At 55.0% G+C, this 115,343-nt stretch carries 73 protein-coding genes and 1 pseudogene (2 of these 74 running past the window's edge); 36 read left to right on the top strand and 38 right to left on the bottom strand.

The window, feature by feature from the left end:
• On the bottom strand, positions 1 to 834 hold the 5' portion of the coding sequence (locus FYC48_RS24725; protein WP_149499456.1) for a peptidylprolyl isomerase. It extends 183 nt beyond the left edge of the window; the window shows 834 of its 1,017 coding nt (coding positions 1-834); the start codon lies at positions 832 to 834; its stop codon lies off the left edge, out of view.
• Between the two features lie 322 nt (positions 835 to 1,156).
• Positions 1,157 to 2,377, bottom strand: coding sequence for a hypothetical protein (locus tag FYC48_RS24720; RefSeq protein WP_149499455.1), 1,221 nt, complete (start codon positions 2,375 to 2,377; stop codon positions 1,157 to 1,159).
• Between the two features lie 279 nt (positions 2,378 to 2,656).
• Here FYC48_RS24720 and FYC48_RS24715 point away from each other — a divergent pair, with 279 nt between their 5' ends.
• From FYC48_RS24715 to FYC48_RS24705, 3 genes are all read left to right on the top strand, one after another.
• Positions 2,657 to 3,763, top strand: coding sequence for a DUF1570 domain-containing protein (locus FYC48_RS24715; RefSeq protein WP_149499454.1), 1,107 nt, complete (start codon positions 2,657 to 2,659; stop codon positions 3,761 to 3,763).
• Between the two features lie 314 nt (positions 3,764 to 4,077).
• On the top strand, positions 4,078 to 5,505 hold the full coding sequence (locus tag FYC48_RS24710; protein ID WP_149499453.1) for a sulfatase family protein: 1,428 nt from the start codon (positions 4,078 to 4,080) through the stop codon (positions 5,503 to 5,505).
• Between the two features lie 162 nt (positions 5,506 to 5,667).
• The gene (locus tag FYC48_RS24705; protein ID WP_149499452.1) at positions 5,668 to 7,767 is read left to right on the top strand and encodes a M13 family metallopeptidase; all 2,100 of its coding nucleotides are present in this window, start codon (positions 5,668 to 5,670) and stop codon (positions 7,765 to 7,767) included.
• Positions 7,768 to 8,024: 257 nt separating this feature from the next.
• Here the strand turns inward: FYC48_RS24705 and FYC48_RS24700 are convergent, their stop codons facing one another.
• Positions 8,025 to 9,509 (bottom strand): catalase, encoded by a 1,485-nt coding sequence (locus tag FYC48_RS24700; RefSeq protein ID WP_149499451.1) that lies wholly within the window; start codon positions 9,507 to 9,509, stop codon positions 8,025 to 8,027.
• Between the two features lie 338 nt (positions 9,510 to 9,847).
• On the opposite strand from FYC48_RS24700, the gene gpmI reads away from it, so the two are divergent.
• Both gpmI and FYC48_RS24690 read left to right on the top strand, forming a co-directional pair.
• Positions 9,848 to 11,455: a 2,3-bisphosphoglycerate-independent phosphoglycerate mutase gene (gpmI, locus tag FYC48_RS24695; protein WP_149499450.1), complete on the top strand. Its 1,608-nt coding sequence runs from the start codon at positions 9,848 to 9,850 to the stop codon at positions 11,453 to 11,455.
• A gap of 101 nt (positions 11,456 to 11,556) precedes the next feature.
• Positions 11,557 to 13,791: an NADP-dependent isocitrate dehydrogenase gene (locus FYC48_RS24690; protein ID WP_149499449.1), complete on the top strand. Its 2,235-nt coding sequence runs from the start codon at positions 11,557 to 11,559 to the stop codon at positions 13,789 to 13,791.
• On the opposite strand, the gene FYC48_RS24685 is transcribed toward FYC48_RS24690, so the two are convergent.
• From FYC48_RS24685 to FYC48_RS24675, 3 genes are all read right to left on the bottom strand, one after another.
• Complete coding sequence (locus FYC48_RS24685; RefSeq protein WP_149499448.1) at positions 13,769 to 14,389, bottom strand: hypothetical protein; 621 nt, start codon at positions 14,387 to 14,389, stop codon at positions 13,769 to 13,771. The two genes, FYC48_RS24690 and FYC48_RS24685, sit on opposite strands and share 23 nt — an antisense overlap.
• A gap of 653 nt (positions 14,390 to 15,042) precedes the next feature.
• Positions 15,043 to 16,119, bottom strand: a complete 1,077-nt coding sequence (locus FYC48_RS24680; protein ID WP_149499447.1) for an SGNH/GDSL hydrolase family protein — start codon at positions 16,117 to 16,119, stop codon at positions 15,043 to 15,045.
• A gap of 77 nt (positions 16,120 to 16,196) precedes the next feature.
• The gene (locus FYC48_RS24675) at positions 16,197 to 18,239 is read right to left on the bottom strand and encodes a multiheme c-type cytochrome (RefSeq protein WP_149499446.1); all 2,043 of its coding nucleotides are present in this window, start codon (positions 18,237 to 18,239) and stop codon (positions 16,197 to 16,199) included.
• Positions 18,240 to 18,492: 253 nt separating this feature from the next.
• Between FYC48_RS24675 and FYC48_RS24670 the strand changes: the two genes are divergently transcribed.
• Positions 18,493 to 19,887 carry a multiheme c-type cytochrome gene (locus tag FYC48_RS24670; RefSeq protein ID WP_149499445.1) on the top strand — a complete coding sequence of 465 codons (1,395 nt, stop codon included), beginning with the start codon at positions 18,493 to 18,495 and terminating at the stop codon, positions 19,885 to 19,887.
• A 229-nt stretch (positions 19,888 to 20,116) separates the two neighbouring features.
• Here FYC48_RS24670 and FYC48_RS24665 read toward each other — a convergent pair whose 3' ends face one another.
• The 6 genes from FYC48_RS24665 to aroA all read right to left on the bottom strand — a co-directional run bounded on the left by FYC48_RS24665 (position 20,117) and on the right by aroA (position 29,203).
• The gene (locus FYC48_RS24665) at positions 20,117 to 21,385 is read right to left on the bottom strand and encodes a DUF1559 domain-containing protein (protein ID WP_149499444.1); all 1,269 of its coding nucleotides are present in this window, start codon (positions 21,383 to 21,385) and stop codon (positions 20,117 to 20,119) included.
• A 235-nt stretch (positions 21,386 to 21,620) separates the two neighbouring features.
• Positions 21,621 to 23,414, bottom strand: a complete 1,794-nt coding sequence (locus FYC48_RS24660) for a tetratricopeptide repeat protein (RefSeq protein ID WP_230773820.1) — start codon at positions 23,412 to 23,414, stop codon at positions 21,621 to 21,623.
• Between the two features lie 177 nt (positions 23,415 to 23,591).
• Complete coding sequence (locus FYC48_RS28205) at positions 23,592 to 23,765, bottom strand: hypothetical protein (protein ID WP_200836694.1); 174 nt, start codon at positions 23,763 to 23,765, stop codon at positions 23,592 to 23,594.
• 152 nt (positions 23,766 to 23,917) lie between these two features.
• Positions 23,918 to 25,219, bottom strand: coding sequence for a DUF1501 domain-containing protein (locus FYC48_RS24655; protein WP_149499443.1), 1,302 nt, complete (start codon positions 25,217 to 25,219; stop codon positions 23,918 to 23,920).
• An 80-nt stretch (positions 25,220 to 25,299) separates the two neighbouring features.
• On the bottom strand, positions 25,300 to 27,249 hold the full coding sequence (locus tag FYC48_RS24650) for a DUF1549 and DUF1553 domain-containing protein (protein WP_149499442.1): 1,950 nt from the start codon (positions 27,247 to 27,249) through the stop codon (positions 25,300 to 25,302).
• Between the two features lie 556 nt (positions 27,250 to 27,805).
• Entirely contained in the window at positions 27,806 to 29,203 is a 1,398-nt protein-coding gene (aroA, locus tag FYC48_RS24645) for a 3-phosphoshikimate 1-carboxyvinyltransferase (RefSeq protein ID WP_149499441.1), read from the bottom strand.
• Positions 29,204 to 29,509: 306 nt separating this feature from the next.
• On the opposite strand from aroA, the gene FYC48_RS24640 reads away from it, so the two are divergent.
• From FYC48_RS24640 to FYC48_RS24630, 3 genes are all read left to right on the top strand, one after another.
• Positions 29,510 to 31,153, top strand: coding sequence for an efflux transporter outer membrane subunit (locus FYC48_RS24640; protein ID WP_149499440.1), 1,644 nt, complete (start codon positions 29,510 to 29,512; stop codon positions 31,151 to 31,153).
• Entirely contained in the window at positions 31,146 to 32,399 is a 1,254-nt protein-coding gene (locus tag FYC48_RS24635) for an efflux RND transporter periplasmic adaptor subunit (RefSeq protein WP_149499439.1), read from the top strand. Before FYC48_RS24640 ends, FYC48_RS24635 begins: the two co-directional genes overlap by 8 nt.
• A 140-nt stretch (positions 32,400 to 32,539) precedes the next feature.
• The gene (locus FYC48_RS24630; protein WP_149499584.1) at positions 32,540 to 35,599 is read left to right on the top strand and encodes an efflux RND transporter permease subunit; all 3,060 of its coding nucleotides are present in this window, start codon (positions 32,540 to 32,542) and stop codon (positions 35,597 to 35,599) included.
• Positions 35,600 to 36,239: 640 nt separating this feature from the next.
• Here FYC48_RS24630 and FYC48_RS24620 read toward each other — a convergent pair.
• From FYC48_RS24620 to FYC48_RS24605, 4 genes are all read right to left on the bottom strand, one after another.
• The gene (locus FYC48_RS24620) at positions 36,240 to 36,617 is read right to left on the bottom strand and encodes a hypothetical protein (protein WP_149499437.1); all 378 of its coding nucleotides are present in this window, start codon (positions 36,615 to 36,617) and stop codon (positions 36,240 to 36,242) included.
• A 180-nt stretch (positions 36,618 to 36,797) separates the two neighbouring features.
• Positions 36,798 to 38,603 (bottom strand): sulfatase family protein, encoded by a 1,806-nt coding sequence (locus tag FYC48_RS24615; RefSeq protein WP_149499436.1) that lies wholly within the window; start codon positions 38,601 to 38,603, stop codon positions 36,798 to 36,800.
• Between the two features lie 397 nt (positions 38,604 to 39,000).
• A complete protein-coding gene (locus FYC48_RS24610) occupies positions 39,001 to 39,627 on the bottom strand; it encodes an HAD family hydrolase (RefSeq protein ID WP_149499435.1) in 627 nt (208 codons plus the stop codon).
• 215 nt (positions 39,628 to 39,842) lie between these two features.
• Complete coding sequence (locus FYC48_RS24605; protein WP_149499434.1) at positions 39,843 to 41,336, bottom strand: TolC family protein; 1,494 nt, start codon at positions 41,334 to 41,336, stop codon at positions 39,843 to 39,845.
• A 432-nt stretch (positions 41,337 to 41,768) separates the two neighbouring features.
• On the opposite strand from FYC48_RS24605, the gene FYC48_RS24600 reads away from it, so the two are divergent.
• Entirely contained in the window at positions 41,769 to 44,270 is a 2,502-nt protein-coding gene (locus tag FYC48_RS24600; protein ID WP_149499433.1) for a TonB-dependent receptor plug domain-containing protein, read from the top strand.
• 396 nt (positions 44,271 to 44,666) lie between these two features.
• Here the strand turns inward: FYC48_RS24600 and FYC48_RS24595 are convergent, their stop codons facing one another.
• The 3 genes from FYC48_RS24595 to FYC48_RS24585 form a co-directional block, all read right to left on the bottom strand.
• Positions 44,667 to 44,969 (bottom strand): hypothetical protein, encoded by a 303-nt coding sequence (locus tag FYC48_RS24595; RefSeq protein WP_149499432.1) that lies wholly within the window; start codon positions 44,967 to 44,969, stop codon positions 44,667 to 44,669.
• A gap of 160 nt (positions 44,970 to 45,129) precedes the next feature.
• The gene (locus FYC48_RS24590) at positions 45,130 to 45,906 is read right to left on the bottom strand and encodes a class I SAM-dependent methyltransferase (protein WP_149499431.1); all 777 of its coding nucleotides are present in this window, start codon (positions 45,904 to 45,906) and stop codon (positions 45,130 to 45,132) included.
• 42 nt (positions 45,907 to 45,948) lie between these two features.
• On the bottom strand, positions 45,949 to 47,115 hold the full coding sequence (locus tag FYC48_RS24585) for an FAD-dependent oxidoreductase (protein WP_235034411.1): 1,167 nt from the start codon (positions 47,113 to 47,115) through the stop codon (positions 45,949 to 45,951).
• A 440-nt stretch (positions 47,116 to 47,555) separates the two neighbouring features.
• Between FYC48_RS24585 and FYC48_RS24580 the strand changes: the two genes are divergently transcribed.
• Positions 47,556 to 48,539: an aspartate carbamoyltransferase catalytic subunit gene (locus FYC48_RS24580; RefSeq protein ID WP_390622164.1), complete on the top strand. Its 984-nt coding sequence runs from the start codon at positions 47,556 to 47,558 to the stop codon at positions 48,537 to 48,539.
• Between the two features lie 36 nt (positions 48,540 to 48,575).
• A complete protein-coding gene (locus FYC48_RS24575; RefSeq protein ID WP_149499429.1) occupies positions 48,576 to 49,874 on the top strand; it encodes a dihydroorotase in 1,299 nt (432 codons plus the stop codon).
• Positions 49,875 to 50,045: 171 nt separating this feature from the next.
• Here the strand turns inward: FYC48_RS24575 and FYC48_RS24570 are convergent, their stop codons facing one another.
• The 3 genes from FYC48_RS24570 to FYC48_RS24560 form a co-directional block, all read right to left on the bottom strand.
• Positions 50,046 to 50,246, bottom strand: coding sequence for a hypothetical protein (locus FYC48_RS24570; RefSeq protein WP_149499428.1), 201 nt, complete (start codon positions 50,244 to 50,246; stop codon positions 50,046 to 50,048).
• Between the two features lie 247 nt (positions 50,247 to 50,493).
• Entirely contained in the window at positions 50,494 to 52,350 is a 1,857-nt protein-coding gene (gene glmS, locus FYC48_RS24565) for a glutamine--fructose-6-phosphate transaminase (isomerizing) (protein ID WP_149499427.1), read from the bottom strand.
• 460 nt (positions 52,351 to 52,810) lie between these two features.
• On the bottom strand, positions 52,811 to 53,563 hold the full coding sequence (locus FYC48_RS24560) for a hypothetical protein (RefSeq protein ID WP_149499426.1): 753 nt from the start codon (positions 53,561 to 53,563) through the stop codon (positions 52,811 to 52,813).
• Positions 53,564 to 53,798: 235 nt separating this feature from the next.
• Here FYC48_RS24560 and FYC48_RS24555 point away from each other — a divergent pair, with 235 nt between their 5' ends.
• The 6 genes from FYC48_RS24555 (at position 53,799) to FYC48_RS24530 (ending at position 66,571) form a co-directional block, all read left to right on the top strand.
• Complete coding sequence (locus FYC48_RS24555) at positions 53,799 to 55,979, top strand: FdhF/YdeP family oxidoreductase (protein ID WP_235034410.1); 2,181 nt, start codon at positions 53,799 to 53,801, stop codon at positions 55,977 to 55,979.
• A 101-nt stretch (positions 55,980 to 56,080) separates the two neighbouring features.
• Positions 56,081 to 57,451, top strand: a complete 1,371-nt coding sequence (locus FYC48_RS24550; protein WP_149499424.1) for a sulfatase family protein — start codon at positions 56,081 to 56,083, stop codon at positions 57,449 to 57,451.
• Positions 57,452 to 57,607: 156 nt separating this feature from the next.
• Positions 57,608 to 58,249 carry a thioredoxin family protein gene (locus FYC48_RS24545; RefSeq protein ID WP_235034409.1) on the top strand — a complete coding sequence of 214 codons (642 nt, stop codon included), beginning with the start codon at positions 57,608 to 57,610 and terminating at the stop codon, positions 58,247 to 58,249.
• The gene (locus FYC48_RS24540; protein WP_149499422.1) at positions 58,246 to 58,551 is read left to right on the top strand and encodes a hypothetical protein; all 306 of its coding nucleotides are present in this window, start codon (positions 58,246 to 58,248) and stop codon (positions 58,549 to 58,551) included. Before FYC48_RS24545 ends, FYC48_RS24540 begins: the two co-directional genes overlap by 4 nt.
• A 337-nt stretch (positions 58,552 to 58,888) precedes the next feature.
• Positions 58,889 to 64,813 (top strand): dockerin type I domain-containing protein, encoded by a 5,925-nt coding sequence (locus FYC48_RS24535; protein WP_149499421.1) that lies wholly within the window; start codon positions 58,889 to 58,891, stop codon positions 64,811 to 64,813.
• 219 nt (positions 64,814 to 65,032) lie between these two features.
• On the top strand, positions 65,033 to 66,571 hold the full coding sequence (locus FYC48_RS24530; protein WP_149499420.1) for a hypothetical protein: 1,539 nt from the start codon (positions 65,033 to 65,035) through the stop codon (positions 66,569 to 66,571).
• 111 nt (positions 66,572 to 66,682) lie between these two features.
• Here the strand turns inward: FYC48_RS24530 and FYC48_RS24525 are convergent, their stop codons facing one another.
• Positions 66,683 to 67,339 (bottom strand): hypothetical protein, encoded by a 657-nt coding sequence (locus FYC48_RS24525; RefSeq protein WP_149499419.1) that lies wholly within the window; start codon positions 67,337 to 67,339, stop codon positions 66,683 to 66,685.
• A 286-nt stretch (positions 67,340 to 67,625) separates the two neighbouring features.
• Between FYC48_RS24525 and queA the strand changes: the two genes are divergently transcribed.
• The gene (queA, locus tag FYC48_RS24520) at positions 67,626 to 68,726 is read left to right on the top strand and encodes a tRNA preQ1(34) S-adenosylmethionine ribosyltransferase-isomerase QueA (protein WP_149499418.1); all 1,101 of its coding nucleotides are present in this window, start codon (positions 67,626 to 67,628) and stop codon (positions 68,724 to 68,726) included.
• On the opposite strand, the gene FYC48_RS24515 is transcribed toward queA, so the two are convergent.
• Positions 68,695 to 69,186, bottom strand: coding sequence for an acyl--CoA ligase (locus FYC48_RS24515; RefSeq protein WP_149499417.1), 492 nt, complete (start codon positions 69,184 to 69,186; stop codon positions 68,695 to 68,697). The two genes, queA and FYC48_RS24515, sit on opposite strands and share 32 nt — an antisense overlap.
• Before the next feature lie 347 nt (positions 69,187 to 69,533).
• On the opposite strand from FYC48_RS24515, the gene leuC reads away from it, so the two are divergent.
• From leuC to FYC48_RS28200, 5 genes are all read left to right on the top strand, one after another.
• Positions 69,534 to 70,958, top strand: coding sequence for a 3-isopropylmalate dehydratase large subunit (gene leuC / locus FYC48_RS24510; protein WP_149499416.1), 1,425 nt, complete (start codon positions 69,534 to 69,536; stop codon positions 70,956 to 70,958).
• Between the two features lie 5 nt (positions 70,959 to 70,963).
• The gene (gene leuD, locus FYC48_RS24505) at positions 70,964 to 71,557 is read left to right on the top strand and encodes a 3-isopropylmalate dehydratase small subunit (RefSeq protein ID WP_149499415.1); all 594 of its coding nucleotides are present in this window, start codon (positions 70,964 to 70,966) and stop codon (positions 71,555 to 71,557) included.
• Between the two features lie 169 nt (positions 71,558 to 71,726).
• A complete protein-coding gene (locus FYC48_RS24500; protein WP_149499414.1) occupies positions 71,727 to 72,533 on the top strand; it encodes a 3-keto-disaccharide hydrolase in 807 nt (268 codons plus the stop codon).
• 36 nt (positions 72,534 to 72,569) lie between these two features.
• Positions 72,570 to 74,201, top strand: a complete 1,632-nt coding sequence (locus tag FYC48_RS24495) for a S41 family peptidase (protein WP_149499413.1) — start codon at positions 72,570 to 72,572, stop codon at positions 74,199 to 74,201.
• Positions 74,202 to 74,731: 530 nt separating this feature from the next.
• Positions 74,732 to 75,529, top strand: a complete 798-nt coding sequence (locus tag FYC48_RS28200) for a tetratricopeptide repeat protein (RefSeq protein ID WP_200836693.1) — start codon at positions 74,732 to 74,734, stop codon at positions 75,527 to 75,529.
• A gap of 823 nt (positions 75,530 to 76,352) precedes the next feature.
• Here the strand turns inward: FYC48_RS28200 and FYC48_RS24485 are convergent.
• The 4 genes from FYC48_RS24485 to map form a co-directional block, all read right to left on the bottom strand.
• Positions 76,353 to 76,919, bottom strand: coding sequence for a hypothetical protein (locus tag FYC48_RS24485; RefSeq protein ID WP_149499412.1), 567 nt, complete (start codon positions 76,917 to 76,919; stop codon positions 76,353 to 76,355).
• 227 nt (positions 76,920 to 77,146) lie between these two features.
• Positions 77,147 to 77,860 carry a hypothetical protein gene (locus FYC48_RS24480; protein ID WP_149499411.1) on the bottom strand — a complete coding sequence of 238 codons (714 nt, stop codon included), beginning with the start codon at positions 77,858 to 77,860 and terminating at the stop codon, positions 77,147 to 77,149.
• Between the two features lie 275 nt (positions 77,861 to 78,135).
• Positions 78,136 to 78,957, bottom strand: a complete 822-nt coding sequence (locus FYC48_RS24475; protein WP_315853788.1) for a ThuA domain-containing protein — start codon at positions 78,955 to 78,957, stop codon at positions 78,136 to 78,138.
• A 497-nt stretch (positions 78,958 to 79,454) separates the two neighbouring features.
• Positions 79,455 to 80,261, bottom strand: a complete 807-nt coding sequence (map, locus tag FYC48_RS24470) for a type I methionyl aminopeptidase (protein WP_149499409.1) — start codon at positions 80,259 to 80,261, stop codon at positions 79,455 to 79,457.
• Positions 80,262 to 80,766: 505 nt separating this feature from the next.
• Between map and FYC48_RS24465 the strand changes: the two genes are divergently transcribed.
• From FYC48_RS24465 to FYC48_RS24445, 5 genes are all read left to right on the top strand, one after another.
• On the top strand, positions 80,767 to 83,790 hold the full coding sequence (locus tag FYC48_RS24465) for a secretin N-terminal domain-containing protein (RefSeq protein ID WP_149499408.1): 3,024 nt from the start codon (positions 80,767 to 80,769) through the stop codon (positions 83,788 to 83,790).
• Between the two features lie 550 nt (positions 83,791 to 84,340).
• Positions 84,341 to 86,035, top strand: a complete 1,695-nt coding sequence (locus tag FYC48_RS24460) for a GspE/PulE family protein (protein WP_149499407.1) — start codon at positions 84,341 to 84,343, stop codon at positions 86,033 to 86,035.
• A 4-nt stretch (positions 86,036 to 86,039) separates the two neighbouring features.
• On the top strand, positions 86,040 to 87,254 hold the full coding sequence (locus tag FYC48_RS24455; protein WP_149499406.1) for a type II secretion system F family protein: 1,215 nt from the start codon (positions 86,040 to 86,042) through the stop codon (positions 87,252 to 87,254).
• Between the two features lie 655 nt (positions 87,255 to 87,909).
• Complete coding sequence (locus tag FYC48_RS24450; protein WP_160149752.1) at positions 87,910 to 88,119, top strand: hypothetical protein; 210 nt, start codon at positions 87,910 to 87,912, stop codon at positions 88,117 to 88,119.
• Positions 88,120 to 88,413: 294 nt separating this feature from the next.
• On the top strand, positions 88,414 to 89,865 hold the full coding sequence (locus FYC48_RS24445) for a DUF58 domain-containing protein (protein WP_235034407.1): 1,452 nt from the start codon (positions 88,414 to 88,416) through the stop codon (positions 89,863 to 89,865).
• A 24-nt stretch (positions 89,866 to 89,889) separates the two neighbouring features.
• Here the strand turns inward: FYC48_RS24445 and sdhB are convergent, their stop codons facing one another.
• The 3 genes from sdhB to FYC48_RS24430 all read right to left on the bottom strand — a co-directional run bounded on the left by sdhB (position 89,890) and on the right by FYC48_RS24430 (position 94,049).
• Positions 89,890 to 90,741 (bottom strand): succinate dehydrogenase iron-sulfur subunit, encoded by an 852-nt coding sequence (sdhB, locus tag FYC48_RS24440; RefSeq protein WP_149499404.1) that lies wholly within the window; start codon positions 90,739 to 90,741, stop codon positions 89,890 to 89,892.
• A 317-nt stretch (positions 90,742 to 91,058) separates the two neighbouring features.
• Positions 91,059 to 93,050 (bottom strand): succinate dehydrogenase flavoprotein subunit, encoded by a 1,992-nt coding sequence (sdhA, locus tag FYC48_RS24435; RefSeq protein WP_235034406.1) that lies wholly within the window; start codon positions 93,048 to 93,050, stop codon positions 91,059 to 91,061.
• A gap of 90 nt (positions 93,051 to 93,140) precedes the next feature.
• Entirely contained in the window at positions 93,141 to 94,049 is a 909-nt protein-coding gene (locus tag FYC48_RS24430) for a succinate dehydrogenase cytochrome b558 subunit (RefSeq protein WP_235034405.1), read from the bottom strand.
• Positions 94,050 to 94,409: 360 nt separating this feature from the next.
• Here FYC48_RS24430 and FYC48_RS24425 point away from each other — a divergent pair, with 360 nt between their 5' ends.
• Complete coding sequence (locus FYC48_RS24425; protein ID WP_149499402.1) at positions 94,410 to 95,888, top strand: GntP family permease; 1,479 nt, start codon at positions 94,410 to 94,412, stop codon at positions 95,886 to 95,888.
• 56 nt (positions 95,889 to 95,944) lie between these two features.
• On the opposite strand, the gene FYC48_RS24420 is transcribed toward FYC48_RS24425, so the two are convergent.
• Positions 95,945 to 98,332, bottom strand: coding sequence for a GMC family oxidoreductase N-terminal domain-containing protein (locus FYC48_RS24420; protein ID WP_149499401.1), 2,388 nt, complete (start codon positions 98,330 to 98,332; stop codon positions 95,945 to 95,947).
• Between the two features lie 424 nt (positions 98,333 to 98,756).
• Here FYC48_RS24420 and FYC48_RS24415 point away from each other — a divergent pair, with 424 nt between their 5' ends.
• The 5 genes from FYC48_RS24415 to FYC48_RS24395 all read left to right on the top strand — a co-directional run bounded on the left by FYC48_RS24415 (position 98,757) and on the right by FYC48_RS24395 (position 103,216).
• Complete coding sequence (locus tag FYC48_RS24415; RefSeq protein WP_149499400.1) at positions 98,757 to 99,038, top strand: DUF2513 domain-containing protein; 282 nt, start codon at positions 98,757 to 98,759, stop codon at positions 99,036 to 99,038.
• A 423-nt stretch (positions 99,039 to 99,461) separates the two neighbouring features.
• Complete coding sequence (locus FYC48_RS24410) at positions 99,462 to 100,490, top strand: ABC transporter ATP-binding protein (protein ID WP_149499399.1); 1,029 nt, start codon at positions 99,462 to 99,464, stop codon at positions 100,488 to 100,490.
• On the top strand, positions 100,490 to 101,482 hold the full coding sequence (locus FYC48_RS24405; protein ID WP_149499398.1) for an ABC transporter permease subunit: 993 nt from the start codon (positions 100,490 to 100,492) through the stop codon (positions 101,480 to 101,482). The genes FYC48_RS24410 and FYC48_RS24405 overlap by 1 nt, the downstream gene beginning before the upstream one ends.
• 4 nt (positions 101,483 to 101,486) lie before the next feature.
• Positions 101,487 to 102,422 carry an ABC transporter ATP-binding protein gene (locus tag FYC48_RS24400; RefSeq protein ID WP_149499581.1) on the top strand — a complete coding sequence of 312 codons (936 nt, stop codon included), beginning with the start codon at positions 101,487 to 101,489 and terminating at the stop codon, positions 102,420 to 102,422.
• Positions 102,419 to 103,216: a hypothetical protein gene (locus FYC48_RS24395; RefSeq protein WP_149499397.1), complete on the top strand. Its 798-nt coding sequence runs from the start codon at positions 102,419 to 102,421 to the stop codon at positions 103,214 to 103,216. The genes FYC48_RS24400 and FYC48_RS24395 overlap by 4 nt, the downstream gene beginning before the upstream one ends.
• Positions 103,217 to 103,314: 98 nt before the next feature.
• Here FYC48_RS24395 and FYC48_RS24390 read toward each other — a convergent pair whose 3' ends face one another.
• The 6 genes and pseudogenes from FYC48_RS24390 to FYC48_RS24360 all read right to left on the bottom strand — a co-directional run bounded on the left by FYC48_RS24390 (position 103,315) and on the right by FYC48_RS24360 (position 112,527).
• Positions 103,315 to 103,938 carry a PEP-CTERM sorting domain-containing protein gene (locus tag FYC48_RS24390; protein ID WP_160149751.1) on the bottom strand — a complete coding sequence of 208 codons (624 nt, stop codon included), beginning with the start codon at positions 103,936 to 103,938 and terminating at the stop codon, positions 103,315 to 103,317.
• 185 nt (positions 103,939 to 104,123) lie between these two features.
• The gene (locus tag FYC48_RS24385) at positions 104,124 to 108,689 is read right to left on the bottom strand and encodes a hypothetical protein (protein ID WP_149499395.1); all 4,566 of its coding nucleotides are present in this window, start codon (positions 108,687 to 108,689) and stop codon (positions 104,124 to 104,126) included.
• Between the two features lie 513 nt (positions 108,690 to 109,202).
• A complete protein-coding gene (locus tag FYC48_RS24380; RefSeq protein WP_235034404.1) occupies positions 109,203 to 110,627 on the bottom strand; it encodes an NTP/NDP exchange transporter in 1,425 nt (474 codons plus the stop codon).
• A 379-nt stretch (positions 110,628 to 111,006) separates the two neighbouring features.
• Positions 111,007 to 111,474: a PD-(D/E)XK nuclease family transposase gene (locus FYC48_RS28690; protein WP_160149750.1), complete on the bottom strand. Its 468-nt coding sequence runs from the start codon at positions 111,472 to 111,474 to the stop codon at positions 111,007 to 111,009.
• Positions 111,408 to 111,869, bottom strand: a pseudogene (locus FYC48_RS28685) (Rpn family recombination-promoting nuclease/putative transposase). Before FYC48_RS28685 ends, FYC48_RS28690 begins: the two are co-directional and overlap by 67 nt.
• Positions 111,870 to 111,948: 79 nt before the next feature.
• Positions 111,949 to 112,527 carry a tyrosine-type recombinase/integrase gene (locus FYC48_RS24360; RefSeq protein ID WP_160149748.1) on the bottom strand — a complete coding sequence of 193 codons (579 nt, stop codon included), beginning with the start codon at positions 112,525 to 112,527 and terminating at the stop codon, positions 111,949 to 111,951.
• Positions 112,528 to 112,594: 67 nt separating this feature from the next.
• Here FYC48_RS24360 and FYC48_RS24355 point away from each other — a divergent pair, with 67 nt between their 5' ends.
• Positions 112,595 to 115,343 carry the 5' portion of a vWA domain-containing protein gene (locus tag FYC48_RS24355; protein ID WP_149499390.1) on the top strand. Its footprint extends 2,270 nt past the window's final position, so the window shows 2,749 of its 5,019 coding nt (coding positions 1-2,749); its start codon is at positions 112,595 to 112,597; its stop codon lies beyond the right edge, outside the window.

The following is a 115,343-nucleotide window of genomic DNA, read 5'->3' as shown; positions in this document are numbered from 1 at the left end:
GATCAAGTGAAACCCTAAATCGGTGCGTACCGGATAGGTCACACCTTCCGGTTCAGTACGCGCCACCGCTCGCATTACAGCGTCCGGAAGATCCCCCGACGATGCCACCCAACCGATCTCGCCGCCCGCGTCGGCAGTCGCGCCTTTGCTGAACTGTTTGCAAAGATCTGCGAACAATCGAGCTTGCTGGTCCGAGTCACTTTCGGTTTCGGAAAGCTGTCCTCGGATATTGGCGAGCCGTTGCTTGGCCGCTCGTTCAGATTCGATATCGCCGGATTCGATCGGCAAGAACAAGTGTGAAACTCGCCATGCCGTTGGTGCGTAGGCCGCTTCGTTGGATTTGTAAAAGCGTGCGAGATTTGCTTCGGTCAACTTCGAACGCAGGTACTCACGCCAGCAAACTTCCCAGGCACGGTTCGAACGCAACGCGGTTTCGGTGCAGGCATATTGTTCGCAAATCTGCTCAATCGCGACACCACGTTGGCCAAGACTGTCAAGAAAGAGCGTCCAGTCGCGATCGATTCGCTGACGAATTGCCTCGCCGCCTTGTTCCAACATCGCGCGCATTGCCAGACGCTGGCGACGCAATTGTTCGGTCGCGGCTTGCTTGACATTCATCGGAACTTGATCGAGACGCTTGAGATTGAGTTTCGACCTTAGCATCAAATTCAAGTCGCCCACCAACAGTGGCTTGCCGTCGATAGACAGGATAGGGTCTTCCGGCCGCAATTGGTCTTGAGACCACGCGTGCGTCTGCTTCAAAACAGCCGTTAAAAGCAATAACCAAACGAAACGGTGAAACGCTCGATCGCGACCGTTGGTTTGCAGCAGCATCAGGGGATTCACCTCAGTTACTGATGGCGAGAGTAAAACGCCTAATCAACTCGAGAGCCGACAGCGATACCCGTTGATCCAAAGCATTACCAGGTACTCCGCCTAGACTGAAGGGTTCTGGTTCGACTCATCAGCCGACGGTATTGGCCTCATCGATTGCACCGCAACCGTGGCTCACGACAATCGGCTAATCCTAGTTTCAAAGGTTGACGAAACACTAACTTGGAGGAGCTAGCCCGACGCTAGCGAGTTCGGTTCACGGATTTCGATTCGACTCAGGTGGACGCTGGAATGACTCGCGTTCATCTCCGCTGGGGGTTGCCTAAGGTAGAGCGATGTCCTGGAGAACGAAGTCTACTCGGCTGCGAACGATTGAAGTTGGTGATGAGTAAATCAACTTCGCATCTACCAAATCATCGATATCGAATAGGTACCCCATTCCCACGCCCGATTCAGAACGACGATAGAGTTCGTATCCCAGATTTTCGATTCGGTTGCCATCGCGATCGATCACGTAGACGGTGTTTTGGAAGAGCCATTGACGATGACTTTCCATTGCCTCGCTGGCATCTTTGACCTCGACGTTAAATCGCACTTCATAAATCCCGCCGTTGGGTTGCACCCGTTCAAGTTTGACGGTCATTGAGTCCACTGTTTTTTCAGATCCGATTTTCGTCAGGGGTAATTCGAAGTCGTGCGTCTTACCAGGCAACATTGAATCGATCGTCCCTGAGATCCGTTCGATTTTGGTGGGGTTCCCTGCGGGAAGTTCCAAGGGCAAATAAAATTCGCTGAATTGGATATCACGATTAGCAGCGATATCGATCGTCCGCTGAGTCGTCTGAGGCTGCAAGCGACTTCCGTCATCAAGCTTGCCTGACAATTGATCCACCGGGATGGTCAACCCGATCGGCGTCATTCCGGGTTGCCAACACAATTCCATCGAAAGATTCAATCCACTTTGTTGTCCATCGTTAAAGACACGCCGCGCCGAAACCGATGTGGGTTCAATTCGATAAACGCCTGCATAGGCCGCCGAATCGACGCGTCGCCGCCTTGCTTCGGCCCGAGGGACTAAAGAAATCGTCTCGCGGTCGCCGCCGTAATGATTGACATCCAAGTTGGCTTGATCGAGAACCAAATCGAGTGCATTCCAAAATGACAACGGAGCCGACGTGGCCTGAATCGGCAGCGACGAATCGGCAGAGTGTTCAAATTCAATTTGCGTTTCACGACTGATGACTTCCAGCGCTTCTTCAAGCGTCATCGAACCGGAAAACTTAATGCGAACCGCTTTGGATTGTGTGGTCGTCTTCTTTGCCATCAGCGCCGCTCGTACGCGTGCGAGACGTTCGCTCGCTTCGATGGAAAAGTTACTTCGCGATTCCGGCAAAAAACGTAGTGCGTCTGGCCCGGCTTCGATCAATGCCCGTTCGGCTCCCCGGCGGTCGCTGGCTTTGCGGCCGTCGAGTTGGTCTAACCAGCGAAGCACATCGTCTTTGGAAACTTCATCGTATCCGGCTGGGGTTACGTCATCTGCCACGACTTTTTGCGCAGGAGCGAAGAGGATAGGCAAGACGCAAACTGCCCCAATAGCGACGGGCATCAGGATCGCGTGGCCAATTGCAATTCGTTCGTGGCGTGTTCTTAGTCGCGAGAACCACTTGGTCGTCAAAATCGAAACAATCGGTCGATTCATTTTCGTACCACTGGGGCTACTTGAACTGTTTCGGGGGGCTGGTGAGCTAGGGTTCATTCCAGTGAATGGTAACAGACGGCCCTAGGGTCGTCTGCGAAAGTCCCCGCTTTTCTTAATTTCCCAATGCAAATCGCGAACCTCCTCCGATCCGATCGCGTTTCGATTCATCCGCTCCATTGCCTAATTTTTCTTGGACTCAGTCTGAGTGGATTTGTCGCCCGAGCCGCGGCGCCCTCGATGGTTGAATTTCAGGAAGGTCAACAAACCAGACGTGGCATTCCGATCATGGATTTCTCGCACGAGATGGTAGTCCTCGGTCGCGATGGACAACTACACACGCTTCGCGGCAATGCTCGCGAACGAGTCCGAACGCTACCGACGCCTTACGAACCGGCGACGATTTTGGAAATGCGATCAAACCTGCAAAAGGAATTCGGGCGTGATTTTGAAGTGCTCTCGACGCAGCATTTCTTAGTCGTGCAGCCCCGCGGTCGCGGCAAACGGTGGCCAGAAATGTTCGAGCAATCGCATCGCGCCTTCGTCAACTACATGTCGCGACGAGGCGTCAAGATCCGGCGGGGTCGATTCCCGATGGTCGCCGTCGTGATGCCAGACGAATCGGCAATGTATTCCGAACTCAAACGCATGGAGGTCAACGCCAAACGCGTGGCGGGGATCTACGCACTCGAAAGCAATCGCGTGATCACGCACGACGGTGGCCACCTACGTTATATCGGAGCAACGTTGCGACACGAGGCCGCGCACCAATCGGCCTACAACTACAACGTTCATAGCCGAGTCGTTGTCACACCGCGTTGGGTCACCGAAGGCATCGGTCAAATGTTCGAACCCGAAGCCATGGTCAGCGGCCAGTCGGGCCTGAAGATCCGCGAGCGAGTGAACCTGGATAGTCTTACCGTCATCCGACGCGAATTTGGTAACGATCTGTCTTCGGATTTTAGCGATGCGATTCGCGATTTGATCGGTTCGGATCAAATGTTCGTCAACTCGAAGACGACCAGCAAAGCCTACGCGGTGGCTTGGTCGATGATGTTTTACATGGCCGAGCGAGAACCGCAGGCGTTTTCTAAAGTTCTGGCAGGGACGAACCGCCGTGGGACCTATCAGCCCTACGACCGCTTCGCCCGGCTCAGCGATTTCGAACGTTGGGTGGGCACCGATATCGACCAATTCGCTTCCAAGGTCGGTTGGTTCTTGAAGTCTCTTTGATCGAGCAATCCGATTTGTAAACCGTCCTCACAAGCGATAATTGTCGCTCCCGTCGCGTGAAGTTGATCCGGTCGGTAAACTTGCCTCCACAATGCGACTGCTTTGTCTGAACCAAAGGTTTTCTGCATCCGGTCCGTTCCCCCCCTCACGCGCTCGTGAAGTAACCAGTGCAACGTTACACCTTTTTAGAGGGTGTTAGCGAATGGCAGATGCCCGGCTGCTGACGAGAACGATGCTTGATGTCATGGGATTGATGCCGAACACCGGTTCAGACGAATCCTCTCCCTAGTGATTCCGCGATTGGCTCAAGAACCGTGACACGACCCAACATCATTCTGATTATCACCGACCAGCAACGTTATGACACGATCGCCGCGCTCGGTTTCCCGCACGTGGACACGCCGAACCTTGATCGCCTAGTCCGCGAAGGTGTTTCACTGGAGCAATGCCATGTTTCGGCGGCGTCTTGCGCCGCCGCTCGCGCAAGTTTGTTCAAGGGACACTACCCTCACACCACAGGGATATTGAAGAACGCGGATCGCTGGCGACGGAGCTGGATCGAATTTCTGAACGATGCGGGGTACTACTGCGTTAACATCGGCAAGATGCATACGTGGCCCTATGTAACCGAGCTGGGCTTTCATGAACGATTCGTCGTAGAGAATAAGGATCGCTACCTCGAAGGACGCTATTTCTTTGACGAATGGGACAAGGCACTGCGATTCCGGGGATTGATCAAGCAGCAGCGTGAACTGTACCGCAAGCTCCCAGACTATCGCCAGTCGCTCGGTGCGTTTGATTGGGAGCTCCCCGAAGACACGCATCCTGACTTTTTTGTCGGTGACATGGCGAAATGGTGGATCGAATCGACGCCGAAAAAAGATCCTCTATTCCTGCAGATTGGCTTCCCCGGACCTCATCCACCTTACGATCCGATCCGCCGTTATACGGATCCCTACTTGAACAAAGATCTGCCGCTCATTCCGGTGACACCTGAAGAACTTGAGCGGCAGCCGCCTGCACTCCAGGAACTGCGTGTGCACAACAGCGAGATCGATCACGACTCGGTCATCATGCCGCTACAGATCACCGAACAACAGCGACATCGCCAACGAGCCTATTACCTTGCCAACGTTACCATGATCGATCAGAAGGTTGGCGAAATCATGGAATCACTCGAGGCAAATGGGTACGGCGATAACTCCATTGTCATCTTCACCAGCGATCACGGTGACTGCTTGACCGATCATGGCCAAAGCCAGAAGTGGACGATGTACGAACAAATCACTCGTGTCCCGATGATCGTTTGGGCTCCTGAGCGTTTCAACGGTGGCCAGTCGGTCGAAGGCTTGGTGCAGCAGATGGATATCGGCCCAACCATCCTTCGCTGGGCGGGCGTCGAGGTCCCCGATGACTTGGAAGCAGTTGCGATCAACGACGCGTTCGAGCAACCGGGCGAATTTCAAGGTCGTCCGTACGTTTATTGCGAACAGGTACGCGATGGTGTTCTGACCGGTTGTCGTTTCATGACCATGGTACGCAATCAGACGCATAAGCTGGTGCACTTCCTGGATGAACCGAACGGTCAACTGTTTGATCTAGTCAACGATCCTGATGAGCTGAACGACCTATGGGAAGACGAGACCGCGACCGGTATCAAATCACAACTGCTCGATGAACTGCGAGAGTGGCGGATCCGTAGCGGCGTCCACACCAAGGACTGGTGTGCGGACTATCGCTGACGCCCCCGTGCCCCGACGCCCAATCGCGTGGTCTCCACCAATCAAACCCCGCACCGAAGCGGCCGCTAGCGGAATTGAATTGAAATGGCATAGAATTCGAAAAGCCATACAATACGGGCGAATCTACGACCGTTTACCACTCTACGGAAAGCTTCAAACGAAATGCGTTCGATTCTCAATCGCGTCGGCATCGCCCTACTCGTAGCCTCGACAGTCGCATCGGGCAAGCCGCTGAACGCCCAATCGACCTCGGGCGATTCTGCCTCAGACGGAACCAAGTCGATCGGTGCGGACCAATCACGGGGGGCAGCGAAAGTGTCTGGCATCGATCTTTCTCTGTTCAGTGAGACGATCAGCCCGGGCGAAAACTTTTATCTATATGCCAACGAAAAGTGGCTGAACGAAACAGACATCCCGGCTGACAAATCGAATTACGGCATCTTCACCGTGCTCGACGACGAGACGCGAGAAAAGGTCCGTGCGCTCATCGAACAAGCAGCCGCAGAGGTTGCCGAGGCTGGAACGCCGAGCCAAAAAGTTGGCGACTTGTATCAAAGCGTTCTCGACGTGGATGCCAGAAATACGGCCGGCCTAAAGCCGATCGAGCCACTGCTCGAAAAAATTCGAGCGATTGAAACACAAACCGATCTTGCTCGAACTCTCGGTGAACTGCGTCGCGCCGGGCTGGGCGGCCCCTTCGTCCCGTACGTCTCGGTCGATGCAAAGAACAGCGACCAGTACACGGTCTATCTGACACAGTCAGGCCTTTCTCTCCCAGATCGAGACTACTACCTCGAAGACGAGGAACGCTATGTCGAGTTACGCACCACACTCAGGAAATACATCGCCGACCTACTTAAACAAGTCGATCACGCCGATCCAGAAGCAGCCGCGAATAGTATCTACGAAATTGAATCGCGGATCGCGACACTGCATTGGACCAAGACGGAAAATCGTGATCCGGTTGCAACCTACAATCCAGTGACCCCATCAGAGCTTGACCTGATGCTTGGTGAAATGAAGTGGTTCGATTTCGCCAAGGCTGCTCAAATTGAAAGCCAATCGACCATCGTCGTGCGGCAACCGACGTACTTGGAAGGACTCGCTGATTTATTTGAGAACGTATCCATCGACCAATGGAAAGATTACCTCACCTATCACACGATCGACGGATTTGCCAGCGGCCTGAGCGAATCACTGGAGAAACGCCATTTCCAATTCCATGATACGGCGATCAGCGGCATCACCGAACAACAACCGATGTGGAAACGTGGCGTCAATGTGACCGGCAGTGTCCTCGGTGAACTGGTCGGACAACTTTATGTCGAAAAGCACTTCAAGCCGATCGCTAAGAAACGAATGAACGAGTTGGTCGAAAACCTTATTCGCGCATTCGAAGGACGAATCAAAACGCGTGATTGGATGGGCGAGGGCACGAAGAAACAGGCGCTCGAAAAATTGTCGAAGTTTACCACCAAGATTGGCTATCCCGATGAGTGGAAAGACTATGACGCGTTGACGATCGGTGACGGCGTCCTGGCTGATCACTTGCTCGCTTCCTCACGGTTTGAATACCAGCGTGACATCGACAAGCTGGGCGGTCCCATCGATCGCAACGAATGGCACATGACGCCACAGACAATCAACGCTTATTACAACCCGACGATGAACGAGATCGTTTTCCCGGCGGCGATCTTGCAACCCCCATTTTTTAATCTCGCTGCCGACGACGCCGTCAATTACGGTGGAATCGGAGCAGTCATTGGCCACGAACTTAGCCACGGCTTTGACGACAAGGGCAGTAAGTTCGATGGCAATGGCAACCTGCGAATGTGGTGGACCGAAGAGGATCGGCTAGAATTCGAACGTCGGGCGAAGGGTTTGGTCGAGCAGTACAATAGCTACGAACCGATCGCCGGACGAACCGTTAACGGTGAGCTTACCCTCGGCGAAAATATCGGTGACCTCGGAGGACTGAGTGTCGCGTATGCTGCGTACAAGCTTTCACTCGACGGCAAAGAAGCCCCCGTCATCGATGGCTTGACCGGCGATCAACGCTTCTTCCTAGGTTGGTCACAGATCTGGCGGCGGAAATACCGTGATGCTGAGATGGTTCGACGTTTAAGCGTGGACCCCCACAGCCCGAGCGAGTTCCGAGTGATCGGAATCGTCCGCAATATGGATGCTTGGTATGAAGCATTCGGAATTACGGATAAGGACAATCTCTATTTGGCGCCGGAAGAACGTGTCCGGATCTGGTAGGTCATCGCGGCTTGCGATAACGCCGATCCCGTGGTCCGACGGCGGAACAAGGTCCGAAGGTGGGAACGTACGGCATTTCCCATTACCAGCGACTTTGATGGTCATCGAGCGTTAGCCCGGTTGCTTCACAGGAACCGTGGCTAACACCTTGCCGCCCGTCTAAGACATCAGAGTCTGACGAACGGCGAGCGAACGCCCGCCGTTCTTATCTTCACTTAAAACGGCGAACCGGATCTTTCGACGAGTGACGGACTGCGTTAGGCAATCGGGATTGGTTCGTCGGCAGGCTCTTCGAGCTTGTTGCTGACTGATTTGGCGAATTCATCACTCACCGCGGCGAACTGCTGAAGCATTTTTTCGCGGATGCTTTCGGGACTATCGCCCATCGAATTCGCGATTGCCGTACAAAGTCGTTCACGGGCTTCTTCGTCGAGGACTTTGTTCCAAAACAAACGCGGTTGACCAAAGTAGTCCTCGTCGTCGCAGGAAAACTCGTCATAGCGACACCCGTCTCCGTGAACCGGCATTGGTGGTTCAAATCGATGCCCAGTCTCTTTCGGACCATTCATCTTGTTAGGTTCATAGTCGACACTGCCGCCACCGTTACCATCGACACGCATTTGCCCGTCACGATGATAGGTCGCGTAGGGACAACGCGGCGTGTTGACGGGAACTTGATGATAATTCACGCCAAGCCGATACCGGTGGGCGTCGGGATAACTCAGGACACGGTTTTGTAGCATACGGTCGGGAGAGATCCCAATTCCGTCGACGAGGTTGCCCGGTTCGAAAGCCGCTTGTTCGACATCTTGAAAATAGTTGGATGGATTTCGATTCAATTCCATCACGCCGACTTCGATCAATGGATAGTCGTCATGTGGCCATACCTTCGTCAAATCGAACGGATGCCACTTGTAATTTTCGGCATCCGACTCCGGCATCATCTGGATTGACAACTTCCATCGCGGATAGTCACCCGATTCGATCGCATCAAATAAATCACGGGTGGAATAATCGGGAGCCTTGCCGGCCATCTCTATCGCTTCATCGTCGCTAAAATTTTCGACCCCTTGTTCCGTTTTGAGATGAAATTTAACCCAATGCCGAACGCCGTCACGGTTATAGATACTGAAGGTGTGCGATCCGTAGCCATTCATGAACCGCGCGCTTTTTGGGGTCCCCCGGTCGCTGTAGAGAAACATCACTTGGTGTAACGCCTCGGGAACTTCCCCCCAAAAATCCCAGCGACGCCAATGGGGCTTGAGATGGCTCTGAGGCTCTCGCTTTTGAGTGCGAATAAAGTCACTGAACTTTAGAGGATCACGAATAAAGAAGATCGGCGTGTTATTTCCGACAAGGTCCCAAACGCCTTGATCGGTATAGAACTTCAACGCGAAGCCTCGCGGGTCACGCGCCGAATCCGCGGACCCTGATTCTCCTCCGACTGTCGAAAAGCGTGCGAACATTTCCGTCTTTTTGCCGACCTCGCTGAACAGGTCTGCCATGCAGTACTTCGAGATGTCGTTGGTCACGGTAAACGTACCAAACGCACCGTATCCTTTCGCATGGACGACGCGCTCGGGAATCCGTTCGCGATTGAAGTGAGCCATCTTTTCGACCAAATGGACATCCTGCATCAACATGGGGCCCCGTGGGCCGGCCGTTTGCGAATGCTGGTTGTCATCGACCGGTCGACCAAATTGCTGGGTCTGGAACGGGCACCGCGACTCATTGTCAGACATTGTTTTCTTCTCGTTGGCTGCTTGTGAAGTGTGTGGTCGCGGCGTTCGTATGCAACCAGAGTGCCAATCGGGAATGGCTCCTCGAATCCTCCTGGCTGGGACTTGGCCGGAGGACGGTATGAGGCCGATTCAGAGGAAATTTGCGGTCGCGGGCGTTCGATCCTGCCTCACCGTGCTCGGTTTCGCACCGCCTTGTCGAAAACTCGATCCCGAGCGAGAACCGGGAGGCGAGGCTGCCTCGGGCACACCCACTTTGGAAGTTCGGTTTTCTGGGCTACGATTTGCGGATCGATTGCAGGCCAACATTTCATCCTTTGCCCACTACTATTCGCAGCAACATGACCGAAGTACGTCGAAAACCAGTCGTTTTGATCGTCCGAGATGGCTGGGGACAGAACCCGTTACCCGAGTGGGACAAAGCGAATGCCATCGTTCAAGCAAAAACGCCTGTCGCCGACGCATTGATGCAAGACTACCCAAACGTTTTGATCAAAACATCAGGTGAAGACGTCGGACTGCCTGCCGGTGTGATGGGCAATAGCGAAGTGGGACACCAAAATATCGGTGCCGGTCGGATTGTTGATCAAGAAGTGATGCGTATTACCCGTGCGATTCGCGAAGGGCGGTTCTTTAAAAACGAAGTCCTGCTCGGTGCGATCGAGCATGTCAAGTCGACCGGAGGGAAGCTCCATATCCTGGGTCTCATGAGTGACGGGCGTGTCCATAGTGACCTTGACCATGGACTGGCAGTCGTTGATCTCTATAAAAGCTCTGGCTTGCAATCAGACCGCTTGATTGTTCATGCCATCACCGATGGGCGTGATACGTCACCGACCGGCGGCCTAAACTACATCAAGAAAATTGAAACGAAGCTGGCGGACGCTGGCGTCGGAAAAGTCGCTACCGTCGTCGGGCGATTCTATGCGATGGACCGTGACCTGCGATGGGAACGCGTCCAAACCGCGTACGATGCTCTTACCAAGGGAGCGAGCCGAACGGCGGAAACAGCGACCGATGCAATCCAGTCGTACTATGACAATCCCACAGAACCGAGCCGAAGTGGCGACGAATTCATCGAGGCAACTACAATTGTCCGTCCGGGTGAGTCGCCCTCGTTGATCGAAGCCGGCGACGCGGTGGTGTTCATCAACTACCGCGGTGACCGCACTCGAGAAATCACGAAGGCGTTTGTTTTCGATAACGATGCTTGGGCAAACATCGACGGCGGTGGGTTTGATCGAGGCGAGAAGGTCGACAACCTGTACTACGCTACGATGACGGGCTACGAAACGGGATTGCCGGTCAAGGTCATCTTTGAAAAACCACCGAAGATGCCGAACATCCTCGGCCAGTACGTCAGCGAACAAGGACTCAAACAATTTCGATGTGCGGAGACGGAAAAATACCCTCACGTTACATTCTTTTTTAATGACTACCGTGATGATCCCTTTGAAGGCCAATTCCAAGAAATGGCACAGTCACCACGCGACGTTTCCACCTATGATCAAAAGCCTGAGATGTCGGCCGCCGAGGTGACCGGGTACGTGCTGAAGGAGATCGAATCCGGCCGTAGCGAGCTATTGATCGTCAACTTTGCCAATGGCGATATGGTCGGACACACCGGCGTGTTGAAGGCGGCAGTGACGGCCGTCGAAACGGTCGATCAGTGCGTCGGAAAAATCGTGGCCGCGACGTTGAAAGCCGGTGGGTCGCTCGTGATCACGGCCGACCACGGAAACTGCGAACAGATGACCAATCCGGAAACCGGCGGCCCGCACACGGCCCACACGACTTACGACGTTCCGCTGATCGTTGTCGAACCAAATCTCAAAGGAAAGCGGTTGCGTGAAGGTGGGCGTTTGGCAGACATCGCCCCGACCATCCTCGCCCTCTTGGGCCTTGAGAAACCCGCGGAAATGACGGGCGAAAGCTTGGTCGAAGTGTAGCCACGGACGCCCTAGTCCCGGTGACAATGATGCGTCAGGTTGGTACGTTTGGGACAGTGACTGTCCCATAACTATCACACTTGCTCACCGCGGTCATCGATATGTCTGACGAAGCCTCCAGTATTGTTTATACCTTCACCGATGAAGCGCCCGCGCTTGCGACGTTTTCTTGGCTCCCGATCGTGCAGGCCTTCGCGAATGCCGCCGGGGTTACGGTCACGACCAAAGACATCTCGCTCGCCGGGCGGATTCTGGCTAACTTCCCAGACGCTCTGAACGACTCTCAGACGATTGAAGACGCGCTGGCACAACTGGGCGATATGGCCAAGACGCCCGGCGCGAACATCATCAAGCTGCCCAATATCAGCGCATCGATTCCGCAACTGACCGCGGCCATTAAAGAATTGCAAGACGCCGGTTACTCGGTCCCGGACTTCCCCAGCGACCCGAAGTCCGACGAAGAGAAGAGCATCCGCGATCGGTACGCCAAGGTTCTCGGGAGCGCCGTCAACCCAGTCTTGCGCGAAGGTAATAGTGATCGACGAGTCGCCGCGGCAGTCAAGAATTACGCGAAAGCCAACCCACACTCAATGGGCGACTGGGCGTCCGATTCACCATCGCATGTCGCAAGCATGCAGTCGGGCGATTTCTATGGAAGCGAGAAATCAGCAGTCATCGAAAATGCCGGCGAGCTGAAAATCGAACTCGTCGGCTCAGACGGAACCCGTACGCAGTTGCGTGGACCGGTCGCCGTAGAGGCAGGTGAAGTCGTCGACGCGGCGGTCATGAGTGTGGCGGCCTTGCGCGACTTTTACGCCAAGGAAATCGACAACGCGCGACAGTCTGGAATCCTGCTTTCGTTGCACCTGAAGGCGACGATGATGAAGGTCTCCGATCCGATCTTGTTCGGTCACGCCGTCGAAGTCTACTTCGCAGACGTCTTAGCGAAACATGCCGAAACACTGCGGCAGCTCGGATTCAATTCACGCAACGGGATGGCGTCGCTCGATTCGAAACTTGATGACGTGCCGGAGGACAAGGCGGAGGCGATCAAAGCTGATCTCGCCGCCACCTACCAGTCGGGTCCACCCCTTGCGATGGTTGATTCGGACCGTGGAATCACAAATTTGCACGTCCCAAGCGATGTCATCATCGATGCTTCAATGCCGGCCGCCATCCGGTCGTCCGGCATGATGTGGGGCCCCGATGGCAAGTTGCACCCGACGAAGGCAATGATTCCGGATCGATCATACGCAGGCGTCTATCAGACGGTCATCGACTTCTGCAAAGCCAATGGCGCCTTCGACGTCACAACGATGGGAAGCGTCAGCAATGTTGGGTTGATGGCCAAGAAAGCAGAAGAGTACGGCTCGCACGACAAGACGTTCGAAATTTCCGGCGACGGAACGGTCGTGGTCACCGACCAAGACGGGCAAACTGTTTTCGAGCATGACGTAAAAGCAGGCGATATTTGGCGGATGTGCCAAACCAAGGACGTCGCTATTCGTGATTGGGTGCGGCTGGGCGTCGAACGAGCCAGACTAACTGGTGCGACCGCAGTGTTTTGGCTCGACAGTAAACGCGCCCACGATAACAACCTGATCACGAAGACACAGGAATACCTAAAGGATCACAATACTGACGGACTTGACATTCGCATCATGGACACCGTCGATGCGACCCAACTTTCGTGCGAACGAGCGAAAGCGGGCAAGGATACAATCGCCGTCACAGGCAATGTGCTTCGTGACTACCTCACCGACTTGTTTCCGATTCTGGAACTCGGTACCAGCGCTAAAATGTTGTCCATCGTTCCGTTGCTTGCCGGCGGCGGACTATTCGAAACCGGAGCGGGAGGCTCTGCCCCCAAACACGTCCAACAGTTCGTCTCGGAGGGACACCTGCGTTGGGATTCACTCGGTGAATTCCTCGCACTTGCGGTTTCACTCGAAGACCTTTCAAGAAAAACGAACAACAAACGTGCCGGCGTTCTCGCGGCAGCACTCGACCGCGGAACCGAGGTTTTTCTGCAAGAAGACAAATCCCCTAAACGAAAAGTCGGCGAGCTCGATACGCGCGGTAGTCACTATTACATGACGCTGTACTGGGCAGAGGCCTTGGCGTCTCAAACGGACGACGCAGAACTGGCCACCGCGTTCTCTGAGGTCGCCAAATCGCTCCATGACAACGAAGAGACGATCGTCGATGAATTGAATCGCGTTCAAGGGCAAGCAGTCGACCTCGGTGGCTATTTCCAACCGGACTGCGAAAAAGCTTCTAACGCGATGCGTCCTAGCAAAACGCTCAATGACATCATCGCTCAACTGGTGAAATAGCTTCACGATTATTTTCGAACGACTTGCGATCCAAAATTTTTGGAGGCTCGCTGGTCGCGAAAAAATAGACGACTGAGATCACCGCAACACATGCGATGATTCCGGATGCCATGATCAGATAGCGAACCAAACGAGATGCCAGTCCCTTCTTGGCGCTGCTCCTTCGCTTGGCTCGCCTACGCTGGATCTTCTGTGCCTTGGACAAATCGTACTCGGTGCTCTTTTCGACTCCATGAAGCAACTCTTTGGCGAGGTCACTCGCTTGCTCCGAATCTGGGTCAGCCGAGGGCGCGACGACGGAACCGGCAGGACGATGTAACTTCCGCTCGATCGCATCTCGCATCGGCGGCAAAATCCAGCTCATCGAAAGTATCTTCGACTTGCTGACTGCATAGCGGCGGATTTCCAGAAGCAACTCGACAAGTTCTGGAGGCGCTCCATCAATGCCACGCAAATCAAGCGGGATGCGATGGATATGCCGATCAACCTCGTTGATCAAGAGGGTGCGCAGACGTGGCAAATCACTTTCATCGGTCCACTCAATCCGTACCGGTTCTTCCCCGGATAAACGGTCGAGTTGCTTGTCCAAACGCGACATTCAATTCGAACTCCAGTACAAATAGCAGTAATGCTTTCTTCCAATTCAATCTTGGGTTTCGTCGGATCGCATTGACGACCGTTGCCGAGCAAGAACCGCTGCTAACACCCGTCGGCTGAAGACTCGCACCTGCATCTTCAAACGAAACAAAGCTCAAGTGGCAATTTTTTCCGCGGCCGCTTTCACCTTCGGACGCCCTACGTTGCACCTTTCCGACCTGAACGAAGGTACTCATATTTCACTGCCCGGGCGATCATCAAACCGTCCATTCGTATGAAGGCGGCAGAAAATTAAGATATCGTCAATCAATCGTTCATCAGATCTGAACAGCCGGTGCCCGCACCGTGATTTTTTCGAGGCGATTTCGACGAACTGAACCTTTGATGAAGCGGTTTCAAAATATTTCCAATCACGAGGCCACACACAGGGTTTGTGCAATGATCAGACGCGAGTACAGCTAGGGAGGGACGTCGATAACTGAGTTGACGTCAACTTCGACAAGTAAACGACGATCTCGCTAAGTTTGCAGCTCGCCCCTCTTTGGAGACGGTACTTCTTACACGACCATACGTCGACCGCGTCTTCCGTTCGGCCGTACGCGCAGGGGCCTATCTCAGCACGAGTGAATTCTTGGTCTACTTGAAGATGAGTCGCTACTGTTCAAGGTCGTTCGGCAGAGCACCGACCGAAACGAGTGCTTTTATCACCTCGGCTGTCGCATGAAGCCGGCCGGTCGGCGATAGGTGGATGTGGTCATCGAGGAATAGTTCTGCCTTGTTCATCTCGTCCATCTGCTTGGCCAAGTCGATCAGCCTCGCGCCCGATTGCTCAGAAACATCACGCACAATCTGATTGTACTTTTGATGTAGGGGAAGCGTTGATTCCGCATCCTTCACTTCGCCAGTCGATACGAGGTAGGGCGGAACGCCATGATCCAACGCATGCGGGGCCGTGAAGAACCAGACGTCAATGTTACGTGTTTGGCAAAGCTCATTGATGTGTCGCAAGTTATCTCGGTAGTCTTCCGGTTCGACTCGCATCGATGTGCGACGATGTGCTTCGAACCCACCGGTAGCCATCGCGATCAACTGGATCAATCGAACTTCACGTAGCGTTGTCATCAGGGCCGATGACGTCGCATCTTGATCCTTGTCTTGTTTCCCACGGGCAAGCCAATGGTCGTTCCATCCGTAGTAGACCGTCACTAAATCGGGTGCCCACTTTAACACCTCAGTCTCTAGAAGCCGCTTTCCTTGAAACGAGGTGTATCCGATCACCCCGGCATTGATCACCTCGAATTGCCCAGGAACATTTTCATCCAAGTAGACGCGTAGCATATCTGGATAAGAAGCCGGCCCGAAGTGTGTACACGAATCGCCGAGACAAACAATTCGAAAGACTCCTGGCTTCTTTTCAATCTCAAACTCGGGCCCATAAAACCCATGCGAGTTGTGATCCATGACTCCCGACCTGGGACGCCAAAAGAGTGTTTCGTCACGAACGAGTAACGGCTGTTGTGTGTGCTTGTTGTACTCGTCGATCGGAAACGTAAACTCCATTTCCTCAACGTTTTGGCTTGAGCCAATCCCGGCAAGACGAAGCAGGATTTCGACGGATCCGAACAAAAGAATGATCGTGAGACTGCTAAATAAAATCTTGCGAGAGAGCGTCACGCGCTGACGTGAACCTTGACTCGGTGAGGTAGACGGGTCAGAAACAGACGATGGCATGCAACGATTTCGGATCAGGTGGAATAGAAATGAAGTTTAAATAGCCGACGTGGCAGTCAAGGATGCAGGGTCGAATGTCACTCGGTTAAAGTCATTGGTGTCTCGTCGCGTTGTTCGATGATCGCGTCGATACGGCGTGTTTTCAGAACGTTGTTCGAATCAATTAGCAGGGCGGGTTTAGCCTCATGTGAGGTTTGATCCCAGTGACGGATGATTGACAGGACGGCCGCACGTCGCTCGGCATCGCCTCCGAGGGGGTGAACGTTCAGTGCTTCCAAACCTGGTAGCGATTGCAGTGATCGACGGGCAATCATTCGAACGGCAAGGTAAGGATCGTTTAACGCTTGGGCCAAGTAAACTGATTGCCAATCATCTCCCGATACGGCTTGGGCATCTGGCCACCCCATCGTCCAGGCCGCCATTGCCCGGCTGGCCGCGTTACCTTTCAACAACCACAAAATCGACGCTGCGACTTCAGATTGCTCTGCATCCAATGCCGGGGGCTTGATCGAATACCACTTCTCAAGGTTGTCGGCAGTCCACTTCAACGTTTTATCTAGGTGACATTGATTGCATGCGTTGGGTCGATCGACAGATAGTTCACGTTGTAAATCCGGGCTGGTGATCGTGTGATTCCGAATGGCTTTCAACAAACCGTAGGCCGTGTGCGGCATGTGGCAATTGTAGCAATTTGATCCCGATGACTCCGGCAAGTGATGTGTATGAGCGGTCGAGTACTGCTGCTGATCGTGGCAACTGATACAGGAATCGTTGCCGTAGCAATTAGGTTTCAACTGGTCATCGGCCCAAGATTCGTCGCTGCGTGGGTCCTCCGATGACTTATGAAGTTGATGGCACGACAGACAGCTCATTTGACCACGCTGGAAGCAAGCGGACTGTTCCATTGAGGTGAATTCGCGCCCCGAAACCCGGACCACTCCGTCTGCATAAAAAGTACCTCGATTCGTAGCAGTAACTCGCTCACGCATCGTGTGATTCTCAAGCAGCTCCTTCATCTGCGGACTATGAAGTTGCCATATCTCGTGCGATTGATGCAAATCCTCGCCCGGCCGAAATGCCGAACCCACGACATTGATTTGGTCTGGATCACCCTTCAACGTTAAAACCGAATGGCATTGCCCACAGACCTGAGACGACCGCACGTGCGAAAGGTTCTCGGGATTCACAATCGGATCGTGTACCGTCGAAGATCCAGTCGAACGATTTTCAGAGGAAGTTTTATGATACGCGATGTGATCCTCGCCGGGACCATGACAAGCTTCACAACTGATTCCAAACTCGGCGACCTGCGTGTCCCAGGAGTGATCGGGGAGCTTGCGTTCTTGCGGAAGTGTGGAGTGGCATCGGCTACAGCTTGAATTCCACCGACCGATTTCGTGTGATACCCCTAAATCGTTTGGCTGCAAAAATGCGGCCGAGCGGGGGATCCATTCTTGCGTTTCCTTCAAAAATACAAATGGAAGAATGGCCAGAGTTCGGCGAGCGCCAATGGGAAACCAATAGGCCTGCATGTGATGCGATCCGGTGGACATCACGATCGGCCGCCGGACTGTTTGCCGGGACTCCGCGGTCCCTGGAATCGCTGCCGGATCGAGTAGATCGACCCAACAAACGTCATCAGAGACACTCAGATGAAAGTCGCGTCCGTTCTGCGACAACGTCACGTCATCGAAGTCTCCGAGCGCCAGCTGAGGATCGACCACCTGTGTCATCGTACGGTGATACGATGCGTACCAACTCGCGTGATTTTGTGGATGGCATTCAAGGCAAGCGTCCGAAGCAACGTAACCTTGGTTGGAAACTTCAATCGGACGGAACTTAGCCAACTTCGTCGTGACAGGCAAATTTTCGTGGGGGGAATTGTCGCGGGACGAATTCCCAGAGTTGCTATTGTCAGCACTTTCCGCAGCGGAATCGGCAATGGCAGAGTCCGCAATAGCGATCACCGGGGCTTCCGTTGGCGGCAGCGCGATCACGACAAGCCCCACCACCGCGACAGGGATCGTTGCCGCGGCTAACCAAGATCGCTTGACCCACCAGACCATCCCGCCACAGATCAAGCCGACGACGATGCTAAAACCAATCACTGCGCCATTCATGTGAGTATTCTAGCAAAATCAAGCATGCAAATTCGCGAGATTATTCGTCGCGGCAAGTCAGCTTTCAACGTTCCCCCAGCCCGCACTTGTTTGTTTGCCGGCTGCGAATCCTATGTTTCGATTTGCCATGAAGAGAGAGCTCGCGCACACTGAGGCGATTGAGTGGTTGGCACCGCTCGATCAGCTTGCCTTTACGTGATTGGTTTGGTCCAATCGAATTTTGTCGGCAGAGTTGGCCTGAGGAGATCCACCTTTGAATTCGAAACGCTGGGCAGCGCTAAGTTTGGTCGTCATTGCCGTCGGTTGGTTTGCCTATGATGCGATCGAGCGAAAACGTGACGACGAACATGTCCGTGAATTGATGAGTGCTCAGCGACAACGTCGTTCCGTCGAACAAGCGAAGCCCTCGACGCCGACGAAGCCGCCAAGTGACATGGTGGTGAGCTTGATCCCAGGAAACGTCTGGTTTGTCGGAAAATACGAAGACGGGGGTGGAATCGAGATCCCATTCCCCCCCGGCGAGTCGCCGGTGAAGAGCTCTGACGAGACTCCTAAACACGACAACCCTGGATTCGTCGGGCCCGATCAGTGCCGGGAATGCCATCAGGACAAATACGAATCGTTTCTTCAGACGGCGCATTTCAAAACAAGTCGGCCCGTCAACGAAAATACGATCGATGGAAAATTTGAGCCCGGAACGAATACGTTTCAGACTTCTGATCCGAATATGTCCTTCGAAATGATTCGCGAAGATGACGAGTTTCTGCAACGCGTCAAGTTCTTCGACTGGAGCTTCGAAGTGCCCATGGAAATCATCATGGGTTCGTCCAAGATGGCTCAAACCTATTTGTACTGGCACAAAGACAGGCTCTATCAACACAATGTCACCCATATCACCGACGGGGACCAGTGGATCAATAGCCCCGGATACATAGACGGTGACGCCGCCTACGCCCGCCCGATTCCACAACGTTGCCTCGAATGCCACCTGACGTACTTTGATTACCGAGGCAACAACAACCAGTACACGCCGGGATCGCTCATCCTCGGGGTCACTTGTGAACGCTGTCACGGGCCGGGGCAAGAACACGTCAACCACCATCGCGAACACAAAGGAGATCGCGAAGCAAATGCGATCATCAATCCTGCTGCCCTCGATCGCCAAGTCCAAATGGACATCTGCGGGCAGTGTCACGGCGGTACACGTGAGATGAAAGGCGACGCGTTAAGCTTCCGACCCGGCGATCGCCTGGCTGACCACTATGACCCTCCGGATGACGAGGCCGACGTCAAAAACAGCGTGCACACCAGTAATCAGTTGAATCGTCTCGCGCAAAGCAAGTGCTTTCAACAATCAATGATGACATGCATCGACTGCCATGACCCTCATCACAATGAACGCGGAGACCGAGCACTATTCTCCAGCCGTTGCATGAACTGCCACGAAAACGAGAGTGACTGCGGACACTTCCCTCAAGAAGGAATTACTTTTGCCGAGAACTGCATCGATTGCCATATGCCCCAACGACCAACCGAAAAACTGCGGCTGAAGAGCGTCGACGGTGATGTCTTCCCACCCCTACGTGATCACTTTATCCGCGCCGACCAATTGGCAACGGAGCGATTCATGCGAGAGCAAGCGAAGTGAGTGGGGAGATGCGAGTGGATCCTCTAGCCCCAATGTTCGCGTTCGACTCAACAGCCGACGGGTGATTGCACCGAAACCGTGACTAACGCCAATCGGCTGATCCTAATGTCAGATTTTGGCGGAGCATTAAATGCGAATGGTAAGTGTATCATTAAAAAACCTCGTTCACACGTGGCGAACGAGGTTGGAAAGTGATCTTTGAGTGACTGTAACTTATCGTTTCAGTGGCTTACTGGTTGAGTGCCTCTTCGATCGTCTCGCCGACATCACGAGTCCCCAGTGCCCCCCAAAGTCCATAAGGGCTTTCCGATCCAGGTGGTAGCGCTACGCCGACGACATCGGCACGCTGCACACAAACGGTCGGTTGCTCCGGATCACCGGAATCGACACTGTCGGTCATAAAGACAACCGCACCATCACCCATCAGGACGTGGGCACCACCTGGGTGGCGACTTCCCGCGGTCGAAATGACGCCGGAGTGATTTCCGTCGTTGTTCGCATCGACACAGTTAGGTCCGTTTGGCGGAAGGATCGTATGAATCGCGGTGTAGTACGCCCGCGAATCCGCCCATCGAGAGTGCTTCGACTGCGAAAGACTTGCGCTGACCAAGGCGGTCGTCGCGTAGAACGTAGGCTTTTCGGGGTCAATGTGATCGCCGGTTTTGCAACGTGCTGGGGTCAAGATCGTGTTGTTATTCGATCCCGGAGCCCGCATGTTGATGTTTCGTACGAAGTCAGCTTTGACTTCCCGTTTGCCACCCGAAGTGCAAACTTCGGCAGCAGCAAGGGTATTGGAAAGACCATCGAGGATGTCACGGAACTTCATGTCCTGGCGGTTCCAAAAGAAGCCGCGCTGTGCCGCTCGGGCACGCTCGACCGCCCAGTTCTCATCACGATTATCAAAGTTTCCGAAGAAACCAAAATCGTTTACGCCGCCGTTGTTCGAACGGTCCACAGCATCACCCAGTGAAGCGGCGTAGTTCGTCCGTGCGAGTTGTCCCGGTGCACGAGCTTGGCCGGGGTCACTCGGGCAACGGAAACCTGGAACCTGAGTCACCCAAGGAACATACGTTGTCAACCACGGACATGGGCCCATCGGGGGCCAAGTTCCACCGGTATCCGCGTGCGGAGTTTGGCCGGGCGTCGCTTGCGTGCTGGGATTGGAAATGCTGTCCCACAATCCCTGCTGTTCCATGTATGGCAGGATCGGAACCAACCAACTCAGGAACAGACGATTACTCTGTACCGACGCGTTGCTCATCGAAGGGACCCGAGCAGTACCGGTACCATTGATGGGCAATTGCTTGAACGAGCTGTGATAGTTGTGCATCGCAAGCCCGATCTGCTTGAAATTATTGCTGCACGACATACGTCGAGCGGCTTCACGGGCTGCCTGCACTGCCGGCAATAATAGGCCAACAAGAATGCCGATAATGGCGATGACGACCAACAGTTCCACGAGTGTGAAACCCGATCGCAAAGAATGACGTCTCTGCATCTAAGACTCCCAAAAAAGAAAAACAGTTCGAATCAAATCGAGACTAACCTGAATAGGGTTTTTTAGAATACCCGTAATCGGGTCCAAATTGGGTCCGAGAGAAGAAAATTTCGCGAATTAATGGCTGGTGCAAGGGCCATGAGTTGACTAAAAGGCGCCACATGTTCACTTAGCCTGCAAATCCCGGTCCATTTGGAACCCGAACAAGCACCACACGTGGGGCATGATCATGCCATCATTCGGAGTCCGGGCTTCGCGGCAACCCTTGCCGGACTCGGCTCAAAGCTTCTAAAGCACGTTGACTTGTCGGATCGAGCGAAAGTGCCCGCCGATAATGCTCCACCGCCTGCTCCGGATCTCCCGCGTACTCCAATGCCTCGCCAAGCTGGATATGAGCCCCGATCAACCGAGGTTCCAACACGAGCCCGAGCTGAAAGCACTTGGCGGCAAGTGCCGGTTGGCCGTTCAACATGTAGGCCCGGCCAAGATTGACATAGCCTTCTGCTAACTCAGGAAATTCCGAGACGGATCGCTGCAGTAAACGAATTCCCAACGGAAGATTGCCGGCCTGACAAGCCGATACGCCCATGTTCATGTAACAACTCGCGTGTAATGAATCTTCTTCATGGACGCGAATGTTGCAAAACACCGCGGACAATAGCAGCACCGCGATTAGGAGCTTGCGATGCCCCTGACGCTGGCGAAACCGAGCCACGATGTCGATGATGCCTGCAGCGGCGAATGGGAGGAAGAGAATCGAAACAGGGTTCCGGTACCGGCCCAAAATAAAGAAAAGCACTACCGCTGCGATCATCGAAAGCAAGAGCAAGTAATACAGCCAAAGCCTTCGCCGTTGGCCCCAAGTCGCAAAAAGCCCCCAGATCCCCAATGGGCAGAGGATCCCAAAATGCCACACCAGACTTAGCTTCAGCGGCGTCGAATATTCTCGAAAGATATACATGCTCTCGACATCGGGGACTTCATAGCGATTGAACACCATGAATGTCTTGGCCACCATCAGCTGAAACCAGCGTCCCGGTGCTTGTCGAATGTCACCCCAAGCCTCGGACATCCAAAATGTCGAGACCTCGCGAGCGGAAAGTTCGTGTCCAACAGCCTGTTCGGCCAAGCGTTCCGCGTCGGCCCGTTCGTACATCGGCGTTCCATGACCGGGAACCAGTGGCTCGTAGATCCCGTTGGCTTGCAAATGGTTGCCAATGTAAAAGTTTGGGCCGGCTTGAAATGTGGTCGGCGACCATTCACCTCCCAATGATGCATTGCGTGCGGCAACCGGTAACAAGATCAACGCGAGCCCGCCGACATAGCACGCCACCAACGCCCAACGTCGACGCGTTGTTTCATCGAGCGCAAGCAGAATCCAGAGCGGAACTAATGGCGTCCAAAGCAACGCGTTTTCTCGCGTTAGAACCAGTAGCGCAAGCGAAATACCAGTCAGGACGGCGTAGCGATACCGACGCTCGGTTTGCAAATAGACGCATGCCGCCAAGAACATGCACAATAGAAAGGTTGCCAACGCAGCCTTTTGAATGATGCCGTCGTAAAAGATCGCCGGCGGATAGACGGCCAACATCAACGCAGAAACCAACCCGACTTTCTCGGAGAATAGCTTCCGTCCCGCGAGTCCGATCAAGGCAACTCCGGCGACCCCCAACACCATTTGAACCAAGCGAATCAACGTGACGCTAGGCCCGAATAGCTTGATCAGTACCGCCAGAAAATAAGGATAAAGCGGCGCTTGGTAAAACGTTTCGCTGCCATACCAGTCGCCACCACTGATCTTGAGTGCCCAATCGAAATAACCTCGGGCATCACCGAGCAACTGAATCAGGGTCGGTACTTCGATCGTTTGTAGCAGATGAATGCAGCGAAGCAGAAATGCGACCACACACAGGCCCAATAAGAGCCACCGGAACGAATACCGACTGGCTTCAGCCGGCTCCTTCGATGAAATCTCTGCTGAGGCTGGCGATTGACGGGCCGTCTGCGAGCGATTGACGCGTTTACCCATCAATGCGCCATGGTCGATTCGAAATGATCAACTGCCGATTCAAATAAGAAACCATCCGAAAGCACTTCAATGCCAATTGAACAGCCGAAGGCACAAGCTGATGCCCTCGCTCCTTGACAATCGCCGAACCGCCGGCCCAATGTTGGCCTATTCGACTCAAAGCTTTCGGCTAGGTTGTTACTGAGTGACGTCGTCGGCGGCATCCATTTCCTCTTCATAGCTTTCCAACTCCTGATCGATCTCAGCTTGAGATCGGGTGTCTTCGATGACTTCGTTGTCACCACTGCCGCAACCGATGACGGAGATTGAAACGACCAATGCGAACAGAACGGGGAAGGTTAAACGTGACATAGCAAATGCTCTTGCGTGAAAGAAGATGATAAAACTGCCAATGGGGGATCGATTCTTCCCCAAATCTTCTTGGCTTGCAAGTAGCCGGGCATCATTTTGGGGGCTGCCACACCGGGCCGACGGAATGAAGCAATCGCAGTATGATCGACACGCTACGCCAGCAGGTCTTCGATCACTTCGCCATCGCCACCGATTTTGAACGGACGTCCATTCGGAGAGAACAGCTCTTCATCGACCGGCAGACCGGCCGCCGCCGCGATCGTTTTGTTAAAATCGCCCACCGACATTTGGCTGTCTTCGACGGAAAAACCTCGCTCGTCACTGGCCCCATAAACCTGACCGCCTTTGATTCCCGCTCCGGCAAGTAACGAGCAAAACGCGCCGGGGTGATGATCACGACCGGCATTCGCGTTGATCGAAGGTTTACGTCCAAACTCTGTCGTCAGTACAACCATGGTGTCCTGAAGCAGCCCCGTGCGATGGAGGTCCTTCAACAGAATTCCGAGCGCATTATCGAGCTGGCCGGCACGTTCATCCAATCGCCCATACAGATCTTGATGCATGTCCCACCCGCCATAAGTCACCTCGACAAATCGGGCGCCACTTTGCACCAAACGTCTCGCCAACAAGCATCCCTGGCCGAGCGTATTCTTACCATAGGCCTCGCGCACCTTTTCTGGTTCGTCTTTAAGATCAAAGACTTTCAAATGATCGCTGCCCATCAAATTGCGGGCCTCGGAATAGAGCTGGTTGTACGCTTCAATTTTGACGTTAGCCCGATGCGACGTTTGAAACTCGGTATCAAACTTTTCGGCGAGCGCCAACCTTCGTTGGAACAGTGTCTCCGGCAGGTAACTCGGCAACTTGATGTTCTTGATACCGCTCGATGGATTCGCGATCGGTACCGGCGATAGCGACGGTTCAAGGAATCCCGCCCCGGGATGTCGATTTGCACCGCCAATGACGTAGTTCCCCGGAAGCTCGCGGTTCAACCGCCCCTGCTGCGAAAGCATCCATGCCCCCATTCCAGGGTGCTGGATGCTGTTGAGTTTTTTGTAGGACGTGCGCATTAGATACTGCGCCTTGTCGTGGGCACCTGTTTCGGTCGCCAGAGATCGTACGACGGCCAGTGCACCGGCAAGGTACGAAAGCTTTGGAAAGCGATCGCCGAACGTAACTCCGGGGACCCGCGTTTGAATCGGCTTCGTTTCACCAGCCTCGGGCACACCGGTTTTCGGATCAAACGTGTCAAGATGCGTCATCGCACCTTCCATAAACAGATAGATGATGTGCTTCGCCTTGCCCTGCGGGACACTGGCAGCTTGCGCCTCGCCGAGCGACAACATGGGACCGGCGCCGACGGCACCGGCAAAGCTAACTCCCAAGCATTGTGTCGCGACCGATCGCATAAAATCGCGTCGATGTTCACGACTGAATTCGTTGGCGTTGTTCATGATCAATGGTTTCGTAAACGATAGATTAATGACGAGAAGCGATCAGGTGGGTTCACTGCGAGTTCATTCTTAATGCGAGTTCATTGAATGAACAAGAATTCGCGTGTATTCAGCAATGCCCAAACAATGTTGCCATAGCCAACCGCATCGTTGGCGGTCTTGGAAAGTTCGCGTGCGGCGGCAATCCGGTCACGCGGACTTGGCCGTCGCGAGAGGACGCTCATAAAAATTGCTTCGACACGATCGCGAGCTTGTTCGATCGTGAGTACTTCGTCGACGATTGCCGATCCTGGTTCGAGCATCACGTGGGTGATTGGCCCATTGAACATTGCGAGGATCTGCGGGACGGTCGCTTCGACGTCCGAGCCATCGATCGTTTCTCGGTCGCCTTGGCCGAACTGACGCAAAAAGTGATCGGCGTTTTGGGGCGATGGCAATTCACTTGCACGGCACAAGACGTTGCCTTGATAACTGTGTTTGTTCAGCCCGCGTTTGTAGGTTGGCAGGAAATAGCTTTTCTGGAACGCTTCGGACTGTGACTTCGCGTCTTCAAAGGTCAGCGAAGCAAAGTCGACATCGACGGCGTTTTTGATTTCGCCCACCGTCGGACGTTGAAAGGGCATTGGATTGCGAACCGCCAAGGTCAGCATCGAGTCCCACACCTGCTCGGCCGACATTCGGCGAATCACCGGACCAGGAAAAAAGTACTGCTCGCCGCTAGTCAAACTGTAATCGGTGGCTTCCCGTTGGTAGGTCCGTGAGTAAAGGATGATGCGCGTTAGATCCTTTAAATCAAACCCCGAACGCACCAGTTGGTCGCCAAGGAACTCCATCGCATCTTCACACGAACGAGGGCTATCCTCGATGAAATCATCCACCGGTTCGACAAAGCCGACTCCCAGGAAACGTTTCCAAAAACGATTGACAACCGTATGGCGGAACTGCTCGTTGTCCGGGCTGGTCAGCCAAGCGGCGAATTGGTGACGTCGCGTCGCGTTCTTCGACTTCGATGGAATCTCTCCCCAAAGCACCGCCGGCTTGACGATCGATTTCGGTTTCGCGTTATCGTATGCATAGTCGTGTGGCAAACGCATCTCTGCGTTCACTTCCGAGACACGGTAGGTATTCGCGCGCAGCAAACGCTGGAAAGCCCCCGGGACACGCCCCTTGTCATAACGTTGACGTGCGTCACTGATCAACTTATTCGCCGGATTCGTTTTCTCGAAACCGGGATCACCTTTTCGAATTCTCGTTCGAGTCCCGGTCGTGAAAGCAGCTAATTCGTAGAACTGGTACTGCGTCCAATTGTCAAAGGGATGGTCATGGCACTGGGCGCATCCGATTTGTGTCCCAAGAAAAACACGCACGGTGTTGTCGACATAGGGCAGCGGCATCCCGTCATCGCGAAGCTGGTACCCGACCGCGGGGTTCTCCCAGACTTTGCCCTCGGCGGTCAGCATCTCGTAAACCCATTTGTCGTACGACTTGTTCGTCCGAATCGAATCCTTGATGTATGCGAGATAGGGTTCGGCAATAATGTTCGGTTGCGGCCGTTCGACCAAACGCAACGTGTCGGCCCAAAAGTTGTACGAATGACTGACCCAGTCGGGACTGCTCAGCAATTCGTCAATCAGTTCCACCCGCTTGTCGGGATCGCTGGATTCTAAGAACGCGCTCGTCTCCTTTAACGTCGGTATCCGGCCGGCCACATCCAAATAGACGCGGCGTAAAAAGACTTCATCACTGGCGATCGGATTGGGATCGATTCCCTTGTCCGCGAGTTCTTTCTCAACCATGTGATCTAGCTCAGACGCCGCGTACTCAAGATCCGTGCGCCGACTGCGATCGGCCGGCTCAACATCCATCAAGTGAGATGGCGCCGATCGAACGCTTTCGGGTAGCCGTATCTTTGGCGGTGCGGGCTTTTTCTTTTTCTGGGCGAAGGCTTGCCCACCAGTTGCCACAATGAAAGTGCCGATCAACCATGCGGCACCGATGCATTGAACCCAAGGACGAAATCCGTGACCCATGGTGACGTTCGATTCCAAGAAAGGGAGATAAGAAGGCTGCGAAGGGTGAACGTCGCCCCGCGGCTTGCTGTACCCATCTTAGCTGGCAGTGTCATCAATTTCCCCACACATTGACGCCGCGAACGCCTACGGAAGACTCGCTATCCTTCTCCAGAGGCGTCGAAATCTGCGCAACCTGAACCACCACCCCCACTGCCGAGCGGAGCAGTCTAGGAAAGGGAGGGGCAACCGATGAGCAGCCGCAAGGCTTGTTGCCACCTCGCGCGCCGCCGCTTTCGCCACAGCGATACATCCATTCGAAACCTGTGGTGAGTTTCGCTATTCGAGAACCCAATTCGTACGGTCCTCCAACGTGTCCTGCCCGTCTACTTGCAGATTTTCTGAATGGCGCTATCCATGGCCTTGTCGCAGTAACCGCGGCTAATGCCGTTCGGCTGATCGAAGAAATCGCCGGTGCGTTTGCGATATCAGCCGCCTGGCATTAGCCACGGTTGACGTGTTTGACAGCGCCGTTCGGCTAAGAGAACAGGCATCAATTCCTAGCGGAAACGAAGGACTAAGTCCAACGATGCGGTCGACCGATCAACTCTTCCAAGTCTTTGAAAAATTCCGGATACGTTTTCACCGTACACGCTGGGTCCAGAATCTCGACGCCTTCGGCACACAACCCAGCCAGCGATAGACTCATCGCCATCCGGTGGTCATGGTAAGTTTCTAACGTTGCCGAACTTGGCCCGCCGCTTGGCGGTGTGATCGTCAATCCGTCTTCATGCTCATCAACTTCGGCGCCCAGCTTGCGAAGCTCGCAAGCAAGATCGCCGATGCGATCCGTCTCTTTGAATCGATTGTGCGCGACGTTCCTGACCCGCGTCGGGCCCTGAGCGAATAGGGCGACCACCGCAAGCGTTTGCACGGTGTCGCTAATCTTATTCATGTCGACATCGATCCCATTCGCCGCCCGGCCTTCGATGGTCATCGAATCTTCGTCGTGTGTGAACGTACAACCCATTTGTTGAAGGACGTCGCAAAAACCAACGTCACCTTGCATCGCGTCAGGCGTCAGCCCTTGGACCGTCACTTTTCCACCGGTGATCGCGGCTGCCGCCCAGAAATAACTTGCCGCCGATGCATCAGGCTCAATCGCGTACGTTGTTCCTCGATAGCCTTCGCCGCTCACGATCACGCGGACAGAGACATTGTCGCGATCACGAGCGTCATCGTCTTGATCATGGATGTCGATGGTCGCGCCGAAAGAACGCATCGTCTGAGCGGTCATTTCGACATAGGGACGCGAAACAAGCTCTCCCAATACTTCGATGGTGACCGAAGTATGACCATTCTCGATCGCGACCGGAGCCGCCATCATCAAACCACTTAGGTATTGGCTGCTGACATTCCCAGCGACTTGCAAGACAACCTGAGAACCTGGGGTATCACACCCCACTGATGAAGTGCCTTGCCATCCATCAGACTGGATCAGAACCGGAGGGCACCCGTTGGGTGACTCGCAAATAATAGATCCGTTTTGAACTGCCGCGAGCGCATTGACAAGGTCAGCGATCGGTCGCTCGTGCATTCTTGGAACACCGGACAAACGATACTGCCCACCGGCTGCTGAGAGTGCCGCCGTCAGAAATCGAACGCTGGTACCGCTGTTGGCGATGAACAACGACTCGACTTCGTCCGGGGCAATGCGATCACTCCCGTCAACTCGGATCGAATCGCCGTCGATTTCAATTCGCACGCCGCACTTTCGCAAGCTATCGATCATCACTTCGGTGTCTTCGCTTCGTAGGCAACCGGTCAGGGTCGACGTCCCGCTGGCCATCGCGGCGCAAATCAACGCACGGTTGGTCAAACTTTTGCTGCCCGGAGGGCGGATCGCTCCAGAAACGGGGCCGCCGGTTGTCACGGTCACGCTGACGGGCGGATCAACTGGAGTGGTCGAAGACATGAGGCTGGCAAACGGGGGTCGGAGGAAAGTACTACGGTCGCAAGCATCGCTGGCTATTCAAGAACCTGCCGATGCGCTCGGTCGGGAGGCCAGTATCACCGGCAAGGCAATGATCGATCAATCCCGCATGCACCCTCTATTGGTTCAGGCCGGCAGTGTGCCGTCGAGCGGATTCGCAAAGGTTTCGTTTTCAAAATCTCCGCGCAAGGAAAATCACCATGATTTCGGCATCACATTCCGACTCCTTTCTTGGAAGTTCGGCGATTGGGGTTGCCGCTTAGAAGTCAATATTTCTAGACCACGTTCATGAACAGATTCGCCCTGGTCCCTCAGAGGAATTTCCGCTTCGTTCTGGCAATCGCGTTGCTTTTAGCTGGCGGCTGCGCGCTGCTGATCATTGGCGGATGTGCGGGAAGGCAAGCCACTGGGACGTTTAGCGCCGAACCTCCACCTTCGTTTTCCGCCAGCGGCGACGTCGTCCAGCCGGATCAGTGGTGGAATTCGTTTGGCGATCCGCAACTCGACGAGCAAATCAACCAACTTTTCGATGGCAGTTTCACGCTTGCCGCCGCGATTCAGCGACTCAGCGCCGCACGGGCCGTCACTCGTCGCGAGGCGTCTGACTTTTTCATCGATTTGAACGGGGTTTCGTCGATCGGAAGCACATACGGCCCCGGCAGCGACGATCATAGCTACCTCTGGGGATTCGACGCATCCTACCAAGTCGACTTGTGGGGGCGGATCGAGTCTCAGGTCGAAGCCGAGCGGCTGAGAGCGGCGGCTACCCATGCGGACTACCATGCGATCGCACTCGCATTGACAGCCGAAGTCACGCGCACATGGTTTGCACTGATCGAAGCCCATGCCCAGCTCGAATTGCTCGATGAGCAAATCCAAACCAACCAGACGGGGTTGTCGCTACAAGAAGCTCGCTTCGGTCTCGGCCAGATTCGCAGCCCCGATGTATTGCGGCAGCGCCAATTGGTCGAAGGGACGCTGGAACAGTCCGCAGTGGTAAAGTCACAAATCGAAGTTCTTGAGCATCGCCTGGCAATCCTGCTTGGCCAAATGCCACAAAACGCCAAGTACAGCCCCGGGTCGAATCTGCCTGCCCTTCCGCCATTGCCGAACACGGGACTGCCGGCCGAGCTATTGAAACGTCGGCCGGATGTTCGCCGTGACTATTTGGCGTTCATGGCAGCCAACAAGGACCTCGCCGCCGCGATCAGTGACCAATTTCCACGACTGGACTTGAGCGGTTCGCTGCTTAACTCGGCGGAAAAGCCTGAAGACCTGTTCCGAGACTGGTTCCTGTCGATCGGCGGCCAACTGGTGGGACCGATTCTTGACGGTGGTCAACGACGCGCCGAAGTCGATCGGAACAGTGCGATCGTCCGGCAGCGATTCAATGAATACGGCGACACGATGCTAAACGCGTTCGCAGAAGTCGAAGACAACCTGGCACGCGAAAAATACCAGCTTGAACGACTCACGCACCTCGAAGCCCAGGCGAAATGGGCTCAAATGTCGGCCGATCAATTGCGTGAGCAGTACTTGATCAACGAAGCCGATTACCTGGATGTTTTAAGCGCGATCACGGCGGGACAAAGATTACAGCGCGAAACGCTGTCCGCTCGATTAGACTTACTACTGATCCGCGTGTCGCTCTACCTTGCGCTCGCGGGTGGATTTGAGCCCCGCCCCCAACCCACAATCGTAATACAAGACGAAACCGTCGTTGACGGCGTTTCAATCTCGACCGGTGAACCGATCGAGTCGGATTTGCCGGAAACGCTCCCGCCGATCAGCAACCTGAATCCAGCCGGCCCTGCCTCCGCCGCCGCGTCATCGGATTCGCTTGCCCCCTTGATCGCACCGGACAACTCCGGCGACTTTGAGCAATTGCTCAGGACGGTCGATCGTCTTCCCGATACTGAACTCGATGAATGATGCATCCAACTCACGGCTGATTTGGCGCTGGCTTCGCGTCCTTGGAAATTTGATCGCTTGCCTGGCTATCTTGGGCGCTTCGGTCGCCGCGATCGTCGTTATCAATCGTACCGAGCCGACAGCCGAGAAAATCACTGCGACACGAAAATCGTCGGCGTTGGTCGAAACCGTCACGGTGGCCCGCGAGACCTATTCGCCACGTCTGGTCGTGCTGGGCAAAGTCCAACCCGCTCAAGACATTACACTTAGCCCCCGAATCCGCGGCCAAGTCATCGAGGTATCGCCAAGTTTCGTGCCCGGTGGAATGGTCCGCCAAGGCGACTTATTGTTGCGGATCGACCCGGCCGACTTTGAAAACGCCCTTGCGATCAGCGAGAGCGAACTCGCCAAGGCCCAGGCGTCACTGGATATCGAAATGGGACGCCAAAGCCTCGCGAAAAAAGAGCTCGCGCTGCTCGAAGATACGATCAACGAAACCAACCGTGCTCTCGTTTTGAGAGAACCACAAATCGCTTCGATCCAGGCCGAAGTGAGCGCCGCCAAGGCCGCGATCGAACGAGCCAAGCTGGATTTAGATCGCACCGAAATCTTCGCCCCGTTCGACGCTCAAATCCTGACCCGATCGATTAACGTTGGATCTCAGGTCGCCACCGGCGACGAACTCGCCCAGTTAGTCGGCATCGACGAATACTGGATCATCGCGGCCGTCCCCGTTCGTAGTTTGCGTTGGGTAAAGTTTCCAGAGAGCGACGAGGAACATGGTTCGGTCGTCCGTCTCCGCAATCCCGATTCTTGGCCAGAAGGAACCGAACGGATCGGTTACGTACGACGCATGATCGGTGCCCTCGATCAGCAGACGCGACTGGCGCGATTATTGATCTCGATTCCCGATCCTCTGGGACAGAATTCAGATCAACCGCCCCTAATCCTGGAAACGTTGGTCGAAACCGAAATCGAAGGCACACCGATCGAGAACGTCTTTCGCCTCGAGCGAAAACTTGTGCGTGATTCCGATACGGTTTGGGTGATGAAGGACGATCAACTGGAAATCCGAAACGTTGAAATTGTCGTACGCGATGCGGACTACGCCTACATTTCCGCGGGACTTGAAGACGGGGAAGACGTCGTCATCACCACCTTGGCGACCGTCGCTGACGGAGTCGGCCTGAAGAAAATTACCCCCGAGAGTTCCGACGATGGCGAATCCATCGACGAGGAAGCGACCGGTGAGAAGGAGGCAGCTTGATGCAAGATTCCTCCGATCCACGCTCAAGTGATCTCGAAACCACCGCTACGCCGACTTCAAGCGGGGAGACAGACGACGCGTCAAAGCCAGACGGTGAATCAAGCAACGAGCGGAAGGGATTTTCGGATCCGATCGCCTGGATGGCCCACAATTCGATCGCCGCCAATCTCCTGATGTTCATCTTGCTAGGCGGAGGAATATGGTCCGCCTTTGCGATTCAGAAAGAAGTCTTCCCCCAATTTCAGCTAGACATCGTCGAAGTTAGCGTGGGCTATCCTGGCGCCTCACCGGAGGAGGTTGAGCAGGGCATCCTTCGACCGATCGAAGGAGCGATCCGGAGCGTCGAAGGCATCCGTGAAATCACCAGCGAGGCTCGTGAAGGACGCGGCCAAGTTTTGATCGAACTGGTCGCCGGTGAACAGCGGATGAAGGCATTCCAAGACATCGATCAAGCGGTCAATCGTATCCGCACGTTTCCCGACCAGATCGAACAGCCCGAAGTCCGGCTGCAATCCGAGCAACGTGAAGCGATGCAAATCGCGCTTTACGGCCCGATCGATGTCTGGGCATTGCGACAACTTGCCGAACAATTGCGCGATCAACTGCAGTCTCACGAGCAAATCACACAAGTCGAATTGCGACGCGTTCCGGCCTATGTCACACACATCGAAATCCCACGCCAACGGTTGCGTGAATACGGCCTGACGCTTTCTGATGTTGCCACCACTATCCGGACTAGCAGCCAAGACGTTCCCGCTGGCAGCGTGCAAACCAACGCGGGTGAAATCTTGCTACGGGTGAAGGCAAGAAAGCAGTGGGCGGACGAATTTGCCGGTATGGAGATCGTTAGCGGACGTGACGGACCGGCGGTAACGCTGGGTGAGATCGCGACGATCCGAGATGGGTTTGAAGAAGTCGGCTTTCATTCCCAGTTCAGTCAAACGCCTTCGGTCGAACTGGACATCTTTCGCACCGGATCTCAATCGCCCAGTGACGTCGCCAATGCCGTCGCGGAAACGATGGAAGGTTTCGAATCGGTGTTGCCACCGGGCGTCAAATGGCGAGTCGATCGCAACAACGCCGAAGAGTTTCGACGCCGTCTGAATCTCGTGATCGAAAACGCGATCATGGCGGTCGTCATCGTGCTCTTGATTCTCGCTTTGTTTCTCGAATTTCGCTTGGCTTTCTGGGTGATGATGGGAATGGCGGTTTCCTTCATCGGGGGATTGCTACTTCTGCCAATCGCAGATGTTAGCGTGAACATGATCTCGTTGTTCGGTTTTTTGGTTGTTTTGGGGATCGTCGTCGATGATGCCGTAGTCGTCGGCGAAAATGTCTACGAAAAACGCCAGGAAACCGGCGACAACGAACGTGCCGCGATCGAGGGTACACGTGAGGTTTCCGGCCCGGTCGTGTTCAGTATTCTGACGAACATCGTCGCGTTCGTACCGTTGATGTTTATCCCCGGGGAGACCGGCAAGTTTTGGGCGCCGCTACCGGTGGTCGTAATCATCGTCTTGGCTCTCTCGCTGCTCGAATCCTTGTTCATTCTTCCGGCGCACTTGGGGCATGCTCGCAAAGCAGGCCGCCAGGGCGGAATCGGGGCGAAGCTACACGGTGCCCAACAGGCTTTCAGTCGAGGCTTCAATCGGCTGGTCGAAGTGCTCTTTCAACCGTTGCTACTTGTTTGTTTGCGCTATCGCTACATCACCGCGTCGATCGCGCTCGCGATGTTCCTAGTTGTGACCGGCTATGCGACCAGTGCTCACATGGGCATGATCCTGATGCCCGAAGTTTCCGCCGACGAAATCGAAGCCGGTGTCCGAATGCCCGTCGGGACGACCCAAGATCAAGCGGCCGAAATTGCCGAGGCGGTGACGAAGGCCAGTTTGGAAATGTTCGAGGAACATCAGCTTTACGAAGTCGCCGAGGGAATCAAAACCAACGTTCGCGGACAGAGTTTTATCGATGTCGAAATCGTGATGAAGCCGCCCGACCAGCGTGACATGACCGCCAAAGAAGTGATCGAATTGTGGCGTGAGTCGATCGGTGATTTACCCGGGGTCAACCAAGTCACATTCGAAGCCGAGAGCGGTCCGGGCGGTTATCGCCGAGCGATCAGTATCGACCTCAGCCACAGCGACATCGGTGTTCTGGAAAAAGCGTCTCAGACGCTGGTCGAACGGTGTGAATCGTTCGCCAATGTTCGCGACGTCAGCGATAGCTACAACAAAGGAAAGGTCCAATACGATTTCCGTTTGCGTCCCGAAGGCCGCGCACTCGGGCTGACCGACGAAGAACTAGGTGACCAACTCCGTGGTGCCTTTTTCGGATCACTAGCACTCCGGTTGCTTCGTGGGACCAACGAAATCGAAGTTCGCGTGAAATTGCCCGAAGACGAACGTGAAGACATCTACAGCCTCGAAGACTTGATCATTCGCACACCCTCGGGCGCCGAAGTCCCACTTCTCGACGTGGCGGACGTAGACGAAACCTCGGCATTTCGTTCGATCGACCGACGCGACGGGCGCAGGGTCATCAACGTTTCGATGGACGTCGAACCCAAACGTGCGGTGACTCAGGTGATCCAAGCGTTGCGAAGCGAGGTTCTGCCGGAACTCCGTGAAAGCTATCCGGGGATCACCTGGAGTTTTGAGGGCAGTGATGCGGAAATGCGACAAGCCACGTCATCGCTGTGGGGATCCTTTGGTCTCGCCCTTGCGGTGATTTACTCCTTGTTGGCGATCGCGTTTCGCGGTTACGTTCAACCGCTGGTAGTACTGGTCGCGATTCCATTCGGAGTTGTCGGCGCCGTTCTCGGACACATTGTCCTAGGCTACGACATCTCACTGGTGAGTTTGATGGGAGTGATCGCGTTGTCGGGTGTTGTGATCAACGATTCGCTAATCATGATCGACTACGCCAACCGCCGGCGCAAACATTGCTCGGCGTTCGAAGCGATCTCGCAAGCCGGCGTCCGGCGGTTTCGTCCCATCTTGTTAACGACCCTGACCACATTTGGTGGTCTCATGCCGCTGATTTTTGAAGACTCCCTGCAGGCTCAGTACATCATCCCAATGGCGATCTCGCTCGGGTTTGGCATTTTGTTTTCGACCGCGATTATTTTGGTCTTGGTGCCGTGCCTCTACTTGATCCTCGAAGATCTACAAGCTCCGTTTCGCAAACGGGTTGATTCATAGCGTTCGGCCGATCAACCGTGGCTAATCGCACCAACAATACAGCGCGCCACCATCAGCCGATCGGCGTTAGCCGCGGTTTCGTCAAACACAGGCATTACTGCCTATTACAAATCGAGCAACATCCCGGGTGCTTGCAAAAACTGCATTAGCTATCCCGGTCCTTTCGATCTTGAACTTCACTAGCGTAAAGTATCACTTGACCTAAATCCTCGTCTGTATTGATGCACTTCCAGTCGCCACCAACAGACCAAACCGGCCTGTCGATAAACTGTGTAAATTTTTCTCTTAGCGCACGCGTGCAGTTGGCTTTGATTTGGTCCCGAATCTTTGAACCATTCGCATTCGTTGCTGTCACGACAACATGAACGTGGTTGCTTCGAACACTAATCTTCCAGAGTGTCCATCCGCGGAATTCAGATAGACGAACGACTTCGTGTTCAACGACCGAACGTTGAGACTCATCTAGCAGAATTACATCGTGATTAAGTCGGTCGCGATGCCACTGTTCGAGAAGCGGTTGGGGTCGCTGAGGTCCTCTCCCGCGTGATCGCCACCATCGGCTGTCACCCTGAAGAAAAGTTCCGTAAACGGTGAATGTCAGAAAAAACGCGAGTGGGGCGTCTGACATCGTCTTGCTTCCTCAAATTATCCGAGATGCGATTGCCACGGTTACTTCATACGCATCAACCGTGGCTAACGCCAAACGGCTAATCGCACCGACAAAACAGCGTGCCCACATCAGCCGATCGGCGTTAGCCGCGGTTTCGTCAAACACACCAACCCTGGCTAACGCCAGGCGGTTAATCGCACCAACAAAACTGCGTGCCCACATCAGCCGATCGGCGTTAGCCGCGGTTTCGTCAAACGCATCAACCGTGGCTAACGCCAGGCGGTTAATCGCACCAACAAAACTGCGTGCCCAGATCAGCCGATCGGCGTTAGCCGCGGTTTCGTCAAACACACCAACCCTGGTTAACGCCAAGCGGCTAATCGCACCAACAAAACTGCGTGCCCACATCAGCCGATCGGCGTTAGCCGCGGTTTCGTCAAACAAATCAACCGTGGCTAACGCCAGGCGGTTATCGCACCAACAATACAGCGCGCCATCATCAGCCGATCGGCGTTAGCCGCGGTTTCGTCAAACCCATCAACCGTGGCTAACGCCAAGCGGTTGATGCGTTGTGCTATCGGCTGCTCGCTATTGGATCTCCATGTACTCCTTCATTCGATCAACATAGCCATTGTGGCTAAAATTGCATTTTTTCATTGAGGCTCGGTAGGGTTCAATTCCATCACCGATCCAGTCAACCACATTGAAAATTTTGAGCGAGGCATAGGAATCGCTTTCGAGCAACTCGTTCCAACACTTCTGCGCGGCCTGCCTGTCGCCGTCTCGGTACAAAATCCACGCGGCCATCACCCGGACGTGATGCGACGAATCTTCGAGGCATGCCCGAACCCGATTCAGGTCAACTTCATGTTTCGGCTGCAGATTAAACAGCCCGACGATGCCCCAATAGCGTACTCCGTCGTCGTCGCTATCGAGGTTTTTGTAGAGTTGATCCAAATTTGCGGGGTCTTGCTCGACGGCTGTCGACGCGGCACTTTGCAATGCCTCGACATCGTAAAGTGACTTGGTGCGAACCATTTCATAAATCGTTTTGCCGGATTGTTCACTGCGACGAACCACTTCGCTTTCCGGCAACAGCCCGGCATCGAAAATCTCGCGTTGCCATTGATCGAGAGCTTTCGACAGTCGATTGACGTCGTCGGAGTATTTCGGATCATCGATCAAGTTGTGAACGTTGTCAGGATCTTGATGGGTGTCGTAAAGTTCCATCGGTGGTTTCGTTCCAAAGAATCGGCCCGTGATTGCGTCCGTTTTTCCGGCACGATGATGTGCCTCCCAAGCCTGGGTCGCTTCCATTCGCCACAAGTAATTCAAATGCTGGCCCCACGGCGCGTAGGGCATGTAATTTCGAATCAATAGAAACCGTTGATCGCGAACAGCTCGTACATTGTCACAGCGTTCATCCATACGAGTTCGAAAACTAACGTGGTACTCGCGCGCCTCCTTATTAGGTCCCAAAAAAACCTTGCCCTGTAGATAGTCGGGCTTTTCGGCACCGCACAGGTCCAACCAGGTTTTCGGCATGTCAACAAAACTGACTAAATCATCGACTTTTGAACCTGGGTCTCCGGGACGAAGATGCTTGAACTTTTCGGGGATCCGAATGATCAACGGGCAGTGAGTCCCGCTGTTGAACAAGTACCGTTTGCTACGTGCGATGACTCCACCATGATCAGAATTGTGAATCACAATGGTGTTTTCTGCCAAACCGGACTCTTCAAGTTTTTTCAGAGCGGTACCGATTTCCGAATCCATCTTTTTGACGGCGTCATGGTAGTGTGCGTAATTCTTGCGGATCACCGGGATGTCGGGGTGATACTTTGCTAAACGTACGTTTTGTGGGTCACGCTTCGTTTGATTGACGTCGCCGAATGCTTTTGATTCATGAGATTGCGTGCTATTGATCACCATGAAAAACGGCTGGTTGTTCTTCAGCGATTCCCAGTCGGTTTTCTTCGTATCCCATGGGCTGCCGTCGTCACGTCCACCAATGTTGTAGTCCGTCTTACGATCGTTGCCGACGAAGTAGCCAGCCTCTTTCAACAAATCTGGATAGTACTTGATCTTGTCGTGGGGAATCGGATAGCGACTTCGCATCGGATGAGTGCCCATCGAGATCGCATGGACCCCCGTAATCCACGTGCTGCGTTGCGGCGCGCAGACCGGGGCGTTGGCATAACAGTGCATATACTGAAAGCCTTCTTTCGCCAACTGATCGATGTTGGGTGTGTCAGCGTGTGGATTGCCGTAACATCCGACCCAATTGACGTTGTTGTCCTCGCAGGTCAACCAAAGAATATTGGGGCGATCATCGGCGATGGTGAGCGAGCAAACGCTCCAAAATAGTAGTGCAATTGAGAGGCAGCGATTCATCGAAGTCTGTTCCTTTATGGCTTCCGCTGAAAATCGTGGGAGGGAATGGCGTGTCGCAGAATTGAACGCTCCTACCGCCGGCCGCGACAACCCTGCCGGTCGTCATACTAGCCTGTACGTCGCATATTCGATCTTACTAACGCCTCGTACGTCCACCCGGACGCACCGGTATCGGTCCACCGGAAGGCCGCTAAGATAACATTGCCGAGCGATCGTTGCACAAATCAACGAAAAGATGTCCGCGAGGACGGGAGATCCCAGGCGACGTCTCAAAACCATCCCAAGAATTAGTTCGTTCTCGCAGCGTTCGGCAATGTCCACCTGCAGGCCGATACCTGGATTTCGCATCCCAGGCACGATGCGACGACAACAGGGTTCAATATGCCAGTGCGTGTCTTCAGGGAAGTTTCAGCTCACGCGAAAGCACGTCAAACGCAGGCTCCCCGCCAAGACAACAGTGCGCGTTCCATCCTCGATTCACCGCAGCAAGGACGTTTTCCGGCTTGTCATCAATGAATAAAATTTGCTCGGCCGCGACGCCGGATTGAATTTCCGCCACTTCGTAAATCGCTGCGGCCGGTTTCATCGCTCCAACCCGACAACTAAGAATCGTGACGTCAACTTGAACCTTCGAGACAGCCCAATTCTGGCGTCTAATCCAATCCCAATGCGCCTCGCACGTGTTGGAAAGGATCCCAATCTTCCCAATCTTTTGGCGTGTCTGCTGCAGCAAGCGAACCATCGACTCGATGGGAGTAAACATGTCACTGATCGCATCCAGAATTGCCTGATCGGTAATCGAGCTTTGCTCAGACGTTGCAAACGCTCGAAGCCGCTGTGTAAATTCAGCACCGGTCAATTCCCCATGTTCATAACGTTCTTCCAACCCGCTGGCATAGAGGACCTCCCAAGCCTTTGCCTCGTCGATCCCAAGCAACCGCCCTAGGTTTCTCGCTGCGATTCTAGGATCAAAGGAAACGAGGATATTGCCGAGATCGAAATAGACAAATTGAATGTCGGTCATCAATGAATGTGAATTGGCTGAATGGCTAAAGCGTGAGAATGTTCGATTGGTTCATCACGATGGACGGCGTCCTTGGATGCCATCGGTTCGAACTAAGTTGCGTATCTGAAAATCAATGGGGCCGACACGCAAGCAACGGTTACGAACAACGCATCAACCGTGCCAAACGGCAAATCACGTAACCCTGACATCGGTCGCACCCACCAGACTTTTGCTTACCGAGCTTGCCAACCCGCAGGGATCACCTGCGATGAATGTCGTGGTCCTCCTAACGCAACGAACAATTCAATCGCCACATGACCGAGCTGACGTTCCAACTCGTGCTGCTTGAAATAGCGATCGATCAATTGACTCTGAATGTCGATGAGATGAGTCGCTTCGAGTTGTCCGGCATCGAATTGCCGCAATAGTTCGTCCAGATCCTTGTCGGTACGTGCGACCAATTCTCGTTGACGTGCAACGTGATCCTGTAGTTCAACGTAATCGGTAAGCAGCTCTTGAACCTCCGACGCCGCAGTTGCAACCACCTGATGATACCCCGCCATCGCTAGTTGCAGAGCCCCGACGTTTTCAGCCGTAGTCATCGCCGCATTCGGAGGTGGTTCTAGCTGAAACTGAAATGTTTCGGGCTGATCGAAAGGGATCACATCCGGCTCGGCGAACGATAGCGCCGGCTCGGCGCGTTTGGCATGGATCGATCCACGAAACGCCAACATCGGCAACGTCTCTGCTTCGGTAAGACCGGATCGTTGGCCACGAACCTTCACGTCGCGCCGGGCTTGGTCAACATCGAAACGCCAGCGAAGGCGGTCCGCCGAAACCCGATCGTCAATTCCCGGAATTGTTAGCTGTGGCTGATCTCCAACGGAATCAATCAAGGCGTGAGTTAGTGATTGTCCGATTAATCGATTGAGCTGACTCGACAACGTCCCGATCACTCGGCGTTCCTGGTCCTGACGTTCCGCGGTCGACTGACAGTGGGCGATTAAAACTTCAAGTTCTGTGGGATCGATCGATCCGACTTGGACTCGTCCCCGAGATTCATCGACCACGTCTTCTTGTTCATCAAGTTCACGAATCAAAGTTTGCAGCCGATGATGATGGTATCTCGCATCGACGATCACATGGGCAATCGCTTCGAGCAATCGTTCTTGGGCGACCGGGAAGGCTGAGTTGGGTGTCGGTGCAAACCCGCCTTCTTGCAATCGCTCAAAAACTTGGTCCGAAGAGCTGACATTTTGAATGGCGATACGTTGCATCCAGCGCAACCGTGGATCATCAAACACCTCCCACGCGGCGAGTAGTTGATCGTCGTTCAATTCTCGCAATGTTGCCTGAACGACCGCTTGAGACGCGCGACCATCACCACCAATCCATGGCCTTGGCTGCTCGTTTTCGAAAGCAGCCCGGTGACGCCAGTCAGGCGTCCGATTGGGATCGGCGTACGCGTATTGTGGCGTTGCCTCGAACTGATGTGTTGACATCGTTCCAGCATAGCGATCGCCCAGACCACCACATCCGACAACACTCAGTACACCGACTAAGATTGAACCACCACGTACGATCACGCTGGCGCACATCTTGCGACCAGTGATGTTTCGTTGAAACAACTGGGCACGAATTCGGTCGGCGAGCTCAAAAGCCAAGACGATTCCTATTGGTGACCGCCGTTTGGCGATAAAGGCACAAGACTGTGAGTTACGGTTCATCGTTGACATGGGAGCACGAACCAAAGACCGTTTTGAAATGGCGAACGTCTGTGCTGAAGTTCATCGACGCTTACCAGTCGTTGCGACAGCGGCATTCAATGCAAGCGCCAAAGGAACGCCAGCCGCCAAAGTTTGCCTGAACCGCCCCCGGCCCCCACCGGGCTCCCTCTGTTTCACGGCGGTGAAACATTGTGGTAGGACTGGTAAGCTGCAAGGTTTCCGCCAACTTGTTCGAATTGCGGACAAATCTTAGAGCAGGTTGTGGGGGAAACCGATCACTCTCAATACACCGCGCCGGGTCGATCGCAGGGATAGCGATCCACCTGAGCAGATGGGGACACGGATGACTCCCCAAAAAAATCGCTGTGACGCCAACTATTGGGAATAGGGATGTTCCAAGTCAGGTCATCGGTCTTAGGCATAACCGCCGCAATGGCGGTATGCTGCGCAGGCCAATTCGCCCGGGCCGAAGAAGACACCGGCGTTCCCGAGGAACCCGAATTCCGATTTCTCGCGCTCGCCGAAGCGATGGCGAATCACGAAGTCCTGCCTGTTCAGTTCGAGGAGGACAATCCCTTCACGGCGCCTCCCAGCGAAACGGTCAGCGACCAAGCGATCCAGCCGATCGATGTCGGCGGCCAAGCCGATTTTCTCGATCCATCGCTGCCAAGCAACTTTGGTTTCGCGGACTGGAGTCTGATCAGTCGTCCGGAATTCAGCAGTAACACGTCCAGTCTGGTCGATTCGGCGAGCTTTGTCGAACAGCTTGAAAACGTTCAAGGTACAAGTGAAGTTGCGTTGACCGAAGCTCCCGCGGTCGAAATCGTTCCGGCGAGCACCTTCAATTTAGCGCAAACGCCGGACATCGGTGAAACGCTAGTCGAGTCGTCCGCCACGCAAACGGTCAAAGCCCGTCGTCGTAGCTCACTCGGGTTTGATCCAAAAATCCGCGGTTTCTACAACGGCCAGGTTTATACCAGCCAAGACGGCTCGTACCTGTTTCCGGCGCGAAGTGATTTGGACGGCGTGTTTTCAAAGATCGACCCCTTCTTGATCGGTAACGTACAGGTTTTCAGTGGCCCTTACACCGTTCGCTACGGAAGTGGGTTCGCGTTTTTAAACGTCGACACGATTGCCACGCCGCGCTATGAATGCGGCCCTGAACATCACCTGCGACTCGGCACCAACGTTCGGACCAATGGTGGCCAAACCTATAATTCGGCGACCGTTTTTGGTGGCGGCGAGAGCATGGGCTACTTTGCAAATCTGGGCTTTCGCAAAGGTAGCGACTACGCCGCTGGGAATGGATTGTTGGTGCCGTCCAGCTACGACGCGTTCAATCTGTTTTCAGGCATTGGATTCGATTTGGATGACCAAACGCGCACCGATTTCCGTTACACGCACATTGACGAAGACAGCACCGAATACGCGGGGCAGTTCTTCGATGTCGATGGCTTAACAAGTGACGGGCTTTCCAACAGCTTGATCCACCGCAACGACCGAACTGGGTTTTCCTACCGTATCGATTCCTGGCTCAGTAATACTGAATTTAACGGGGATACGTCCGCCGGTAGCAAACGTCGTCCCGACTTTCCTGTGTTGCAACGCGTCGACGAAGCGCTGACCAATGTGCAGCAGACGAATGACAACAGCCCCATCACTTTCCCGCCGGATCCGAATCGCCCGTTCTTTGGGACCGTCGATGGCGAGTTATTAAGCGCAGGCATTCGTGCCGGAATGACCCAGGAACTGGACCGTGACAGAACCATCGGTCTGGGGGCGGACGTACGATACATTAAGCAACAGGTCGAAGAGTTTTACGACCTCAATGGTTTCTATGACACCTCCGGAAATCCACTCGGAACGATCACCACCGGGTTGCCACAAGCTGAGATTGTTGAACCTGGGTTGTATACCGAATACTCGTTTTCGATGATCGACTTTATCGAAACCGCCATGGGCTTCCGCGTCGCATTTGCTCATACCCAAGCCGACCCAGATGATTTGAACGCCGTTTCGAATTTTCGAGACCCTGCACTTCCTCCGGCCATCGGCCCGGTCAACGAAGACTTGGACGTTTCCGATGTCTTGTTGTCCTACTTCTTGACCAACGATATCGACCTGGCCCCCAATTGGTCGCTACGGGTCGGCGGCGGCTACGCCGAACGCGTGCCGACGTTGGAGCAGCGTTATAGCGATGGCCTGTTCATCGCCATTATCCAAAGCGGTTTCAGCCGGGTGATCGGGAATCCAACACTCAGCAAAGAACGAAACTGGCAACTCGATGCCCGAGTTGACTGGGACTACGACTACGTTCGCGGTCGCTTTGGTGGTTTCCATAGTTGGATCGTTGACTATGTCACGTACAACGCAAACCTCGTTGATGACCCGCAAGGTTCGCGATTGCTACGTGCGATCAACACTGACCATGCGACGCTAACCGGTTTCGAGTATTACGGCGAGGCTGATCTTGTCGAAGGCGTTCAAGTGTTTTCAAGCTTAAACTACCTTGACGGACGTGACCGCGAAATTGATCAGCCGCTCGCAGGCATCTTTCCGTTGGAAGGGCGACTGGGGATTCGTTTAACGGACACCACGCGCGACGATCGCTGGGGGATCGAGTGGGGACTTCGTTGCGTCGACAATCAAGACCGCCTCGGAACGCTTAGCTCGGCTCCAGGCACAGGTCAAACGCGAGCCGATACGGCGGTCGTTACCTTGGAAACCGCAACCCCCGGTTTCACGACCAGTTACCTTCGCGGATACTTACGTCCCCGCGACAACGTGAATGTCACCTTTGGTGCCGAGAACTTGTTCGACAACAATTACTACGAGCACCTGAACTTGCGAATCCCGGCGGAAGGCAGTTTTGGTCAGACCGTTGTGCTGTCCCCCGGCCTGACACCCTACTTCGGAATCGAAGTGGACTATTAACCGGGCGTGAGCTGACGCTTCTATTCAGCCAAGACCTATCGGCAGTGAACACTGTTAAAACACCTTGCCGCAGCACCGTTTTGCAGATGATCCATGCTGCAACGGTAGAGTCGCGGCACGCCCCATTTGTCTTGCCCTACCGATCGTAGCTTGATGAAGGTGACTAGGCGTTAAATGTTTGCCTGCGTCCTTGCGGCATGACGGCAGCTGGCCCTAGATCGAAAGCGGATGATGATTTTGTGCCGCGTCTAGACCAGATGCCCGGGTTCGTCGAATCAGCCGTCGGCGTTCGTACGGTAATTGCAAAGAAATCGTGACTAACGATAAACGGCTAGTCTTCATTTCAATTGTTGATCGAATGCCAGAGGTAAGGTGCGGATACTCGCATCTCCATAGTCAGAACAAATAGATCGTCGTTACGATCAATGCCGACAGCCCCGAATATCGAACGACGATGGCCGGATGGTTGTAGTATTGCTGCGTCGTCCAACGAAAATGCCCGGTCCAGTCGGACACCTCATTGGGAGCGAGCGCAGCGACCAATCCATACAACGCACCGATCCCCGGAACCACCGCATCCTCGACCGAACGAAAAGCAATCAATCGCGAGATGCAAAACACGAAGAGTGCTATCGCAATTAGGTTCAAGTAATGATGCTTGACTAAATCGATCGCGGTCAGCCGTAACTTTTCAATCATGGGTCTCGCCCGGTGAATACAGGAAAGGGGGTACCATGATGGCCCAACGTTAGCGGGGCAGGGGCGCAAGATTTTTGGCCGACCGTATCGCCAGGGATTGCCGGTGTGAAACGAAAACGTTGAAATTCCGTACGAACCACATCGTCCAAAGCGACAGAAACTACTTCGCTTTCTTTTCGAACCGCAGCAGATAGTTTTCCTCAAAGCCCTGGACTTTGACTTCGTCGACAAACCGCAACCCCGACTCGATGACCTCTGCCTTAAAGGCGTCTTTCCCAGCTCGCACGTGCCCTAGCAACCATTCACGCGAGACCCCGGGGATACGTTCAAAGTCGATCAGGATCAATCGACCACCGGGCTTGAGTGCACGAGAGATTGATGCGAGAGTCTGCTGCGGTGATTCAAAGTGATGATACGTGTCACAAATAAACACCAAGTCAACCGACTCGGGTGGCAACCGAATCGACGTGTCCGTACCGAGCACTGTCGTCAAGTTCTCGATGCCTTCATTGGTCGCCCGATCGGCGATGTGCTGAAGAAAGCTCGTCGAAATGTCGACGCTATAAACCCAGCCATCCCATCCGGTGCGTTTGGCAAACAGACGACTATAAAACCCCGTTCCCGCCCCGACATCCGCGATACGATCACCGGGTTTGATCGCACACGCTGCCAACACCTCGTCGCGAGCGGCGTATACCTCGCGGCTCTCGACTTCGAAACGAGCGATCCACTCGTCGACGTCCAGTTCGCTCGATTTGAAGTTCGCGTTGATACCTTCGGGAACCGACGTCGATTCAGAATTTGACGGTGGGGCGGTTGGGACATCTTGACCGCTTGCCGGCTGGGCCACGTTCGCTGCTGCAAGAATTACGCTTACTGATGCAAGAAACACGCTGCCGGAGACGGCGAAGAATTGATCGATCCAATGACGTTTCATCGTTGATGATTCTCGGGGGCTAAAGCGTTCGGGTTTAAAAATCTAAGTGTTAACTTGATAGTCTTGAACGAATGACCGATCAATATAATTTTTCAGCGTCAGACACCATCGTGCGTGAACGCTGAACTGACCGTAGTCCAGCAACGCTCGGTCATCGCCGGTATTGAGTAGTTTTAGGAAGCCTTGCTGCGGGCGAAACTCGGTCAACGGTTCGTCGTTTAGAACGGCGCGAACGTTGGACCACAACACCGGACCTTGGCGTACAGCATAAACGCCTGCCTTTGGGCAAGGGTGATCGATGATCGTCCCACAATCGCCGACCGCAAACACACGTCGATCCGACACCGCTTGCAGAGTCGGTAGGGTCGCGATGAATCCATCCGCATCCGTTTGTAAACCAAGCCTGGAAAGCACCGAAGGCGGTTCGGCACCGGTCGCCCAGATCACAACGTCCGACGCGATATGTTCTCCCGATCGAGTGTCCAGACCGTGACGATCGACACCAACCACTGACTGACCGGTGACGACGTCGATGCTTCGCTGACGCAGGAGTTTTTCGAGACGCCGAAGGCTGCGTTTGCAAAGCCCGCCCGCGATCCTGTCCCCCGAACTCACGATACAGATCTTTGACCGAACGTTCGCCCGCTGGAGATGCTGACGCAAGCACAACGAAATCTCCACCCCCGCGACACCTCCACCGACAACACAGATCGTGGCCTCGCCAGAGTTTGCATAGTTGTTTCGTGCACGATCAAGCCGAGTTAAAAAGGTTTGCATCGGCTTGATCGGGACAACATGCGGTTGCCCGGAAAACTGCTGGTGTCCTTTGGGCATCGATCCCACGCCGATTGCTAAGACGTCATAGCGAAGCCCCTCCAATTTTGACAAATGCAACTGCCGTGACTCAGTGTCCAAACCAACGGTTTCATCAATCACCAAACGAGCCCCGACGGATTCGACGAGAGCTCGCAAATCGATCCGCATCGCTTGATCGCTAAACTGCCCGCCAAGTGTTCCCGGCAACATTCCCGAATAGGTCGACTCCGCGAATTGGCTGACACAGACTAGGTCACAGTTGTCGATCGAAGAATCCGCCCATTGCTTGACCAGGTGAGCGTTTGTGTGCCCGATTCCAAGTAAGACGATTTGCTGACGTGTCACCGGCGAAAACCAACTGAGACGCTGAGAACGGTCGGGGGCATGGGACATCCATGGCCTACTGGGGAAATGTGCGTTTCGGCGATGATTACGCCATCCCATCAGTGACGCTTTCCCCCCTTGCCCCACCAACCTTTACCATATCGCCATCTCACGAGGTGTCAACAAACTGACCAACAGGCGCCGTATGATTTGCGCGGCATGGTAGACGTGTTCACATGGGCGGAACGTCGCAGAATTTCGGCGGCGCATGATTTCATTTGCCCCGTCGCAAAAAAGAGTTGCATGCATTAGGCTACGGCCCCAGCAAAGCAACGGCCGGTCCAACATCGAGTTCGGCTCGGGACAACGTTTCCCTGGAGAACCCCAGTGACGTGGCGGACTGTCCTAGGCAAGATTGTTGAGCAAAACTGCTGGACATTTTCGCCGAACACGACCCGCCGGAGTGCTTTCAAGCGTCACAGACTGAACGCTTTACTCGGACGTACATGATGGCATCGGAACGCAACGCGCCGGACTTGACCGGCTATACGGATTCTTGGCAACGCCGCCATTTGCTGGATCTTGAGTCACTATCGGCGGATGAAATTCGGACGCTTCTCGACGTCGCCCAAGAGCTGAAAGAAGCGACCGAGGGTTGTCGCCGCAAATTATCGTTGTTGAGTGGCAAGACGTGTGCGAACCTGTTTTTCGAAAACAGCACACGGACTCGCAACAGCTTTTCACTAGCGGCCAAACGCCTCGGGGCAGACACGGTAGAGTTCGGTTCGTCTGGATCGAGCACCGCGAAGGGAGAGACGTTCGCCGACACGGCAAAGACGATCGAGGCGATGGGAGTCGACTGGGTGGTCACCCGACACTCCACCCCGGGAACGCCGAACCTACTTGCTCGGGAGTTGACGTGTTGTGTGATCAACGCCGGCGATGGCCCGCACGAACATCCGACGCAAGGCCTGCTGGACCTTTTGACCATCCGCCAACACCGGGGCACTCTGGAAGGCTTGACGGTCGCGCTCGTCGGCGATATCGCCCATAGCCGAACGGCGCGGAGCAACATTTGGGGTCTGCGAAAACTCGGCGCCCATGTGATTATCTGCGGCCCGCCGACTTTGGTCAGTCCGCGTTGGCAGGAACTAGGGTTCGAGGTCGCACATCACCTGGACGAAATCCTTCCCCGCTGCGACGTCTTGAATCTTCTGCGAATCCAGTTCGAACGTCAAAACGCGCGGCCGTTCCCAAGCGTTCACGAATACGCCGCACTGTACGCGATGAATGCCAAACGAATGCGATTGGCAAAAGACGACATCCTGATCATGGCTCCCGGACCGATCAATCGAGGCGTCGAGATTACACCAGAGGTCGCCGACGGTCCCCATTCGGTGATCTTGGAACAAGTGACCAATGGAATCGCTGTGAGAATGTCCGCCTTGTATCTATTGTCGGTCGCGGACGATCGGTTCCGCAACCAAGCTTGACCGATCGCCCACCCTACAACGAGCATCCACTGATCGATGAATAAACCGGTTTTGATTTCTGGCGGGACTTTGGTTGATCCGAGCCAAAATTTGAATCGTCCGGGACGAATCTTGATTCTCGATGGGCGCGTTGCCTCCATCGATCCTGCGGACGGTGACCTGCCGGCTCAATATGATACGATCGAAGCCGGCGGTTGCTTGGTGGCTCCGGGCCTAGTCGACCTAGGCGTCGAATTGCGAGAGCCGGGATTCGAAGAAGACGAGACCATTTTCAGCGGCAGCCAGGCGGCACTGGCCGGTGGCTACACGTCGATCCTGGCGACCGCAAGTACGTATCCGGTCATCGACTCTCACGCGGCAGTCGAGTTTGTCAGGCAGAAAGCGGCGCAAGCAAGCGGCGCAAAGATTCACGTCATCGGATGCTTGAGCAAAGGCCAAAAGGGCGAGCAAATGGCGCAGCTTGGGCTGTTGTCCGAAGCCGGCGCGGTCGCCTTTAGCGATGCCCCCCGGGCAATCCACAGCGACGCGCTTCTGAAACGAGCACTGGAATACTGCCGGATGCTTAACCGCCCGATCTTCGACCGCCCTGAGATTCCTGAGATGGCGGCCGGTGGTGTGATGCACGAAGGTCAGGTCTCGTTGGTGCTGGGGCTGAAAGGCTTGCCGACCGAGGCAGAAGACTTAGCGGTAGCCCGTGACGTCCGCTTGGCCGAAGCAACTGACGGCCGCTTGCATGTCGGACCAGTCAGCACGATGGGCGCCGTTGACATGTTGCGCCGAGTCAAATCACGCGGTGTCGTCGTAACCGCTTCGGTGTGCCCACACAACCTGATGCAAAGCGACCGACTGATGCGGACTTACGAGTCACGCTATAAAGTTCACCCGCCGCTGCGGAGCCCGAACCACGTCGCAACACTTTGCCAAGCTGTCAAAGATAAAACGATCGACGCGATCCAGTCCGGCCACATGCCTCGCAGTCGTGAAAAGATGATGAACGACCTGGACGAATCGCCCTTCGGTGTCTCGTCGCTGGAAACATCCTTTGCGACCGCCGCGACTGCCTTGGTACGATCGGGCATTCTTGACTGGGTCGAACTGATCGATCGTATGTCCACGCGACCGGCCGAGATTGCCGGGATCGACGGGGGCACGCTAACAGTAGGCTCGCCCGCCGACGTCGTCGTGATCGATCCCAATGCCGGATGGAAAGTCGACCCGGGGAAGTTCCAATCGACGTGTATCAGCACGCCGTTTGAAGGCATGGAACTGATCGGCAGAATCCAGAAAACGCTGGTCGACGGGCTCGTTCGCTATGACGCTGCGATCCCTGTTTGAGGGGATCCACGCTTATCAATACCGATGTCAAAGGCGACCGCCGTCCGCTGACTTGTTCCTCGCAAGCAGTGCGAGATGAGGTTTCGCCACATTAAAAAGACTTGGCCGGTCGCCCAATTGCGCGGTCACCACCGCGCAATCCTCTGATGCAACCGTACCGGACCCGACGTCTTAGATTCGGGCCTGCGACTGAGAATGCTGAAGTTCTTCGGCACCGGGAACGATCTTGGTGACGCTGACCTTCGTTCGGCGAAGCTCGTCGATTTCAGATGCCATCTCCGAGATCAAATTTGCGATCTCAGTCCCCGCCGACTCTCCGATATTGTTCATCAGAGCTTTTCGAGAATTAAATGTCAGTCCTTGTCGGTTCATTGCCTATCCCAACGATGTTGAACAAATGCAAAAAATCAAGTTGCGTCAAAACAGCTACCAGCCGAGCTGAGTTGCCCCTTTGAGGCAGACGTCTAGCGGCCGACGGTGTCCTGCCGTGCAAGATCACGCATCGCGTGTTAAGCGAGTGGTTGTCCCCGCTTACATCGATTTAAAGCGTAATTTCTTTCGCAATCTCCGCAATAGGAATCTCCCCAAAAAGCTGGGAGCGCTAGCACCCTGGCGGGCATTACTCCACCGTCACGCTTTTTGCGAGGTTTCGCGGCTTGTCGACATCGCAGCCACGCAGGAGGGCGATGTGGTAGGAGAGCAACTGAAGCGGCACGACAGACACGATTGGCTGGATGATTGACGGGACGTCGGGAATGTGAATCACGTCGTCGGCGACCGCATCGATATGGGGATCATCCTTGCTAGCGACGGCGATGATCGGCCCGCCACGAGCTTTGACTTCTTCCATATTCGCCATCACTTTGTCGTACGTCGTGCCCTGAGGCACGATGAAAACGCTCGGCGTTGTCTCGTCGACCAGGGCGATCGGGCCGTGCTTCATTTCGGCGGCGGGATAGCCTTCGGCGTGGACGTAACTGATTTCCTTGAGTTTCAACGCACCCTCAAGGGCGGTCGGGAAATTAAGTTGCCGGCCCAGGTACAAAATGTTCGTGGCGTTTTGATATTTTTCCGCGACCGTTTTCACATGTTCATTACACGCCAGGGCTTCTTGAACGGCGCCGGGGGCCTTCATCAAGTCGGCGATGATGTTCGTCCCCGCTTCGTAGCTGAGGTGGCGAATCCGCCCAAAGTACAGCGCGAGCATTGCCAGAACGGAGCATTGACTGGTGTAGGCTTTGGTGCTCGCCACGCCGATTTCCGGACCGGCGTGCAAGTAAACGCCACCATCGGCCGCTTGGGCGATCGAGCTTCCGACGACGTTGCAAATCGCCAGCGTGCGGTGCCCTTTTCGTTTCGTTTCGCGGAGCGCTGCCAGCGTGTCCGCGGTTTCGCCGCTTTGCGTCAGCCCGAAAACCAGGGTGTTGTTTTCGATCGGCGGATTGCGGTATCGCAACTCACTGGCGTATTCGACGCTCACCGGGATCCGGGCGAGTTCTTCAATCAGGTACTCACCGACCAAGGCGGAGTGCCAACTGGTTCCACAACCCGTCAGGATAATTCGCTCGACACTTCGCAATTGTTGAGGCGTGAGATTCAAACCACCAAAGACTGCTGTCGCATTTTCCTCGTCCAGACGACCACGCATCGCGTTACGCAGCGATTCGGGCTGCTCATAAATCTCCTTGAGCATGTAGTGGTCGTAGCCCTGCAAGCTGACGTCATCCTCGACAGCTTCGAGAGGCTGGATCTGCACGTTGACTTTGCCCTGGTCGCGGTGCAAAACCGTAAAACCATCGGGCGTCAAAATGGCCAGTTGATGATCCGCCATGTAGACGATTCGGTCAGTGCAACCGGCAAGGGGTGAAGAATCACTGGCCACGAAATACTCGCCCTGACCGACGCCGAGAACCAGCGGGCTGCCGAAGCGGGCGGCGATCAGTAAATCCGGGTGGTCCCGAAAGGCGACGACGATCCCGTAGGTACCGCGCAGTTGAGCGATCGCCCATTGCACCGCTTGGGCATATCGCAGCGTTGGCTGTTCGGGGGTTTCCTTGGTGACTTTCAGCCCCTCGGCGATCAGATGGGCGACGACTTCGCTATCCGTTGCCGAAGAAAAGACGTAGCCCTTTTCGATCAATTCATTCTTAAGGATTTGAAAGTTCTCGATTACACCGTTGTGAACCAGAACAATCTCGCCTTCGCCACCGAGGTGCGGGTGGGCGTTCTCCTCGGTCGCCGGCCCGTGGGTGGCCCAGCGGGTGTGCCCAATGCCTAATTTTCCGTCGACGGGGTTGGAACCAAGTCGGCCGGCCAGGGCATCGATCCGACCGACACTTCGGGTGACGTGGAATTGACTTTCATTGGTGATCGCGATCCCCGCACTGTCGTAACCACGGTATTCCAAGCGGCGAAGACCATTGAGAAGAAAGTCGCCAGCATTATTGGCTCCGACGTAACCAACGATTCCACACATGGACACGGCTCACAAAGTGAGGGGGGCAAGAGTCACTACACCAAAAGATTTATAAGCGTAGCTCACAACGAAAGAAATGCCGAACAGGCAATCTTGGCGGATCATCTCAAACGGGCAAACTTTCCGATTCCGTTAACGCGCTCTTCAACGTCATTGCGCGGTCTGTACGGAAACTGCAGCGGCGTTTTCAACGGCGAGGCGATTTAAGAGGAAAAATCAGCCTATCCGGACCCTGCCGCCAATCGTCATGGATCGCGCAAGCGTCCGCCACCGCCCCGCCCGCGGCAATCGAATGTTGAAGAAGGCATTCTGTCATCGCCAGGAAACCGTAGCCAACGCCAGGGAGCGATATCGTAAGTTCAGAATTCAACGAGACAAAAATTGACAGCGACGCATCGGCAATCGCCGCGCCGAGGCCGCTCGTCGCCACCGACCGCAGGCCCATCGTTGGCGGCAGGTCCTAGGCGGCCTTGCGAGAGTTGACGGCGGTCGCCGAGGAGCTTTCGCTCCAGCTGCCGTTTTCTCGCTTCATCATCACCGTCGTCGGCTTACTCAATCGGCTCAACAGCGATGCCTGGGTTGCCGAAGGGGCGGCGGGTTTCGCCCAGATGATCACGTCCACTTGGCCGTAAGTCCGCAGCACCCGATCGAGTCCTTGATCGGCCGGCATCGGTACCAAGTGAACTTTGGCGGGGTACTCGCGAAGCTGTCGGTGAAAATCACGGAGTTGCAACGGGGCTTTGCCGTCTGCGGTTTGCTCATCCATTTCGAACAAGTCGACCGCGATGTAGCAGACGGGCGTGGAATGGCCATGCCGTGTCAGCGATTCGACAACCCCCAACCCGCGTGCCCCATCGCCCACGCCGACTTCGAGAACTGTCTGGACGTCCATCGATTCCAATCGTCGGCAAAGCTTTTTGTCCTGGCGGTCCAGCACTGGTTTTGCGGCACCGGTTGCCTTCCTGGCAGAACTGGCATCTTGCCTGACCGGTGTAGCGTCCGCGGGTCCAGGGGGCGGACCAGGAGGTTGGGCTGCTGACGATCGAATCGGTGAAGGAGTTGCCGAAGCGGCTTCGTCTGCCGCAGGCTGACTTTGAACGTTATTTCGAGCACGTTCCTCGGCCACCGAGATCGGTATCGTTTCACGGGTTTCAGCCGCGACCGGCTTGTCCGCTTTTCCACGAATCGAATCCCACAGCTTCCGAAGTGGCATCGCTTGTTCTCCGCCCTAATTCCGAATCACTAAAACGACCTAGACACGTCGTTAACACTGTCGGTCGACCGAATAAATCTGAAACAGGGAATCCTCCAAACGAAGGATTAAATGCGACCCGGGAAAGATTGCCGATTAGGCAAGAACGGAATCGACGCTGCCCATGCCGAACGATGGCTGCTCTGCTACGATAAGGCTTTCCGGACATGCGATTATTTTCCAGAGGATCAATCCATTGAGAGTCGGCAGCGGTGGCGGATTTCGCGCAATTCTCTACACCATCAAGAAAGGACGCGAAGCGGGCGGAGTTTGGAAGCTCTACCAAGCGTTGCGGACGCGAAATAGTTGCAAGACCTGTGCCGTGGGGATGGGCGGCCAAAAAGGTGGCATGGTCAACGAACTTGGTCATGCGTTCGAAGTCTGCAAAAAAAGCATGCAGGCGATGGCGGCCGATATGCAGCCGGGGATCGATCCGAATTTCTGGAAACAGAACTCGATCGAGTCTTTGAAACGCTGGTCGCCCCGTGAACTGGAAACGTCTGGGCGGTTAATCCACCCGCTGCGTTATCGCGCGGGGGCATCGCACTATGAAGTGATCACGTGGAAGGAAGCGTTTGATTCGATCGCATCGCACCTCCGAAAAATCACTCCGGACGAAAGCTTTTGGTACTTCAGCGGACGCAGCAGCAATGAGGCGGGTTTCCTGTTGCAATTGCTCGCCCGAGTTTATGGCACCAACAACGTCAACAACTGCAGCTACTACTGCCACCAAGCCAGCGGCGTCGGCCTGCAAACGAGTGTCGGCAGCGGGACGGCAACGATCGTTCTCGAAGACCTGGAAAAGGCCGATACGGTTTTCTTGATCGGGGGTAACCCGGCCAGTAATCACCCGCGATTGATGACCAGTTTGATGCGGGTGCGACGCGCCGGTGGTCATGTGATCGTGATCAATCCGGTTCGCGAAACGGGGTTGATCAACTTTCGGATTCCTAGCGATCCGATTTCGTTACTCAAGGGTACCAAGATCGCCTCGCACTATGTCCAGCCCCACATCGGTGGTGACTTAGCATTGCTATGGGGGCTCGCCAAAGCGACGAAACAACTCGGTGCGTTCGACGAACCATTCTTAGGCCAACACACCACCGGGTTGGATCAATGGCAACAATCACTCGATGACCTATCTTGGCACGAAATCGAAACCAAGTCCGGCGTCGCGAGAAGCGAAATCGAATCGATCGCCAAACTCTATTCCCAATCGAAACGCACCGTTTTTTCATGGACGATGGGAATCACCCATCACGCTCATGGCGTTGACAATGTCCAGGCAATCGCCAACCTAGCATTCGCACGGGGGATGGTCGGTCGTGAAGGATGCGGATTGATGCCAATCCGTGGGCACAGCAATGTTCAAGGAATCGGTTCGGTCGGTGTGACGCCCAAACTGAAAGACCAAATCTTCACGGCGCTCCGAGAACAGTTCGGCGTGAACCTTCCGGAAACTCCAGGCAAAGACACGCTCGAGTGCATGGAAGCGGCAGAGCGAGGCGAGATCAAAGTTGGCTTCTGTCTTGGCGGGAATCTATTTGGATCAAATCCCGATTCGACTTTCGCCGACAAAGCAATGTCCAACTTAGACTTGAACGTGATGATGAGCACGACGCTCAACACCGGCCACGCGCACGGGTTGGCTCGCGAAACCATCGTTTTGCCTGTCCTGGCGCGTGACGAAGAGCCTTCGCCGACGACCCAAGAATCGATGTTCAACTTCGTCCGGCTCAGCGACGGTGGCCCGGCGCGTCTCCCCGGCCCGCGAAGTGAGATTTCGGTCATCGCGGCGATCGGCAAACGTTTGTTACCCGACACACCCGGAATCGACTGGGATGACTTGGCGCAACCCTCGACGATTCGCAAGTGGATCGGTGCGGTCGTCCCCGGCTACGGAAAGATCTCGCAGATCGATGAAACCAAGGAAGAGTTTCAAATCGAAGGACGCACGTTCCATGAGCCGACGTTCGGCACGCCTGACGGACGGGGCGTTTTGCATTGCCACAGCCTACCCGACTTGAAAGGAACCGAGTCGAACCAGCTTCGCCTCATGACCGTTCGTAGCGAAGGCCAGTTCAACACCGTTGTCTACGAAGAAGAAGATCTTTATCGCAACCAAGAACGTCGCGACATCATCTTGATGCATCCCGACGACTTGAAACGTCTAGGCCTCTCGCACGATCAAAAAGTCACGGTGCGAAGCGACACCGGCGAATTGAACCAGATTCTCGCTCGCGGCTACGATTCGATCCGCAGTGGAAACGCGCTGATGTACTACCCAGAATCAAACGTGCTAGTCTCCCGGCACGCCGATCCGCAAAGCAAAACGCCTGCTTTCAAGGGTGTCGTTGTCGAAGTGATTGCCGAGTAGCCTCACGTCAACTCCCGGTGATTCATTTCGCCGTCGCGGCAGTTATGATATCGCCCGTCGTCTTCCTCCCCCCCTGCCCCACCTCCCGATCAATACCTGCCATGTCCAAGCCTCGTTGCTTCGTCGGATTACTCGCGTTTCTGTGTTCGTTGCTGGCGTTCCAAAGTGACTTTGCCGAAGCCAAACCGCCTAACCTCGTCATGCTGCTAAGCGACGACATGGGCTGGACCGACTACGGATTCATGGGCCACCCGGATGTACAGACGCCGAACCTCGACAAATTAGCCCGGCAGTCGGCCGTCTTCCCCCGTGGATATGTTCCGACCGGACTATGTCGCCCGTCTCTTCATACGTTGCTAACCGGTCATTACGCGTCGACGCATGGGGTGACCGGAAACGACCCTTCCCCCAAATATGCGGAACGCGATTCGGAACTTTATAACCAACGACGCGCCCAACTGATTTCATACCTCGATCGCTTCGAGACATTGCCCGAAGCACTCGGTAAACTCGGCTACCTCAGTCATCAAAGCGGAAAGCTGTGGGAAGGCAGTTTCCAAAACGCTGGTTTCACGCACGGCATGACCCAAGGCTTTCCTGAAAAAGGCGGTCGACACGGTGACGTTGGCTTGAAAATCGGGCGGCAAGGGATCGGCGAGATCAACGGTTTCTTGGATCATGCCAAAGAACAAGACAAACCGTTCTACCTGTGGTACGCGCCGTTCATGCCGCACACGCCCCACACTCCGCCAGAACGGTTGTTGGAAAAGTATCGTGACGGACGTCCATTAACAGTCGCAAAGTACTACGCGATGTGTGAATGGTTTGACGAGACTTGTGGCGAATTGATGAAGTCACTCGAGGAACGTGGCCTGGCCGAAAACACGATGATTGTCTACCTGACGGACAACGGTTGGATCCAAAACCCAGAGGCCCGCGGCTACGCACCGCGCAGCAAGCAAACTCCCTATGAAGGCGGAGTTCGAACGCCAATCTTTTATTGGATGCCAGGCACAATCGAGCCAGGTCGCCGCGAGGAACTCGCTACCAGCCTAGACATTTACCCGACCTTTCTGGCCGCAGCCGGCGGCAAGGTTTCCAAGGATCTCCCGGGTCTGAATCTGCTTGAAGAACTCACCACCGGTCAACCCATCGATCGAGACACAATCTTTGGGGAAAGCTTTGCACACGACATCGCGGATATCGAAAACCCCGAAGCATCGCTGCTCTACCGCTGGGTAATCGAAGGCCCGTGGAAATTGCTGCTGACCTATGACGGCGAAGTCAACCGATACAAGTCGACGCACCCACGGACCGAGAAAGGCCCGCAGTTGTTTCAGTTGATTGACGACCCAGCCGAGCAGAACAATGTTGCCGCGGGGCACCCCGAGATCGTTGCCAAGTTGGCTCAGAAGATCGAAAATTGGTACCCTGTCAAAGAACGCCAAACGATCACGACGCCTCAGCAATAGCTGGCTTGACGATGACGTGCCGTGTCGCGGCATCGGCACGTCCCGGCATCATCGGCTGCCTTTACCTGGTGATGATGCCCGATCTTTCAGCCAGCCCCGATGATCCCGGTTTGTGTTACGACCAACGCGCCCAAAATTCAATCGAACTTTCAAGTTATGGCTTGTCTAAAATCCTTGTCGATCACCAACGTTGTCGCAGCCTGTTGTTTCCTGTCAATCTGGGCGGGGAACGTTGATGCCGGCAAGTACAACACGACAATCGACATCGGCGACAAGGCTCCGCAGTGGAAAGACCTGCCCGGGACCGATGGCGAGTCACACTCACTCTCAGATCTCAAAGATGCCCCCGCGGTCATCGTTGTCTTCACTTGCAATTCCTGTCCGTACGCAATCGACGCCGAAGAACGTTTGATCAAATTAGCCGAGTCGCTCGCGCCGCAAGGGATCAAGGTGGTAGCGATCAACGTCAATAAAGTCGAAGAAGATCGAATGCCGGCGATGAAGGCTCGGGCGGCTGAGAAGAAGTACCCGTTCACGTACCTATTTGACGAATCCCAACAGATCGCCAAGCAATTTGGTGCGAAGTATACGCCAGAATTTTTCCTGCTCGATCGCGAACGTAGAATCGCTTACATGGGATCATTGGACGACAGCCCGGACGGTTCGGAGGTTACGAAATCCTATCTGAAGGATGCGATTGATGCATTGATGAATGGACAATCAGTGCAAGTTGCAGAAACGGTCCCTATCGGCTGCCGCATCCGAATCGAGCGCGAACGGCGAAGGCGATCAAGATGAGTCGCGGACGCTCGCCCGCCGTGGCGAGACCTTCTCAGCAGCGTCCGCCGGGTTTCTTTTCGCTAGTCATGCTGGCACTCTCGGTGACCTTCATGGCTGCGATCACGTCCGTGATGCTGTTTCTGAACGGCTCGCTCACGTTGTTCGCCTTGCATTGGATTGTCGATGATCATCCCGAGTGGGCGGAACGGCGCAGTATTTTTCAGTTCGTCCTTTTCACGGTTCCGTTGCTGCTGGTCGTCGCCGAATGGTTCGCGTGGGATTTATTGCGAGGCTCGTTGACTCGCGAAAACCGGCAGTGATGCCCAAATCGAGATTCTCCGGTACGCCCCGAAGGTCGCCACCAAGGACTTGAGAACCACCGTTCCGGCGAGGGGGAGGGTGAACGACATCAGGCTCGAGACGTCGGGCGATCAGAGTCCCCGTAGCAGTCGACAGATGTAGATAGCGTCAATAATCGCTCCATCCGTCAAACTGGGCCTTGATCGATCTATTTTGCCCGACTTTACTATCCCCCCAGGGGTGCAGCCTGGGTGTGATCCGTGAACAACCGCGTAGAGACGGCGACCGATCGGCACGTGCTCGGAGACGATCAAGCTGCGCCCCTCCCGCAACGAGTATCGTTCCGAGAACCACACCATGCCCCAATTTTCTCGACGCCCCCACTCGAGTCGACTTCACGATCGACGATCTTCGAATGCGAAGCCACGCCTGAAACGGCGGCGCAGAAGGCTGTTCGCCGAATCGCTCGAACGACGCGAACTGCTCGCCGGCGACGCGTTCGTGTTTGACATTCCGGACGATCCGTCACTGCAGCCCGACGAAATTAACAGGACACGGATCTCGGTCGTCGAAGGCGCGCTATTGGTCTACGATTTGAATCAAGACGCAGTTCTGGCTGTCGAACCTTTGAGCGAAATCGGCAGCATTGAAATCAACGGCGGATCGGACAGCAACGAGTTGGTTGTCGATTTCATCGGCGGCGATTTTATGGTGCCGATCACGTACGAAGGTGGCGATCAGAACCCTGGTCCGGGCGATTCCCTAAACTTGCAAAATGGATCGGTCGAAACGATCGCGATGGGCTTTGTCGACGAGCATCGTGGCACGATTGACTTAGAATCCGATCCGCAAGGCCTGAATCAAGCGATCAGCTATTCTGGGTTGGAGCCGATCCTGGTTGGAATGGCTTCTCAATCGATTAGCTTCACGTTTCTCGGTGGCGACGAATCGATTTCGTTGTCAGACGATGTCACCCCCGGTGATGGTGTCAATCGCATCGATTCTAGTCTTGGTGAAGTCGTCTCGTTTGTCAGCCCGTCAGACTTGATCACGGTCAATGGAGGATCCGGGGTCGATCAAATTCAAATTTCCGAATTGGATTCGGCAACCGCAACGACGGAATTGATTGTCAACGGTGGCGAAGCCGACGACAACATTTTTGTCGATCATCTGTCAGCGACATTGAGCGCCACTATCAACGGTGGAGAGGGAGCTGACACGATTACAGTGACCTCCCCGGCAGGTACACTGGATACGATTTTAGGTTCGCTGGTGGTCAACGGTGGTGCCCAACCGGTCGGGGTCATCAGCAGCGAAACGGTCACCGCCAAAGGTAACGACGTTTCTGCCGTCCTCGACGCGGGTGATGCGTTGATGATCGACGACTCAGGAACGGTTGGCTTGCAGACATACGAAGTAACGGGAACGTCGGTATCCAGACTCGGTTCTCCGACGATAACCTACGGGACTATCGAACAGTTAACGCTGCGTACCGGCAGCGGCAATGACTTGATCGATGTGCAGTCAACTGCGGCAATCGAAACGGTCGTCGAAACCAACAACGGCGATGATCAATTGGATCTTACCACCACGGCGGCTGGTAGCTTATTGCGTGTCGACCTTGGGGCAGGAAGTGATGCCGCCATCATAAGCTCCACGGGTGATGCCAGCGTCACCGTGTTGCAAACCGGACAAGATGACGATGACATTTCGATTCAGGCAACAGGTCCAGGAAGCGGGTTGAGCATCGATACCGGCACGGAATCGGACTTGGTTAATTTACTGTCGGTCGGCTCCGGTAGCGTCAACCAGATCATGACGGGGGAAGGAATCGACATCGTCAATGTCCGAACGACCGCCACCGACAGCTTTACCGACGTCTTCACTGGTGACTCCGCCGATACGATCAACGTTAGTTCCGATGCGAACGGAGATCGGCTCGTCCCTAGTGGGACCCTCGCGGGAACGTTGGATGGATTGTTAGGGGAACTTTGTGTGTTTGCCGGCGGCAATTCTGGAATCCCGGAAAACTCGGCAAGCGTCACAGTCAAAGGCGCAGCCGTCACCGCGACTGTTCCCGTTGGCGATGTATTGAACATCAGCGACCAAGGCACTGTTGTCGACCACGTCTATACACTGACCAACACGGCCTACACCCGGCAGGGGCAACCAGAGATCGTATACGACGGCGCAGAAACGCTGAATTTGGTAACCGGAGCGGGCAACGATCAAGTCACGGTGCAGTCGACCGCGGTTGGGACGACCCGAGTGGAAACGTCGGCCGGCGAAGACACCCTTTCGATCGAGACGACCGGTGATGGCGGCATCTTGACGGTGGATACCGGCACCGAAGACGACACGATAATCATGACCGACAGCGGACTTGCGAGTGTTACGGAGCTCATCACCGGTGCGGGCGAAGACGATATCATCATCAGCGGAACCGGAGTTCAGTCCGGCGTTCGTGTTTCGACGGGCAGTGAATCTGACGTGGTAACAGTACAAGCGATCGGCGTACAAAGCGTCTTGCACGTTCGCACCGACGATGGCGATGACATCGCAAACCTGCAAACGACGGCGGTCGATAGCTTCGTCGAAATTTATGGCGGAAACGGAAATGACACGTTCAATGTCTCGTCTGCTGCCGACGGGGACCGAGTGTCTCCGGTAGGCAATCTGAACGGATCACTTGACGGCATCGCTGGTCAAGTTTGCTTGTTCGGTGACAGCGAATCGGTGCCACCGGAAATCGTGGATTCGCTGATGGTCAAGACCGAAACGGTGTCAGTGACCGCGCCTCGTGGCGATCAAGTGAACTTTAGCGATCGCGCGACGCTGGTGGACCATCAATACAACTTTACTTCAACCGAGCTGGCACGATCGGGCGGTCCCGAGATCGATTTAGCGACGATGGAGAGTTTTGGTCTGGAAACGGGTAGCGGCAACGATTTGTTGAACGTCAATCTATTTCCACCTTCGTCGGCAGTATCCTTCGATACCGGCGCGGGCGACGATACCGTGGTGATTCCTGATACGGGAAACCAAAGCTTGATGACCGTGGAAACCGGATCGGGCGAAGACACCGTGACAGTCACGACGACGGGTGATGGAAGTTTGCTGCGTGTGGCAACCGGCGACGGTGATGACGATGTTGAAATCGCCGGTACAGGCCTATCGAGTGGCTTGGCGATCGACGGCGGAAGTGACATCGATGTCGTGACCTTGCAGGCCGTCGGAGAATCGTCGGTCAATTCTATCCAGGCGGGTGCGGGTGACGACGTGGTTAATGTGCAAAGCACCGCCGCCCTGAGTGTCACAGAGATCCTGGGCGGTGCCGATGATGACTCGATTGTGGTCAGTTCGGACGCAAATGGCGACCGCCTGACCCCACGCGGAACGCCGAGCGGTGATCTTGACGGTCTGTTGGGACAGTTGTGTCTTGACGGACAAACGAACGATCCCACCCTAACGCTTTCCGAAACGGTCACCGCAAAAGCAATGGATGTTACGGTATCGATTGCAGTGGGTGATTCCGTTTACGTCAGTGACGCCTCGGCGGGATCGGGACAAACCTACACGATCAACGATGGCTCGTTTGAGCGATCCGGCGGGGTGTTGTTTGAATTGCTTGACACCGAACTTCTGGACATCTCGACCAGCATGTTCGCCGATACCGTGACGATCAACGATACCGCGGATGCCACCTTCACTCGGCTCGATACTGTCGACGGCGACGACGCGGTCGACGTCATCACTTCGGGCTCTGGATCGATCGTGACTGTCGAGACCGGCAGCGGTAGCGATCTGCTGACCGTTTTGTCGACCGGCGACGATGGCATTGTGAAACTATCAAGCGGCCAAGACGATGACGACGTCGAAATCGTCGCAAGCGGTCAAACGAGTGGAATCGGTGTGGATGCGGGCTCGGGCATCGACTTGATCGATGTTCGCGATACCGGCACGGCATCATTCTTGGAAGTCCGGCTGGGATCAGGTGACGATATTGCCAACGTCCAAGGAACCGGTGCTGACAGTCGATCTGACTTCTTCGGCGATGATGACGATGACACCTTCAACCTGACCGACAATGCCGACGGAACACGTTTAAATCCTCGGGGCAGCCAAACCGGGACTCTCGATGGACTTCGCGGACAGATCTGCGTCTTCGGAGTAGCCGACACTGCAGCTGGTTCGGTCACGGTTGACGTCCAGGCCCACCGCACCGACGCTGACGTTGCCAACGTCAGTGAAACGGTTGAACTGGGCGACGAGCTGAATGTGATTGATAACAGCTCGCTGTCGGACCAAATCTACGACATCACGGCGGCGGAGATTCAGCGTACGGGAATCAATGCGGTCACGATCACTTATGGCGACGTCGAATCGGTAAAGCTGGAATCGGGATCTGGAAACGATACCGTCAACGTGGCTTCGACTGCCGAAGAAGTCTATACCCAGGTTCTCACTCACGACGGTAACGACACGGTCACGATCACCACCACCGGACAGGATTCGATTGTCGACGTCATCACAGGTACCGATGAAGATCAAGTCTCGATCACGACTACCGGAACCTCGAGTATCACCGGCGTAACCACCGATGGCGGCAGCGACACGTTTGAAACCGGCGCGATCGGAAATGAATCGGGGTTGATGGTCCATACCGGCGACGAAGACGATGCCGTTTCTCTATTGGCAAGTCCGACATCACCCACGGGTCCCAACGAATCGCTGATCAACATCCAAACCGGGCTCGGCGCCGATGCATTCGAAGTGAACGAAGTTTACTTGAATACCGTCGTCGACCTGCAGGGTGGAGCCGACAACGATAACTTCCGATTGATCGCCGATGGTGCCGACAGTACCGGATATCTTCGACGGCTGAACGATGACCCGAACAACACTCCGACACTCGATTCGGCCGCGGCGACGCGTCAACTGTTCATCGATGGTGGCGCGAACGAAGCCACGACACGCCCGATCAACGAAGGTGCCGGAACGATCGGTGCCAACATGAACCCGATCGAACTTTCCGAACCTGCGATCGAAGTCGGCGACCGGATTGTCGTCGACGCCAGCTCCGCGACCGTCGATCTGGACTTGCGCTACGTCATCACCGGTCCGGCGGAGGGTGTTTTTGCGACCACCGTGCCCGGTTCTCCTCGTGCGACCGTTGGCAATGAAGTCTTTGAAACGGCAAGCATCGAATCTGTCGACATCTTGACCGGGTCGGCCGATGATCTGATGACTATCAGCAGCGACATTCCGTTTGACATCGGGACGAGCTTGCAACGAATCGGATGGTCCGCCGGTGCGGGCACCGACAAAATCGAAGTGCAGGGCACCGTGGCCGACGACCAGATTACGATCGGTAACCTGGGCGATGCGGTCGACGAACCGATGGAAATTTCTGGGGTAGAGTTCATCCGAATCGCAGGCGAACAAGGCGATGACCAATTGGTCAACCGGACCGCGGTGATGTCGGTGATCGATGGATTGGCGGGGAACGACATTATGTTCGGGGGATCGGGACAAGATCTGCTGACCGGTGGATCTGGTGTCGACCTACTGTATGCACGCGACGGCAATGATATTTTGTTTTCTGACCAAGATCTGGGAAGCAACACGCCGGACATCAGCGACGGCGAAATTTTGGACGGTGGATCAGAAAACGTTATCCCACTCGGTGATATCTGTATTCAACATGGCGCCGATCAGATCCGGACCTGCGAAGTGGTCGGTGATGGCGGTGGCGAAAAAGACGTGCTGACATGGTTGCGTGCGATCTTTATCGATCCTGACGTCATTAGCTTTGACCCGTTGCATCCTGCACTCACGCCGTTTCTTCCCGCGTTTCCTAACCCGGTGCCGCTGTTGGCCGTCACCGAACCGAGCAAGCTGCCGTTGGGGGCCTTGGCTTCGGAAGATTTTCCGACAACGCCGGAGGACCTTAGCGTCGCAATGGATGTCAATCGCGACGGCGCAATCAGCCCGCTCGACGCACTGTCAGTCATCAATACGCTTGCAATCATGCAGGCCGGCGAAGCCGAACCGGTCGAGTTTCGCTCGGCGGCCGATGTCAACGGAAACGGAATCGTCGAACCTCGCGACGCGTTGATGTTGATCAACTATCTTGCCGTGGCCAAATCGCAGTCCGAAGGGTCGGCGACGGCATCGACGAACAGTGATTCGGATTCGTGGGCTTGGCTTGATTCGGTCGATCACATTTTCGGCGAGGACGACGACGAATCCTGGCTGAACGGGGACGGCGTTCTGTTTTGAGTGCGAACGGCGAGGCCTTTTTATGGAATAACCGTTAGCCTTTGCCAAAAATAGTGATGAATTTGGGGGGGAAGTGCCTGACATGGGGGTTTGCCCGTGAACTCCGCTTCTTGAATTGCCGATGTAACCGAACAGGCCAATCATGGTCGGACGTGCGAGAGGATTCCGCGTCGACTGGCTTTTGCCTGCAATAAAGCACATCACGCAACGGAATGCGCCGTGAATACACCATCTTTCCTGCGGCTTTCGACGGCTGTTTTGATCGCCACTTCGGCGACGATCGCTCATGCCCAAGCCCCCGCGGTCCCTGCCGCCCCGACGCCGACCATTTGGCGCTTCATGGGCATTCCCCAGGGGATTCAAAAGATTCGTGATGTGACCGTCAACCGGCGCGGCAACTTTCCAGGGCTTGAACGCAAACCACCGGTCAAGCGCATCGGCGATCCGGCGAACCTGGAGTCCGACAATCCGGCGATCAAGGCGGCAGCCGAGATCAAGCAAGCCGAAGACATGAAAATGCAGAAGATCAAGGCGATCAAATTCCTCGCCACGATGGGCTGTGGTTGCTACGACAAAGAAGGCAAGATCACCGACGCTCTACTCGCGGCGATGGACGATTGCACCCCCGACGTACGACTGGCCGCAATCGAAGCGATCGCGGATTCCGCCAACGGAGAATGTTGCAAATCGTGCGGGTCGACGTCGTGCTGCAGTGAAAAGGTCACCAAACGTCTGAGCGAGATCGCGTACGAGCGTGACGACAGTGGTTGCATGCTCGAACCGAATGCCGAAGTACGTGAAGCAGCCGCGAAAGCCTTATGCGTTTGCTGCCCCAATCGAGCCACCGGCCCGATCGAAGAAGACGTTCCCGAAGTAGACGTCCCCGAGTTGCCCCAGCCAATTCCTGGCGAGACCGAAGACGAAGTCGAAGCGATCGAAGGCGAAGGCGGTGCCGCAACGGTTGAGTTGGATTCGGAGACAACCAGTATCGGCTCGGGAGTTCCCGCGGTTGCCCTTCGTCCGGCGCCACGCGAAGAACGGTTGATCTCGCCAAGCCATCAAACATCACCGTTGTTGGATCCACCATCGGAACCGGCGACCGAAGATCCGATTCAGTTGCAACCAATGCCAATTTCGCTGGAGGCTGCCGAGAACGCCGCATCACAGTCCGACCAGAGCGAATCGACCGCGAAGTCTGATATCGAAGTCGGACAGCTGCGGATGATTGGTGGCATGGCGATCCAGCCTGTCACGATCGCCCCCGTTTCAGCGATCGAAGATTCGGTCACTGAATCGAAACCGGTGCAAGCGAATGTTGGGCGTCAGGACCGTGCGGTCGGATTCTCGATTAGCGATACCCCCCAGGCCCCATCCGTAAACGGCCGATCAGCTACGACTTCGCCCACCCTGGCTCCACGTCCCAAACCGGTCGCATTGCCGATCGAACGGGAATCCAAAGCCGAGGTCCGTAGCGTTCCTCGATCCGTTCCATTGATCGACAAAAAGCCGGCCACACCCCAAAAGTCGCAAGCCATTGTTGTCGGGGTCGATCACCGCACAGGCAAAGTGGCGCTGCGAAGCGGCCAACCGATGCGGGTCGGAGCTTCGGTGACGGTCTACCATTCCTACCTGACTGGTGAACGATTGGTCGGACACCTGCTGATCCAATCCGTTAAAGGGGCTCAGGCGGTGGCCGTGGCGACCGACCGCGCCGGACTGGAGCACATCGAATCCGGCGATCGAGCAGTTTGCTTTTAGTGCTTCGTTCCAACTCGATTTTACGATTAGCCGCGCAGCGTTTGCTACCGTTTCGGTGCAATCACCAAGGCTGACGCGGTTCGGCAAATTCGCGATGCAGCCTGAACGCAGCTAGTCGAGTAGAGCGACACCGGGGTCGACCTTCATGACCACAACACCGCGTTTTCCATCGGCGGCATGAAGCGGTATCCCGGCGCGGGTTTCTCCTGCTCCGACTAAGAACCATCGCCCCATCGGTGCCCTCGCGATCGTCTCGATTGTCATCGGCGACTGATGTCTCGTTTGTAAGCTGACCTTCACTTGCAACTCTTCGCGATCGGTCGTGTTCATCATCGACATGCTCACGGACATTGAGCCGTAACGCGAGGTCCCCGTCACAACCGATTTCTGGCCAATCGACATTGCCGACATTGCCGAACCGGCAATGACCAATCGACCAAAACCGGCTTTGGCCAAACCCTGACGTGCGGGTCCATCGTAGGCTTGTCGATTGTTATCGTCAGATTCGATCAACAATAACAATCGATAGGTCACTTCCTTCGTCGGCTCCGTGGTCTCTCTAGCCTGCGCGATTGGTGGGCTGGATTGATTAGTATCCTCAGCCGCCTTAACTGGGACATACGGAGCAGGCGGATACGGTGACACCACGGGTTCCGGTGGTAAAGTCGAGGCCGGAGGCTGCCCCGAGACCGGGGTGAAGCCACAGCCGAGGACGGCCATCAAGACGACAAGCGAAAGCCGAACTCGTCCGTTTTCGATTCGATTCATTCTCAGTACTCCGAGTGAAGAGGGGCGCCGTGGGGGATCGGCCAATCGTTCGACGACGCGTGTGGGGGAAAGGTTCCCCAACCGGCCAGGTCCCGGGGAACGAAGCGACCTGGGAATTGATGATTTTAGCCACAAGTCCTCAGCTGACAGGCTACTTAGGCTAATGAGTTTTCTACGGCAGGTAGGCGTTATTGCAGGTAGGTACTATTGCGAGCAGGGCGACGCTGCCGTAATTCCTCGGAGGGGCCGGTGTACTGATTGCTGGGTTGATCGGTACACTGCGGCGATGAGTGAAATCGACATCTATGATTACCAGTTGCCGCGCGAACGGATCGCCCAGCAGCCGCTGCCGACACGAAGTGACGCGCGATTGATGCTAGTCAATCGCCGTGATGGTTCGATCGAGCATTACCATGTTCGTGACCTACCGGACTTACTGCGCAGCGAAGACACGCTGGTGCTTAACGACAGCCGCGTCATCCCAGCTCGCATGGTCGGTTTTCGAACGCGGACCGGCGGGCGTTGGCAGGGCTTGTTTCTTCAGGCGGACGACGAATCAGGCGTTTGGGAGGTGTTGACGAAAACTCGCGGAAAACTGGTCCCCGGAGAAACGATCACGGTCGAAGACCGCAACGGTTTGCCGGGTATGCGATTAGAAGTCGTCGCAAGGACCGAAGCGGGACACCTACTGGTGCTTCCGCGATCACCATCGGACTTGATCGGACAGGGTGACTCGCCAAACCTCACCGAAGACAGTGCGCCACACGAATGGTTGCAGCGTTATGGACGCGTGCCCCTGCCGCCGTACATCCGTGACGGGCACATGGTCGATGCAGACGTCGAACAGTATCAAACGGTCTTTTCTAAAACGCCGGGAAGCGTCGCCGCGCCGACCGCCGGTTTGCATTTTACACCTTCGCTTCTAAAACAAATCAAAGCCGACGGCACCGAAACCGCCTCGGTGACATTGCACGTCGGACTGGGAACGTTCCGGCCGGTCGCCACCGAATCGCTGTCCGACCATGTCATGCATACCGAGTGGGCAGAAATCAGTGAAGACAATGCCGACCTGATCAACGATCGCCGAGGTGCCGGCGGACGCTGTGTGGCAGTTGGGACGACATCGGTTCGAACTCTTGAGAGTGCGGCGGCAGCATTGGCGGGAAACCTGGGCGCTTGGTCAGGAACGACGGACCTATTTATTCGACCGCCTTATGACTTCAAAGTCGTCGATGCCTTAATGACCAATTTCCATTTGCCCAAGAGCACGCTCCTGGTGCTCGTCAGCGCGTTCGCGACGCGTGAACTAATCATGGAAGCGTACGCGAAAGCGGTCGAAAACGAATATCGCTTCTTCAGCTATGGTGATGCGATGCTGATCGTGTAAGACGCAGCCCGATCAATAACAGCACAATGGCCGGGGTCATCGTCAGGCCGGCGATCTTATGAACTTGCATTAGGCGATGCATTTGATCGGTCGACGGAATCGGCAACATGCACGCAAACACGCTGGCAATCGTCAACAGCCCCGCCGTAACGGTTAACAAGAACCCGGCAGCGTGCGACCGGGCGATCGGGTGCTGCGGCAAGAAATGACGGATCATCGCGAACGCAAACACCGGTAACCCGAACACGAGTGCACCGCTGGCCATCATGTGCGTTAAGAGCATTGTGCCACCAAACGGGCGTCCCAATACTGCCGGCGCCGAGGTCGCAGTCAGGATCGCAACGACCAGGACTAGGCACCCGATCAGAAACCGGTCAACCCATCGCCCGATCGCACCGGGCCTGCGTTGGTTCTTGGGGGGCGACACTGCCAAATCGGCGCTTTCAGTGGGGTTGGGCATAGTTAAATCGGAAAAGCCAACTGCGCGAGATTTACCGGTGCGGCGGAAGAGCACGATTGGCGAGAAAGCCGGCTGGCGAGAAACTCAGGTGACGTCGGGTTCGGTATCTTCGCCCGGATTGTACCCCAAGGCGACTGCCGAACAACCTGCGGGCTTTGGGAGCATCTTTAGACAGTCCTGTACATCTCAGTCCGCGGTACGTCACCGGTCTAAGACGATCGATCGCTGACGATCTCGCGTTCGGCAACCTTGCCAATGGCAACCTGCTCATTGACAAAACTTCAGTTTCGGTCGAAAGTAGAGCGGCATTCAGCCGCATTCCCCAACCCCGTTTACAATTCCCTTCGATGACCGATGCATCTTCGTCCGACCCACGGACACTCTTGGATAAAATCTGGGATCTGCATGTCGTTCACCAGGACAAAACTGGTCCCGCAGTCCTATATATCGACCTGCATCTGGTCCACGAGGTCACCAGCCCGCAAGCTTTCGAAGGGCTGCGTATCAACCAGCGTCGCGTTCGCCGCCCCGAGCGGACGCTCGCGACACCCGACCACAACGTTCCGACCAGCGATCGATCACTGCCGATTGCCGATCCGATCAGCCGCAAACAGATCGAAACACTCCGCGCCAACTGCGCCGAATTTGGTGTCCAACTGTTTGATATCGGTGACGTCCGCCAAGGCATTGTGCACGTCATCGGCCCCGAAAACGGCTACACCCAGCCCGGCATGACGATCGTCTGCGGCGACAGTCATACCGCGACTCACGGAGCTTTCGGCGCACTCGCGTTTGGGATCGGCACCAGTGAAGTCGAGCACGTGTTGGCGACTCAAACGCTACTTCAGTTCAAACCCAAAACATTTGAATTGCGGGTCGACGGCGGTCTTTCCAAAGGTGTCACCGCGAAAGACATGGTCCTGTACTTGATCGGTCAAATCGGTACCGCCGGTGGAACCGGATATGTCCTCGAGTACACCGGGGATGCCGTTCGCGCGTTGACCATGGAAGAACGCATGACGGTTTGCAACATGTCGATCGAAGCGGGCGCGCGTGCCGGCATGATCGCCCCCGACCAAGTTACCTTTGACTACCTTCGCGGACTTCCCGAAGCCCCCCAAGATTTTGACGCCGCCGTCGAACGATGGAGTGAGTTAAGCACCGACCCGGGTGCGACGTATGACAAATCACTGGTCTTCAATGGGTCGGACATTCAGCCTCAAGTCACCTGGGGCACCAACCCCGGTCAAGTGTTGAGTGTGACCTCCAAGACCCCCAACCCGGCCGATTTTGACGACGCGACGGATCAGAAAACGACCAGCGACGCACTCTCTTATATGGGACTCGAAGCGGGAAAGGCGATCCAAGACATCAACATCGACCGAGTTTTCATCGGTTCATGCACGAATGCCCGGATCGAAGATTTGCGGGCGGCCGCGGCGGTTGTCAAAGGCCATCATGTGAGTTCCAAGGTCAGCGCGATGGTGGTCCCCGGTAGCGGAAAGGTAAAAGAACATGCCGAACGTGAAGGACTGGACAAGGTCTTTCGCGAGGCGGGCTTCGATTGGCGCGAAGCCGGTTGCAGCATGTGTTTGGCGATGAACCCCGACAAACTGTCTCCCGGTGAACGATGTGCTAGCACCAGTAACCGGAACTTTGAAGGCCGCCAAGGAAAAGGCGGTCGGACCCACTTGGTCAGCCCAGCGATGGCAGCGGCCGCCGCGATCGAAGGCCATTTCGTCGACATCCGTGACTGGAGCTACAAGAGCTAAATCCAATGCAAAGTTTTACAAAACATACCGGCGTCGTCGCGACGATGAACCGCGCTAACGTCGACACCGACCAGATCATCCCAAAGCAATTCCTCAAACGAATCGAACGAACTGGCTTCGGACAGTTCCTCTTTTACGATTGGCGTTTCCAAGACGACGGTGAAACCCCGAACCCGGAGTTTGAACTCAATCAACCCGCCGTCAAAGATGCTTCGATCCTGATCGCACGCCGCAATTTTGGAAGCGGATCGAGCCGCGAACACGCCGTCTGGGCACTCGACGATTACGGCTTTCGCAGTGTGATCGCGCCGTCGTTTGCCGATATCTTCTTTAACAACTGCTTCAAGAACGGTGTCCTGCCAATCGTGCTCGCCGAATCGGACATCGACGAGCTATTCGCAAAAGCCGATGCCAAAGGCACTTACGAGTTGACCGTCGACTTGGAAAATCAACAGGTTTCCGATAGCGAGGGTTGGTCACGTCCCTTTGAGGTCGATGCCAGTCGCCGAGAAAAACTGCTGCAAGGCCTCGATGATATCGGGCAGACGCTGCAGATCGAGGATAAAATCTCTGCATACGAAGCAGCCCGATCCTGGTAAGGCATTTGTTCGATCAGAAGCGCGTCAATAATTATCGCCCTTCGCCCACAGCAAAGATCGGCGGTCGCACTGTGCACGCCGTGACAGGCAACGATCGCCAAATCGACACGCCATTGAGGCTGTTTGCCCGCCGCGGCAAATTGTTTTGACTTTAACAACGAATTGGAATATGAAAGCGCGCCCCCTCTGCCTCTTTGCGATGCTGCTAGCCGTCGCCCTCGCTACCTCGACCACGGTCACGTTCGGAGACGAATTTCCGGTCGGCAAATGGGTCTCGCTCTTTAACGGCAAAAACCTCGAAGGCTGGACGCCAAAGATTCGCTATCACGAAGCGGGCGAGAACTACGGCAATACGTTCCGCGTCGAAGATGGCTTGCTGAAAGTCCGCTACGACGACGACGCCTATCCCAAATTCGACGAACGGTTCGGCCATTTGTTTTATGACCAACCGTTCTCACACTACCGATTCCGTGTCACGTATCGCTTCGTCGGCGAACAAGCCAACGGCGGGCCCGGATGGGCGACCCGTAACAGTGGCATCATGGTACACGGTGAGTCGCCTGATACGATGACGACCGACCAAGACTTTCCAGCTTCGATCGAAGTCCAATTGCTTGGCGGTAACGGCAAAGACGATCGCACCAATGCGAACCTTTGCACCCCCGGCACCAATGTCGTCTATCAAGGCAAACTTCATCGACCGCACTGCACCAAATCGAATTCGGAGACCTTCCACGGTGAGGACTGGGTGACGGTCGAAATCGAAGTTCGTGGGTCAAAGCTCGTTCGTCACTTAATCGACAATCAGTCGGTGCTCGAATACACCGAACCACAGCTCGACGATGCCGATGAACACTCAAAAATGCTCATCGAGAAGCAGGGTGGTAAACTGCTCGAAGGCGGGACGATCTCGCTCCAATCGGAAAGTCATCCCTGCGATTTTAAATCGGTCGAGATCATGGTCCTCGATCATTGATCCAACCATTCTCGCTCGCTGCGTCCTAGGTCTGATATGCCCTCGCGCAACTTCAACATCATCCTGTTCGCGTTTGTGATTTCCTGGGCGTGCCACGTTCAGTATCGAAAAATGCGGACCGCCAGCATCGTCGGCGAAGCGATTGATTTGATCGAGAGGCACTACGTTGACCCGATCGACAGAGAACAGTTGTTGACGTCGGCGATATTGGGAGTCGTCGGCGACCTGGACGAACACAGCAGTTACTTTGCTGTCGATGCATATGAGTCATTCCAGGACAGCATGCATCAGGAGTTTGCCGGCATCGGTATCCTGGTTAGCCAGCAAGATGAAACCCAGCCGGTCCGCGTGATCACTCCCTTGGTCGGGTCACCGGCGCTGCGTGCGGGTTTGCTTCCCGGTGACAAAATCATTCGGGTCAACGGCGTCGACGTTTCGGCAATGAAACTTCCCGATGTCAGCAATCGCTTAAAAGGCCCACCAGGAACAACGGTGGACTTAGTCGTTGCCCGAGAAGATGGGCAGCAAACGATGAGCGTACAACGGATGACTGTGCGGAGGGCGACGATCGAATTGGAGTCGGTCGTTGGGGACCACCGCGACACCGACAATCGTTGGGTTTATCGTCTGAAATCGAATCCAGCGGTCGCCTACGTTCGGCTCAAAAGCTTCGGTGAAAAAACGGTTCGTGAACTCGAAGCCGTCCTCGCCGAATTGGACAATGACTTTGAGGCACTGGTCCTCGACTTGCGAGACAACGGTGGCGGCTTACTGTACGCCGCCCGCGATGTCGCCAACATGTTTCTTACCGAAGGCACCATTGTCTCGACTCGGACCCGTGGTGGCAAACTCGAAAAGGCTTACAACGCCGACCCTGACGTCCTTGTCGCGCCTGATCGTCCCGTGGCCGTTTTGATCAATGGAAATTCTGCCAGTGCTAGTGAAATTGTTGCGGCGAGCCTTAAAGACAACGGTCGCGCGATCATCGCGGGGACTCGAAGCTATGGCAAAGGTACTGTCCAGGAAATCAAGCCGCTGCAATACGGCCGTAGTGCCTTGCGACTGACTGTAGCCAAGTACTACCGCCCCAATAATCGCAATATCCATCGCGACGCTGACGCCGGTGAAGACGACGATTGGGGTGTTCGCCCGACAAAGGGTTTTGACGTGCCGATGACACCTTCCCAGCTACGCACGCTGGCGGTGCGATGGGATCAAGCGTCGTACCCGCTGCTCACCGACCTCGATGATCGGCAGTGGATGCAAATTAATAGCCCCCCGGCGACCGATGCAGAGCTAAACGAGGCAATTGTTCCCGCGATTGAACCGGTGCCCGCGATTGAGACAGCAGACCCGCCCGCTCCGGAAAACGACGGTCGACGCGAGGAGATTCCCGACGCACTCGATCCAGATCCTGCCACAGGGGATGCCGAGGCGTCCGAGACGCCCCCAAACAGCGGCACGATTGCGGTTCCAAATGCCAATCACATCGATCGGCAAATCGAAGATCGCTCTGTCGACTCTGACGCGTCGCAGACGACCTCGATTTCCGGCCAAGCTAAACAAAATGTCGAACTCGGCCCTACCGATCTGGACTACGATCCACCGCTGCGGGCCGCGGTCGGGGCGCTTCTACGGTCGCTCGACGAAAATCGTGCTACACCCTAATGCTTCGACCATCTTAAATCTTCGGGTTCGGCTCATCAGCCGACGGGCCGTCAGCCCCGGCGATTGCACCGAAACCGTGGCTCATGCCATATGGCCTATCCTAAAATCGAAGGGTGACGAAACACTGGCCAACAAGATTGCTATTCGAAGGATGGCAAATTGACCAGCGATGATTCGCCACCGGGTGGCAGTGACAGCCGCCAACTGGAATTTCGAGGTGCACTCCGTCAAAAAAGTATGACGGCACCAAGTTTCCTGCGTCGCAATTGACCTACGTCGCAGTTGAAACGAATAGCACGACGCCTTGAGTGATCGCGACAAGCGATACAATCCGCCCGATCGCGGGGCTCACAAGGGCGGAACTAGCACTCCCAGTCGGGTGGTACTTGCTCTATGAACGCGTGTTTCTCTGACTGAAACCGTTTGCCCATCGGTAGCGAGACAATTATCCTACAGCTCTCCGCTTCGAAGCTTATCTTTTGCAATTGAACTTCTTGCCCGTTCGCACTGGGAAAAAGGATCCACAAGCAATGTCTCGACGTTTGCTCTCATTGGCAACTCTTGCCGCGGTTCTCGGTTCAGGAACCGCCATGGTGAACCAAGAAGTGTTCGCCCAAAACCAATCGGTTCTCGCCGAAGTCTACGGGCGTGGCGTTCATGCTTATTACGCCGGAAACTACAGCGATGCTTTCGACAATCTGACTTCGGCCATTGACGGCGGCACGCGAGACCCCAGGGCTTATTATTTCCGTGGCATCGTCTCCCATCTCCAAGGCCGCCCCGAACAAGCCGAGGCTGACTGGAAAGAAGGCGCCGAACTCGAAGCGGCCTACGGTGGCGGTTACTATGTCGGGCGTTCGCTGTCTCGTTTTCAAGGCTCGGCTCGTCTAAAGCTTGAGCAAATCCGCCAGCAAGCACGTTTGGAGGCAATGACAAAGGCTGCCAAACGCTCCAATGCTCGGATGAATGAACTTAACGCTGGCGGTCGGGCACCGGCTGCAAATCGTGCAGCCCCTGCACCTACCGCGCCGGCTAACCCAAAGGTCGACAACCCCTTTGCCGATGACGTCGCTACTGGTAATCCTGAAGTCCAGAATGATGACGTACTAAAGGATGTTGTCGGCAACCCCTTCAAGGATGAAACTCCCGCCCCCGGTCCGGCTGCTGCTGCCGGAGCCGCCGGTGCCGCCCCGGCTGGCGACGATCCGTTCGGAGGCTCAGCTCCTGCCGGTGGTGATCCCTTCGGAGGCGGAGGTTCAGACGCCGGTGGCGACCCGTTCGGTGGCGGAGCTGCCGGAGGCGACGATCCGTTTGGCGACCCGTTCTAGGACAGCCGCACCCGAGCGCCTTCCCGTACACTGACACGTCAGACGCCCCGGTATCCGCCGGGCGTTTTTTTGTTACGGCATTGCTGAATCCGGTTACTTCTCAACAACCGTGGCTAACGCTAAACGGTCAACCCTAAGATTGAACGGGACCAAAACTCGCGTGCGCCGATAGGATAAGTGGTTCTGGTTCGACTTATCAGCCGACGATCGTTGGCACCGGTTGCTGCACTGAAACAGTAGCTAAAGCCGGTTCACCACGATGGTTGCTCAAGCAGGTGAGCAGAGGCATGGCAGAGTCGAGTGATCTGGCACCGGAACCAGATCACCCGACTCGAAAGCCATTACATCAAGTGAGCAAGGACAAGTCCAAGCAACACTATCTGCGGCTCGAATCGCAATTCCCCGTTACAATTCGAGCGATCATCCGTGAAGTAATTGCGTCTCCTTACTTTCCTCCCTTGTCCGTACCTACTTCGCAAACTCGATGCCAAACCACGATCGGGATCTCAAGAAGTAGAGGGGAGATCCGCTTAACGGTGCAAGATCACGGCACTGCGCAGGGATTCGGTGGCATGATTGACGCTTGAGTCCTCAAAAACTCTTCAACAAATGATCACAAGTTCAGCAACCAAAAGCTGGAATCCCTCACGAATGCTCACGTGATGAGCATCTTTCCGGTCAACTGCCATTGTTCTGTGCATCGAGCAAGGTCGGTGGTGATCGTTTCCGCAGATTACGGATTTCACGGGACCAACGCCGGTGGTCTGCCGGGATCAAGTACGAGAACTGAGCTCTACGCGGAGCCGCTGGTTGCAGCCGGCGTTTAGCCGATTGTTGGGACATCTAGCAGCGGGAATCGCGTCTCCAGGTATTGAGGGTCGAGCACGGGAAGCGGTGCGAATTTCAATCCAAGGGCAGCGTTTCCCATCGCGCATTCCCTTTCGATCTTGTAGTACCGATTGAACTCAGTCCTTCGTTCATTGACTTCATCAAGAACATCCGACGCTAAAAAGTCAGTCCACGTGGAATTGAAGCGTTTGGCGGATTCGACAAACGCCTTCAGGGCCGAACGATGAGTCAGAAAAAATGAAGGTGAAAAATCGGTCTCCAAAGGCGGCAACTGTTCCGACAGTTTCACAAACCGCTCTCGCGGATCCGAATCAGAAACGAAGGAGTCAAGACGCCACCATTTTCCAGCAACCAGCTTCCGTAAAACATAAAAATGCCTGCGCGGCCAGAGGAGCAGTTCATCGCGATACGTCTGGCATCGGATGAGCAGCGATCGCAGTGCCAACTCGGGTGCCCGCACGCGTCCGACAAACGCCGGTTCCTCCCCCATTTCGACGAGAAGCCGAAGGAATTCGCCTCTTGACCCTTCGATGTCAAACATAGTGCTTGTGCTGCTTCCAGAATAATCGAGTTCACTGACCACCCATGTTTTCAAATGGAACGAAGCACGATCGTTTCGTCAACGTTTGAAATCAGGATTAGCCGCATGGCGTTAGCCACGGTTTCCGAACAAAAGCCGCGGCAACGCCCGTCGGTTGGTGACTCACATCCGTCTTTTCAAATGGCACGAAGCACGAGCGCGGTCAGATCAGCGTCTCTGAATAATCCCTAGACGGCGCGTCGACGATGCCGCTGAGCAACGAGCACCGATGAGGTCAACCAAAGGGCTGCGCATGCACCAGGTTCTGGAACTGCCGTCCCGGAGACGACCAACTGATCGAAACCATAATGCCCCAAAGGGCTGTAGGCTGAGAGTTCGGATACCGAGTCGGCAGGTTCGTAGGCCTGATTCGGGCCAAACGCAATCCCATTCGAGACGAATTCCAATGGTGAGAAAATCGCAGTGAATCGGACTCCGAAGCCGGGATTATCGCTTGATCCCGACACGTGAGAGAGGTCGGCTCCGATGAACTCGAAGGTATCGAATGATCCATATTCCTTTTCTTCAAATGCGAGCCAATTCACGCCTCCGTCAACTGTGGTTTCGATCTGATACCAGTTCGATTGATCGCCACTGGCTCGCGATATCCAATGGATTTGGATCTCTGCGTAACCGGTGGTATCGATGAGAAATTGCACCCCTCGTTGACCCGATTCAGTTTCTTGAGGTGCGTAATTGGTGGTGTACCACGCCCGATTATTTCCGCCGAACGGACCGTTGTCGAACATCGCGGTTGTCCCACCGACAAGTGAAACAGATCCGACACCGACATCAGGTAGAAGTGTGTCCTCGAAGTTCCACTCGGTAACAACATCTGCCCAGCAGGCCGATGAACACCAGACGACAGCAAATCCAGCGAAAGAACGAAGACGCTTGAACATACACGCAACTCCTGAAAGAAAGTGAGCTAACGCATTCTGCACGCCAACGGCGGAGACGGAATCTTATCCTCCGTCCAATCAACAATCCAGCATTATCCCGCGACGCGGACGATTCAACAATCGCTTCGACCAAGCGATTAGTTTTCAGAAATAGAGCGGGCTGTGAAGAACAGAAGGGGCCTCATGAAAAGGCCCCTCTGAGTGCTGTCTAGTTCCGGTGGAACGGTTCGCCGATGCCAGCGTTGATGATTCCTGACCGCCGCTTCGGACTTCGCTTACTTTGCAACCGCGTCGCTTGGCGATCCGTCATCTTGAAGATGATCGGTTGCCCAAAGCAATCCGCGGACGACAAAGTCCAAATAACGATCATCTTTGACGGTTCCGTTTTGATGGCCCAGCGAGGTACTGAAGATTCGCGTTTCCTTGGGACCGTAAAGATTCGTCCATCCCACGACCGCGGTCGCCTTGGTTGGCTTCGCATCGGGGTTTTGTTTTAGCTGTCGGCGATTTGGCGGTTGCTCCTGATCGCCACGAACAAGGACCGACGTCCCCGAGAATACCTGGACGTTATTGTAAAGTTCTTCGTCAATGGTCTTCCATGGCTGCAAGCCTTTGACGATCGGATGATCGCCGGATTCGAAACTGAGATCGATCGGTGTCTTTGGTCCATGCGCGGTTGATTGCACTCCGATCATTTCATACCAGCCCGCGTTGTCGGCGCCCGGGGCAACAGGTTGGCGGTAGTCACCCCAACGATAGCTATGCATTGCGCAATGCAAATTCACGGCGGGAACGCCTGACTGGTGGGCCGCCAAGATTCGCTCGACATACGGCTTTTCGGTCACCGCCGCGGAGCATTCGTCGTGGATGACCACGTCATATCCTTCCGCCCAATCATCGGATTCGTAGATTTCGAAACGCGTGTTCGTGCCTTTGGAGGGATTAAATACCACGGTGACGTCCGCAGAAATCCTTTTCTCGATGCCGTCTTTGAGCAGCTTCGTCTGGGCTTCATAGTCATGGCAACAACCACCAGCGACCAAAAGAACCTTCAGTTTCTTTTCTGCGGCAAACGTGTTCACCGCAAAAGCCAACATCACCAGTAGCGGAAGCAATCGAGAAAGGGAGCGCATCGGAATAGGACTCATGAGTGGTGAGAGTTCAAGGTGGGAAAGAAAATTGTAGCCGGTCGCGAATCGACGGGCCGCACAATCGCACCGACGATGACATTGAATAGCGTGATCAATCGTCGTTCAGGTTGCACTGTGTCTGCTGAAACGCACTGTGTCTGCTGAAACACACTGTGTCCGCCAAGGCCTTCCTCCATGCGAGCGGACCAATCGAAACTTTCCAAGGTTTGTCGATCTACTCAGAAGTGCGACGAACCGAGTCGCCATTTGCTCCCCGACGGTAACGTTTGCGTACGCGGCTTTTACGGAGTGGGCGGCGACGACAGCCCAATTGAAAAGGCCTCGACGACATCCGCTCGTTCCACTCGATCACAAACGCGTCATTGCGACAGTGGTTCAATCTGACGCTAAGGTCAGCCGACTCGCATTCATCACCGTTTTTCGGTGAGTCTTAAGACGCGGTGCTAGTCGCACTTGAATTCGTGGCCCTTGTGCGGGCCGTCTTGGCACTGAGTCAAGATCTCGGGACCGTCCTCGGTCATCAACACCGAGTGTTCAAACTGTGCCGAAGGTCGGCCATCTTTGGTTCGAACGGTCCAACCATCCGACTTATCGCAACGGGCATAGCGAGTGCCGGCGTTAATCATTGGCTCGACGGTAAAGCACATCCCAGGATACAGTCGATCGATTCGGCTTTGGCGATTAGGGTAGTGCGGGATCGAGGGATCAAGATGAAATTGTTTTCCAAGTCCATGTCCGACGTATTCGCGGACGACGCTGAAACCACGTCCATGCGCCTCAGGAACGATGGTCTCGCCGATCGTGGAAACGGAGCATCCGGGATAGAGGGCATCGATCGCCAGGTGCATGCAATCAAACGCGCACTGCGTGACTTCGCGTTTCTCATCGCTGACCTTGCCGATTAAAAACGTCTCGCTCTGATCGCCGTGCCATCCATCGACGACGGTGGTCAAGTCGATGTTGACGATGTCACCGTCTTCCAGTTTTTCCTCGCCTGGAATGCCATGACAAATCACTTCGTTACGACTGGTGCAGCAGCTTTTGGGGTAATTCTGGTACCCCAGAGTCGCCGCTCGATGCCCGTTATCGAGGGTCCATTGGTGAACCATTTCGTCGATTTCCCCCGTGGTGATCCCAGCCTTGATGTGGGGGCGGACGTAGTCCATCAACATTGCGTTCACTCGACCGGCGCGTCGCATGGCGTCACGTCCCGTCGCGTCAAGAATCAGTTTGCGTTGCTTTTGCAGCATTCCTGTCATCATCCTTTGTTAATTCCGGCTTCGCTCCTTATTCGCAGTCCAGATTACACTATGACGTAATCTAATGGGCTGCCATTGAATTGGGGGTCGATGCCGAAGGCGGACAACCGGGAGGCACGTCGATACCTACAAATCCGCTTCGTCACCGTCCGATTTTGCCGGTCAACCGCATGCGAACGATTGCGTGGCGGGATTACGAGGTCCGTGATCCGGAAATCAGAAGCGCCGTATCGTAGCAGGGCCAACAAGGCGTTCGAAGAAGTGAAACCGGAGTTAGCTCCCTTTTTCGATGCCAAAATTGATAAAAAACCGCCTATTCCCCCAAAATCCCCCGCCAACGATAGGAACCCTCGATTACACCCGAGGTTAGATCAACAGGCGAGAAGGGTTCGGCAACGAATTCCACTGCCTCCATATCGACATCACTGCCGCACCGGACGAGCCGCTGCGACAGGACATCCACTTATCAGTCTTTCTATTTATTCGACCGTAAAGCATGCGTATCCCCCGACTATCGAGCCGGTTTTCTGCTGCCGAATGGGCCAACGCCGCTCGCGTGGCTGCGATTCTGGGTGTTTGCTTCTTGCCGATTCCCACATTTGCCCAAGACGCGTCCGATGAAGCGACCGCATCGAGCGCCGTTGAGGAATCGGATGGGAATGAATCCGACGACGCTGTTGCCTCCGAAGCCACCTCTCCTTCTGACAATCAAGGGGGTGAATTTTCGAGGCGTGGCGAAGACGTGACGCCAGACGAAGCGGCTCGGATCCTACTCGACGAACTGAATCAGCCTCCACAGTCGAGTTTACGGTTCAACTTCACCGGCGCGAGCTGGAACGATGTCTTAGATTGGCTCGCCACCGAAGGCGACTTGTCGCTGCAAATCGATCGCTATCCCCCGGGGACAGTCTCGTTCATCGACCGAACTCGAACTTACACACTCAACGAAGCGCTCGATCTATTGAATCGATTGCTGCTCGACCGCGGCCATGCCTTGGTTCGCCGGGGACGGATGCTGTTTTTGATCGACCTGGAAATGGAAAACGCCAACAAGCTGATCAGCGAACTCGCCGAATTGGTCAGCCCTGGCAATTTGGAGGATCGCGGAAAAAGCGACATCGTGACGTCGGTGTTTCCACTCGGCAGCATGACGCCCGACGAAGCCCGCACGCAGTTGCCGGAACTGATCGGTCCCTGGGGACGCGTCATTATTCTAGATAGCGCGCGCCAAGCGAAGATCACCGAACGCGCCGAGAAACTGATCGCGATCCGTGAAGTCATCCAACAGAGCGCCCAAGAAGTTCACGAAATCAAGTTGGCTCATCGTGGTGCCGAAGAAATCTTGCAAACCGCTCGTCCTTTGCTTGGACTCGAAGCGGGCGCAAACTCCAACGACGACATCCGCATCTCCGTTGGCCTTTACGGTGACCGAATCTACGCGACCGGGCTGCCATCGAAAGTCAGCATCCTCGAAAACTTGGTTTCCAAAGCCGATCAGCCACTCGAAGGTTCCGACGATGACGAAATGGGCGAAACGGCGAAGCCCGAATTTAGAACCCATTTCGTTCGTGTAGCCGATGTCGCCGCCGTGTTTGACGTACTGCAAACTCTGCTGCAAGATGAACCGAACACACGCGTCGCGATCGAACCTTCGACCGCGTCGATCATGGCTTACGCGACACCCGCCGTTCACGACAAGATCGACCAAGTGATCGCCAAAATGGAAGGCAGCGGCGAAGACTTCCGCGTCTTCCAGCTTAAACGCATCGATCCCGCTCAAGCCTTGTTAACGATCAACAAGTACTTCGGCATCACCGAGGAAAACCCCAGCGGACCGGTAGTCGACGGGGACCCCGCGACCGGCAAACTTTGGGTTCGAGGTAGCACCGACGAAATTACCCAAGTCGCGCGGTTGCTCGATGAGCTTGATGGTGCGAGTAGCGAGGGTATTCTTCGCGGAAAAGTACGCCTGCTTCCACTCTCGGGAACACAAGCGGAAGATGCCTTGCGTCAACTTCAACTCTATTGGCGAATGACCGGACGGGAAAACTCCATCCGAGTCGTTTCCCCAGGCTCTTCCGGTGCTGGGAGCGGAATTCGCGAACGACGTATCGATCGCCCTGACGACGACCGTTTCGACGAACAACTGAGATCCGAACCCGAAGCGGGACCGGCCGTCGATATCGACGCTTCGTTGCTCGATTCGCGGCGATTCTATTACCTCACCCAAGCCCCGGCTACAAGCGCCGCTACAAGCGCCGATGCGGTATCGGCAGAGAACGAATCGAAAGCAAATGAAGGGGCGACCGAAGCTTCCGAAACGCTTACGCAGGCCGGACAAAAGCTTACGCAGGCCGGACAGAAACCGCCGGCTGACATTTTGATCGAGGTCACTGCCGACGGCATCCGTATCGCTTCGGATGACACCGAAGCTCTCGATGAACTCGAAGAATTACTCAGTCAGCTAATTGGCCCGATGGGATCGGGTAGCGAACTGCCAACCATCTTTTGGCTTAAGTACATCCAAGCTGACGTTGCATCAGAACTCGTCGCCAGCATCCTCGGTGGAAGCGATACCTCGGGCGGACTGACCGACACACTATCGAGCGGACTGGGCGGCGGTATGCTCGGTGGCCTCATGGGACTTGCCGGTGGCGGAGGCGGCGGATCGCAATCGTCGACCAAGTCAGTCCTCACAACGACGGGCAGCGTCAGTATCGTTCCCGATTTGCGACTGAATGCCTTGTTCATTCAAGCGAATGATTTTGACATGCAGTTGATCGAGATGATCTTGGAAAAGATCGACCGACAGGAGAGCCCCGAAAAAATTGAACTGACCGCGACGCCACGCATGATCCCCGTGCTGTACGTCAGCGCAACCGACGTGGCCAAGATCGTCAAGGAAGTCTACGCGGATCGAATGGGAAATGGAGACCAAAACACCGGCGGTGAACGTGGCGGCCGGGGTGGTGGTGCTCCGTCGCCGCAAGATTTAATCGCAGCGTTTCGAGGCGGCGGTCGCGGCGGACGCGGCAATGAAACCCCGACAAGCGAGCGAACGAAGATCACGGTTTCGGCTGACACCGCCAGCAACTCGATTATCGTCACCGCCACCAACCAAGACTTCCAGGAGATCTTGGCGTTGGTCGAAAGCTTAGACCAAGCCGGTAAAGTCAACGAGAAAGAGATGGTTGTCTATTCGCTAAGCGGAAAAGTTAATGGTGATAAGGTTGTCGAAGCGCTATCAGCGATGCTGGAAGTTCCCACCGACAATAAATCTAGCGACTCGTCCTCGACCTCATCGTCTGACCGAGGAAACAACGATCGTGGCGGCGACAACAACGACGCGGCCGAACGAATGCGTGAAGCTTTGCGAGCACGTTTTGGTAGCGGCGGCGGCGGACCTCCCGGAGGTTTCCGTGGCTTCGGCGGAGGAGGCGATCGCGGAGGCCGTGGTGGCTTCGGAGGCTTTGGCGGTGGTCGTCCCGGCGGTGATCGCGGCGGACGTGGCGGTCGCTAACACTTTCGTCAACTGTCGCCATTGGGATCAGCCGCATGGCGTTTGCCACGGTTTCGGTGCGGCAACCGGGGCGAACGCCCCTCGACTGATGAACGGAAACCAAACCATTGAGTCATGACGGAGCATTAGTCTCCTCCTCACCGCCAGCGATCGACCGCGCCGTCGCTGACAAGGATACCGTTCGGTGAGGACACAGGCTAAATGGTACTGCCCCAAGTTTGGCATTGCGCATCGAGGCCGCAGGGAATGAAAACACAGGGCATCGATAACGGTTCGCCCGGGTATGGGTGAAGCGTTTGAATGAATGCCGATAGGGACACTGTGAGCCGATCGCGGCTAGCATTGCCGGCCGATGAAATTTGCCGACCGCCCGCGGGCGGGTAGCTGAGACAAAAAACTCGATTCCCACGCCCCGCGCGACTTTCAGCTGATCGATCAACATCCCCGGTAATTTGTCCAATGCGTCGACGACGGGATCAACGACGAAGCCGCATCAATTACAATCCAATCGGACTTTTCTCCACCCCACCTACCACTCTGGTCCTGACCCATGATTATGCATGCCGGCGAGATCCTGCGACGTCGCGGTCTTCTCAGTGACGAACAACTCGCCGATAGCCGCGCTTCCGACACCGATGACATCATCCAGGCGGCGGTCGAGAAAGGTTTTTTGAACGAGCGGGAAGCTTTGGCGGTGCTCGCCGAGGAAGTCGGTTTGGAGTTCGTCGACCTGCGAGAAACCGAAGTCGACCTGTCTGCCTTGGAAGGTTTCCCACAGCGGTTAATCTATCGCCAATCGTTGTTCCCAATCCGTTTCCAGCATGGGTCAATTGTCGTCGCGACTGCAGATCCGTTTGATCTTTACCCGCTCGACGAAGCCAGTGCGGCAACGGGAAAGAACATCGTTCCGGTGATCGCCGAGCGAGCCGAAATCGCGCGACTGATGAAACGGCATCTTGGCGTCGGTAGTGAAACGGTCGAAGACTTAATGGCGGCCGCCGCCGAAGACGAAGACGTCGAATTACTGGAAGAACTGGAGACCGATGGCAGCGAATTGAGCGAGATGGCCCAGGAAGCCTCAGTCGTTCGCCTTGTCAACGAAATTCTGCTCGAAGCGATCGAAGTCCGCGCCAGTGACATTCACATCGAAACACAATCCGATGGATTGGTCGTTCGCTATCGGATCGACGGGATCTTACATCGCCAACCGACCCCACCGGAGATCAATCGCTTTCAGGCAGCGATCATCAGCCGTTTGAAGATCATGGCTCGATTGAACATCGCCGAAAAGCGTCTTCCCCAAGACGGCCGAATCAAACTGCGTGTTCACGGGCGCGAAGTAGACATTCGATTAAGCGTGATCCCGATGATTCACGGCGAAGGCTTGGTGATGCGGGTGCTCGATAAGTCCGCGATGGTGTTCGATCTCGGCAAGCTAGGGATGGCATCGGAGGTCTACGGACGCTTTAGCCAATTGATCGGATTGCCACACGGCATCATCTTGGTGACCGGGCCGACCGGTAGTGGTAAAACGACGACGCTGTATAGCAGCTTACTGCAAATCCGCAGCGACGCGACGAAGATCATCACGACGGAAGACCCGGTCGAGTACCAGCTTGATGGAATTAACCAAATCCAAGTGCATTCCAAAATTGGGTTTACATTTGCCGCATCGCTTCGAAGTATTTTGCGGCATGACCCCGACATTGTGCTCGTCGGGGAAATCCGCGACTTGGAAACGGCTGAGAATGCGATCCAAGCTTCGTTGACCGGTCACTTGGTGTTCAGCACGCTGCACACCAACGATGCATCGGGCGCTTTCACGCGGTTGTCCGACATGGGCGTCGAACCGTTCCTGGTCGCGGGCACCGTCGAAGGCGTCATGGCACAGCGTCTGCTTCGACGACTATGCCCGCACTGCAAAGAAGCCTACTCCCCCGACCGCGATGAACTGCCCAATGATTTCCCGTGGGACCGTTCAGAAGGGTGCACGTTCTATCGCCCCGTCGGCTGCCGCGAATGCCGCCAGCTCGGTTATAGCGGCCGAATGGGGATCTACGAACTGTTGGTCACCAACGACGAAATACGTGAGCAAGCCCAGGCGCGGGCGAGCAGTTGGGACATCCGAAAAACCGCCGTAGCGACCGGCATGCGGACGCTGCGAATGGACGCATGGGACAAAGTGATTGCGGGAAATACCAGTGTCGACGAAGTTCTTCGCGTAACCAAGGGTGAGGTGATCTAGCACGATGCCGGTTTATTCCTACACCGCCCGTGATATGACGGGCAAAACCGTCACGGGAACAATCGAAGCAACGAACGAGCGCGAAGTCGCATCATTGCTGAGCGAAAAGTCGCTGTTCCCATCGAAAGTCAGCGCCTCGGATTCCAAATCCGCCGGGGCGGCGCTCTTTGGTAATCGTAAAAAGGTCAAAGGCCAGACAATGGCTATCTTTTACGGCCAATTGGCGGCACTGTTGCGCAGTGGCGTACCAATGCTGCGCGCATTGACGGTCCTCGGCGAACAAAGCACCGATGCGGTTTTGGGTGGAATTATCAAAGACATCCGGTCAAGAGTCGAGGACGGCGAACCGATCGGCAACGCGATGGCCCGCTACCCGCGTGTGTTTTCTGACATGGCAATCAATATGGTGCGTGCGGGCACCGAGGGTGGTTTCTTGGAAGATGCCCTCGATCGCGTCGGCACTTTCACCGAACTTCAAGAAGATCTTAAAGGACGCACGATTAGCGCTCTCGCCTATCCGGTGTTCTTGTTTTCCGTCGGGTCGGTCGTGATCACCGGTTTGCTCGTGTTCTTCGTTCCCAAATTCGACGCGATGTTTGATCGCCTGCGAGCGAAGGGAGAGATGCCTTGGTACACCGAATCACTGCTCAGTTTCAGCAACGTCTTGCAAGACTATGGTTGGCTGATCGTCGTCGGATTTGCTGTGCTTCTGATCGTCGCAAAAGTCCAGTTGGCAAGCGAAGCTGGACGGGAGTTCGTCGACAAAACCAAGCTAAAGATTCCCGTCCTGGGAAACATCTTGATGAATCTCGCCGTCTCTCGCTTCTGCCGTGTCCTAGGAACACTGCTCGGAAATGGCGTCCCAATTCTGAAGTCACTCGAAATCAGTCGATCGGCAGCGGCAAACACGCTCCTGAGCCAATCGATTGCCAATGCGACCGAAAACATCCGCGGAGGCGAATCGCTAGCATCGCCGCTACGAAGTTCCGGCTATTTCCCAGCTTCGGTGGTCGAAATGATCAGTGTGGGCGAGGAGAGCAACTCGTTGGAAAAAGTACTGCCGGAGATCGCCGACTCGCTGGAGAAACGCACGTTTCGCCGATTGGATTTGTTCGTCCGACTACTCGAACCGATGATGCTCCTCGTGATGGCATTCTTTGTCCTTGCCGTCGTCCTGGCGTTACTCGTCCCCGTTCTTAAGAGCAGCACCCAGTTGTAACCCCACGGCACCAACGACTCATCGAAGAACGCGATGGGTTGCTGAATGAAGCTGGACACTTCGCCCCGCTTAGGCAGCAGTACATCGACCGAACCACTTTTCTGGTTTACCTGATCAGTAATCTTCGCTGACCGAGGGGAACCAAAAGTCGTAAATCTGAACTTTCCTAACGAGTTGCTGATGCATCTTGTTGCGGGAATATGCAATGATGACCTGTGATCGAATTGATCATCCCTTGCCGGACTGCGACGGGGAAGATTGATTGGGTCTTATACTGAGTGCACGAGCGTCAAACGCCCCAATAAAGCGTTCGTGTACCTGCCAACGTGTAGAGGCTGGCCCGACGATGATCGACTTGCCTTCCCCCACCTTGGCTTCGGGTTTCCGCCATCCGGGTGAAATCTCACTTTAGACGTCGGTTCCCAGTCGGAGATTCCGATTAATAGTTAGCAGATCGCCATCAAGCGGGGGCGTTATCTTAAATTCGTTTGATACAGCTATGCGTCTTTGCCGAACATTGACGTAAGCTAACGTTGGAATGTGCACCTTCCCGGTTTGCCATGAAAACACAGAAAATGAATGTTAGTGGAACGTTGATTGCGTTCGTCGCTGTTTCGATGTGTGTTCTGGGCAAGCCCTCAAAGGCGATGCAGCAATGGTGATTCTTATGATTTGGATTGGAGTGACTTTAGCCTGCTTGGCTTACGTATTGGTCAATATCAGCCAAGCCCCTAAAATCGAAGGCGATATCGCCGAATCGGATGGTCCCAAACCACACCGATCGGTGGTCGAAAAGCGGGCTGGACGCATGAAACGCGTCCACGCCAGCGGCCCAACCAATTACTACATTCACCGATCCGAGTGAGCAAAAAAAGTTTCGCTGACTCGCCGATGTCGTTATCTAAACGACGATCCAGTGTCACAACCTGTCACTGACTTGGCCTACTCTCTGCAAAATCGACCGCATTCTCTTTTCAGACCAACCTTGGCTTCCACGCCAACAAGATTTGCCTCGACGACAAGGGCTATCAGTCTGATGTGTCTTCCATAAGTGACAGCAAGATTTGCCGACTTGCGTTAACCACGGTCGTGTCGCGACAACGGGAGCGAACACACGGCGACTGGTGCACCACGCTCAAATTCGTCATCGCATCGCGGTATGGGCGATGAACGCAAAGCGGACCTATCTTTTGGTGATTACGATCACATCGAGGTAACGCTTTCTAGCTACACTAACGAGATGACTTCATCCGCCAACGAGACGAGTGCCTCTGCCGAGCCGTCGGGACTATTTAAAGTCCTAGCCGCCACGGCGGCCGTTTTGTTAATCGGATTAGTGTTTGGTGCTTCACTGTGGGTCCTAACGGCGATCGTTGCCGCAGCGGTCGTCGTACTCAATCAATTCCTGGCGAAGACCTGGGCGACCGCCACAATCGCAACCCGAGTCAGTAAGAACCAGGAACTGCACGTTGGTGAATCATTCGCGGTCGAACTGACGATTAAAAATACGTCGCGTATCCCTGTGGTTTGGCTGCTAGTCGAAGATTTGGTGCCGAGATGGACAACGATTCACGATCCACCCACGCTTGAAATTGAAGGCGACCGAGTGGGTGTGATGCTGCTCTGGGGAGGCCAAACGAGAAAGGTTTCCTACACAGTCCGATGCAACCGACGCGGGTACTTTCAAATCGGTCCCACGGTACTCGAAACGGGTGACGTCATGGGCTTGTACCGTCGCTACCGGGTAGGCACACAGCCTCAATACATGACCGTGCTTCCCAAGGTGATGACGCTTGACGGTTACGACATTGCATCCCCACGTCCGATGGGCGAGATCCGGATGCGAGACAACGTGTTCGAAGATCCAACCCGCTTGCGTGGCATCCGCCAGTGGCAGCCCGGCGACCCCATGCGACGAGTTCACTGGTCGGCGACGGCTCGAACTGGGATCCTGCATAGCAAGGTTTACGAACCGACCTCGATCGCTGGTGCGACGTTAGTCTTGGACCTTCATGTCGACACCAACCCCTCACACAACGAGCCGGTTCGAACAGATCTGGCGATCACGGCAGCGGCATCGATCGCAAGTGCATTGATGGAGCAATCACAGCCATTTGCAATGGTCACCAACGGCCGAGATGCCGCGGACCGAATTCGCATCGACGGGTGGAAAGGTGACCATCGTGTTCGCGAACAAGCGAAACGATCTGCACAGATGACCGACAAGAACGATCGACTACGTCCGGTGATCGTCGACGCAGGACGTGGACCGGCGCACTTTCAGAAACTTCGCACCCAGCTAGCCCGACTGGAACGCAGCGATGGAATGTCGCTTGCCCAGCTGTTAATCGAAGCCGAGTCGCGGATCAGCAGCGAGACGACACTACTGGCAATCTTTCAGCAGCCGACCCCGGAAACAATCGCGATGCTGGTCAGCTTCGCCCGTCGCGGCAAAGCGGTCGCGGCGATTATCAACACGCTTGATGCAAATGAATATGGTCAGGCGGCTGGCCCGCTAATCGCCGCAAACATCCCCACGATTCACCTCGCCGACGACCGATCGATACGCGATGTCTGTCGCGCCTCAACAGGCTCGCTCCGATCCGCGTAAAAGAACTGATCGCGTCGGCTGTGTCTACTTCTCAAACCACTTGCGAATCGTATGCAGCGTCGTCGCCCGTCCGGCTCGCGCGATCGAGGTGGTGAGCGGAATTTCCTTGGGGCAAACCGCGACACAGTTTTGCGCATTCCCGCACGCCTGAATCCCTCCGGGCTCGATCAGTGCATCCAATCGCTCACCCGCGAGTGCCTTGCCGGTGGGATGGTTATTAAACAGCATCGCCTGTGAAATCGCATGTGGACCAACGAACGCCTTGTCATAGGCCTCGTTTTTGCGTGCCTCAAAATCCTCGTCACTTTCGCCAGGCTTACGTTCCAGTTCGATCTTGTTGTACTGGGGACAAGCATCAAGACAGCAACCGCAGCTCATACATTGACTGAGCGGATAGTTCCGCTCCTGCATTTCCCGCAGCTGTCGCTCGCCGGCACCCATGTCGTAGTAACTGTCGACCGGGACCCACGCTTTTACGCGTTTGAGCCCACGAAATAGCCGTGACCGGTCGACCATTAAGTCTCGAATCACCGGGAACTTCGACATCGGCTCGAGCACCAATTCGTCCGGGTTATCTTGCAACAAACGGTCGACCAAAGCACTGCAGCTCTGGCGAACCCGGCCATTGATAACCATCGTGCAAGCCCCGCAGACCTCTTCCAAGCATCCGCAATCCCAACAAACCGGCAGCGCCTTTTTGCCGTCGGAATCCTTTCCGAGTGCCGCGATTCGCTGCAAAACCGTGATCACATTTAATTCGGGCTCGTAATCGATTTTGAATAACTGCCAATACGGTTCTTTACCGGGACCGTCTTGTCGCTTGACACGGACGTTGATGAATTCGGGGCGTTTCGCATGTTCGTCGAGGGCAATCATGACGTCAGCCTATGGAGAACCTTAAAGGGAATTAAAAATGGGGATTCGGATTACGTTTCGGCCAATGAAGCCCTGACCGATCGCGATCTTGGCAACCCGACGCGATTCACCGCGTGCTTTCGCGTTGTCTTGCGGTCGGTCTTTAACCGACCTCCATCATGGTATGCAACGAGCACTTCGTTGCAATTCTACGTTCCGTTGTGATTCGTCGGCCGATGGTAGTTAGCTGCACAACCGTGCCTAACGCCATTCGGCTAATCTTAGCACCAAGATGATACGCTCCGCCGACGACGGAGCGTACATCCATCCAAACAACGTTAACTTGCCGCGGCGGCAGCTTCCTTTTTGCCGTTCTTTTTCGCTTCGGCACGTTCCTTAAATACCTGCTCAATGATATCGGCACCGACCAAGCCATAAAGACGAGGTCGTGGCTGGATCAACGAGGTATCAACCGCTTCATACGACAACTTTGGTTTCATCGTGGCGTGATCGTACTCCGCGATCGTACTTTTGAGAAACTTGTCGTTGTTTCGATCAAATTCGTCCAACCACTGCTCCGCCTGCCTACGCCGTTCGGCCGGATCTTCGGCGGTCAACGATGGTTTTTGGAATTCAGGTTTGTAATGGGCTCCGCGACATTCGTCTCGCTGCAACGCCCCTTGCAAAATGCACTTTGCGATTGGGAACATGTCTTGCAGCGATTTCGAGAACAGCACGTTTTGGTTCGACCACGAGCCGGTATCTGACAGGCTGACTTTCATCGCCCGTTCATGCAATTCGTTGACCGTTTCGACAGCTTCTTTCAACTGGTCGTTGCGGCGAACAACAGTCGCCGCGCGTGTCATCACGTCGCCCAACTCCTGGTGAATCAAGTAAGGATTCTCGTCACTGCCGGAATTGCCTTTGAGCAGGTTGTCGTGCCGCTCTTGCTGTTTCTTGACAGCAGCTTCGACGTCACTTGAAGCAAGATCTGCGTGGCCTTCGTCTTGATTTTGGATGTAGTTGACGATTGAAGGACCGGTAAACAGGCCGGTGAAGATGCACGACAGCAACGAATTAGCTCCAAGGCGATTCGCACCGTGGTAGTGGTAATCGCATTCACCGATGGCGTACAAGCCTTCGATGTTGGTCATGTGATTCTTCGGCGCCCCCGGCTCTAATCCACCTTCAGCGGTTCGCACGTAATCGGCCCACAAACCGCCCATACTGTAGTGGACTGCCGGGAAGATTCGCATCGGTTCGATGCGTGGATCGACCCCCTGGAACTTTTCATAAATTTCCAGGATCCCCCCCAGCTTTCGATCAAGTTCGCTCTTGGAAATATGCGTCAGATCAAGGTAGACGCACATTCGCTCGGTATCGACACTCAGACCCTCATTGACGCAAATATCAAAGATTTCGCGTGTCGCGATATCACGTGGAACAAGATTTCCATATTCCGGGTAGCGTTCTTCGAGGAAGTAGTATCGTTCGCCGGCAGGGATATCACGGGGCGCGCGGCTGTCGTGAGGTTTTCGCGGGACCCAAACACGCCCGCCCTCACCCCGCGCAGACTCACTCATCAATCGTAGCTTGTCGCTGCCGGGAATCGCGGTCGGGTGGACCTGGATGAATTCACCGTTGCCGTATTTCGCGCCGGCCTGGAAACAACGACTGGCGGCACTGCCCGAGCAAAACACACTCATGGTGCTACGACCATAAATCAGTCCGCAACCGCCTGTCGCCACGACGACGGCGTCTGCCGGGAACGCACGAAGTTCCATCGAAACCATGTCTTGGGCGACCACGCCGCGACAACGACCCGATCCATCCTGAATCAGACCCTGAAAGTCCCAGAATTCAAACTTGCGAACCTGGCCATCGGACTCGCGGCGCCGAACCTGTTCGTCCAAGGCGTAAAGCAGTTGCTGTCCGGTTGTCGCACCGGCGAACGCGGTTCGCTTATACAGCGTTCCGCCGAAACGACGCCGGTCAAGAAACCCTTCGCCTGTGCGGTTAAACGGCACCCCCAAGCGGTCCATCAAGTCGATTACCTTGGGCGCCCAATACGCCATTTCCTTGACGGGCGGCTGATGGTTGAGAAAGTCACCACCGTAGACGGTATCGTCAAAGTGTTTCCATTCGTTGTCACCGAGCTGGCGTGTCTGATCATTGCAGCTGTTGATGCCACCTTGTGCGCAGACGCTGTGAGAACGTTTAACGGGAGTCAGACTGATCAGATCGACGTGGATGCCCAGTTCGGCCAGTTTCATCGTGCTGGCCAGTCCGGCCAGACCTCCGCCGATAACGACGACTCTGTGATTTGCCATGGCGATTACGTGGTTGTTACTAAGGAGGTGAGTGCGTTTTGTAGGGCAAGCGTTTTGTCGGCGATCAATTTCGCCGGCGAATCGACGCAGCTACGATGCGGGATTGAACTCGGTCATTGCGGTTTCGGCGGCAGGACCGTCGTTTTCGCCCTCGGCGTCGCCGCTCTCAGGTGATTGATCGGCTTGATCGTGGTGTTGCGTCCGTTTCTCAGGGTTCTCTGGAACCATACCGGCCGCAACGCCTGCTTCATACATACGATTTTCGACCTGCTCCATCGCCTGGGCCTCTTCTTCGCCAGGGATAACAGCACCGGCCCAAGCGGCCAATGAGATAACCGAAAGAACGATGCCAAAGGCCACACAGACTTTTGTCGCCCGCTGCTGTGCTTCAGGGCTGATCCATAACCCCCAAGTGATGCCGGCCGTCCAAAGTCCGTTCGCGAGGTGATAGACGAGTGAGAGCACGCCCACCAGATAGATCACCGGCCAGACGATGCCCCATCCGAAGTCCATCGCGGTGACCAGCGAGCTCCCCGCGTTGTAGGGGTGGAACATCCCGAAACCGAAACCGCTAATCGAATCGATCCACCACTTCGCATGGAACCCGCCGTGCAAGTGCATGATGTGCAAGAATAGATACACGAGGCCGATCATTCCCGTCCACCGCTGCCACGTGTAGCGTTTGTTGTTGGCGAACCGATATTGTCCGCTATTGGATCGCCCGGTTTTCGCGATCCAAACACCCAAGATCGCATGAAAGAGCAGCGGCAGGAAAATGAATGCCCACTCGATCAGCGGAAGCAACGGCCCAGGGCTATGAATCATGAACACGGCCCGCTGAAACGTTTCGGGGCCGTTGAGCAAACTGGCGTTGGTCGTCAAGTGAACGACCATGTAAAGACCAAGCGGGACAATGCCAGTCAGCGAATGCAGCCGCCGTATGGCAAACTCGTGCTTTTCAAAAAACGAAACCTCGGTATCGGAACGGCTGTCGGACACGGGACTGATTGACCGGTGGTGTGAGGATCGAAATTGAATCCGTCCGCCCTCTGGCTCACGGATCTTGCCTTCATTCGCGACGCAGCATCGGAAGAAAAGCATTGGAGGTCGAGATCAAATTCCGCGATCTCGTACACGTTCCAAGACTCTTCTGACTCAACCCCTATTCGGCAATCGAGCCGCGGAGGTCGAAGGACAAATTCCTTTGTAGCTTACAAATGACTGACTTGGGGGACGACGACCACGCCTGTCTCCCAAATCTGCTAAGTTTCTGGCTCGCATAATCTACGCCTCTTTCGGTCTGTCGACCAGATTGACGGATTGCCGCAGTCAAATTTGCTCCCCGGCTGACAAACCTAGATGAATATTTGGTGGATCGTCGCGCTCGCGATTACCGTCGTCCTTGTCTGTATCCTGCGTTTTCGCTTGCATGCCTTTGTGACTCTGTTACTCGCAGGGTTGCTCGTTGCGTCTTTAACCGACTCGGAATCACTGCGGCAACACGCCGAACAAGAAGTCGCGGCGGAACGCTTCACCGCCAAAGAAGCTGAGTCATTCTCGCACAGTAGCTCTGTCAAACGCCTGTCGACCGAATTCGGCAACACCGTCGGTCGAATCGGCATCCTCATTGCCTTAGCCAGCGTGATCGGCGGATTGCTCAGCGAATCAGGAGCCGCGAATACCATCGTGCAACGGATCCTTGCGGTCACCGGCCCCAAACGGGCTCCCGAGGCGCTAGCCCTCAGTTCGTTCGTGATCGGCATCCCGGTGTTTTTTGATACCGTGTTTTACCTGATGGTGCCACTAGCCCGGTCGATGCGTAAGGCGGTCGGAAAAAACTACGTGCTCTTCATCCTTGCCATCCTCGCCGGTGGTTCGATCGCACACTCATTGATTCCGCCAACACCGGGACCTCTGCAAGTCGCGGAAATATTGCACATCGACGTCGGCGTCGTCTTAATCGCAGGGCTCTCGATTGGCTTTCTCAGCAGCACCCTATCGCTCGCGTCGGCGAGAGTGATCAATCACTTCGTCGACGTACCGCTGCGGACCGACGCGACCGACTTCGAAGGGCAGTCGACGCCGGATGACCAAGCGGACGCAGGGGCGGACGATGCTGATTTTGATTCTGCTGCGACGGCAAACCGCAGGGTTGGCCCCGGCTTGATCGCCGCGTTGCTGCCGATAATGGTCCCCGTTGTGTTGATCACCGCAGGTAGCGTGATCCGGTATCTGCTCGACGCAGGAAAACTGGAGACCGGGGGCATCACCGACGCTCTTTTGTTTATCGGTGATAAAAATATCGCTATCGCAATTGGGTTGGCGATGGCATTTCATTTGGTTCGCTTTGTTGCCCCCGAGCGTCGACAAAGCTTGGTTAGTCGCTCGCTGGCTTCGGCCGGCAACATCATCCTGATCACCGCCGCAGGTGGTGCGTTTGGGAAGATGCTTTACTTTGCCGGGATCGCGACCGCCGTCAGTGACCTCGTCGATACAAACGCTGGTCTGGTGTTGCTACCGGTCGCATTTTTAGTCACAACCGCGATCCGCACGTTACAGGGATCGGCGACGGTGGCGATGATCACCGCCGCCGGAGTGTTGCAAGGGTTCGCCACGAGCGAAAACTTGCCTTTCCATCCCGTTTACTTGGCAATGGCGATCGGGGCGGGAAGCAAACCGGTTTCCTGGATGACCGATAGTGCCTTTTGGGTGATCACGCGAATGAGCGGGATGACTGAATCGGAAGGCTTGAAAGTCATCTCACCGATGAGCACCGCGATGGGATTGTCAGCGCTGCTGGTGACCGTCCTCGCTGCCTGGTTGGTCCCGGCGGTCTAGCAATTCTGCGGTTTGCCGAGTGCAGATTTTTGATACTGCCGAACGCCATTGTTGAATCAGCCGAACGCATTGGACGGGTAATCCGAAGGCGACGGCACGGCACTCGGTTCTAGCCCCAACCGATCAAGCACTTTCTCGGCGGAGAGCTTCGCCAATGCCTTGAGCGTCAGCTGCGGGTTGATCTCGCATCCGGCGGGAAACAGCGATGCGTCGGCGACGGTCAAGTTATCCACGTCACCGCCGTCGGTCTTGACGAGGAAAGATTCCGGATCGACGACATCGCCAAGTGCGGTTCCGCCTTGACCATGCGTCGTTAGTAGGTTGACAAACGCCGGACCACGTTTACGAATTTCACGGATCGCCCAATCTAAATCATCAAGGTTACGAATCGTGGCCGGACAACCGTTCCGCATCAGCATCGCCTTGGTCGGTAAATACAACGTCACAGGATCATCCGGGGTCGCTGCGGCAAAATAGATCCGAGCGATCCGTTTCATCCCCCGCAACAGCAAGTCGAACTCGTCGCAATCAAGCGACAAGTGCACGTTGCCACAAGCGTCGATGTAATTGCAATCTCGGACCTTCGTCGGAACGACAATTCCCGCCATCGACAAATGATTGAATTTCCGCATCGCGCAGGCAAAGTGTTGGAACCAACCGGTCAACGCTAACGCTACCGTGCCAGGAAAGTGAAACCAGTTTTCAAGCGCCGGTTCTTCGACCACACGACCGTTCTCTTCGATCGACCTCCCCTCGACGATGTAACACTGCGTCACCCCGGGTTCGGGCCGCGCCGATCCGGCTGGCCAAATCGGCTTCTCAAACATCGCATAGACGGCCGTACCCACGTTGGCCGAAAACCGTTTGCCAATCTGCCGATTCCGAAGCCCCGAACGGCTCAGTCCCTGAGCAAGCAACTTGGTCGTGGGCCCAAACCCAGACGCGACGACGTATTGATTCGCGCTAACGGTAGCCCGATGACAGGCACCGCGTTCATCCTTTCGCACGACATCGATACCTGTCACGGTCGGACTGCCAGATTCGTTTCGCCCCAATCGCAGGTTTGTCGCTTCGGTTCGATACGATACCCGAACCGGGTTGGCATTGTTCATCGCTTGAACGAGATAACTATTCGGTCGATCGGGAGCATACGGGTGCACGCCACCGACATGATGTCCGAAACTGTCAACGGAATTGTCGCTTCCGCACCCGCTGCAGTCTTTGCGAATCGATACGGGCAACGGTTCGGGATGCTCGCCGATGAGTCGACACCCTTCTGCAAAGCGCAAACTACGATCACTGATTTGCTGATCGGTCACATCTGTATTGACTCCCAATTCGGCGTTGACGGTGTTCATGATCGCCAACAGTGAATCGTAATCGACACCGACAGGTTGCCGACCGGCCCAATTCGTCTCGTAGACTTCGCGTTTGATCGGAAGGTGGATGGCATTATTGACATACGGCCCGCCACCAAACACTTTCGCTTGACAGATATTGATCGTTTGACGAACGGGTATCCGCTTTCGCCGATTTGGCATGATCAATTCGAGCTTGCTGTGGACCTTTCCCAGCCCACCGCTAATCTGTGCGCCGGCGTCTTTGTAAAGACGATAGAGCACCTCGTCGCTCCGTGGCGGCGAGAGTTGCACCGAGCCATCCGGCCGCCGTTGCTTTTGAATCAACGCATCCGGACTGACATAATCGCCGTAATCGACGATCAAGACTTTTTTACCTTCTGCGGTCAGGCGTGCCGCCATTGTCGCCCCGCCGGCACCGCTACCAATGATCACGACGTCATAGTGCTCGTTAAGGTCGGCTTGTGGCGGTGCCGGAATCGAAACCAAATTACTGGCGTCCTGGCACTCTTCGCTCCAACCGAGTCCGATTAATTCTCGGGCCGGCGTTCGCGAGTGAATTACCAATCGACCGACCATGGCAAGTCCGGCGGCGGCCATGTGCAATAGATGATCGTCGTCCCAACAGATCAATGGCGGCGAGTGCGATGTACGCCGGGTTTCGCCCTGGTTAAGAACCCTGCGGACGTCAGATGGTCGATGATTGGACAGCTTTGTCCCGGTATGCTTGACGCTGTAATATTCCAGCCACAGCAGAGCAACGTTCATCCCTTGTTGCATCCGCCACGGCAGATGCGACGCGTACGTAAGAACATCGCACGCGACGGCTCGGGCACAATCACCTTGACGGCCGCACCACAACGCATCGATCTGTGCGGCCAGAATTGCGACCAACGTATCGAACCGTTTTTCCCGAATTGTCTGAAGTGGACAGTTCGCTTTGCCGTTGCCAAAGAGCGCGTCCGGGAAAATCGAGAACGGCAACAGACCCCCTGCTAATGCGGCTTTATGCGCATCGCGTCGATTCACTTCCACGGCGGCATCGCTAATTCTCGACAGCTCTTCCAAAGGGAAGAAATGATCCATCCGACCGTCCTTGGTCAAAATTGATTGCTGAGGGCATCGGCGTCAATCAGGATTGACGCTTCCGTTTCGATACACTCATCGTCGGTCGTGAAGATTCCATTGAGCTCAAACGGTGTGCGGTATCGACCAATGACGATGGGCGATGCTGCGATACCGGTCGTGCGGGTTGATCCGAAGCGAGCACCGTTGCCAGCCACAATTGGTGTTGCCCGCAGTGACTACCCAGACCAAAAACGCATTAACTCCGCCAGGAAACGACTTATCGGAAAACTTGGCCCAAGCGATCCCAATGACATCGAGATCGAACTCCTTGCCTGATCCGATCGTTCCGACCAACCTTCATCCTTTAACATGCCGATAGGCAAGGCGGTGTTGCATTCGGCAACACGTATTCCGATCTCTCCGGTCCTTCGATTCTCATTGCGTGGTTGTCGAATTCATGAAGCGAGACATGTACCTGGTTCGCAAGCTGTTGGAATTTGTCGAAGAAAAAGGCGCGAGACTCTTTAAAGGATCGATTCAAATCGAAGGCTATGAGCGCGACCACGTGGTCACCCACTTGTTCTTAGTTGCCGACGCTGGATTCGTCGAACTCGGTGCCGAAACACTCGCCAACAAAGGTCCCCTCGTTCTGACTTGGAAGGGCTACGACTATCTCGAAGAACTGCGTGCCAAAGGCTTGCACACGACACGTTCGACGCGTTGAACTAACGATCGAATCCGATCAATCAGGTTTCGTGACTCAATCGCAAGTTTCGGACAGCCCAGCGTTAGCGCCCGCTATTTCAAAGAACCGTCACGAACGCCAGACGGCTCATCGCCAATGAAAATTGGAACAGGGAAAATTTTGCGTTCGGTCATACCAAGATCGATGCGATGCCAGCGAGATACCCATACCCTGAAACATTCGTTTTGATTCGAGAAGGCACACATCACTGAGATTGGGTAATCTCTAAACCTCGTCAAACGTCGGATAAGATCTGTACTTCAACGGCTAGCGAGGTGCGGTCGTTCCTACATCTTCTCTGGATTTGGCAAACGGCGGCTTGGTGCGCACGCATCGGGTCTCGAAGTCAATTCGTGCGACGTATTCGATCGGCGAATCAATCCAAGATTCACAACGCGGCGGATGATCATCGATACTGAAAATATCATCGAAGTCGATCATGTCACCAAACGCTATGGTGCTGTCGATGCATTGCGTGATGTGACGCTTAAGATTCCGCCGGGGGTGACGGGACTGCTCGGGCCAAATGGTTCAGGCAAAAGCACCCTGATCAAGGCCTTACTCGGACTGCTCAAAACGCAATCCGGTAGCGGACGCGTGCTCGATTTTAAATGGCCGCGCGATGGGCAACTGATTCGAGATTCCATCGGCTACCTTCCCGAAGATGATTGTTACATCGCAGGATTGGACGGTATCGAATCCGTCCGTTTGATGGCCGAATTGTCGGGCCTATCGGGCAAAGAAGCATTGCGTCGAAGCCATGAAATGATGGATTTTTGCGGCTTCGGCGAAGAACGCTACCGAGAGGTCGAGTCTTACTCGACCGGGATGCGACAAAAACTGAAATTCGCCCAATCGCTAGTTCATGACCCGAGGCTATTGATCTTGGACGAACCGACGACGGGGCTGGATCCCGATCAGCGTTTGGCGATGCTGAAACGAATCCGCAACCTCGCTGCCAAGCATTCGAAATCAATCATCCTTTCGACGCATATCCTGTCGGACGTCCGGGCCGTTTGTGACCACGTGGTGATCTTGGTCAACGGACAACTGCGGATGGCCGATTCGCTTGAAAAGTTGAGCCGACCGATCGAGCCAACAATGCATTTGTCGATCATCGGCGATCCGAATGACATCGTTCGCGTGGCGTCCGAGGCAGGGAACGCGTCGGTTTGGAACGAAGAATCGCGGACATTAAAGATTGCCGGAATCAATCCTGACCAAACACACCTCATTTGGGAGTGGGCGGAACAATCGGAGACTTCGATTCGAGCAATGGAACCGGCGGTCAATTCGCTGGAGAAGATCTTCATTGAAGTCGCCGCGGAAGCAACGATCGCGAAAGCGGAAGCCGGCGATTTGGGAAACGATCGAACTGCCCCTATCGCAGCACTAGAACGCCCTAGCACCGATGATCGTAGAGGACCGTGATGGCGTTTAATCGGCTAGGGTATCGCGCGTGGGGCGGAGATCGGACACGTCATTTATGGCGTCCGGTTGTCGTCGCTCGAGGTGGCATTTCGCTGATCATGAAGCGACGTTGGCTGCGTCTGATGCTGGTGCTCGCTTGGCTCCCCGTGCTCGTTCCGGCATTCGGGATTTTCGCTTTTGAATACTCTTCAACCGAGCCAGGCTTACAGCGAATGATCGTCGGCTTCGTCAGTCAGCCGCTGGGGCGTCCCGATCTGGGTAATGCGATCTTGCAGGATCACGAGGCTGCTCGACACGAGGTGTGGTCGATTTTGATTTTGACCTATTTTCGATTCCCACAACTGTTCGCGATGGTGGCTTTAATCGGGATGATCGCGCCTCTGCTGGTCTCGTATGACTTGCGCACCAAGGCGTATTTGATGTACTTTTCCCGCCCCCTGACGCCGCTGCAATACATCATCGGAAAGTCGTCGGTGATTTGGTACTTCCTAGTCGCCGTGGTGACACTGCCGGCGTTGCTGCTTTACGTTCTGGGGATCTTGCTGTCTCCAGATCTCTCGGTTGTTGCGGAAACGATTGACATCCCCTTTCGGATCTTCGCAGCGTCGGTCGTACTGTTGGTTCCGACCACGATGCTCGCGATTCTTTACTCCTCGTTCACCTCAGAAAGCCGCTATGCCACGTTTGCTTGGTTCGCCACGTGGGTGATGGGAATTGTGGCGTATCAATTCCTGACGTTCTCGCAAATGCAATCCGAGCGTCCGCCGCGTCGACGACAACGCGGTCCGATCGATTGGGAGAGCATGGGCGTTGACCTAGATCGCTGGAGACCTTTATCGCCGTTTCACATGTTGGGGAAAGTCGAGGCATGGATCTTCGGGGTCGACCGGACGGCGGGAAGTGTTTGGCCTTCGGCAATCGTGCTGACCGCGATCACCATCATCGGTCTGTTTCTAATCCACCGACGCATCAAGGGGCGGCTAAGTGTCTGACTCCATGATCCGCCTCGACCACGTGACCAAACTTTACGGGAACGTTATCGGTGTCAACGATTTGGTTACCGAGTTGCCGACCGATTCCTACGGGCTGATCGGCCCCAACGGGTCGGGAAAAACAACGTTGATCAACCTGTTGATTGGACATTTCCGTCCTACGATTGGAACCGTCGAAGTCTTTGGAAAAGCACCGACGAAGAACCGCAGCTTACTTCGTCATGTCGGGCTCTGCCCCGCATCGGATGTGCTGTATCCCAACGTTTCGGCCGCCGAATGGGTTCGATTCCAAGTTCGGCTCCATGGATTTAGTCGTGCCGAATCGAAACGGCTCGCACTCGAAGCGTTAGAGATGGTTGGGATGACCAAGTCGATGAACCGTCCGATGGGGACGTATTCACTTGGCATGCGGCAACGAACCAAGTTGGCCCAAGCGATCGCCCATCGACCACAATTACTAATCCTCGATGAACCCTATAACGGCTTGGACCCAATCGGTCGTTCGGAAATGACGACAATCTTGAAACAATGGCGTGCCGAGGGGCGCGGTCTGTTGTTTGCCAGTCATGTGCTGCATGAAATCGAGGCAGTGACCAATTCATTCCTGTTGATCCATGGTGGACGATTGCTAGCCTTGGGTAACCTCAACGAAATTGAATGCATCTTAGCCGGCACCAGTCAACAGATTCGAATTGCCGGTCCGAACGTCGAAAAGCTACTCCATCGGTTGGCCGGCGTGCCGTGGATCGAATCGCTTTCTCTGACTCAGAATCCGCGTGAATTGAAGCTGGCGGTTCGCGATTCAGCCGAACTGTATCGTCAACTTCCGGGTTGGGTCATCGCCGATAACTTAGAAGTACAAACCATTCGTTCGTCCGATGGCGAGCTCGATGCATTGTTCGACTCGTTGCTGAGACACCATCGGGGAGAAGCCGGATGAACACGATAAGCACTCCGCTCGATGTCCTATGGTTCGAATTGCGACGTGCGATGACGTGGGGTAGGATTGCGACGTGGGTTGTCCTTGTCGCCTTCCCCATTGCCGTAGTGACAGCGATGTTGGTCAACATCCAACTTGACCTTGGCGAGCGTTACGATCCCCAGGAGATGATCCAGCCCTTTGGGATGGCGATGTACGTCTTGATCACCGAAGTGTCGTGCTTGCTAGGTTTGCTACTTTGGGCAGCGCCCGCCATCAGTACCGAAATCGAGGGTCAGACATGGGTGTATCTGACGGTGCGAACTCACGGTAGATGGTCTGTGTTGGTCGGCAAGTATCTCGCCGCCGTCATCTGGACTTTGACCTCTACCCTGACGGCGTTAACGATCAGTTGCTGTGTCGTCGGGACGGAGATCGGCAACGAGCTTTGGTGGGTCTTGGCCAAACTTTGTGTCCTGTCGTGCGTTGCCCATGCGGCGTTGTACCTGTTAATCGGCTGTTTGTTCTATCGCCGCACGATGGTCGCGGCCGTGGTTTACACGATGGCAGTGGAGTTCGTCGCCTCATTTATTCCAGCGCTCGTCAATAAACTGACAATCAATTATCGACTGCGCGGTCTACTGGCAGACTGGATGCAATGGGAAGAGGCTCGCAGTCGAGCGGAAAACATTTTTGGAAATGAACCCGTATCAACGCACCTGTTGATGCTGACCGTCATGACAGCGGTCTTACTCCTCGCTGCAATCTGGCGAGTCGAACGAACCGAATTCCCGACCGGCCAAGTCAATACTTGACGATCAAGCTGAAATTCGGTTTCGATCGAACCATTGATGTCGAATCGTGCGTCGCACCGGAAAATCCCACTGATTCCGGAACCATTCACCTACACGGCTTACGAACGATCGCGGCGAGGGCGCCGGAAGTTCCATACACCTGCAATGGCCATTCCCAGAAGTGGCAGAAGAGTCGGTTCGGGGACGGCGGAAATTGTCGAAGAGCGAAAAGTCAGATCACCATCGAGGATGGTCGTGGGAGTCGCCGCAATTGCGAAGTCGCTGCCGAGACTTTGGTCGGATGGAGTGATAACCGCCTCGGCGCCGAGCATCGTCGGGACTTGGAATTCGAATGTGCCAATCGTGACTTCGCGAACACCCTGGGAAACCTCGACTCCTGCATCTCCGGGCGGAAACGCAAGTTGCCTCACAACCACATGGTCGGCTTCGACGTCGATTCCGCCAGAGATGAATCCGGGACCACCCAGAGACGAAATCAAGTCTGTCGTTCCCGTCCAGGCAACCCTGAAATTCGCACTTCCCAGTCCGTTGCCCGGCGCGATCAGATTCGGGTCGCCTTCGGTAGCGGTCTCGCGCAGTAATAGATTGGCGACCAACGTGTCTCCGGGATTGCCGACGTAGGTCGATTGATCAAACAGGACTTCGTACGTCACCGCAGAATGAGCAAATTTGGGAATCAAAAGGAAGCAAAGAATCGTGAGCGTAATCCGGCAGTATCTCATTGTAAGTCCATCGAAAGGCGTTAAAGCGGTTACATGAAGGTGGACGAGCCTCACCCACGGGTGTTTCGTTCCCATTTGATTGAAGGATTAGCCGAATGGCATTCGGCCACGGTTTCCGAGCAATAACCGGGGCTGACGCCCGTCGGCTGAAGACTCGCACCCGTACAATCAAATGGAGCAAAGCACTAGGTCGAAAGGCTTGTCCCGAAATTAGGAAGAAAGTGATCGAACAAATCGACGGCGTCGACAAATCCGTCTTGGTTTGAATCCAAATCGGATCGATAATTTAGGTTTCCTTCGTTTGAACCGAACGCCGGCAGGAATCCGTTGAACAGGTCAATTGCATCGACGAAGCCGTCACCATTGGTGTCGCCGTAGAAGCGAAAGAAGTCGTCTGCTCGATAGACAAAATCGTCACCTGAAATGGCGTCCGCGTTTCCATCCAGTTGGTGCCCCATGGCTGTCACGTTCTGGGCTTGAACGATCAATTCGTACCTTCCATCGACAACGCTTTCCCGGTCAAAAACAAGGGTGACCGTTGTCCTTCCGTTGGCGACGATGGACGATGTTGATTGTGGAGCAGTTAATTCGCCGGTATCGAGATGCCGTAAGCGAAATGACTCTCGAGACGTGGTCACTTCGGCATTAAAAGTGATCTTGATGTTTTCAATGGACGACCGCTGCGAGCTGCCGTCATTAATCACCACTTCGCTTACTCGCACGGAGTCGTTGTCGATCACGGTCACGTTGGTGGCCGCGACGGCGATGGAGTCGAAATTAGAGTCGCTACTAGCGACCGCATACGTAATGTTTCCGAGATGCGATGCTTCGATAATTGTGTCATCTGAGGCGATTACCGAAATAGAACGCGGCGTCAAAGCTTCGGCGGGAGTAATCGTGATGGAGACGGCTTGCCCAGGGCCATTTCCAAGATCGAGCTGCTCGTCTGGGGTGGCAGTGACAACGACGTCGGATGAAGGTACCTGGTGCAGCATCAGGGCAAGGCTGTCTGTGGTGCCATCCTCGCTGACGATGGTGCTCCCTTCCGTTTCGACGACGGTGATTAAAGGTGGGATCACATGCGTGCCGGTTGAGAGCCGGTTGTTTTTCTCATCGAATTCAGGAATGACGTTTGTCGCATCGACCAACATGCTGAGCGAATAGTCGCCAGGCAGCCCATTTGACCAAATTGGATGACTCTCATCGGGAAGTGTTAACTGAACGGAGCGAAGACCAGTGCTACTGTTAGCCGAAAGCGTATCTACCGGCACGACGATAAGCGGAACGGAACCGTCTTGATCAGTGTTCGTATTGAGATAAAAGAATGCCGCGGACTGCTTCTCGCCATTCCCAATCGGGCTGACATTGTCGATCGCATAAATGACCGTCAGCGTCTGTCCGGCGACCAATATTGACTCGCCAATCGACAAGTGAGTTGGGACGTATTCCGCAAGTCGAGGCGGCTGCGAAAGAAACGGAGTGAACAGCACGAGAGGACGGCTAGCGTCGTCGACTTGATGAAGAATCTTGTTCTCGATCGCAGTTGGGTTCGTCGTCCCCCACCAATTGTCAGCGAGGTCAATGGTTTCTGAGGCAAGTCCAGTGGCGGACAAAGAAGCCGAACCAAAGTTATTGTGCTTAGCCGAAATGGTGGTCTCGGCATTTACCGTGAGGTTCAGAGCGTTTGAAAAGGTTGAGTTCTCAATCGAAGCCAGCGTCACGCGGTCGAGTGACACGAGGCCCAATTCGTACTCGCTACCACCACTCGATCGAAAGATGCCGTTAGGCTGAACGCTTAAGACGCTTTGGTCGTTGCCTCCCGTTGTCAAAACGACAAACTGTGTGCTGTCAGATTCAAGTTCACCGCCCGATAGAATATCGATGCTTGTGGTGGTCACTGAATTGCTGAAGTTACTCTCGTAAAATCCCACTTCCGAAGCATCACAAAACCAGAGTTTTCCTTCAACTGAAATATTGACGGCGTTCGCCAGTTCTACCGTGGTGCCAGGGCCAAACTTCAGCATCGATCCGGGGGCAATCAAGATGTCATTGGTGAAACGATACTTGAGGTTGGTTGTGGTGACCGTTCCCATCTGTGTTAATGTGGTGTCTGAATTGACGGGATCGCCGCTAAGGTCGATGCGATTGAAGCTGTCGTTGTTTTCGAGTCGCGGAACGTACTCGACGGGAACGCCGACGATTGCGCCGAACACATTGTTCTGGACATCGCCGACGTTCAGCAAAGATGCTCCCCGCCAAATGACGTTCTTGATTAAGAAGTCCGAGTCTTCGGCAAGGAATTGGCCGCCCGCATTGATCTCGACAAAACTCTGATCGTTGCCGGTGGTCGCCAAGGTAAACGGCGTGCTGTCGGCTTCCAGAATTCCGCCCGACTGGACTTCAATACTGGTTGTCGAAACGGAGTTGCTGAAATTGTCGTCGAAGAATCCGACGTCGCTTACGTCATCAAACCAGAGTTTTCCTTCGACGGAAATGTTGACTGAATTCGCAACTTCGACACGTGTACCGGGGTCGAACTTTAGCAGTGCGCCCGGATCAATTTCGATGTCACTGGTGAAGCGATACTTGAGATTCGTCGTGGTGACGGTGCCCATTTGCGTCAGTGTGACAATGGAAAAGATCGATTCTCCGCTGAGATCAACGCGGTGAAAGCTGTCGTTGTTTTCGAGTCGTGGGACGTACTCAACGGGAACGCCGACGATTGCGCCGAACACATTGTTCTGGACATCGCCGATGTTCAGCAAAGATGCCCCTCGCCAAATGACGTTTTTAACCAAGAAGTCCGAGTCTTCGGCAAGGAATTGGCCGCCCGAATTGATCTCAATCAAACTCTGATCGTTGCCGGTGGTCGCCAAGGTAAACGGCGTGCTGTCGGCTTCCAGAATTCCGCCCGACTGGACTTCAATACTGGTTGTCGAAACGGAGTTGCTGAAATTGTCGTCGAAGAATCCGACGTCGCTTACGTCATCAAACCAGAGTTTTCCTTCGACGGAAATGTTGACTGAATTCGCAACTTCGACACGTGTACCGGGGTCGAACTTTAGCAGTGCCCCAGGATCGATTTCGATGTCACTGGTGAAACGATAGTTGAAATTGGTTGTGGTGACCGTGCCCATTTGCGTCAGCGTGACACTGGAAACGACCGATTCTCCGCTGAGATCGACGCGGTTAAAGCTGTCGTTGTTTTCGAGTCGCGGAACGTACTCGACGGGAACGCCGACGATTGCGCCGAACACATTGTTCTGGACATCGCCGACGTTCAGCAAAGATGCTCCCCGCCAAATGACGTTCTTGATTAAGAAGTCCGAGTCTTCGGCAAGGAATTGGCCGCCCGCATTGATCTCAATCAAACTCTGATCGTTGCCGGTGGTCGCCAAGGTAAACGGCGTGCTGTCGGCTTCCAGAATGCCGCCCGACTGGACTTCGATACTAGTCGACGAGACGGAGTTGTAGGTATTGTTGTCGAAGAACCCGACGTCGCTTACGTCATCAAACCAGAGTTTTCCTTCGACGGAAATGTTGACTGAATTCGCAACTTCGACGCGTGTACCGGGATCAAATTTTAGCAGTGCCCCCGGATCGATTTCGATGTCACTGGTGAAACGATAGATGAGATTCGTCGTGGTGACCGTGCCCATTTGCTTCAGCGTGACACTGGAAACGACCGATTCTCCGCTGAGATCAACGCGGTTAAAGCTGTCGTTGTTTTCGAGTCGTGGTACATGCTCGACGGGAACGCCAACGATTGCGCCGAACACATTGTTCTGGACGTCACCGACGTTCAGCAAAGATGCTCCCTGCCAAATGACGTTTTTGATCGAGAATTCCGAGTCTTCGGCAAGGAGTAGGCCGCCCGCATTGATCTCAATCAAACTCTGATCGTTGCCGATGGTCGCCAAGGTTAACGGCGTGCTGTCGGCTTCCAGAATGCCGCCCGACTGGACTTCGATACTGGTCGTCGAGACCGAGTTGTAGGAATTGTCGTCGAAAAACCCGACGTCACTCACATTATCGAACCACAGTTTTCCTTCGACGGAGATATTGACTGAATTCGCGAGTTCGACATGTGTACCGGGATCGAATTTTAGCTGTGCGCCAGGATCAATTTCGATGTCACTGGTGAAACGATACTTGAGGTTGGTTGTGGTGACGGTGCCCATCTGTGTCAGTGTCACGTCCGACACAACCGATTCGCCACTGATCTCGACTTGCGCAAAACTATCGTTGTTTGCTAGCCGAGGAAGATACTCGGCCGGCGCGCCGACGACTGCACCAAACACATTGTTCGTCACATCTTCTGGGCCGAGTACAGCAGCCCCACGCCACACTACCTTTTTGATCAAGAAGTCAGAATCATCGGCTGTGAAGTTTCCGCCTTGTTCAACTTCGATGAAACTGTTGTCGTTTCCCGTCGACAGTAGGACAAACGGAGTGCTGTCAGCATCAAGGGCGCCGCCCGATTGCACCTCGATGCTGGTATTGGCGATTGAATTACTTGAGTTGTTGTCAAAAAAACCAACTTGCTGAGCATCATCAAATTGCAGTTCACCTCGCACGAGCCAATTGACATTGTTGGCGAGATTCACTGTCACGCCAGGACCGACGTAAACCTTGACTCCCGGCGCGATCACACCGTCAGATGTGATCTGGTAGACTGCGTTTGTGTCGAGGAATTCAGTGTCTTGGTTGAAGTTCCCCGAATAGTCGCCCGGTGGAACCGCGGTGAGCACGCGTCTGGATTCCAGGTTCTGCAACCCTAAAACGCGGCGTCGCTTTCGACGCGATGTCCGAATTGGTGAATACGGGGCCTGATTCGCTGAACTTCGTCGTTTTCTCATCAGAAAAACGATGCCTCTACAGGTGGGTTATCCATTCACCCGACAGGCTAACGGCTCTACGGAGGGGATGCAATCCGGTTAGCGAGAATCTACGGATTATTTGATGTCCTATTCATTTTCGCTTTGAAGTGTGAGTGAGCACTTTACCGACCTCGGTCAACTCTGGGCGTGAGGGCGTGTTTAGCGAACGCGTTGATCGTGCCTCGCGGGCATCTCCCCTCACCGAACTTTGCGCATGAGCCAAAAAACGGTGTACTCGTTCTTGGCGGTAGCGTGTTGCTGCGTCGGAAATTTGCAAATTTAGGGAGTTGGTCTGCTCAACGGATGAGCGACAGGTATCCGGAAAAAGCACCGCCGCTGGCGCTAAGAAATAGCTTGTCGTTCGTATCAAACCGAAAGATTGGCTTAGGAATCCTTTGCGTTACCGACCGCGATTGAACCCAACGCGAGTTTTCGCTGACGGTTGCCCAGGCGATAGGCGGCATACATCCACACGACGATGACCGGAAGCGAGATTAGGTTCACGGCCGAAAAGCTTATCCCGGCAAAGTTCTTTAGTGAGCCGAGCAGTTGCCCGGCGGTCGCATCACCACCACGAAGGACCACGGTGTCGATGAAGTTCTTCGATTTGTATTTGTCTTCGCGGCTGACAACGGTAAACAGAACCTCCCGTGAAGGGACCGTGATTCCATAGGCCGTCGCACGAGCCACAACCATCGCGACGGCCACCACCATCAGATCGGCATGAAACGATAACACGGTGAAGGAAACGAAATAGATCAACGGAAGTACGCAAAGCGCGACGGCCACGCCCAGCTTACGGAGAATCAACCCCGACAGCACGGTCTGAGCGAACAGCGTCAACACTTGCGTCGCGAAATCGATCCAGGCAAACAACCGAATCTTTTCTTGATCGTCGACAACGCTCCTTCCGACGATCTCCGCCTGTTGGAAATACATTTGAGTACCGGACGCTTGAACGAAGAACAAAAACAAGCAGATCGATAGTAGGTAAGGTGACTTTAAAACGTGGGCGATGCCTTCCCAAAGACCTCCTGCGGCAAGCCGGTCGCCGTTCGAACGATTCGCCGACGATTGCTGCTGAGGTTGTGCCGTATTCTCAGTCAACGCGGCTTGGCTTTGTTCGACAGAACGCTCCGTTCGCCAAGCGAACCAGAGGCCCATTTGCAGCGTCACGACTGGAATCAAAACTAAATTGGGTAGCGAAACCAAGGTCGCGACTTGACTGGCTAAGAAAGACCCTGTGATCGCGCCGACGGTGCCGCCGGCGGCGATTCGGCCAAAAAGCCGTTTCGCTTGCGAGCTATTAAAGATGTCTGCCAACACGGACCAAAACACGCTTGTCCCGACCAACGCAAACACATTCACCCAGACAAAGAACGCTCGAGCCGACCAGACCTGGACGAAAGCGACATCCGATCGCTGGGCAAAGCTGAAAAACAACAAGCAGCACGAAAAGAAATGCACGATGACACGAACCAGCCATCGTCGCGGAAGCCGATTAACCAGCGCTGAATACGCGGGAACGGCGAACAGCATGACGACAAATGTCACCAGCATCAGACCTTGCAATTGTTTCGTCCCACCGATTGCGCCCATCGTTTCTCGGATCGGGCGAACGATGCTGTAACTCAGCAACGTGAAGAAAAACCAACCGGTCGACCACCACACCACGCGTCGCTCGAGCTGACGGCTATCGGCGAAAAAATCCGTGGGAGCCTCCGCGATGTGCTCATTCAAATCGTCGACCGTCTGATCGGCTGACGACTCATCCGGAGACGGTGACTGATAAGGATTCGATCGATTCACATCGGCGAAAAATTAGAGGTACTTTGAAGATCAAGCATGCGACCGCGATCGAATTCGCCGCCGGCCTTTCGTGCGGCATAGCAACGAACCGGTAACTGAGAATCAAAGTCTATCGCAGAATGCCCTTCTTGTCGGGAAGGTGTCCAGGCATCATACCCGGTCGCCGGAATCGCGCGAGCCGCCAGTGATCCACACCCATCGCTTTCCCGTAGGGGGCGAAGGTGAAGACTTGGGCCGCCTTCAAAGATTTAACTGCGTATTACCGTGAATGGCCGCGATGAAAGAGTGCGATTGGCGGCGTGCCGGACTACGCTGACAGATCAATTTGTCGTATGCGTTTTGGTGCTCCCGCACGGGCGTCCGCGAGCAGCAGTGAACTTTACCCGCGTTTGACAAGCCGCAGCTTGAGTTCCCGTATCATTCTCTCAAGCGATTCAGATGTCTGACTTGAGAGTATGGCGTCATCGCTAATCGTGTCACTCACCAACTCTTGAAGCGTCTGGATTCGGCCAATCAGCTTTCCCCTTGCTTCGGCATCTTTCAATTCCGAATACCGGTCCTTTGCTTCCTTGGCACGGTCGTCGTAAATCAGACGCAATTCGGGGCTTTTGGCGATCATTTCCAGGATTCCTGTGGCCTTGCTAAAGGTGGCATCGGGAAGTAGTTGACGAAGTTCGTCCGGATCCCGATTTTGCGACTCCGTTAGAAAGTAGATCCAGCGTTCGAATGCATCGGCATCCACCAAGTCAGCTTCCCTAACATGATACTTCGACAATTGAATCAAGTGTAGTTGGATTTGATCTCCGAAATCCAGTGAATGGGCTGCGTCGTACAGGGAGAACCGCAAGTGCCAAACTCCACCTCCCGGAATAGCGGTTCCGTGAGGAAGCAGATACTGATTGCCGGGCGGAGTTCCCCGTACGAGGTGCCTTCGTTCATCTGACGCGAAAATAGCTCAGCAGTGTAAAACACCAGTCGATTACGAAGCTCAACGGGAATCGTGGTTTGCACTTCGATTACGTACCAGGCACCACTGGAATCCCTCGCTTTCACGTCGACGATCGACAACTTGTCGTCTTCGAACATCTTGTCGTTGTACGGATTCAGGATTTCCACTTATTCAATTGGCGATTCTGGCTTTAACACCGCGTTGAGCAGGTGAATCAGCAGGTCGGTGTTTTCCAAACTCCCAAAGAGAAGTTTGAAAACGAAGTCGACAGTTGGGCGGATTCCTAGCGGCATCGGGAAACTCGCGAAGGGGAGACATTCAAGACGACATAGGCTCGCCAATTCGCGAGCCTGTGTCCAGGCCATAGGTCATTCAGGGATTGGAATCGTCGTGCTTCGATGGTTTGTCGCCACCCGGATCCAAGCGGTCATACACCTTTCGCAAGTGACCGAGCGTGACGTGGGTGTATCGCTGGGTGGTTTGCAGGCTTTCGTGGCCGAGGAAGACTTTAAGACTGCGGAGATCGACGCCTCCTTCGAGCATTAGCGAGGCGGCAGTGTGGCGAATCAGATGGCAAGCTCCTTCTTTGGTGATGCCTGCGGATTCGCGAGCGGCTTTGACAATTTGTGCCAGGCGGTTGCGGCTGATGCGGCGACCGCGCTGTCCGATGGTCAGATAGCTGCCGCTGATCGGACGGACGTTCACTGTGCGGACTTCGTTGACGTAGCGGTCGATCCAAGTGAGCGCCGTTGTGCTGATCGGGGACAATGGAGGCTGCTGAGCCTTGGCGTCGAAGTGTTCGCCGGAGTAGCCGAGAGAGGAGAGGCGAGTGGCTAGCGACGAGTTGCCAGAAAGAGCGTTCTGCGGTGCGAGCCTTTCGCCGTAGGGGGTGAAGACAAACACTTTAACGAGTCGATACGTTTGACGCGCTGCGATTTTAGGAACTCGCACAATTCGATAGACTGTGTCGATTGAACGTGGATGAAAACGCACCGAATCGAAAGACGCAGTATTTACAATGGCAAAAGCCAGTCAACGCGCCGGTTGGCGACGGTCGAAAACCGGACCGGTCCGTCAAGAAAACGAGTTTGGTAGTCGCGGACGCGAACGTCGAAAACTATTGTTTCGCGTGAGTTTGCTGACGACTTTCGCGGTGGCGTTGGCGATCGTCCTTCTTTTCGTATTGCTTCGAAAGCCGAGCCTGAAAGTTCCGCTGATTGTCTCGGTCGTTTCGTCGTCGGGTTCTCGAGCGGTCGATAGTCCTCTGTATACATCGCCGAATCCTTACGCGGCCGAAGACGTCGACTTATTGCAAGCTTGGTTTCAAGGCGGTCCGAATGCTCCGGACGAAAACGTCAAACTGATCAGCGACCCGCGATATTGTTCGGGCGTGATGGGTGAAGACAAACTTGTCAATCAGATCGTTGACCCGATTGCCGGTGCGACACCGGGCGGCCCCAACGGCGACATGCTGATGGTTTATTTGAGTGCGCACGGATTCGTTGACGGCGGCAAACCGTTCTTGGCAACCGGGGACAGTCGCGCCGACAACCGCGACTCCTGGGTCGCGTTCGAAGAGCTATTTTTGGCCGTCGAAACCGCGCTCGATGGACATCGTTATGCGTCGCGTGGCTTGAAAGTCGTCATGTTTATCGATGCGGCGCGCGTCGGACCTCAGTGGGACTGGGGGCAGTTCACGGAATCTTTCGCGGAGGCTTGCGAACAAATCGTCAACCGTGCACCAGATCGCATCTCGGTCGTGCTTTCGGCCGATCGCGGGCAACGCAGTTGGTGGGATCCGCGACAAGGGCAAGGACTGTTTGCGGCGGCGATGGTCGATGCCCTGACCGGCTCCGCAGACCGAGATGAAAATGCGGTCGTGACACTCGGCGAAGTTGCCGACTACATTGGAACTCGCGTCCGAACCTCGGCGGCAGTGATCTGGGACGCCGCGCAGTCGCCGAAATTAATTGGCGACGCAAATCGCGCATGGGCTTTGATCAATCAACCGGCGAAACGCAGGATTGCCGCGTTGCCGGCAGTCAATGTTGATCAGTTACAAGTCGACTTTGAGCAAATCAATCAGCTCTGGAAACGTCACAATCGGTTGTCCCAGCAGCGTCATTCGCCGCTCGCATTCGATCCGCTCGGTTGGGCTGCTCTCGAAAAGCGTCTGGCAAGGTTGGATCAACTCGTGTTGGCAGGACGCAACTATCGGGATGACTTTAACGCGTTGCTTTCGCAATGCGGCGCCGACTTGACGAAGTTTGAAAACGGTTCGCCGACACTTCCTAAGGAAATGTTACTAAGTGAACTAGAACTCCGAGACTACTTCCACCCGATCGCTCCACCGACCCCGGAACTGACCGCGACAATTCAGGCCTGGAATAAAAAGCCCGATGTGGCCGCCGTACAAATCCCTCTTCGTTCGACCGCAGCGACACGATTTCTGCTGCAGTGGATTGAGGAGAATCGATTCGAATCATCGGCGATCAAACTTGCCGATTCACTGCTCGAAAAACTGGGACTTGCCGGCGATGCCCGATCCGCGCAATTTTTGGAAGGGCATTTGATTCGTCTGTTGGCGTCAGACGATTTGCAGCACCTATCGCCATCGCAACGTGACCTTGTTTTCCGTTCACAACGTCAGATCCGTGAGGTTTTGTTCTCAGGAGATTTAAGAGTCAATCATTGGGTTCGTGGTCGGTACGATGAACTGAATTCGGATCGACTGCGGTGCTTGGATCAACTGTTCGCCGATTCGTCTCATTCTCAAGCCTTAGGAATCAATCGCTGGGACGAAACCGTGCGGCCACAAATCGAGCAACTCGCCGACGCTGCCGGTCGGATTGCGACAGCGATTGATCGTCGCGATGAAATGTTGCATCGCTTGCCACGAATTGGCGAAACCTTGCTGACTGATATCGATGCGTTTTCACAGCAAGAACAATTGCGAGACGATCAAAGTCGCGTTTCATTGCGGGCGGCAACCGAGGCTACACGGAAACTGATCGAGGCCTTGCGTCTGCCTCGTGAAAGCTCAATCGAATCCTTTGAGAAGTATGCTCGGTTGATCGAAGCGGCCGATGCGGATGCCGACAAAGCGATGGACGCCGTCGTCGGACGATTGAAGTATCGGATCGCAAAGGCGGTCGAAAGAAAAGCAGGTGACGCCCGCGGGCTTCGGCAAGTGCTGGCGTTATTGCACGGCACCGGAGTCGACGATGCGTTCGACAGAAACCGCATCCAACAACGGCTCTGCGAGTTAATTCGTGCAGATAAAACGGCGATCGATCAAACCCGCAGGGATGTCAAGCTGACCCAGATACCGGCCAGTGAAGACCAAGTCTGGCAGTGGATGGCCATCGAAGGGCGACACTTTTGGGATCATTGGCTCGCCACCGTGAGCCAGCCATTAACCTCCGTGGCCGATTCGAATCAACTCGAACCCGATGAATCTTCAAGGATCGCGTCGGCAAACGATACGGCGCAGCAAAGCTCCGATTTGGTACAAACGTTTCACAACCGCGGCGGTGAATTTCGAAAGTTAGTTGCGACTTTGGTGCGTGGTGAATTGGATCGCAACCTACACACCGACACGGTACGTCAGTCACCGGTGGATCGACTCGCGGCGGGAGCCGACTTGGCCGAGGCGCGTCGATCGCTTGCGCAATGGGACACGGTCCTGCGTGGTTGTACGGTTCTGTTTAGTCACTCGCCTCGCGAAGTCGCAGAAATCGGCCGGGCAAGGTTCGAACTCGATCAAC

This window comes from Roseiconus lacunae (assembly GCF_008312935.1).
In the GTDB taxonomy this organism is placed as follows: Bacteria; Planctomycetota; Planctomycetia; order Pirellulales; family Pirellulaceae; genus Stieleria; species Stieleria lacunae.
Note: the sequence above shows the minus strand (reverse complement) of the source record. Positions and strands in the feature narration are given on the sequence as shown.

Bases quoted from the DNA above. Each gene is read 5' to 3' on its own strand.
- FYC48_RS24395 (WP_149499397.1), top strand. From the start codon at position 102,419: ATGAACACGATAAGCACTCCGCTCGATGTCCTATGGTTCGAATTGCGA.
- FYC48_RS24570 (WP_149499428.1), bottom strand. From the start codon at position 50,246: ATGAACCGACAAGGACTGACATTTAATTCTCGAAAAGCTCTGATGAAC.
- FYC48_RS24650 (WP_149499442.1), bottom strand. From the start codon at position 27,249: ATGGGTCACGGATTTCGTCCTTGGGTTCAATGCATCGGTGCCGCATGG.
- FYC48_RS24595 (WP_149499432.1), bottom strand. From the start codon at position 44,969: ATGATTGAAAAGTTACGGCTGACCGCGATCGATTTAGTCAAGCATCAT.
- FYC48_RS24460 (WP_149499407.1), top strand. From the start codon at position 84,341: ATGATTATGCATGCCGGCGAGATCCTGCGACGTCGCGGTCTTCTCAGT.
- FYC48_RS24515 (WP_149499417.1), bottom strand. From the start codon at position 69,186: ATGCCCAACCCCACTGAAAGCGCCGATTTGGCAGTGTCGCCCCCCAAG.
- FYC48_RS24640 (WP_149499440.1), top strand. From the start codon at position 29,510: ATGAACAGATTCGCCCTGGTCCCTCAGAGGAATTTCCGCTTCGTTCTG.
- FYC48_RS24465 (WP_149499408.1), top strand. From the start codon at position 80,767: ATGCGTATCCCCCGACTATCGAGCCGGTTTTCTGCTGCCGAATGGGCC.
- FYC48_RS24550 (WP_149499424.1), top strand. From the start codon at position 56,081: ATGTCCAAGCCTCGTTGCTTCGTCGGATTACTCGCGTTTCTGTGTTCG.
- FYC48_RS24630 (WP_149499584.1), top strand. From the start codon at position 32,540: ATGGCCCACAATTCGATCGCCGCCAATCTCCTGATGTTCATCTTGCTA.
- FYC48_RS28200 (WP_200836693.1), top strand. From the start codon at position 74,732: ATGTCTCGACGTTTGCTCTCATTGGCAACTCTTGCCGCGGTTCTCGGT.
- FYC48_RS24450 (WP_160149752.1), top strand. From the start codon at position 87,910: ATGGTGATTCTTATGATTTGGATTGGAGTGACTTTAGCCTGCTTGGCT.
- FYC48_RS24660 (WP_230773820.1), bottom strand. From the start codon at position 23,414: ATGGGTAAACGCGTCAATCGCTCGCAGACGGCCCGTCAATCGCCAGCC.
- map (WP_149499409.1), bottom strand. From the start codon at position 80,261: ATGCTGCAAAAGCAACGCAAACTGATTCTTGACGCGACGGGACGTGAC.
- FYC48_RS24420 (WP_149499401.1), bottom strand. From the start codon at position 98,332: ATGGATCATTTCTTCCCTTTGGAAGAGCTGTCGAGAATTAGCGATGCC.
- FYC48_RS24535 (WP_149499421.1), top strand. From the start codon at position 58,889: ATGCCCCAATTTTCTCGACGCCCCCACTCGAGTCGACTTCACGATCGA.
- FYC48_RS24665 (WP_149499444.1), bottom strand. From the start codon at position 21,385: ATGCAGAGACGTCATTCTTTGCGATCGGGTTTCACACTCGTGGAACTG.
- FYC48_RS24455 (WP_149499406.1), top strand. From the start codon at position 86,040: ATGCCGGTTTATTCCTACACCGCCCGTGATATGACGGGCAAAACCGTC.
- FYC48_RS24715 (WP_149499454.1), top strand. From the start codon at position 2,657: ATGCAAATCGCGAACCTCCTCCGATCCGATCGCGTTTCGATTCATCCG.
- FYC48_RS24390 (WP_160149751.1), bottom strand. From the start codon at position 103,938: ATGAGATACTGCCGGATTACGCTCACGATTCTTTGCTTCCTTTTGATT.
- FYC48_RS24700 (WP_149499451.1), bottom strand. From the start codon at position 9,509: ATGTCTGACAATGAGTCGCGGTGCCCGTTCCAGACCCAGCAATTTGGT.
- FYC48_RS24615 (WP_149499436.1), bottom strand. From the start codon at position 38,603: ATGAATCGCTGCCTCTCAATTGCACTACTATTTTGGAGCGTTTGCTCG.
- FYC48_RS24560 (WP_149499426.1), bottom strand. From the start codon at position 53,563: ATGCCACTTCGGAAGCTGTGGGATTCGATTCGTGGAAAAGCGGACAAG.
- leuD (WP_149499415.1), top strand. From the start codon at position 70,964: ATGCAAAGTTTTACAAAACATACCGGCGTCGTCGCGACGATGAACCGC.
- queA (WP_149499418.1), top strand. From the start codon at position 67,626: ATGAGTGAAATCGACATCTATGATTACCAGTTGCCGCGCGAACGGATC.
- FYC48_RS24685 (WP_149499448.1), bottom strand. From the start codon at position 14,389: ATGTCGCGTTTGGACAAGCAACTCGACCGTTTATCCGGGGAAGAACCG.
- FYC48_RS24445 (WP_235034407.1), top strand. From the start codon at position 88,414: ATGGGCGATGAACGCAAAGCGGACCTATCTTTTGGTGATTACGATCAC.
- FYC48_RS28205 (WP_200836694.1), bottom strand. From the start codon at position 23,765: ATGTCACGTTTAACCTTCCCCGTTCTGTTCGCATTGGTCGTTTCAATC.
- FYC48_RS24410 (WP_149499399.1), top strand. From the start codon at position 99,462: ATGATCATCGATACTGAAAATATCATCGAAGTCGATCATGTCACCAAA.
- leuC (WP_149499416.1), top strand. From the start codon at position 69,534: ATGACCGATGCATCTTCGTCCGACCCACGGACACTCTTGGATAAAATC.
- sdhB (WP_149499404.1), bottom strand. From the start codon at position 90,741: ATGATTGCCCTCGACGAACATGCGAAACGCCCCGAATTCATCAACGTC.
- FYC48_RS24590 (WP_149499431.1), bottom strand. From the start codon at position 45,906: ATGAAACGTCATTGGATCGATCAATTCTTCGCCGTCTCCGGCAGCGTG.
- FYC48_RS24580 (WP_390622164.1), top strand. From the start codon at position 47,556: ATGGCATCGGAACGCAACGCGCCGGACTTGACCGGCTATACGGATTCT.
- FYC48_RS24575 (WP_149499429.1), top strand. From the start codon at position 48,576: ATGAATAAACCGGTTTTGATTTCTGGCGGGACTTTGGTTGATCCGAGC.
- FYC48_RS24540 (WP_149499422.1), top strand. From the start codon at position 58,246: ATGAGTCGCGGACGCTCGCCCGCCGTGGCGAGACCTTCTCAGCAGCGT.
- FYC48_RS24480 (WP_149499411.1), bottom strand. From the start codon at position 77,860: ATGTTCAAGCGTCTTCGTTCTTTCGCTGGATTTGCTGTCGTCTGGTGT.
- FYC48_RS24405 (WP_149499398.1), top strand. From the start codon at position 100,490: ATGGCGTTTAATCGGCTAGGGTATCGCGCGTGGGGCGGAGATCGGACA.
- FYC48_RS24495 (WP_149499413.1), top strand. From the start codon at position 72,570: ATGCCCTCGCGCAACTTCAACATCATCCTGTTCGCGTTTGTGATTTCC.
- FYC48_RS24500 (WP_149499414.1), top strand. From the start codon at position 71,727: ATGAAAGCGCGCCCCCTCTGCCTCTTTGCGATGCTGCTAGCCGTCGCC.
- glmS (WP_149499427.1), bottom strand. From the start codon at position 52,350: ATGTGTGGAATCGTTGGTTACGTCGGAGCCAATAATGCTGGCGACTTT.
- FYC48_RS24635 (WP_149499439.1), top strand. From the start codon at position 31,146: ATGAATGATGCATCCAACTCACGGCTGATTTGGCGCTGGCTTCGCGTC.
- FYC48_RS24610 (WP_149499435.1), bottom strand. From the start codon at position 39,627: ATGACCGACATTCAATTTGTCTATTTCGATCTCGGCAATATCCTCGTT.
- FYC48_RS24585 (WP_235034411.1), bottom strand. From the start codon at position 47,115: ATGTCCCATGCCCCCGACCGTTCTCAGCGTCTCAGTTGGTTTTCGCCG.
- FYC48_RS24605 (WP_149499434.1), bottom strand. From the start codon at position 41,336: ATGAACCGTAACTCACAGTCTTGTGCCTTTATCGCCAAACGGCGGTCA.
- FYC48_RS24600 (WP_149499433.1), top strand. From the start codon at position 41,769: ATGGCGGTATGCTGCGCAGGCCAATTCGCCCGGGCCGAAGAAGACACC.
- aroA (WP_149499441.1), bottom strand. From the start codon at position 29,203: ATGTCTTCGACCACTCCAGTTGATCCGCCCGTCAGCGTGACCGTGACA.
- FYC48_RS24655 (WP_149499443.1), bottom strand. From the start codon at position 25,219: ATGAACAACGCCAACGAATTCAGTCGTGAACATCGACGCGATTTTATG.
- FYC48_RS24675 (WP_149499446.1), bottom strand. From the start codon at position 18,239: ATGAATGGCGCAGTGATTGGTTTTAGCATCGTCGTCGGCTTGATCTGT.
- FYC48_RS24690 (WP_149499449.1), top strand. From the start codon at position 11,557: ATGTCTGACGAAGCCTCCAGTATTGTTTATACCTTCACCGATGAAGCG.
- FYC48_RS24680 (WP_149499447.1), bottom strand. From the start codon at position 16,119: ATGCCATCGTCTGTTTCTGACCCGTCTACCTCACCGAGTCAAGGTTCA.
- FYC48_RS24400 (WP_149499581.1), top strand. From the start codon at position 101,487: ATGATCCGCCTCGACCACGTGACCAAACTTTACGGGAACGTTATCGGT.
- FYC48_RS24620 (WP_149499437.1), bottom strand. From the start codon at position 36,617: ATGTGGGCACGCAGTTTTGTTGGTGCGATTAGCCGCTTGGCGTTAACC.
- FYC48_RS24485 (WP_149499412.1), bottom strand. From the start codon at position 76,919: ATGTTTGACATCGAAGGGTCAAGAGGCGAATTCCTTCGGCTTCTCGTC.
- sdhA (WP_235034406.1), bottom strand. From the start codon at position 93,050: ATGGCAAATCACAGAGTCGTCGTTATCGGCGGAGGTCTGGCCGGACTG.
- FYC48_RS24525 (WP_149499419.1), bottom strand. From the start codon at position 67,339: ATGAATCGAATCGAAAACGGACGAGTTCGGCTTTCGCTTGTCGTCTTG.
- FYC48_RS24425 (WP_149499402.1), top strand. From the start codon at position 94,410: ATGAATATTTGGTGGATCGTCGCGCTCGCGATTACCGTCGTCCTTGTC.
- FYC48_RS24545 (WP_235034409.1), top strand. From the start codon at position 57,608: ATGGCTTGTCTAAAATCCTTGTCGATCACCAACGTTGTCGCAGCCTGT.
- gpmI (WP_149499450.1), top strand. From the start codon at position 9,848: ATGACCGAAGTACGTCGAAAACCAGTCGTTTTGATCGTCCGAGATGGC.
- FYC48_RS24705 (WP_149499452.1), top strand. From the start codon at position 5,668: ATGCGTTCGATTCTCAATCGCGTCGGCATCGCCCTACTCGTAGCCTCG.
- FYC48_RS24475 (WP_315853788.1), bottom strand. From the start codon at position 78,957: ATGTTGGCTTTTGCGGTGAACACGTTTGCCGCAGAAAAGAAACTGAAG.